108 protein-coding genes and 1 pseudogene (1 of these 109 running past the window's edge) are annotated in these 115,343 nt (G+C 50.3%); 6 read left to right on the top strand and 103 right to left on the bottom strand.

Features of this window, described 5'->3' with window-relative positions:
- From H6750_12570 to H6750_12400, 35 genes and pseudogenes are all read right to left on the bottom strand, one after another.
- Positions 1 to 1,819, bottom strand: partial view of a glycosyltransferase gene (locus tag H6750_12570; protein MCB9775138.1) — the start only. The gene continues 3,383 nt to the left of window position 1, outside the view; 1,819 of the gene's 5,202 nt are visible here — the first part of the coding sequence; it begins with the start codon at positions 1,817 to 1,819; its stop codon lies off the left edge, out of view.
- A 154-nt stretch (positions 1,820 to 1,973) separates the two neighbouring features.
- A complete protein-coding gene (locus tag H6750_12565; protein ID MCB9775137.1) occupies positions 1,974 to 3,059 on the bottom strand; it encodes an aldo/keto reductase in 1,086 nt (361 codons plus the stop codon).
- Between the two features lie 145 nt (positions 3,060 to 3,204).
- Positions 3,205 to 4,197, bottom strand: a complete 993-nt coding sequence (locus H6750_12560) for an NAD-dependent epimerase/dehydratase family protein (protein ID MCB9775136.1) — start codon at positions 4,195 to 4,197, stop codon at positions 3,205 to 3,207.
- Positions 4,190 to 4,747, bottom strand: coding sequence for a dTDP-4-dehydrorhamnose 3,5-epimerase family protein (locus H6750_12555; protein ID MCB9775135.1), 558 nt, complete (start codon positions 4,745 to 4,747; stop codon positions 4,190 to 4,192). The genes H6750_12560 and H6750_12555 overlap by 8 nt, the downstream gene beginning before the upstream one ends.
- Entirely contained in the window at positions 4,707 to 5,735 is a 1,029-nt protein-coding gene (locus H6750_12550) for an NAD(P)-dependent oxidoreductase (GenBank protein ID MCB9775134.1), read from the bottom strand. Before H6750_12550 ends, H6750_12555 begins: the two co-directional genes overlap by 41 nt.
- Positions 5,736 to 5,764: 29 nt before the next feature.
- Positions 5,765 to 6,526: a crotonobetainyl-CoA--carnitine CoA-transferase gene (locus H6750_12545; protein MCB9775133.1), complete on the bottom strand. Its 762-nt coding sequence runs from the start codon at positions 6,524 to 6,526 to the stop codon at positions 5,765 to 5,767.
- The gene (locus tag H6750_12540) at positions 6,526 to 7,497 is read right to left on the bottom strand and encodes a class I SAM-dependent methyltransferase (GenBank protein MCB9775132.1); all 972 of its coding nucleotides are present in this window, start codon (positions 7,495 to 7,497) and stop codon (positions 6,526 to 6,528) included. Before H6750_12540 ends, H6750_12545 begins: the two co-directional genes overlap by 1 nt.
- 18 nt (positions 7,498 to 7,515) lie before the next feature.
- On the bottom strand, positions 7,516 to 8,631 hold the full coding sequence (locus H6750_12535; protein MCB9775131.1) for an aldo/keto reductase: 1,116 nt from the start codon (positions 8,629 to 8,631) through the stop codon (positions 7,516 to 7,518).
- Positions 8,632 to 8,646: 15 nt separating this feature from the next.
- On the bottom strand, positions 8,647 to 9,114 hold the full coding sequence (locus H6750_12530; GenBank protein MCB9775130.1) for a hypothetical protein: 468 nt from the start codon (positions 9,112 to 9,114) through the stop codon (positions 8,647 to 8,649).
- The gene (locus H6750_12525) at positions 9,086 to 10,093 is read right to left on the bottom strand and encodes an NAD-dependent epimerase/dehydratase family protein (protein ID MCB9775129.1); all 1,008 of its coding nucleotides are present in this window, start codon (positions 10,091 to 10,093) and stop codon (positions 9,086 to 9,088) included. Before H6750_12525 ends, H6750_12530 begins: the two co-directional genes overlap by 29 nt.
- A gap of 35 nt (positions 10,094 to 10,128) precedes the next feature.
- Positions 10,129 to 11,073 (bottom strand): hypothetical protein, encoded by a 945-nt coding sequence (locus tag H6750_12520; protein ID MCB9775128.1) that lies wholly within the window; start codon positions 11,071 to 11,073, stop codon positions 10,129 to 10,131.
- Entirely contained in the window at positions 11,063 to 11,929 is an 867-nt protein-coding gene (locus tag H6750_12515) for a transketolase (protein ID MCB9775127.1), read from the bottom strand. The genes H6750_12520 and H6750_12515 overlap by 11 nt, the downstream gene beginning before the upstream one ends.
- A gap of 1 nt (position 11,930) precedes the next feature.
- Entirely contained in the window at positions 11,931 to 12,281 is a 351-nt protein-coding gene (locus tag H6750_12510) for an NUDIX hydrolase (protein ID MCB9775126.1), read from the bottom strand.
- A gap of 6 nt (positions 12,282 to 12,287) precedes the next feature.
- Complete coding sequence (locus H6750_12505) at positions 12,288 to 12,491, bottom strand: hypothetical protein (protein MCB9775125.1); 204 nt, start codon at positions 12,489 to 12,491, stop codon at positions 12,288 to 12,290.
- Between the two features lie 13 nt (positions 12,492 to 12,504).
- Positions 12,505 to 13,626: a kinase gene (locus H6750_12500; GenBank protein ID MCB9775124.1), complete on the bottom strand. Its 1,122-nt coding sequence runs from the start codon at positions 13,624 to 13,626 to the stop codon at positions 12,505 to 12,507.
- Entirely contained in the window at positions 13,623 to 14,600 is a 978-nt protein-coding gene (locus H6750_12495) for a GDP-mannose 4,6-dehydratase (GenBank protein ID MCB9775123.1), read from the bottom strand. Before H6750_12495 ends, H6750_12500 begins: the two co-directional genes overlap by 4 nt.
- A gap of 38 nt (positions 14,601 to 14,638) precedes the next feature.
- Positions 14,639 to 15,775: an alpha-ketoacid dehydrogenase subunit beta gene (locus tag H6750_12490; GenBank protein ID MCB9775122.1), complete on the bottom strand. Its 1,137-nt coding sequence runs from the start codon at positions 15,773 to 15,775 to the stop codon at positions 14,639 to 14,641.
- A complete protein-coding gene (locus tag H6750_12485) occupies positions 15,765 to 16,694 on the bottom strand; it encodes a thiamine pyrophosphate-dependent dehydrogenase E1 component subunit alpha (GenBank protein ID MCB9775121.1) in 930 nt (309 codons plus the stop codon). The genes H6750_12490 and H6750_12485 overlap by 11 nt, the downstream gene beginning before the upstream one ends.
- Before the next feature lie 842 nt (positions 16,695 to 17,536).
- Entirely contained in the window at positions 17,537 to 17,782 is a 246-nt protein-coding gene (gene csrA, locus H6750_12480; protein ID MCB9775120.1) for a carbon storage regulator CsrA, read from the bottom strand.
- Positions 17,783 to 17,891: 109 nt separating this feature from the next.
- Positions 17,892 to 18,368, bottom strand: a complete 477-nt coding sequence (gene fliW / locus H6750_12475; GenBank protein ID MCB9775119.1) for a flagellar assembly protein FliW — start codon at positions 18,366 to 18,368, stop codon at positions 17,892 to 17,894.
- An 87-nt stretch (positions 18,369 to 18,455) separates the two neighbouring features.
- Positions 18,456 to 20,810: a response regulator gene (locus H6750_12470; protein ID MCB9775118.1), complete on the bottom strand. Its 2,355-nt coding sequence runs from the start codon at positions 20,808 to 20,810 to the stop codon at positions 18,456 to 18,458.
- Positions 20,811 to 20,812: 2 nt separating this feature from the next.
- Positions 20,813 to 21,784: a diguanylate cyclase gene (locus H6750_12465; protein MCB9775117.1), complete on the bottom strand. Its 972-nt coding sequence runs from the start codon at positions 21,782 to 21,784 to the stop codon at positions 20,813 to 20,815.
- Between the two features lie 70 nt (positions 21,785 to 21,854).
- On the bottom strand, positions 21,855 to 23,006 hold the full coding sequence (locus H6750_12460; GenBank protein ID MCB9775116.1) for a hypothetical protein: 1,152 nt from the start codon (positions 23,004 to 23,006) through the stop codon (positions 21,855 to 21,857).
- Positions 23,007 to 23,086: 80 nt separating this feature from the next.
- Positions 23,087 to 24,733: a flagellar hook-associated protein FlgK gene (flgK, locus tag H6750_12455; GenBank protein ID MCB9775115.1), complete on the bottom strand. Its 1,647-nt coding sequence runs from the start codon at positions 24,731 to 24,733 to the stop codon at positions 23,087 to 23,089.
- Between the two features lie 7 nt (positions 24,734 to 24,740).
- Positions 24,741 to 25,238, bottom strand: a complete 498-nt coding sequence (gene flgN, locus H6750_12450) for a flagellar export chaperone FlgN (GenBank protein MCB9775114.1) — start codon at positions 25,236 to 25,238, stop codon at positions 24,741 to 24,743.
- A 33-nt stretch (positions 25,239 to 25,271) separates the two neighbouring features.
- Positions 25,272 to 25,592, bottom strand: a complete 321-nt coding sequence (locus H6750_12445; protein ID MCB9775113.1) for a hypothetical protein — start codon at positions 25,590 to 25,592, stop codon at positions 25,272 to 25,274.
- A gap of 61 nt (positions 25,593 to 25,653) precedes the next feature.
- Positions 25,654 to 26,010 carry a rod-binding protein gene (locus H6750_12440; GenBank protein MCB9775112.1) on the bottom strand — a complete coding sequence of 119 codons (357 nt, stop codon included), beginning with the start codon at positions 26,008 to 26,010 and terminating at the stop codon, positions 25,654 to 25,656.
- Between the two features lie 55 nt (positions 26,011 to 26,065).
- Complete coding sequence (locus H6750_12435) at positions 26,066 to 27,280, bottom strand: flagellar basal body P-ring protein FlgI (protein ID MCB9775111.1); 1,215 nt, start codon at positions 27,278 to 27,280, stop codon at positions 26,066 to 26,068.
- A 53-nt stretch (positions 27,281 to 27,333) separates the two neighbouring features.
- Positions 27,334 to 28,035, bottom strand: a complete 702-nt coding sequence (locus tag H6750_12430) for a flagellar basal body L-ring protein FlgH (protein MCB9775110.1) — start codon at positions 28,033 to 28,035, stop codon at positions 27,334 to 27,336.
- A complete protein-coding gene (flgA, locus tag H6750_12425; GenBank protein ID MCB9775109.1) occupies positions 28,032 to 28,787 on the bottom strand; it encodes a flagellar basal body P-ring formation protein FlgA in 756 nt (251 codons plus the stop codon). The genes H6750_12430 and flgA overlap by 4 nt, the downstream gene beginning before the upstream one ends.
- 11 nt (positions 28,788 to 28,798) lie before the next feature.
- The gene (gene flgG / locus H6750_12420; GenBank protein ID MCB9775108.1) at positions 28,799 to 29,590 is read right to left on the bottom strand and encodes a flagellar basal-body rod protein FlgG; all 792 of its coding nucleotides are present in this window, start codon (positions 29,588 to 29,590) and stop codon (positions 28,799 to 28,801) included.
- Positions 29,591 to 29,673: 83 nt separating this feature from the next.
- Positions 29,674 to 30,393, bottom strand: coding sequence for a flagellar hook-basal body complex protein (locus H6750_12415; GenBank protein MCB9775107.1), 720 nt, complete (start codon positions 30,391 to 30,393; stop codon positions 29,674 to 29,676).
- A 329-nt stretch (positions 30,394 to 30,722) separates the two neighbouring features.
- Positions 30,723 to 31,460, bottom strand: a pseudogene (locus tag H6750_12410) (OmpA family protein).
- 38 nt (positions 31,461 to 31,498) lie between these two features.
- Positions 31,499 to 32,260, bottom strand: coding sequence for a flagellar motor protein (locus H6750_12405; GenBank protein MCB9775106.1), 762 nt, complete (start codon positions 32,258 to 32,260; stop codon positions 31,499 to 31,501).
- Positions 32,261 to 32,276: 16 nt separating this feature from the next.
- A complete protein-coding gene (locus H6750_12400) occupies positions 32,277 to 32,765 on the bottom strand; it encodes a purine-binding chemotaxis protein CheW (protein MCB9775105.1) in 489 nt (162 codons plus the stop codon).
- A gap of 460 nt (positions 32,766 to 33,225) precedes the next feature.
- Between H6750_12400 and H6750_12395 the strand changes: the two genes are divergently transcribed.
- On the top strand, positions 33,226 to 33,513 hold the full coding sequence (locus H6750_12395; protein ID MCB9775104.1) for a hypothetical protein: 288 nt from the start codon (positions 33,226 to 33,228) through the stop codon (positions 33,511 to 33,513).
- 43 nt (positions 33,514 to 33,556) lie between these two features.
- On the opposite strand, the gene H6750_12390 is transcribed toward H6750_12395, so the two are convergent.
- From H6750_12390 to H6750_12120, 55 genes are all read right to left on the bottom strand, one after another.
- Positions 33,557 to 35,233, bottom strand: coding sequence for a methyl-accepting chemotaxis protein (locus H6750_12390; protein MCB9775103.1), 1,677 nt, complete (start codon positions 35,231 to 35,233; stop codon positions 33,557 to 33,559).
- A gap of 40 nt (positions 35,234 to 35,273) precedes the next feature.
- Entirely contained in the window at positions 35,274 to 37,379 is a 2,106-nt protein-coding gene (locus H6750_12385) for a methyl-accepting chemotaxis protein (GenBank protein ID MCB9775102.1), read from the bottom strand.
- Between the two features lie 83 nt (positions 37,380 to 37,462).
- Positions 37,463 to 38,419, bottom strand: a complete 957-nt coding sequence (locus tag H6750_12380) for a chemotaxis protein CheV (protein ID MCB9775101.1) — start codon at positions 38,417 to 38,419, stop codon at positions 37,463 to 37,465.
- 124 nt (positions 38,420 to 38,543) lie between these two features.
- Positions 38,544 to 40,448, bottom strand: a complete 1,905-nt coding sequence (locus H6750_12375) for a chemotaxis protein CheA (GenBank protein MCB9775100.1) — start codon at positions 40,446 to 40,448, stop codon at positions 38,544 to 38,546.
- An 82-nt stretch (positions 40,449 to 40,530) separates the two neighbouring features.
- On the bottom strand, positions 40,531 to 41,172 hold the full coding sequence (locus H6750_12370; GenBank protein MCB9775099.1) for a protein phosphatase CheZ: 642 nt from the start codon (positions 41,170 to 41,172) through the stop codon (positions 40,531 to 40,533).
- A gap of 45 nt (positions 41,173 to 41,217) precedes the next feature.
- Positions 41,218 to 41,604: a chemotaxis response regulator CheY gene (locus H6750_12365; protein MCB9775098.1), complete on the bottom strand. Its 387-nt coding sequence runs from the start codon at positions 41,602 to 41,604 to the stop codon at positions 41,218 to 41,220.
- 524 nt (positions 41,605 to 42,128) lie between these two features.
- Positions 42,129 to 42,356, bottom strand: coding sequence for a helix-turn-helix domain-containing protein (locus H6750_12360; protein ID MCB9775097.1), 228 nt, complete (start codon positions 42,354 to 42,356; stop codon positions 42,129 to 42,131).
- A gap of 102 nt (positions 42,357 to 42,458) precedes the next feature.
- The gene (locus H6750_12355; protein MCB9775096.1) at positions 42,459 to 45,464 is read right to left on the bottom strand and encodes a response regulator; all 3,006 of its coding nucleotides are present in this window, start codon (positions 45,462 to 45,464) and stop codon (positions 42,459 to 42,461) included.
- 48 nt (positions 45,465 to 45,512) lie between these two features.
- Entirely contained in the window at positions 45,513 to 46,781 is a 1,269-nt protein-coding gene (locus H6750_12350; protein ID MCB9775095.1) for a DUF3391 domain-containing protein, read from the bottom strand.
- A gap of 302 nt (positions 46,782 to 47,083) precedes the next feature.
- Positions 47,084 to 47,431 (bottom strand): STAS domain-containing protein, encoded by a 348-nt coding sequence (locus tag H6750_12345; protein ID MCB9775094.1) that lies wholly within the window; start codon positions 47,429 to 47,431, stop codon positions 47,084 to 47,086.
- Positions 47,432 to 47,809: 378 nt separating this feature from the next.
- The gene (locus H6750_12340) at positions 47,810 to 48,640 is read right to left on the bottom strand and encodes a protein-glutamate O-methyltransferase CheR (GenBank protein ID MCB9775093.1); all 831 of its coding nucleotides are present in this window, start codon (positions 48,638 to 48,640) and stop codon (positions 47,810 to 47,812) included.
- A 339-nt stretch (positions 48,641 to 48,979) separates the two neighbouring features.
- A complete protein-coding gene (locus H6750_12335; GenBank protein ID MCB9775092.1) occupies positions 48,980 to 50,047 on the bottom strand; it encodes a chemotaxis response regulator protein-glutamate methylesterase in 1,068 nt (355 codons plus the stop codon).
- Between the two features lie 121 nt (positions 50,048 to 50,168).
- The gene (locus H6750_12330) at positions 50,169 to 50,777 is read right to left on the bottom strand and encodes a chemoreceptor glutamine deamidase CheD (GenBank protein ID MCB9775091.1); all 609 of its coding nucleotides are present in this window, start codon (positions 50,775 to 50,777) and stop codon (positions 50,169 to 50,171) included.
- A 99-nt stretch (positions 50,778 to 50,876) separates the two neighbouring features.
- On the bottom strand, positions 50,877 to 51,716 hold the full coding sequence (locus H6750_12325) for a protein-glutamate O-methyltransferase (protein MCB9775090.1): 840 nt from the start codon (positions 51,714 to 51,716) through the stop codon (positions 50,877 to 50,879).
- Positions 51,717 to 52,423: 707 nt separating this feature from the next.
- Positions 52,424 to 53,188 carry a chlorite dismutase family protein gene (locus tag H6750_12320; GenBank protein MCB9775089.1) on the bottom strand — a complete coding sequence of 255 codons (765 nt, stop codon included), beginning with the start codon at positions 53,186 to 53,188 and terminating at the stop codon, positions 52,424 to 52,426.
- Positions 53,189 to 53,418: 230 nt separating this feature from the next.
- On the bottom strand, positions 53,419 to 54,159 hold the full coding sequence (locus tag H6750_12315; protein MCB9775088.1) for a DUF3365 domain-containing protein: 741 nt from the start codon (positions 54,157 to 54,159) through the stop codon (positions 53,419 to 53,421).
- Between the two features lie 682 nt (positions 54,160 to 54,841).
- Positions 54,842 to 55,381, bottom strand: coding sequence for a DUF3365 domain-containing protein (locus H6750_12310; GenBank protein ID MCB9775087.1), 540 nt, complete (start codon positions 55,379 to 55,381; stop codon positions 54,842 to 54,844).
- Positions 55,382 to 55,615: 234 nt separating this feature from the next.
- Positions 55,616 to 56,968, bottom strand: coding sequence for a HAMP domain-containing protein (locus H6750_12305; GenBank protein MCB9775086.1), 1,353 nt, complete (start codon positions 56,966 to 56,968; stop codon positions 55,616 to 55,618).
- Positions 56,969 to 57,612: 644 nt separating this feature from the next.
- On the bottom strand, positions 57,613 to 58,917 hold the full coding sequence (locus H6750_12300; GenBank protein ID MCB9775085.1) for a HAMP domain-containing protein: 1,305 nt from the start codon (positions 58,915 to 58,917) through the stop codon (positions 57,613 to 57,615).
- A 1,010-nt stretch (positions 58,918 to 59,927) separates the two neighbouring features.
- Complete coding sequence (locus H6750_12295; protein ID MCB9775084.1) at positions 59,928 to 60,467, bottom strand: purine-binding chemotaxis protein CheW; 540 nt, start codon at positions 60,465 to 60,467, stop codon at positions 59,928 to 59,930.
- Between the two features lie 143 nt (positions 60,468 to 60,610).
- Complete coding sequence (locus H6750_12290) at positions 60,611 to 62,716, bottom strand: chemotaxis protein CheA (GenBank protein MCB9775083.1); 2,106 nt, start codon at positions 62,714 to 62,716, stop codon at positions 60,611 to 60,613.
- Between the two features lie 186 nt (positions 62,717 to 62,902).
- The gene (locus tag H6750_12285) at positions 62,903 to 63,094 is read right to left on the bottom strand and encodes a four helix bundle protein (GenBank protein MCB9775082.1); all 192 of its coding nucleotides are present in this window, start codon (positions 63,092 to 63,094) and stop codon (positions 62,903 to 62,905) included.
- Positions 63,095 to 63,318: 224 nt separating this feature from the next.
- Complete coding sequence (locus H6750_12280) at positions 63,319 to 63,690, bottom strand: response regulator (GenBank protein ID MCB9775081.1); 372 nt, start codon at positions 63,688 to 63,690, stop codon at positions 63,319 to 63,321.
- Positions 63,691 to 63,844: 154 nt separating this feature from the next.
- A complete protein-coding gene (locus H6750_12275) occupies positions 63,845 to 64,981 on the bottom strand; it encodes a hypothetical protein (GenBank protein MCB9775080.1) in 1,137 nt (378 codons plus the stop codon).
- A 58-nt stretch (positions 64,982 to 65,039) separates the two neighbouring features.
- On the bottom strand, positions 65,040 to 65,336 hold the full coding sequence (locus H6750_12270; GenBank protein MCB9775079.1) for an STAS domain-containing protein: 297 nt from the start codon (positions 65,334 to 65,336) through the stop codon (positions 65,040 to 65,042).
- Between the two features lie 262 nt (positions 65,337 to 65,598).
- A complete protein-coding gene (locus H6750_12265) occupies positions 65,599 to 66,615 on the bottom strand; it encodes a response regulator (GenBank protein MCB9775078.1) in 1,017 nt (338 codons plus the stop codon).
- Between the two features lie 45 nt (positions 66,616 to 66,660).
- Positions 66,661 to 67,866 carry a SpoIIE family protein phosphatase gene (locus H6750_12260; GenBank protein MCB9775077.1) on the bottom strand — a complete coding sequence of 402 codons (1,206 nt, stop codon included), beginning with the start codon at positions 67,864 to 67,866 and terminating at the stop codon, positions 66,661 to 66,663.
- A 225-nt stretch (positions 67,867 to 68,091) separates the two neighbouring features.
- The gene (locus H6750_12255) at positions 68,092 to 68,886 is read right to left on the bottom strand and encodes a FliA/WhiG family RNA polymerase sigma factor (GenBank protein ID MCB9775076.1); all 795 of its coding nucleotides are present in this window, start codon (positions 68,884 to 68,886) and stop codon (positions 68,092 to 68,094) included.
- A gap of 3 nt (positions 68,887 to 68,889) precedes the next feature.
- Positions 68,890 to 69,822, bottom strand: a complete 933-nt coding sequence (locus H6750_12250) for a MinD/ParA family protein (protein ID MCB9775075.1) — start codon at positions 69,820 to 69,822, stop codon at positions 68,890 to 68,892.
- Positions 69,822 to 71,156, bottom strand: coding sequence for a flagellar biosynthesis protein FlhF (gene flhF, locus H6750_12245; protein ID MCB9775074.1), 1,335 nt, complete (start codon positions 71,154 to 71,156; stop codon positions 69,822 to 69,824). Before flhF ends, H6750_12250 begins: the two co-directional genes overlap by 1 nt.
- The gene (gene flhA / locus H6750_12240) at positions 71,137 to 73,245 is read right to left on the bottom strand and encodes a flagellar biosynthesis protein FlhA (GenBank protein ID MCB9775073.1); all 2,109 of its coding nucleotides are present in this window, start codon (positions 73,243 to 73,245) and stop codon (positions 71,137 to 71,139) included. The genes flhF and flhA overlap by 20 nt, the downstream gene beginning before the upstream one ends.
- Before the next feature lie 205 nt (positions 73,246 to 73,450).
- A complete protein-coding gene (gene flhB, locus H6750_12235; protein ID MCB9775072.1) occupies positions 73,451 to 74,527 on the bottom strand; it encodes a flagellar biosynthesis protein FlhB in 1,077 nt (358 codons plus the stop codon).
- Positions 74,520 to 75,290 carry a flagellar biosynthetic protein FliR gene (fliR, locus tag H6750_12230; GenBank protein MCB9775071.1) on the bottom strand — a complete coding sequence of 257 codons (771 nt, stop codon included), beginning with the start codon at positions 75,288 to 75,290 and terminating at the stop codon, positions 74,520 to 74,522. Before fliR ends, flhB begins: the two co-directional genes overlap by 8 nt.
- Positions 75,291 to 75,353: 63 nt before the next feature.
- Entirely contained in the window at positions 75,354 to 75,623 is a 270-nt protein-coding gene (fliQ, locus tag H6750_12225) for a flagellar biosynthesis protein FliQ (protein MCB9775070.1), read from the bottom strand.
- A gap of 160 nt (positions 75,624 to 75,783) precedes the next feature.
- Positions 75,784 to 76,506, bottom strand: a complete 723-nt coding sequence (gene fliP, locus H6750_12220; protein MCB9775069.1) for a flagellar type III secretion system pore protein FliP — start codon at positions 76,504 to 76,506, stop codon at positions 75,784 to 75,786.
- A 53-nt stretch (positions 76,507 to 76,559) separates the two neighbouring features.
- Entirely contained in the window at positions 76,560 to 76,994 is a 435-nt protein-coding gene (locus tag H6750_12215) for a flagellar biosynthetic protein FliO (GenBank protein ID MCB9775068.1), read from the bottom strand.
- Between the two features lie 130 nt (positions 76,995 to 77,124).
- Positions 77,125 to 77,550: a flagellar motor switch protein FliN gene (gene fliN, locus H6750_12210; protein MCB9775067.1), complete on the bottom strand. Its 426-nt coding sequence runs from the start codon at positions 77,548 to 77,550 to the stop codon at positions 77,125 to 77,127.
- Positions 77,551 to 77,613: 63 nt separating this feature from the next.
- On the bottom strand, positions 77,614 to 78,618 hold the full coding sequence (gene fliM / locus H6750_12205; protein ID MCB9775066.1) for a flagellar motor switch protein FliM: 1,005 nt from the start codon (positions 78,616 to 78,618) through the stop codon (positions 77,614 to 77,616).
- 77 nt (positions 78,619 to 78,695) lie between these two features.
- Entirely contained in the window at positions 78,696 to 79,190 is a 495-nt protein-coding gene (locus H6750_12200) for a flagellar basal body-associated FliL family protein (GenBank protein ID MCB9775065.1), read from the bottom strand.
- Between the two features lie 530 nt (positions 79,191 to 79,720).
- Entirely contained in the window at positions 79,721 to 81,061 is a 1,341-nt protein-coding gene (locus tag H6750_12195; protein MCB9775064.1) for a flagellar hook protein FlgE, read from the bottom strand.
- A gap of 64 nt (positions 81,062 to 81,125) precedes the next feature.
- Positions 81,126 to 81,794: a flagellar hook assembly protein FlgD gene (locus tag H6750_12190; protein ID MCB9775063.1), complete on the bottom strand. Its 669-nt coding sequence runs from the start codon at positions 81,792 to 81,794 to the stop codon at positions 81,126 to 81,128.
- A 58-nt stretch (positions 81,795 to 81,852) separates the two neighbouring features.
- Positions 81,853 to 83,433 (bottom strand): hypothetical protein, encoded by a 1,581-nt coding sequence (locus H6750_12185; protein ID MCB9775062.1) that lies wholly within the window; start codon positions 83,431 to 83,433, stop codon positions 81,853 to 81,855.
- 3 nt (positions 83,434 to 83,436) lie between these two features.
- Complete coding sequence (locus H6750_12180; protein ID MCB9775061.1) at positions 83,437 to 84,153, bottom strand: hypothetical protein; 717 nt, start codon at positions 84,151 to 84,153, stop codon at positions 83,437 to 83,439.
- A gap of 137 nt (positions 84,154 to 84,290) precedes the next feature.
- Positions 84,291 to 84,737, bottom strand: a complete 447-nt coding sequence (locus H6750_12175) for a hypothetical protein (protein MCB9775060.1) — start codon at positions 84,735 to 84,737, stop codon at positions 84,291 to 84,293.
- Positions 84,734 to 86,077: a FliI/YscN family ATPase gene (locus H6750_12170; GenBank protein MCB9775059.1), complete on the bottom strand. Its 1,344-nt coding sequence runs from the start codon at positions 86,075 to 86,077 to the stop codon at positions 84,734 to 84,736. Before H6750_12170 ends, H6750_12175 begins: the two co-directional genes overlap by 4 nt.
- The gene (locus tag H6750_12165; GenBank protein MCB9775058.1) at positions 86,074 to 86,679 is read right to left on the bottom strand and encodes a hypothetical protein; all 606 of its coding nucleotides are present in this window, start codon (positions 86,677 to 86,679) and stop codon (positions 86,074 to 86,076) included. The genes H6750_12170 and H6750_12165 overlap by 4 nt, the downstream gene beginning before the upstream one ends.
- A 13-nt stretch (positions 86,680 to 86,692) precedes the next feature.
- Entirely contained in the window at positions 86,693 to 87,688 is a 996-nt protein-coding gene (fliG, locus tag H6750_12160) for a flagellar motor switch protein FliG (protein MCB9775057.1), read from the bottom strand.
- 3 nt (positions 87,689 to 87,691) lie between these two features.
- Positions 87,692 to 89,284: a flagellar M-ring protein FliF gene (fliF, locus tag H6750_12155; protein ID MCB9775056.1), complete on the bottom strand. Its 1,593-nt coding sequence runs from the start codon at positions 89,282 to 89,284 to the stop codon at positions 87,692 to 87,694.
- Positions 89,285 to 89,434: 150 nt separating this feature from the next.
- Complete coding sequence (gene fliE, locus H6750_12150) at positions 89,435 to 89,737, bottom strand: flagellar hook-basal body complex protein FliE (GenBank protein ID MCB9775055.1); 303 nt, start codon at positions 89,735 to 89,737, stop codon at positions 89,435 to 89,437.
- A gap of 34 nt (positions 89,738 to 89,771) precedes the next feature.
- Positions 89,772 to 90,215, bottom strand: a complete 444-nt coding sequence (flgC, locus tag H6750_12145) for a flagellar basal body rod protein FlgC (GenBank protein ID MCB9775054.1) — start codon at positions 90,213 to 90,215, stop codon at positions 89,772 to 89,774.
- A 128-nt stretch (positions 90,216 to 90,343) separates the two neighbouring features.
- Positions 90,344 to 90,760 (bottom strand): flagellar basal body rod protein FlgB, encoded by a 417-nt coding sequence (gene flgB, locus H6750_12140; protein MCB9775053.1) that lies wholly within the window; start codon positions 90,758 to 90,760, stop codon positions 90,344 to 90,346.
- Between the two features lie 313 nt (positions 90,761 to 91,073).
- Entirely contained in the window at positions 91,074 to 92,462 is a 1,389-nt protein-coding gene (locus tag H6750_12135; GenBank protein ID MCB9775052.1) for a sigma-54-dependent Fis family transcriptional regulator, read from the bottom strand.
- A gap of 11 nt (positions 92,463 to 92,473) precedes the next feature.
- The gene (locus tag H6750_12130; GenBank protein MCB9775051.1) at positions 92,474 to 93,637 is read right to left on the bottom strand and encodes a hypothetical protein; all 1,164 of its coding nucleotides are present in this window, start codon (positions 93,635 to 93,637) and stop codon (positions 92,474 to 92,476) included.
- A complete protein-coding gene (locus H6750_12125; protein MCB9775050.1) occupies positions 93,618 to 95,591 on the bottom strand; it encodes a tetratricopeptide repeat protein in 1,974 nt (657 codons plus the stop codon). The genes H6750_12130 and H6750_12125 overlap by 20 nt, the downstream gene beginning before the upstream one ends.
- A 343-nt stretch (positions 95,592 to 95,934) precedes the next feature.
- On the bottom strand, positions 95,935 to 97,395 hold the full coding sequence (locus H6750_12120) for a sigma-54-dependent Fis family transcriptional regulator (protein MCB9775049.1): 1,461 nt from the start codon (positions 97,393 to 97,395) through the stop codon (positions 95,935 to 95,937).
- A gap of 292 nt (positions 97,396 to 97,687) precedes the next feature.
- Here H6750_12120 and H6750_12115 point away from each other — a divergent pair, with 292 nt between their 5' ends.
- The gene (locus tag H6750_12115; GenBank protein MCB9775048.1) at positions 97,688 to 97,915 is read left to right on the top strand and encodes a hypothetical protein; all 228 of its coding nucleotides are present in this window, start codon (positions 97,688 to 97,690) and stop codon (positions 97,913 to 97,915) included.
- Here H6750_12115 and H6750_12110 read toward each other — a convergent pair whose 3' ends face one another.
- From H6750_12110 to moaC, 8 genes are all read right to left on the bottom strand, one after another.
- Positions 97,916 to 98,581, bottom strand: a complete 666-nt coding sequence (locus H6750_12110) for a hypothetical protein (protein ID MCB9775047.1) — start codon at positions 98,579 to 98,581, stop codon at positions 97,916 to 97,918.
- The gene (locus H6750_12105; protein MCB9775046.1) at positions 98,566 to 100,755 is read right to left on the bottom strand and encodes an LPS-assembly protein LptD; all 2,190 of its coding nucleotides are present in this window, start codon (positions 100,753 to 100,755) and stop codon (positions 98,566 to 98,568) included. The genes H6750_12110 and H6750_12105 overlap by 16 nt, the downstream gene beginning before the upstream one ends.
- 104 nt (positions 100,756 to 100,859) lie before the next feature.
- Positions 100,860 to 102,149: a bifunctional folylpolyglutamate synthase/dihydrofolate synthase gene (locus tag H6750_12100; protein MCB9775045.1), complete on the bottom strand. Its 1,290-nt coding sequence runs from the start codon at positions 102,147 to 102,149 to the stop codon at positions 100,860 to 100,862.
- A 150-nt stretch (positions 102,150 to 102,299) separates the two neighbouring features.
- Positions 102,300 to 103,160, bottom strand: coding sequence for an acetyl-CoA carboxylase carboxyltransferase subunit beta (locus H6750_12095; GenBank protein MCB9775044.1), 861 nt, complete (start codon positions 103,158 to 103,160; stop codon positions 102,300 to 102,302).
- Positions 103,161 to 103,431: 271 nt separating this feature from the next.
- Positions 103,432 to 104,493 carry a GTP 3',8-cyclase MoaA gene (gene moaA, locus H6750_12090; GenBank protein MCB9775043.1) on the bottom strand — a complete coding sequence of 354 codons (1,062 nt, stop codon included), beginning with the start codon at positions 104,491 to 104,493 and terminating at the stop codon, positions 103,432 to 103,434.
- Entirely contained in the window at positions 104,493 to 104,936 is a 444-nt protein-coding gene (locus tag H6750_12085) for a molybdenum cofactor biosynthesis protein MoaE (GenBank protein ID MCB9775042.1), read from the bottom strand. The genes moaA and H6750_12085 overlap by 1 nt, the downstream gene beginning before the upstream one ends.
- A gap of 22 nt (positions 104,937 to 104,958) precedes the next feature.
- Positions 104,959 to 105,219 (bottom strand): MoaD/ThiS family protein, encoded by a 261-nt coding sequence (locus H6750_12080; GenBank protein MCB9775041.1) that lies wholly within the window; start codon positions 105,217 to 105,219, stop codon positions 104,959 to 104,961.
- 47 nt (positions 105,220 to 105,266) lie between these two features.
- The gene (moaC, locus tag H6750_12075; protein MCB9775040.1) at positions 105,267 to 105,770 is read right to left on the bottom strand and encodes a cyclic pyranopterin monophosphate synthase MoaC; all 504 of its coding nucleotides are present in this window, start codon (positions 105,768 to 105,770) and stop codon (positions 105,267 to 105,269) included.
- 166 nt (positions 105,771 to 105,936) lie between these two features.
- On the opposite strand from moaC, the gene H6750_12070 reads away from it, so the two are divergent.
- Together H6750_12070 and shc are read left to right on the top strand one after the other, a co-directional pair.
- The gene (locus H6750_12070) at positions 105,937 to 106,290 is read left to right on the top strand and encodes a DsrE family protein (protein ID MCB9775039.1); all 354 of its coding nucleotides are present in this window, start codon (positions 105,937 to 105,939) and stop codon (positions 106,288 to 106,290) included.
- Between the two features lie 270 nt (positions 106,291 to 106,560).
- A complete protein-coding gene (gene shc / locus H6750_12065) occupies positions 106,561 to 109,086 on the top strand; it encodes a squalene--hopene cyclase (protein ID MCB9775038.1) in 2,526 nt (841 codons plus the stop codon).
- A gap of 206 nt (positions 109,087 to 109,292) precedes the next feature.
- Here shc and H6750_12060 read toward each other — a convergent pair whose 3' ends face one another.
- Together H6750_12060 and H6750_12055 are read right to left on the bottom strand one after the other, a co-directional pair.
- Positions 109,293 to 110,315 (bottom strand): ATP-grasp domain-containing protein, encoded by a 1,023-nt coding sequence (locus tag H6750_12060; protein ID MCB9775037.1) that lies wholly within the window; start codon positions 110,313 to 110,315, stop codon positions 109,293 to 109,295.
- Complete coding sequence (locus tag H6750_12055) at positions 110,312 to 111,361, bottom strand: hypothetical protein (GenBank protein ID MCB9775036.1); 1,050 nt, start codon at positions 111,359 to 111,361, stop codon at positions 110,312 to 110,314. The genes H6750_12060 and H6750_12055 overlap by 4 nt, the downstream gene beginning before the upstream one ends.
- Before the next feature lie 430 nt (positions 111,362 to 111,791).
- Here H6750_12055 and H6750_12050 point away from each other — a divergent pair, with 430 nt between their 5' ends.
- On the top strand, positions 111,792 to 111,944 hold the full coding sequence (locus H6750_12050) for a hypothetical protein (GenBank protein MCB9775035.1): 153 nt from the start codon (positions 111,792 to 111,794) through the stop codon (positions 111,942 to 111,944).
- A gap of 279 nt (positions 111,945 to 112,223) precedes the next feature.
- Here H6750_12050 and H6750_12045 read toward each other — a convergent pair whose 3' ends face one another.
- Positions 112,224 to 112,754 (bottom strand): HNH endonuclease, encoded by a 531-nt coding sequence (locus tag H6750_12045; protein ID MCB9775034.1) that lies wholly within the window; start codon positions 112,752 to 112,754, stop codon positions 112,224 to 112,226.
- A gap of 154 nt (positions 112,755 to 112,908) precedes the next feature.
- Between H6750_12045 and H6750_12040 the strand changes: the two genes are divergently transcribed.
- Complete coding sequence (locus H6750_12040) at positions 112,909 to 113,247, top strand: non-heme iron oxygenase ferredoxin subunit (GenBank protein MCB9775033.1); 339 nt, start codon at positions 112,909 to 112,911, stop codon at positions 113,245 to 113,247.
- Positions 113,248 to 113,360: 113 nt separating this feature from the next.
- On the opposite strand, the gene H6750_12035 is transcribed toward H6750_12040, so the two are convergent.
- Together H6750_12035 and H6750_12030 are read right to left on the bottom strand one after the other, a co-directional pair.
- Positions 113,361 to 113,885: a hypothetical protein gene (locus tag H6750_12035; GenBank protein MCB9775032.1), complete on the bottom strand. Its 525-nt coding sequence runs from the start codon at positions 113,883 to 113,885 to the stop codon at positions 113,361 to 113,363.
- Positions 113,886 to 114,066: 181 nt separating this feature from the next.
- Positions 114,067 to 115,320: a threonine-phosphate decarboxylase gene (locus H6750_12030; GenBank protein ID MCB9775031.1), complete on the bottom strand. Its 1,254-nt coding sequence runs from the start codon at positions 115,318 to 115,320 to the stop codon at positions 114,067 to 114,069.
- Between the last annotated feature and the right edge of the window lie 23 nt (positions 115,321 to 115,343).

Raw genomic sequence — 115,343 nt, 5'->3', positions numbered from 1 at the left:
ACTCTGCTTCAGGCTCCTGACTCCATGCCAAATTGGAAGCCTTGGCAATTCCAACATTGGATGGCAACAAAATCAGATTGGTAATAAACCCTTGCTGATGAAGGGATTGTAAATACTCTGGCGTACCGTCGGTACTTCCATTATCCACAACCGTGATGACGTGGGGGAAACAGGTGTGTTGAAAGAGTGCTGTCAATGCCGCTTTGGTAAATTCCAATCGATTGAAGGTCACCATGCCAATATTGACATACTTTTCGGGGAATACGGGTTTCTCGTATTGAAGGATGGTCAGGGGTTTCTGAATAGGTGGCGGAAAATACGGCCGGTTTGCCTGAATAATAGCTCGAAATTCTTCCTGGCTAATTTGGGGATTGGAATTCACAACCCCTTTTGGATTTTGTAAATACAAGCCAAGAAATTCTGAAATATGTCGCATGGGATAATGTCGTGCGACACGGCAATGAAAGTCATAATCGGCCGCACATAGAAATTTTTCGTCAAATATCCCAACCTCTTCATGAACCTTTTTCCTCCACATGAACAAAGGCCCCATAGGATAGCCGGTCAACATCATATCGGGACTAAAATCAAAACGAATGGAATAGCCTCCTCGAATAAAACGATGAAAAGTCTGGTTCTCAAACTGGGTCATAAACACATCCGCATATACCGTACCTAATTCCGGATGTTTTTCAAGTTCACGGACCATCACTTCCAAGGCATCACAACGCAACCGGTCATCTGTGGGCAGTAGCGTAATGTAACTCCCTTTAGCCATGCGAACGCCTTGATTGGTGGCCGCAACAGCACTCACTCGTTCAGATGTTCTGACATAAGTGATATTCGCAAATCGTTGTTGAAAATCTCGTACAATATTGATTTCCTGCGTCTCTGAGCCGGTTTCTACGATAATAATTTCCATCTGGTCCGCGATGGTCTGTGCTTCTAAATTTTCCAATAACCCCCGCATAAACCGTTCTGAGTTATAAGCGGCGACAACGACAGAAACGAGCCGGATTTTGGATTTTTCCATTTTATCGTGAGGTCGGCCCTGGTCCACTACCGGATTTTCTCCCCTTTGCCTACAGGAAGGAGCTGACTGAGGAGGTTTCGTGAGAGGGTTTTTTTCCTCTTCCTTTTTATTTTGGTAAAAATCCGCCGGCCTTGAAACATTTATGGAATACCCTCCACCCTGAAATTCCCATGGAAATGCGTTTTGAAGGGATTTGGTCTTTCGATAAACTAATGAAAAACCGTTCCCCACCTTATCATCCGGATCTTGTTCTTCAACCAGCGCAAGACGGCAACCAAAAATTCTCGAAATAAAGTTTTTCATGGAGGAGGGGGAAAAGACATGATAATGACAGTACAGGAAACTTTTTGCCTCCGGCTCCGATTCTGGTGTAGCGTGTCTCATATAATCTTGAACCACATGCTCCCATTCAGTAAGGGGCTTTCCTCTGTCAGAAGGAGCCGCATCCCGATGGGGAACCACCAAAAAAAGGTACCCATCGGGTTTCACAATTCGATACCACTCAAGTAAAGTCTTGATGACATCCGGACAATGCTCTATGACGTGGGACGCCAGGATGAAATCTTCTGATTCACTGGAAAGGGGTATCGCACTGGCCTCAGCACATATATCAATCGGAGCAACCTCCCCGACCAGGGATAATTGTTCTTGAGCATATCCCTCTCCACCTAATCCAACGTTCCGGGTTTTCAATCCATACGGATTGTGGGTAGAAGCCCCGATTTCCAAACCCGAAAGGTCATCAAGCCATTTATGTGCCAAGGGACTTTCAGGAAATATGTACATTCTGTGGTCTCGTTGAAAGTGGAATTCTTAGAAGCCAAGCTTTACAGAAACAAGAAGAAATCCAAACCCCGTGCCATGCTCTCTTCATGGGATTATGGAGTTAATAGGAAATGGTTACCTCGCCACGCTTATCATCAACACTTTCTCTTCTTTTTTAACAGTTCAAAGGCATTGCCCTTGAAATACAAATGGGAATTAATCTTCCGGGAAAAGCAATCTTCCAGGCCCAATATTTTTTAATTTGATCAAAGGGATCGTAGGGATCGACTTCATATTCATAGGAATCGTTATTTCCATAAAGAGGAACGACCTGAATGGGCATTCTTAGGCCATACCGAACAATTGATTCAGCTAATGCTACGGGACTTGGAACCAAATCAAGAGGATTGTCTATCGCTTCTTCCAAAGTGAGATAAGGTTTTCTCTGTTGAGTCCCTCGAAGTTTAATGCTCTCAGGTGTTGCCTCATAGATATGTTCTTCCCAAGAATCATTCACCCGTTGAATATCCTCATTGGACAAAACAAGAGACATTGCCCCAGCATTTTCTTTAACATGCTCCTGAGTGGCTGCCTTTACAATTGGAAAAACTCGCTTAAATGAGAGAAGCCATGCCAAAACTACCTGAGATGGAGTGGCTCGATATCTTTCTGCTAAGCCCCGAACAAGGTCCGCTTGAAATGCAGTCCCAACAATTCTTCCCTTATTTAAGGGACTATAGGCTAGTATGGCTCCTTTAAATGAACTAACCCCCAAAAATTCGGTTCCTATTGTTTTGGCTTGCAAATTAAATTCTATTTCATTTGAGGACAAAGGAATATGAGGTATGGATTGCTCAAGGGCACAGACTTCTTGCTGGGAAAAATTGCAAATCCCAAAAAATCTTATTGCTCCACGCTTCTGATATGTTTCCAAAACCTCAAAAATTCTTTCCAAATGCACGCGGGGATTCGGCCAGTGAATTTGATAAAGGTCTACCCAAGGCGTTTGAAGGTTTTTCAGGCTGTTTTCCACGGCTAAACAGATGTCTTCCGAACCCATGTTTTCATGTGGGTAAAATTTTGTAGCAAGAAAACATTTTTTCCGAATCCCCTTTAGAGCAACTCCAACGACTTCTTCTGAAAACCCGTTTCCATACAGACTGGCTGTATCCACAAACGTCATCCCTAGGTCGATTCCCAATCTTAGAGCTTTAATTCTTTCCTGAATATATTCCTTGGGGAAATGATTCTTCGTCCCCATCCCTGTCGTACCCTGACCGATCGATGCAACATTGACCCCTGTTTCTCCGAATAGCTTACTTTGCATCTAGAGTTTCACCACAAAATGGATTTTCCTGAGAAAAGTTTTTTCCACATTATATCTCGCTTAGCCAGGACCGCTTGCTTTAAACCGCGCGGGCGGTTCTTAGCAGTTCTTTTTCCCCGTGGTTTTCCCGATACCAATCGATGGTCTTCTTTAATCCCATAACCAGGTCGGTCTGAGCCGAAAAATTGAGAAGGCCTTTGGCTTTTCCCACATCAATCAAACGAATTGGAATCATGGAAGGTTTCGCGGGGTTTACAACCACCCTGGCTTCCCGGAAGTCATCAACCTCTAGAAGGGTATTCAAAACATCACGTACTCGACACCCTTTCCCGTAGCCAATATTTACAGGGTCGCACCGGTCTAACCGGTTCATCGCCAGCATCACGGCATCGACAAAGTCATCCACATAAATTAAGTCTCGGACATCCTCACCTGTCCCCCACACCTCCAGAGGGTTCTGACGTTCAATAACCTTACGTGTAAGCGCCGCTGTCACATGGGAACGTTCAAAATCAAATTTGTCATAGGGCCCATAAATATTAGATGGCCTCACGACCACCGTGCTCATCGGATCCTTAATTTTTTCGGAATACATACGGCATAGCACCTCACCATACCGTTTCATCCATCCAACACTGAAATACGTCTCATATGGATCCCCCGCAAACATTTCCTCCTCGGAGATCGGCCGTTCCCCACTGGGTGGATAGGCGGCGCTACTACTAATAAAGAGAAACTTTTTTACCTTTGCCTGGTAGGACGCTTCCAACATCTGGGTATTCATCACCACATTCGGCGTCACATGTGCTAAAGGGTGGGTCGCCATGACCGCCGCTCCTGAGGTATTCGCTGCACACATGAAAACATAGTCCATGCCCTCTACGACCCGTCGACACTCTTCCATATTCGTCAAATCGGCGTTGACATATTCCAGTTTCTGGTGGTTGAATTGCGGGCCACGGGTATGCAATGTCCCTCGTACATAGCTCGCCTCTTCCACCAAACGCTTAGCCATATTGGTTCCCAGAAATCCTCCGGCCCCCGTCACTAAAACGTTGCTACCTTTAAACATGAACGACTCCTTCATCCCGTTGAGAAACAATCGGCTGTTTGATCGGCCACCAGATTTTCAAGGTTGGATCATCCCAAGGTATGGTAAATTGTCCTTCCCGGTTGTAATTGGTTGTTTGCTTATAGTGAAAGATTGCCTGCTCAGACAGCACCAGATGGGCGTTTCCAAACTTGGGTGGAATCAGGACCTGTTGTCGATTGCGATCTGATAACGTAAACGATTCCCACTGTTGATATTGTGGAGAGGTAGGATCCCAATTGACGACGACCAAATAAAACTTCCCCCATAAACATGACACCAGCTTCCAGGTTTTCTGGTCTCCATGAATGCCTCGCAACACATGCCTGCCAGACACGGAGATATCATCCTGCACGAATGGCATATCAATTCCGGCTTGGCGGTACAGGTCCTCGTTAAACGTTTCAACATAGGTTCCCCGAAAATCTTCAAAAATTGTCGGTGGAGTCACTACTCTCACTCCTTCCAAGTGGCAGGAAGAAAGCTGTAAATTAGGAGGCGGCGAAATAGTTTTGCCGTTGAAGATATTCATCATGATGCTCCAGATACCAATCCCATGTATGCCGTAACCCCTCTTGAAGACTAATTTGTGGTGCATACCCGAGAAGATGTTTTGCTAAAGAAATATCCATCACACGCCGGGGAAATCCGGTGGGTTTCGTGTGGTCATATTGGGCCCGGAAGGGCACAACCGATTGAAGAGCTTCTACTAATTCTCTGATGGTATAGCCGATCCCACTGCCCAAATTGACGTAACGACCACCCGTGCCATGGTACAAAGCAAGAATCACTCCATCAGCGACATCGCCACTATAGGCAAAATCCCGAATAGCGGTGCCATCTCCCCAAATCACTACCGGATCTTCTTTTGAAAAGATGCGTCGCATGAGGGTGGGAATGACCATGGCATTGGCAGGATCGAAATTATCTCCCGGTCCATACACATTGCAGGGACGCACCACGGCGTAGTGCGTCAGACTGTACTGTATTTGATAGGCACGAACTTGCAATTCGGCCATTCGTTTGGCCCAGCCAGGGAACATATCCATTGGTGGCCCTTCATCCTCCCCTTCCTGTTCCTTGAAAATTTCCGCACTCGGGTACGTGCCAATGGAGGAGGTATAAACCACGCGATCAACCTTAGATAGGCGACAGGCCTCCAACATATTGGTATTCATCATCAACAACGGAACGAAAAAACTTGCGGGCTTGGATTTCGTGACCTCAATGGACCCTTTGATTCCCGCCACATGAAACACACAATCCATGTCCTTCACCATACGTTTACAAAATTCAAAATCACACAGATCGCCCTTCACATACTCCACTTTATCTTCAACCTGAATCTCATCCAGAGACACACTTCGAACCGAGGCCCCAGCCTCTACCAACCGACTCACAATTTGCCTTCCGATCAACCCGCTTCCCCCGGTTACGACAATATTTTTCCTATAAAAAAACCGCATAATGGAATCAGCAATCATGCCTTTGCTCAATTGTTCAGCTCTTGTTTGAGGCACGGACTCTCTCCTTAGTGGGCGATGACCCCTTATTCGAACACCACATACGACACTCGTGAGGCAAAGGGAAACCGTTGAATTTTTAAATGGTTCAATCCAAAGACTTCCATCAGGGCGAGGGTCTCTCCAGGGGAATCAGGATCATTCAATTCATCAAACCCCAGAATTGTCCCCTTGGTTATTCGGGGACGAAGAACCTCAAGACACTTGACCGTCGGTTCGTACAAATCTAAATCAAAATAGGCCATAGCCACGATGGTTTCCGGGCATCTGGCCAGATATCGAGGTAACTCCTCAACCACATCTCCGACGCACAGTTCATGTTTTTTAATATGATGTAATGGATTAAGTGCTTCATGAAGACTGAGTAACTCTTGAAGGCTTTCTGCATAATGGGGAGAAACAGCCAATTGTCCATTCACCATCATATTGGAATTCCCATCCTTTTCATGGATAGATGGGAATCCGGAAAACGTATCAAATCCGACAATTTTTCGATGCCGGTTAAAGGGTTCATAGATCCCTCGCAATGCGGAAAACAAGGCAAGATTTTGCCCCCACCGTACACCAAACTCCATGACGACACCTTGAACAGCAATGATTTGCCGATATAAGAAGTCCATGAATAAGAGGCGAGACAAATGCTTGGATTCGAGAAATAGTCCAAGATTCGATAGTAATTGGTCCGGGGGAATCGGATTGTGAAAGAGTAAGTCCCCCATCTGTTGTCGAACCGCGTGCTCACTCGAATTCTCATAAGTTTTAATCTGTAATTGATCCGCGTTCACCATCACATCTTCTCCTCTACCGGCTTCCAGATCACCATAGAATAGCCATCATGGTATAGTGACCCAAAAGTTCGGATCGTTCCAAGAATTTCCAGGCGGCCTTCGTGCTCAAAAGTCTTCAGGGTTCCGAGCAATCCTTGCAAATACTTTCTTTTCTCCAGATACTTGGCCGCGACGTAATCAAACAGGAGGTTCTGATCGTAAAGCTCATACAGGGTTTCCACGTGTATGCAAATTGAAGGGCGTTGCCTGAGGAGATAGTCTACAAAAGCATGGTATTGACAGCCCAATTGCTCCATGGCGCCAACCGTAAACACCCCGCTCCGAGGATGCAGGTCAAACGATGCATCAGGCTCCAACATGTTAAATTCCCGACCAACGACATTAAATCCATGCTCTTCTTTCAACAGGCGAAGAATCGCTTGAGAGGATTGAGACCAATCCAACCCATACAAGGGACGGCCTGGAAACATGAAAGCTGCATCGACTAAATTATGCCCGGTTCCACAACCAAACTCGTAAATATGGTCAACGTCATGAAACCATTTTTTATACATCCAGTGGCGCAGAATTTGGACAACACTGGTTTCAAATTGAGAAGAAACCGGTCGGACATACTCACCCTTTAAACGGATGATTTCCTGAGGCCGCACAAATTTTGGGATTAATGCAGATAAATCATATCCTGTGCGTTGAAATTCCATCAGATTCTCTGCCCATCCATCTTCCCAACGCTGCTTACGATGGGTCCCTGCGACTTCCAGATCTTGGTCAAGGGTTTTCAACACTCGGAGAAAAACTTGATCACGGGAAGCCCCCTGCAAGACGGCATAACGCAAATCATGACGTCCTACCAATTCCTGGCATTCCTGGAAGAGCGTGCCAGGAGCTTCCCCCAATAGGGCTTCAAAATCTTCTTGGTGAAGCATCCCATGGTGCTTGTGATTCTGCGTGAGTGGAAGAGTGCCAATCATTTATCTCTCACAATGCTATCAAGAGAAATCTTCCAGCAGCGCGGGTAAGGGCTTTTCGAAACCGTGTGCAATGACCCATGCCCAATACCGGATTCGGCCTTCCAAGAGCTCAAACCGGGCATGGGAGGAACTAGCCGGACGAAGACGCACCGGTTTCAAAAAATCCCCTGCGGTAATTTGTTGGGCCAATTCTTGCGGACTAGGTACGCAATGCATGGCATTTGCAAGAGCGTCTTCGAGGGTTCGATAGACCGAACGTCCTGAGTCATCAGCAACTTGTATGGATTTAGGAGGAATCTCTACGAAATGTCCGGTACATTTTTCTTCCAGATACCGGGCATCCTCGTCTTTGAGATTAAAATTTATACTTTCCGCGTTTTCCTTCATTCGTTGACAATTCGTGGTATTCGGAATCACCACAACCGGGCGATGTCCAACTAACCACCGCAACACAATTTGAGCTGGAGTTTTCTGGTATTTATTCGCTATCTCCTGAAGAACAGCATACTGTTTCCGATTCGCTACAAAACGTCCACAATGAAGAGGGCTATAGGCGATAATACTGATTCCAACTCGTTCGCCGTATTGGAGGAATTCCTGTTCAATACTTCGATCGAACAAGTTATATTCGACCTGAACAGAAGCCAGGAGGTGTGGAGTTAACTGTTGATGTATCTTTAACGTGTCATTGAAAGAAAAATTGCAGATTCCCACATATCGTACCAACCCCTCCTGTACCGTTTTCTCCAGACCCATCAGGGTATCCAAGATGGGGATTTGGGGATTGGGCCAGTGGATTTGGAGAAGGTCAATCCAGTCTGTTCGCAAACGCCTAAGACTCTCCTGAACCGAACATTTAATGCCTTTTGAAGATAAGTTTTCAGGAGAGACCTTTGTCGCCAACACCGCACGATGCCGAATCCCCTTCAAAGCCTTACCAATGACCGCTTCAGACTCTCCATCACCATACACAGGCGCCGTATCAATAAAATTTAATCCCATATCAATTCCGGCACGAATCGTGGATTCAAGTTGCCGATGTGCTTCCCGGTCTGTCAGGGAGTGATGAATCCCAGTCCCTTGACCGATAGCGGAAATTTCTATGTCAGATTGGCCTAATTTTTTAAAAAGCATCGCGCAAGCCTATGGTTATAGCTGTATATTCCAATCTTTTAAATCATCCACCGAAACATTACTCGCACGGCACACTCTGGTTCCCGATTGCACCACGGCTAAAAGAAGATTTTTCATCTGATTTCTGATGCCATTTAATTGATGAGCCCGTCTCAACCACTGATCGTATCGGTTGGGTTCGGCCATCATGCCTTCTTTACACATCCAGATTTCATAATTGATTTGGGCAAGCACAATGATGATCCGGACGTTCCGCCCTGACATTTTGATCTGATGTCGATCAGCCCATCCATCAATATCATGTTCCAAATCAGCGATTTCGGTCCTGACCGCTGTCCGGATCGATTCATGAAACGCTTCCTTCAGTTGATCTACGGTTAAACGATCCACCAGATCTCCCAACCCCGGTACAAATCGAGGCGTTGAAGGTCCTTCAGTTTTCCGCTTCCTGTTTTTAGGCGCTAAGGAGGTTTTTCCGCTCATGGGCAAGTTCCCGATTTTCTCTATACCAGTGAATCGTTTGACGAATCCCTTCTCTGAGAGAGATTTTGGGACGGAATCCAATAGTGGCTTCTGCCCGTTCCATCGATAACAACCGGACAGGATCGCCGGCCGGCTTTGAAGGATCCCACTCAATTGCGGTGGAGACCCGACTTTCGGCCACAATGGTTTCAGCTAATTGCCTGATAGTGGTCGGAACGCCACTTCCCAAATTAATAGGAAAACATGGCGGAGCATGCTCCATGGCCTGCAAAATCCCCTCAACCACATCTTCGACAAAAATAAAATCCCGTATGGCAGATCCATCTCCCCAAATACGAACCGGAGACTCTCCATCCAACACTCTCCGAATGAGAGCCGGAATCACCTGTCCCGTTGCAGGATTAAAGTCATCAAGCGGACCATACACATTTGAGGGCCGGACCACTCGGACAGCCTCCCAATGATATTCCTGCAAATAGGTTTCGGCTTCGAGTTCGCCGATCCTTTTTGCAATCCCGGCGTACCGGTCATTTTGCTTTGGAAGACCATTCCAGACATTGTCCTCCACATGAAGTGTCGCTGGTGGATAGGCGCAAATACTGCTCACGAAAAGATACCGCGAGACTCCTCCTCGAAATGCGGCTTCTAATAAATTTGATTGATATCGAAGCATGGGCACAAAATAACTGGCTGCTCTTTTCACCCCAATACCGACGGACCCTTTGATTCCAACCAAATTAAAGGCGTAATCCTGTCCTTTCACAGCTTGTTCGCATGTGTCATAACAAGTCAGATCGCCTCTGGAGAACGCAACTGAAGGGCCTAACACGGCTCTCGCATAACCTTCCTGTTCCAAGGACACCACGGTCACCTGAGCCCCCAGTGCCAACAAGGCTCGAACAAGTGGAATCCCAATCATCCCCGTGCCTCCAGAAACCAGAACCCGTTTTCCGAAATAGATGGAGGAATTCGTCGTCACGTTGAATATCCTTACCCCAATCGATAGATGAAAAATCAAACCGTCGTGGGTAACAGGGCCATATGCCGGAACGTGTTTTTCAGGCTTTCCTTTTCCAGGCCGTATTGCCCATAGGCCCAGGTTCGACTCGCGGAGCCAAACAACATTTCATCACCCAACGAAAGCCCGCAGAAAGGAATAGCGTGGCCCCGCTCACTCAACAGCCTCCCAACCAAACTTCCAATCCCTCCGGTCCGACCATGTTCTTCCACTGTCACAATGGCCTGAGCGTTTCGGCATGCTTCCCAGAGTCTGGACTCGTTGCAGGGATTCATTCGATATAAATCGACAAGAGCGACTTCGATCCCTTCCTCCCGCAATTCCCTTGCCGCTTCTCGCACCCTGGCCAGCATGATGCCGTTGGTCACCACACAGAGGGATTCCCCCTGTTGAATCGTTTCAAGTCCTAGGCTGAAATCATGTGTATTGGGTGCATATATCGGTTCGTAGGGGTCCTTATCGATCCGAATATAGGCGGGCGTTCCCCTTTGGTAGGCTTGCTCGACCATGGCCCTGATGGCTACGCCATCTGCAGGCAAATAAATGGTCATGCCTGATAATGTTTGGAGAAGAGCACAGTCATGTGTCGCATGATGGGTGGGTCCATCCACCCCGTATGACAAGCCGGGCCCCATTCCAAGAAGAATGACCGGAACGTTTAAGGCACACACATCCAATTTCAACTGTTCATAACACCGCGTCGTAATATGAGAGGCAATTCCATAGACAAAAACCGCATATCCGGAAAGTGCCATTCCCGCCGCTACACTCATCATATTTTGCTCACTAATTCCCACATTTAAAACTTGCTGAGGATACCATGCTTGAATCTGGTTTAATCCCATGGCTCCCATATCATTGGTGAGCACAATTGTGCGGGGATTGTTGGCCACAATCTGTAAAACACTTTCAAAGACGGCATCACGAAAATCATGCCCCATGAGCCATCTCCATGCCAGACATCGATCCCGATGAAGAAATTGCACCCATTAGCTGCCGCATGGCCTCTTCCACTTCTTCACCCTTCGGAATCCGGTGATGCCAATCGACGGAAGCCTCCATAAATGACAACCCTTTTCCCTTTACCGTTTGAGCCAAAATCATCAGAGGTTTCAGCGAATGCGTTTGACGATAGCAGCCCAAGACCTTGTCTAATTCTTCAAAGGAATGCCCATTGATGGACACCACCTCCCATCCAAAAGCCTCCCATTTGCTGACAAAGGGCTCTAGGGCCACATTTTTTTCAGTATAGTTGGTCGCACCTAACCCATTCCGATCAATGATCGCTACCAGGTTATGAAGTTGGTGATGGCTCGCAAACATCGCCGCTTCCCATACTGATCCCTCTTGACATTCCCCATCCCCCATGACCGTTACGACTTTCCAAGGGCATGAATGAAGTTTAGCTCCCAAGGCCAATCCAGCACTTAGGCCTAGCCCATGCCCGAGTGAGCCCGAAATCCCCTCCACTCCCGGAATTTGTATATCAGGGTGACCGGCCAGGAGACTTCCCGGACCGCAAAAATTTTCTAATTCGGTTTTTGGAAAAAACCCCAAATCGGCCAGCATCGCATACAAAGTCAAACATCCATGGCCCTTACTGAGAATGAATCGATCCCGATTTTCCCATTTTGGATCATGGGGCCGAAGGTTCAAGTGTCCCCCGTAAAACAACGCCACACCAATTTCCACCCAGGAGAATGCCGGGGGAACATGGCCTTTCCCGGCTTTTAAAGCAGTCCTGAGAATATGGAGTCTCAGCTCTGCGGCTTTGTATTCAAGGGCCTGAACGTTCATGTCATACCACCAAACGCAAACCGAATTGCCACTCAACAAGGCTGAAAAGAGATAACGCAGGAATATGCTCAAAATCTCCCGAGGTCACGAGCCTTTTAAACTCCTGGGGTGAAACCAGAAGCACGTTTTGGTCCGGAACTTCGGGAGTTTGGGAAAGCACCTCGCAATCTTGAGCCATGAATAAAAAATCTTTCGCATTGTACCGATTCATCATGATATGTCCGCTCCCTAACAAACGAAGGGTTCCGGCTCGATATCGCGTTTCTTCATAGAGTTCACGCGCCGCAGCCTCTTCGGGAGATTCACCGTCCTCAATACTCCCAGCAGGACATTCAATGGTGTTCCTGCGCAAGGCCTGTCAAAATTGCCGCACCAGAATAATCTCTTCATTTCTGGTCATGGCTAACACTAGGACACCATCTGAGCTTTCAATACGATAAAACGGTTGCCGGTCCGAGTCAGATAAACCATTCCAACCTTCTTCGTGTACCCGAAACCATGGACACCCGAATACCTCCTTGGTCATACCCCTTTGTGGGGGAACGGAAGTTCGTGGCGGCATGTAGTCATGCTTCTCAGGATCGGTGCCCAACAAGAATTTTTTCCTTTGCCTTTTTAGGGTTCTTGAGAGCGGGAAGCCGTCTTCTTTCCCTTTCCTTCCGGACACCTTCTCCCTCGGGAGGAAATCCGACCGATACCCTTCTATCAGGTCCATCATAGTAAATTATGCTGCTTCCTGATTGTGAAAAAGAAAACGGCACACAAATATAGGGATGCATCGCTGAAAGAAAATGTGGCTGCTTGGCAATCGGAACATAGAACAACATAAACCCACTGCCTCCTGCCCCGGAAAGCTTTCCACCAATCGCCCCATTGTCCAGGGCATTTCTATAAATTTCATCAATGGTGGAATTGGAAATGTCGTGGGAAAGTTCCCGCTTCAGCATCCAGCTTTCATGCAGCAATTTGCCGAACTCCTCCAGCGAACTCGTTCCACTTAAAATACCCAAGCCTCTATCCACCATTACACGCATGCTTTTGAGTTCGGCGGATCTGAGAGAAAAGTTCTTGGTGACACTTTTTGCAATGTCTGAACCCAGGCGACTGGTGCCGGTATACAGTAGAACGAGATTTTGCTCCAGTTCAGCCAAACGCCCCAATGATAACGTGAGCGGTTCGACTTGAATCTGACCGTCTCGCAGGAAACGAATAACATTAAATCCACCGAAGGCGGCTGCGACTTGATCCTGGGACCCAACTGTTTCTTTTAAGATATCTTGCTCTAACGTGAACGCCTGGCGGGCCAGATCCATTTTCCCCAACATTTCACCCTTCAGCCCAGTGAGAGCTTTCACCAGACCAACCGAAAATGAAGAGCTGGACCCAATGCCTGACCGGGCCGGAAGATCCCCCTGATGTTGAATTTCCACTCCCTGGGAATCATCAAAACCTAAAAACCGCAGGCCTTCTCGAACGGCAGGATGAAGAATTTCTCCAATAGTCGATACCGTTTCAATATGTGACCAGACAATCCGGTGTTTAATATTGAAAAATGGAGGAAGGTATCGACAACTCACATAGCAATACTTGTCAATTGTGGTGGAAAGAACAGCACCCTCTTCCCGAAGATACCATTGAGGATAGTCCGTGCCTCCTCCGAAAAACGACAACCGGTAGGGGGTTCGAGAGATAATCACGCTGCTTTGCTCCTCTTGTGGTATCGCCTTCGATAAAACGCCAGAATACCTTGTAAGGTTTCTTCAAAGGGGATGCGTGGTTCCCACCCCGTCGCCGCTTTGAACTTTGACGTATCGGGAATCTGCAGGGTGACATCCGACGGTCGCAACAATGCGGGATCCACCACATGCTCGATGCGACAGGTGGCCATGCCTTTAAGAATCTCAAGCATGTCCCGCAGTGTCATCGTACGGTTCCCGCCGATATTATAAACTTCCCCGGCTGGACACTTTTCCATCAGCACCCAGTAAGCCCGGACGGCATCGCGAACATCTGCGAATGTCCGAATACTGTCCAAATTTCCGACCCGAATCGGATTTTTCCGAAGCCCATACTCCACCTCCACAATTTGCTTGGCATAGGCACTTTCCGCAAAGACATCCCCTCGCCGTGGGCCGGTATGGGTAAACATCCTGGTACGGACGGTTCGAATGCCATAGGACAAATAATATTGAAAGGCAATCATGTCTTCCCCGACTTTGGATACCGCATACGGGCTGGCCGGACGAAAGGGATTAGCCTCAGTAATGGGGACTTCATCTGCCATGACTTGTCCGTAGACTTCCGAGGAACTGCAGACATGCACCTTGGCATCGACTCCGGTAATGCGGAGCGCATCGAGCAAATTGGTTGTCCCGAGCACATTGGTGGACAGCGTGTCGACCGGCGCGTCAAAACTTGTCGTGACAAAGGATTGTGCCGCCAAATGAAAGATCCAATCAGGTTGGATTTTTTTGATCACGACAATAAGTGAGTTCAAGTCCCGAAGATCACCATAATGCAGGGCAATGCGATCTTTGATGGCCAGAAGATGATCAAGAGGTGTTCGCCATCGAATGAGTCCATGAAGGTCTACCTCCGGGTGATCCGCAAGGATATACTCCGCTAAGTGACTGCCCACCATTCCTGAAATTCCCGTAATGAGCACTTTCATCTTCGCATTCCTTTGATGAGGTGGTCCGACAATACCGTTTAAAAAGGGCCTTTGAACCGTTTATACACATCAGCCATGGATTGGGTATCGGGCAAGGGCAACCCATGACTCTCTTTCCCGGTGACAAGGACTGCCAACGCATCCACTAATTGGCGCAAATCAGGATAAAAAAGATCTTCCAAACACTTGGCCGTAGGACAGGGAGCGGGCTGCATACCCAAGGTCACCACCGGTGCCTTCAAACATCCGGGATTCCTTTCAGCGACCGCACGGCACACCTCCGCGCATACACCGTATTCCCGCCAACTGGTATCCGCCACGACCAACCGACCCGTTTTTTCAACACTGTGCATGATCAAATCCCAGTCAGGACTGGACACGCAATGTAAATCAATCACCTCGCATTGAATATCGGACACCAGGGCCAAGTGTTCTGCTGCTCTCATGGCTTCCAACACCATGATGGAGGTGGCCACAATGGTGACCTCCTTGCCTGATCGCACCAACCGTGACCCAAAGGGCTCCGTATTCTGTCTGGTGGTTAGAGGAGCCACATAAAATTGCAGATCGTACATCAACCGATGCTCGAATGAGATGACGGGCCCCCGGTAGTGATCAATCACCGCCGGATAGGTGTCGAGAATCGATTGCGAACTCGAGGGCATCACAACCTGCAATCCGGGGATATGCGCAAAAAGAGATTGGAGGCTTTGTGAATGTTGCGCCCCTTGCCCCCAACTTCGCCCCACGATCATGCGAATCAACATGGGCACGTCAAACCGGCCACCGAACATATATTTGTATTTCGCGGCTAAATTAATAATCTGATTCATGGCTAATAGGGAAAAATCGGCACGAATATGGGTCTGAATCGGATAGAGCCCATTTAACGCAGCCCCAATGGCTACCCCGGTCATGCCTTCTTCGGCAAGCGGCGTATCCATCACTCGATCCGCACCAAACGTTTGACTCAATCCTGTGGTGGAACCAAATATCCCTTTGTGGTCGTCCACCCCCTGTCCCAGAATCAGAACGGAATCATGCCGCTGTAAGGCGTCTTGCATGGCCCAATGCAGCGCGTCCCGATAGCTCATGATCTCCGTGCCTGCCTCGGCACGAGGACCCGAGGCTGCCTGGCCGTTTACAGGGGATGTGTCCGCCGCATTACACAACATCGCGAAGTAATTCCTCCTCTGAGGGAAATGGACTGCTCATGGCAAAATGTACCGCTTCGTCAATTTCTTTAAGGATGGCTGGACGAATCGTTTCCACCAGGTTCCGATACTGTTCGAGAGGATCCTGTCGTTTCCAAGCCAACCACTCGTCAGGTTGACGATAGCCACACATGAAATCTTCGCCAGGCCCGACATGCTCTTTGTACCGATAGGTCCGAACCTCCACAAATACCGGTTCTCGGGTTAACCGAACACGTTGAATAATGTCTGACATCGTGTCCGCCACCTTCACAAAATCATATCCCTCGGCAATGTGGTACACCGGAAGACCATATGAACGTGCATGGTCAAGAATATCGTACCCCTGTCTGGATTTTTGGCATGAATGCACGGCTAATCCGTTATTCTCACACAGAAATATTACGGGCAAGCGATGAAGAACCGCGAAATTCAATGATTCGTGGTAGACGCCTTCTTCCGTGGCTCCGTCTCCAAACACACCAACTACCACCTGATCATGGCCCAACCGTTTTGCCGCCAGTGCCGCTCCCACGGCATGGGGAATGGTACTGGCCACCACGGCCGAGGCACCCATCAACCCTACCTCAGGTGCCGCTAAATGCATCGAACCGGCCTTTCCTCGGGCACACCCGGTAACTTTTCCATACAGTTCGGCAAACATTTCCGCCAAACTTCCTCCTTTAGCCAGATAAAAAGCATGGCTACGGTAGGTACAAAAGACCAGATCTGTGTTTTTCAAATCCCGACATGCCCCTACAGCAACAGCCTCCTGTCCAATCGACAAATGCACCGGACTTTGAATACCATCGCTAGGATATAATTCGATGATCCGTTCTTCCACCAGGCGTATACGAAGCGCCTGAAAGAACAATTCACAAAATTTCTGAGAATTTTCCATACTTTTTTTCGATTATCCCTCTGCCCTTATCACCGGTTTCGGAACATGCATCACAGACCCTGAAGTGCATCACGACTTCTTTATATGATGTAAAGAAGTTCAAGTTTTATGCCATGCGTCTCACGTTACAACAGCTGGGATCCAGCTCCCAATGCTGCGAAATTCCAGGTCATTCAAAAAACTTTTACCTCCTAGGCATTCATTGCTAACAAGCTCGGCATTTTTTGCCTAGCAAGAGAAACGCTGATTGAACGCAGGACTGATGAAGCCGGCGGGACCACATTGAGGCATTGCCTTTATGGCGCTATGAAAAAAAGCCGAATACGACCTACTCGTGCGACGTTGATCCTCAATCCTCTTGCAATCAAGCTCTATGGAGAATCCTTCTCCGTACTGAGCTCACGGTGGTTGACCCCAATCTTCAACACTGTGAGAGTATTCCCCTCCTTTGACCGCGCAATCCGCGAAAATTTCTCTGGAGTAAGAAGGACAGCATCTCTGCTTCGAGGATACGCAAGCGCCTAAGAGGAATTGGTCCGGCCTAAAAGACGACCGCAAATTAAGTTTTCGCGAAGCCCCAATAGCACATGCGCTGCAGGCGATACGAATAGATTCGCTCATCGGGCGCCCGCAGATGGGTATCCCAACAAACACGGTCTTGGTTGGGAATGGGATTCCCTGGGATGACTCACCCTCTTAACCGACTCCCCTGAAGCACCAGTTTTTCCGGTCCCTGCCCCAATGGCAGGGTGTATAGTTTAGGCGGAGCTCAGAATGTACTGGAGTGACCCAATGAGGAATCGCCACGCATGACGAGGAACACGGGCCTGATCTAACCCGGTTTATTCGGAAGGTTTACCCTGCGGCCTTTTCGGTCGGGGTAGGTGAGCCAAATGCTTCGGATCCGAGGATACGGCATTAAGATTTTCTTGACGGACGGCTTCATATAATTCTTCACGAAGTACGCGAACATGCGACGGACATTCAATCCCGAGTCGCACTTGTCCTCCTTTAATTTGGACAAGGACAATGCGAATGTCGTCTCCTACACGAATGGCTTCATCAATTTTTCTGGTGAGTATGAGCATGGTGCCTTCCTTGGCTTTGTGGTAAAAATCACGTGAAGAAAGAAAATCCTGATGATCGAAAGAGAATACAACCGGTTGGCCCTGCTTACCGGTGGTATCCGTACATTTATTACACCGATGCGGCCTCTATCGCCGTCTCAGAAAAAGACTGGCACTGAGTCGAATCTTGAAATAATGGATAGCGTAAAGGGATTGATTCATGGAGAATCAGTTGTTTCCCGTGTCGTGTTCGTTCGTTCACGACCAGAGGGGCACGAAGATTCGCAGTGGCCTGATCGGGCTGGTCGGAGGGGATCGTGACGACGGCCATGATTGAAATGGAATCGGTCGGAGTCATGCCGAGTTCCGCCAATCCTTCTTCGGATAGATTGGTACGAAAATCCGGCTGCAAAAGATGCACATCCATAATCACAAAAGCTAAGCTTGGTTCATCCACGGATTGGAACCACCGATAATCGTCACCCTCTGGCGGATCGAGCACCACATACCGTCGGAAAGCTGGAAACCCTACGAGGCCAAATGGGAACGTTAAAAGCGTGTCATCGGACACGTCCAGCATACCGAACCGACTAGTCTGAATTTTCATGTTGGGATATTCTCCACATAGATCAAAGTTTTCGCCTGCATGCTGAAGTGAGCGCGCCCACGGGTCCCCTCTCAAAAAATTCTATGCTTAACACGTCTTCCCCGTACCACAGGGTTCGACCCGATTGCCTTTTTTCAGGACAACCTGGCAGGCATGAGCCAATTCGTCGACATCATATGGTTTTTGAATAAACCCAATAACACCTTGATTGAATAAATCTTGTACAGCATGGTTCCGGTCATAGCCCGTACAGAGAATAACCTTGAGATCTGGTCGAATCCTTCGCAATGCTTCAAAACATGCCGCCCCCGACATTACAGGCATCACCATATCCAACAGCACGACATCCACAGGATTCATCAAGTCCTGACAAATGTCCACGGCCTCCCTCCCATTCAATACAACCGTCACCTGATAGCCGAGGTATTCCAGTATGGCCTGAGCAGCTTCCCCTACATCTTTCTCATCATCCACCACTAAAATATGCCCGGTCCCGTGAGAAGGCTCCGTTTTCTGATCCGATCTGGTCTTGAAAGTCGCACACCGAACATCCGGAAGATAGACCCGCATGGTCGTTCCACACCCAGGTGAACTCGTCACCCCGATATAGCCGTGGTGATTTTTGACGATACCATACACCATCGCCAATCCCATTCCAGTTCCCCGCCCCTGCTCTTTCGTGGTAAAAAATGGTTCAAAAATATGTCGTTGAGTCTCTAGTGACATTCCCGTCCCGGTATCCGTAACCCGAATCAACACATAATCCCCTGCGCACAATCCCGGGACACGTGCGGCATATTCCGGGGTTACCGTTTCATTCGAAGTCTGCACGAGCAATTCCCCACATTCCCCCATAGCATCACAGGCATTGACACCCAAGTTCATGAGAATCTGATAGAGCTGATTGGGATCCCCCACCACATGAGGCCTTGTAGCCGACAGATCCGTTCGAAATGTGATCATTTTATGGATCGTCCTTCCGAGGAGGCACATCACTTCCTGAATCACTTCATGGGTATCCACTTCTACATGATGATGCTTGCCCTGCCTGGCATACCCCAGGAGCTGGGAAGTCAATTCCTTTCCCCGACGAACGGCTTTTTCGATAACATCACTCGCTGTCCACAAGGGTGTCCCAACTTTATCCTGTATCTTCAACAAACTTGCATGGGCCATAATTGCCGTTAACGTATTATTCATATCGTGTGCAACCCCTGAGGCCAATCGACCGATAGCTTCCATTTTTTGAACCTGCCGCAACTGATGTTCAAGGGCAAATTTCTCTTCCTCCATGTGCTTTCTTGCCGTCAAATCTCGGGCAATGAAAAGAGTTTGACGTTGGCCTTGAAACTGAACCATTCGTTCCAGCATCTCTACCGGAAGATTGCTGCCGTTTTTTTGACGAAGGAACGTTTCCTCCCATCTCCGACCTCCGCGGGCAGAGTTTTCAGGCGTAGGACTGGATTCGGCGTCTGCTGACTCAGGTTTGATTAACGAAAAGGCTTTCCCAATCAAGACAGTCGGGCGATACCCTAATTGTTGTGCTCCAAGGGAATTGACGTGGGTGACGATTCCTCGATGATCATAAATTACCAATATATCCGGAAGGGTTTCGAAGAGCTCCCTGAATTGAGCTTCAGATTCGCGTAGGTCGTCGGTGCGGATATCCAGTAAATGCTCCACTCGAGAGAATGCGCGCTCCCAACGTCCTTTTTCACACAATGAAATGATATGGAATGGATCGCACGCTTTTGGTAGATACGCATCTACATGCATTCCCTCAGGAAGGGATCTTCCTGCCATAGATTCGTGTCCAAGGACAATACACATCGCCTGAGGAAATTGGCTTTTACACCACATCCCGAACTCTTCGCTTGTCGTATCCGGCAGAGGATCGTCAATGAGGATAATATCCGGGTCCACAAGATTCACCGACACCTGAACCTGCTTTCCCGCTTCCCATTCCACCACGCGCCACCCCCGTTCAACGAAGATGCGATGAATCCCTTGAATGGCCGAATTGTTAGCCGAAACGATCCAGATTTGTGGACGCTGGGGACTTGGAGGACTTTCTACCAGTTGGCGTACCTGTTGACGAAAGCGTTGCGAATCTGTCGGAAGGGCGAGAAATGCCGAGGCCCCAAGATCTTTTAAAATGTCCTGAGCATCGATTCCGGTATACGTGGCCGAAACGGCAAGGACAGGAGGCACGGCCTGCGTCGACCCAAAGAACGAATGCAATAATTCGCAAAAACGCCATCCGCTAATTCCCGGCATATGAAGATCAAGAACAATGACATCCGGCACATTACCTTCTTGGAGCCACCGCCAGGCCTCTTCAGAACAGACAAAACGATTGACCGCAAAGTAATCCTTCTCAAGCCAACTCGCAAGGAGATGGAGTTGGACCGGATCATCATTAATCACAAGGATGGAGGCCATAATTATGGTTTCATTGAAGTTGGGGAGCTCGAGAGGCGCGAAAAGGCCTCATCCGCATGCCCATGAAATTGCGCAAATTCCACGCCGTTCCGACCGCTATTTTTAACTAAATAGAGGACACCGTCTGCGGATTGAATTAATTGTTCAATCGGAATTGGACAGGGATCGGTCCACGTGGTGACCCCCTGACTGACTGTCACCGTTAAATCAGTATTATGAACGCGGAAGGGTTTCTGGGAAATCGCCACCCGAATCCGTTCGGCAAGCCGCACGGCCTGGGCCGCATCACTATTGGGCAACACCATGAGAAATTCCTCTCCGCCATATCGGCCAATGGCATCATAAGAACGCAAACAAAAACGCATCCGCCTGGCAACCTCAACCAGCACCTGATCGCCCGCAACATGCCCATAGGAATCATTCACATTCTTAAATCCATCCAAATCAGCCAGAATGAGACTCAAGGGTTGCTGTTCCCGATGGGCTCGATCAATTTCCCGTAACAAGGAATCCACAATGGCGCCATGATTCAGGATTTGCGTCAAGGGATCTTGCATCGCCTGGATCCGAAGAGTTTCTCGAGCCGAAATCAATTCATTTTGCAAATCGACAATGCGTTTTCCCGCTCGTAACCGTGCATCCAATTCCCCTAAATGGAAAGGCTTCGTGAGATAATCATCCGCTCCCGCGTCCAATCCGGCAATGAGGTCCTCAGGATTGTTCCTCCCTGTCAACATGACAATATACACATAGGGACAATCGGTCCTTCCGCGGATTTTTTGACACAGTTCAGGACCATTGATCCCCGGCATGATCCAATCCACAATCGCTACATTCGGCACAGATCCTCGTTCCAGCACCTTCCATGCTGAATCTCCGTCGGTGCAGGAAATAACATCATGTCCCCATTGCCGTAATCGATACACCACCATATGCAATGTGAGGGGATCATCATCAACAACAAGGATTCGCATAAAGATTTCGTCCCTATTCAATCACGGGGGTGACCTACTGTAGTCCAATTAAAGAAGAGGCCTATACGGCCTATTTAATAAAGTCTAATAAATTCGTCTGGAATTGACGCGCCAGGGTGCTCATCGACGCTTCAAGCGTGTTTTGGAGCGTAGCCAAATCAGAAGCCACTCGAGCAATATCGGCATCCTCAAAATTTGACCGGAGAGTTTGCGTATTCACACTCAACAGGTCTAAACCACCTCTGATGGTTTCCAGTCGATTAACCCTGGCACCAATCGTAGCCCTCGCGTCGTTTACTTGAGAAAGTGCCTGGTCAAATTGACCGATAGCCGCTTGAATGCCGGACACATCATTGGTCACCAAGGCCTGATGAAAATCCTGAAGATTTTGAAACAGATCCACCGTGGGACCCGAAAAGATTTGGTCTCCAGGAACATTACTTGCCACGGTCCGACCATCACCAACTTCCAACTCCACTCCTGCACCATCGCCTTGATAAGTATAGCCGACTCGTACAAAAAATTGGTCGCCAGTGACAGGGGGGCCGCCTCCATCCGTAATGGTGACATCTAAACCATTAAATGAGAATGTCCCTCCGGATGCATACGTATTGCCTGAGGATACGGCCTGATTCGTTGTCAGATTCAGCACATCAAATTGTGTCGAGGAGGTAAATCGAATTTGATATGCATCCGGTTCTAATGCCGGCACGGACGCCACAGATACGCCAACACTGGCACCTCCCCCATTGGTGGTACTGACTGATCCCGTGGCCGAACCCGGGACAAACGGTTCGATTTTTGTTTGACTACCCGCGAACACAAATCGTCCATTAAGTTGAGTATTGGCAATGCCGGCTAAGCCTAAGATCAGTTGCTGAACTTCCTGAGCCGCATTCCGTCGCTCCACAGACGTATTTGTGTCGCTCGCCATATTCAAAGCCAGTTCTTTCGCCCGCTGGACAGTATTTCCCGCCTGCTCCAAAACGCTATCGGATAAATTGAGCCGCCCCATGCCTTCATTGACAGTGTTCAAACGATGTTCAGTGGTCCGTAGAACATTTCGAAACTGATTGATCCGTTCGGATGCCGCAGGATCATCAGAAGGGCGATTCACCCGCTTTCCCGAAGAAATTTGCTCCTGGCGATCCCCGATATTTCGCTGAATACCTTGAATGGCCCTTAACAGCGCATCAACTTGTTGACGGTCAGTCACACGCATACGATTGTTCGTCCTTATCCGACAGATTTCGACCGGTCGTCAATGAGCCCTATCCTCAGATGGTTGCCTCATCAAAAAGGTTAGCGTCCCATCGCCAGCATCGTCTGCATCAATTCATCCGCTACCGTAATCATCCGGGCCGAGGCTTCAAATGAGCGCTGAAAACTGAGGAGATTGGTCAATTCCTCATCCAATGAAACCCCGGAGACACTTTCTCGCAAGGCCGTCAATTGATCAACTTCAAGCTGCTTACTATGCAGCGCCTGTGTCGATTCCTGAGTGGCACTCCCGACATCTCCAATCGTAATCGTGTGGTAATCATTAAGTGTCACATTTCCAAGATCCACATGCCGATTCGTATGAATCGCCACCAGATTTAATGCATTGGTGTTATTGCCGGGAATTCCTGCCGCCGTAGAAGCGGCGGCAATCTTATCCGTATCCGAAAGGGCCACAGCAAATTGCTGGGCCGCGCCTTTTTGGGCATTGACATAAAACACATCCCCCGCAGCCGGCGTGCCGTTGATCACGACATCTAATCCATCAAAACTCAGGGGTGATCCGGAGGTATACGCACCAGACGTCACGGTCGCGCCGGTCTCTGTATTGACCACAGAATAGGCAGAGGCCCCGGAAAACTGCACCTCATACTCCTGGAAGGTCGCCAGAGTCGGATCTGCAATCGTGACCGAGCTTCCCGTGGCACTTCCCGTATTCCGGTCATAGGCCAGAGGAGGTTGCGGGCTTAAGGCTGAGAAGAAATTATTATTCGTGGTGCCATCTAGACCATACCCGGCCTGATGCTGTTGATTAAACTCATTTATCAAAACAGCGGCCAATCGATCCACTTGGTCCTGAAATTCCACCATATCCCCATCACGCTGGGCGAGTAATCCGCCGATTTGTCCTCCATGAATATTGTGGGAGATTGAGAACTCACTCCCGTCACTGCGGACAAATGTCACATCATGCATTGGAGGATTGTCCGGGTCCGCTTCGGTCGACAGCGCATTGGCATGATTTCCCGCTACCAGGAGTTGGCCTCCGACATTAATGCCGATACCATCGTTCAGCGGCACCTGCTCAATATTGACCAAACCCGCCAAATCATTTATGAGAACCCTTCGTTGATCCTGTAAATCCAGCGCCTCACGTCCACTGGATTCCGTTTTAAAAATAACATCATTCAGAGAGGCAATCTTTGTGGCCAACCCGTTAATAGTGTCGACATGCCTGGCAATCTCCCCGTTGGCATCCAGGCGGATTTGATTTAATCCTTGAGCCACCGTCACAAACTGGTCTGAAAGGGATTGCCCTTTAGCCAAGAGGACCGTCCGCTGAATGGTACTTTCGGGATTCGTGGCCAAATCGCGAACCGCATTAAAAAACTCTGTCAGACTAAACGATAGCCCGGAATTATCCGTTTCGGTAAAAATCCCATCGGCTTGAACCAAGTAATTATTCCTGGCGGAGATTGATCCAAGATCCTCCTTGACGGAGGTTAACTGGTTTTCCAGAAAATCATCGACAGACTGACGAATAGCGGCAACCCGGACTCCGCTCCCAATCGTCCCTTCAGCCGGCCGCGCAGTCTCAAGGACGACTTCCTGCCTGGAATAGCCTTTGGTATTAATATTGGTTATGTTATGGGATGTGGTCGCGAGCCCTTGTTGGGTGGCACGTATTCCAGAACGCGCGATATTAAAGATGTCACTGATGCCCGCCATAAAACTCCTATCCCTGGAGATGGACCGAGCTCGGAACCGAAGGAAAATGTAGTATTCCGGTTCCCTGATATACCGGAACGGTACCCAACCCTGTATACATAACCTGAACTGCCTCACGGACCTTATGATAGATCGGGCGAATCAGGGCATCATTCTTTTTCCCTTGTTCCTGGATCAAATGCGCCAACCGAAGAAGATCCGTCAACATTGCTTGCGCCAATTGTGCTCGTGGGTCCGTGACGGCTTTCAACCAACTCCAGATTGATTCGTGTGCGGCGGACCCGGCCAACCCATGAATCTCACGCTCTATCTGCTGCTCCAACTGACATATCGCCTCCAACGCTGATTCCTTCTGACTGTTCACCTCGACCAACTTAGGACGATCCATGGCACGAAGGCTGTGCGCTTCCTGAAACAGCAATACACCATACCGCTGAAATACCGATTGAGCCTCAGCCAACATTTTCAGCAACCGTTCCCACGTTGCCGATTGGGGATGAATCATCGGTCAGCCATTTCTCTTATGCACATCAGGTGTTTATTTCGAGCCCAGTTCGTTAAGAATCGTCTCCCGAGTCAAGGCATCAGCCACCTGGCTTGATGTCGCCAATTGTGCCCCCGCCTCCAATACCTCTGTAATTCGTCTGATTTTCTCCACTCTCAGGTCAGGAACCTGCGCCACTCGAGTGGAATAGTCGCGGATTTCCTGCGCCAACACGGAAAGATCAACCGGGTCAGCCGACGAAGGACGCTGGGTGGCACTTGGTGGGCCGGCCTCCTGCGTCTGAAGGTTTTTGGCTTGGACGTGAAAAAATAGTTTCCCCAGCTCTCCACTGGGATCAAGGCCCCGTATGGTCATGGCATCATGCCTCCTTCTCTTTATGTATCGGAAGCAACGCCGTTAAACTTTACAGAACCTCTTAAGATTTCAAAAAAGGGGGCACTGAGGTGGGCGAACGCATAAGGTCTTCATTCCTGGCCACCGTGTCCAACACATACGCAGAAAGGCCAATCCCTCCCGCCTGAGCGGCACGTTTGCCAATCTCTTCGTCATAAAAGGAATAATACATGTCCCCCATGGGGTTGGCGGTCAATTCGCCTTTGGGGACCGTCTCTCGCATCACCTTCATCAGATAGGACAGAAAATAGGATTCGAATTCCTGACTCGCACGCAGTAATTCCCCACGACGAACAGAATCTTCCACACGCTCTATCCTCTCAGTGGTGACGGAGTGTGAAAGACCCGTCATATCCGTAGGGAACATGCCAGCAATCATAGTCCACATCCTTTCCATTTGACCATCATGAACAACGCCCTTTTCAGAAATGGACCTAGATCAACTCCAAATCGGCCTGGAGGGCACCCGCTGCCTTGGCCGCCGTTAGTACGGCAACCAAATCGAGAGGAGTGACACCCAATGAATTCAACGCCTTGACCAAATCCCCAAGTGTCACGGAACTGTCTACTTGAATCACTCGACCATCCTCTTCCTGCACATCGGTCTGGACATCCGGAGTCACTACTGTTCTACCGGCACCCTGTGCTCCTCTCCCAATAAAGCCAGTTTCTGGTTGAGAAACATTAAATTGCGTTCCCACCTTGATGGTTAGATCGCCATGGGAAATGGCCATCCTCGCCAACCGAACATGTTCACCCATGACAATCGTTCCCGTTCGTTCGTTCACCACAACCTTGGCCAGGACGTCCACATTCACATCAAGCCCTTCAACCGCAGCAATCATTTGGACTATCTTTCCCTGAAACCGTTCCGGAATCCCCACGTGAATCTGTCCGGAATTAACAGGCGAAGCTATGCCATCCCCAAGATGAGCATTAATGGCTTCAGACACCCGCAATGCCGTGATAAAATCAGCCTGATGCATGGTCAAAGAGAATTTTTCCCACGCTTGCATGTCCACATCCACCGCTCGTTCGACAATCGCTCCACCAGGTATAATCCCTCCGGATTGTTGATTTTTCTTCACTGTGGTCCCTGCTGCACCAGCTTCAAATCCCGATGTGGAGAGCGGCCCTTGGGCGACAGCATACACCTGTTGATTGGCGGCTTTCAGCGGGGTCAACAATAACGTTCCCCCTCGCAAACTTTTGGCATTGGCCATGGAAGAGACCTGCACATCCAATTTCATGCCGGGCCTCGCAAACGGTGGCAATTTGGCGGTCACCATCACCGAGGCGGTATTTTTAGTTAACAATTGAATGGGATCAATATTGAGTTTGAGCCCCATAGTATTCAACATGGAAATAATGGCTTGCGCTGTAAATTGACCACCGACGACGGAATCACCGGTCCGGTCCAGACCAACAATCAAGCCATACCCGACTAACTGGTTTTCACGAACGCCTTCAATGGAAGCGATATCCTTGATGCGGGCCGCCTGAATTTCTTCCGGTATGATGACCTCACTGGCACTGAACATGAGCCATCCGCCGATCAGAACCAAGACCGCACCCAATCCCGGAGCCCATGGTCTTCCGGATTTCCTTGAAGGTTTACTGCCATTACTAATAGATGATGGACGAATCACCAAATTCTCCTATTAGGGCAAAGATAAAAAATGGACTCATCCCCGAACCACACTTAAAACGGCGTCAACCAGTCAAAAATCCTGGTGAACCACCCCGGTCTCTGAACATCGTCCACCACTCCCAATCCAGTATAGGAGATTTCTGCATCCGCGACTTTGGACGACAAGACCATGTTCTGCGTATCCAGATCGATCCGGCGGACAATGCCCTTAATGGTCATTGTTTGCTTTTCACTGTTGACCGTGACCTCCCGTTTTCCCCGAATCCGGAGGTCCCCATTGGGAAAGACTTCAATGACATTGGCGGCGATGGTGCCCGTCAAAGTGTCTTCCCGGCTCGTCGACCCGTCGCCCTCAAACTCATGGGAAGTCCCGGCATCAATATTAAAATATTCCGCAAACTTCTGGCTGAGAGTGTTAATCCCGAAGAGTCCCCCGCTCACTCCAGCCGACAGACTGGAATCCCGGTCTGCTTTTGTATTGGCTTTTTTGGAACCCTTGTGTTGTTCGACAATTTGCACAACGACAATGTCCCCGATTCGACCCGCTCGCCTATCTTCAAACATGTACGCTCGCCCGTTTCCAGGGTCCCAAAGGGACCCCATGGAGGAGGGTGGACTCTTTTCAAGAAGAAACGACTCAGCTTCGACCTGTCTCATGGGCTTTTCCTTGGCACATCCGAACCCGCTAACCACGACCGCCAGCAGCAAAACTCCCCAAGCCCAAAACTTCCCCCTCAATGCTGCTTTGCTCAAAATCCAACCTCCACGAGTCCCGATGCCAAAACGGTACCTAACACCTCCCGGCCGGATGTCTGATTTTTAACCGGAATGGTTTCTCCTTTTTTACCGGCCGCTTTGGCTATCCCCACCGTCTGAACCAGCAGACCGTCACCCCTGACCTCAATCATCACCCGATCGCCCTTCTGAATCATTGGCGGATAGTCCAGCATGATTTTTCGAATCGGTTGCCTTGGTGGCAATGGACGTAAGACCTGCTTCCCGATCACCTCGTCAAGATCGAGAATAAAATCATGTGTCAGTGAGGGGACATCCACTATCATCACAGACAGGTCCTCGCCGGTCACAACCTCCTTCGGTTTCAACCAACGTATGGGTGTCGCCACTTCGACTTGGGCCTTCACCTCCCCCACAACATTCACCGTTCGAAGGAATTGCTGATTCACGAAAATGCCAACTCGAAAGGCACGCCGTCCTGTTCTCCCCCCCCCTGACCAGTCTCCAATCTCAAGCTGGATTTTTCCGTTGGGAACCTCAACCTCTTGCTTAGGGAACAACACCCGAAACGACACCTGGTGATGCGTACGTCCATAGCGGCGCATCAGTTCCGCCACGATCACCCGTTCGAAATCTCCTCCATCCAAGGACTGAGTATCTGGACGGACAGGTGATGATGGGACCACCCCTTCCGCCCAGGACATTTCGCCAAATGTCCCCAACCCATTTCCGCTCAGAAACAACCCCAGTAATATCATGACGAACTTCAAAATTTTATCCTCTAACGTCTGAGTCCGTTCACAACCTGCATCATATCGTCCGATGCCTGAATGGCTTTCGCATTCAGTTCATAGGCCCGTTGGGCAATGATCATATTGACCATTTCATCGGCAATATTCACATTAGATATTTCAAGAAATCCTTGTTGTATATTTCCAAATCCGGTTGAAAACCCCGGTGTCCCCTGCTGCGCAGGCCCTGAGGACGAACTCTCTGAAAATAAGTTATTGCCTTGGGCAATCAACCCAGATGGATTATCAAATCGGACCAATTGAATTTGTCCAACCTGGGTGGCTTGGGAAACCCCGGGCAGCAATGCCGACACCGTTCCATCCTGTCCAATATCAATTTTGAGTGCTCCGGACGGAATGGTAATGCTCGGGATGAGTTGATCGCCGTCACCCGAAACCACATTACCCGTACTGTCTTGTTTAAAGGATCCAGCCCTCGTATACATCGTGGTCCCATCCGGCCGTGTGACTTGAAAAAATCCGACCCCTTCAATCGCCAAATCCAACGGATTCGTCGTTTGCTTGAGGCTCCCTTGCACATATTCCTTGGCCACGGTGACCGGCCTCACCCCTAACCCGACCTGCATCCCAACCGGAAAGACTCCAACATTCGAAGCACTCGCACCAGGCAAACGGGAAATTTGATACAGGAGATCCGCAAATTCTGCACGACTTCGTTTAAACCCTGTCGTATTCACATTGGCGAGATTGTTCGCAATCGTGTCAATATTAAGTTGTTGGGCAAACATGCCCGTAGATGCGGTATGCATCGCTCGAATCATTGTGGTCACTCCCTCTTTTTAGCCGTATTCGCTTGCACAGAGAATCTGTTCATATCGCCATAGGGTTTCATCCCAGTTTCGGATTACCCCTGAACACGACCTGCTTGAATGGCCTGGGCGGCTAGTTCATCCATCGCTTTAATGGCTTTTTGCATTTGTTCATACTCTCTGGTCACTTTGATCAACTCCACCATATCCAGGGAAGGATTGACGTTAGATTGTTCTAACATGCCTTGGTGCACGGTCGTCTGCTTATCGGCGACAACCTGATCGGGAACGGTCCAGAACAAATTGCCCATCTTGGCCGTTTCTTGTCCATCGGCAATCTTATCCAAGCGTAACTTGTCTACGACCTGATTATTGACGGAAAGTGTCCCATCAGCCCCAATCACGACCTCTCCAGGAGGAAGGGTAATGGGCCCCTTCTTTCCCATAAGTGGATCACCGGTATGGGTCACCAAGTTTCCGTTTCCATTCCGATACAATTTTCCGCCACGAAAATATCGCAATCCATCTGGTGTTTGAGCGACTAAAAACCCATCGCCCTCCAGCCCTATATCTAACGGTTCCCCGGTCTGATATAAGGTGCCTTGCGATCGATCAGGTGGAAGGGCATCCATCAAGGGAAACAAATCAATTCCTGCCACCGAAGGTCCGGAGGTTTGTCCCAGGACGGTTGCGAAGACCGGCTTGTCCTTTTTAAACCCTGTCGTATGGACATTTCCGATATTATGCGAAAGGACTTCCATGCGGTGTTCAAGTGTAATCGCCCCTGCTAAAGGCGGATAGATACCTCGGTTCATTGCTTCCTCCTTGACGTAGATACCTGAGAAATTCTGCAACGCATGTGCCAATAAGCGTCGGAGTAGGATTTTGATGAGAAGAGAGACTGCAGTGAAAAGTTTTGCTACGAAGGGGGAGCATTCATTCAATAAACCCGGCACCAGTGAGCTCGAAATGGCAATTGTTGCCTATTGAACCGTCCCTGCTTAAAGCTGCCAGCCGTTGTAGTCCCGGGCAACACACTACACCTGCCGGCATTACTTTCCTCCTAGGCCTGATCCTGCCTAGCGAAAGGCAAAATTCGGGTCAACCGAGGTTCTGAAGATGTGGCCGAATCGTGGAATAATTACTAGGGAAGGTAGGGGTGTGAGGATTCGGTATCGGAACGGGTATCCCTCAGCACAATGAGCTCTACTCGACGGTTAGAGGCTTGTCCCTGTGGTGTATCATTTAACTCAACAGGCCGGGTCCCTGCATAGCCGGTTGAAGACAATCGGTAATCAGCCAGATGATGCTGATCGATCAAATATCGGACCAAGGTATTGGCCCTCGCTGTAGAAAGATCCCAATTTGATGGGTAGAGAGATGATCGAATCGGCTGATTGTCCGTATGCCCTTCAACGGATATAAGATTGGGCAATTCTTTGACGAGACCGGCAATGAGATCGATAAATTCTATGATTTGTGGATTCAGCCTGGCACTTCCACTTTGAAACAACGCATCGTCTTTGATTCGAATATTTAACCCACGTTCGGTCGTGGTGATTTGCACCCCTTGAGGAATATTCGCTGCAGTAATGGCATTGGCCACGCTTAGGAAGGCCCGGGCATTTTCAGCTGAGGAAGTTTTCGCTTTTACCTGAATGGGGATATTTTTATTAATGGGAAGATTCACAATGGAAAGTTCCCCCACCGTCTTTTTGTTGTTAAAGGAACTCACCAGGGATTCACTGAGGACCTTGAACTTCCCTTCATTGACCGACGAGACCGAATACATCACAACAAAAAAAGCAAACAGCAAGGTAATAAAATCCGCATACGAGACCAGCCATCGTTCGTGATTTTCATGTTCCTCGTGTTTTTTCTTCACACGCTCCCTCACCAAACAGTCAGGCTGTCGGCATTTTACTTTTTATTTTTCTCCACGGATGACAGAAATCCACTCAACTTCTCCTCAATCATTCGTGGATTCTCCCCTTGTGCTACGGACACAAGGCCTTCAATCACCATAATTTTCGCGATGATCAAGGTCTTAGCCTTTAACTTGATTTTATTACCCATAGGAAGAAACAAGAGGTTAGCCGCTCCCACCCCATAGACCGTAGCCACAAATGCGACCGCGATCCCGCCACCCAATGCCGAAGGATCGGCCAAGTTTTCCATCACATGAATCAGACCAAGTACGGCGCCAATAATCCCCACGCACGGCGCATATCCGCCAAACGCTTCATAGACCTTGCTCGTCGTGCCAAATTCTTCTTCAAAAATTTCAACTTCCACTTCCAGGATTTCTTTAATTTTGTGCGGTTCCGTCCCATCGACCACCAACTGCACCCCTTTGGCCATTAACGGATCCGTCAACGTTTTAATTTGTCCTTCCAGGGCCAAGAGTCCTTGTTTTCTGCTGATATTCGATAACTCCACAATTTTGCCAATAATACCCTTCATATCCACACTCACATTTCCAAACACCATGCTGGCACTGGAAAGAGCTTTCAGAAAAATTGGAAGAGGGAATTGCAGCATCACCGCGCCTAACGTACCCCCCATCACAATCAAAAAAGCCGTTCCTTGGAGAATGGAGCTTAAATGCCCGCCCTCCAAATGTTGCCCGCCTACAATGGCACCCAGCGAAAGAAGGATGCCCAATACCGATAAAATATCCATAATAAAACACTCTTCCTTATGCAAAGGACCGATTACTAAACAACCGTTCAAGGTCCAGCAACAACACCAGGCACCCATTCACCCGCCCTACCCCTTTGTGACATTCTTCAGCTCCTCCTCGACTAGTGGGAGGTGGGGGTTCAATACATTCTTCAGACAGGCGTAAGACTTCTTCGACGGAATCAACGATAAATCCCAAAATCATATGCGCAATTTCCACAACCACAATTCGAGTATCCTTGGTGGGTTCAATCATGGGCAGCCCAAAACGAGCCCGAAGATTGATTATGGGGATGACTTTTCCACGCAGATTTACCACCCCCTCCACATAATGAGGGGCATTCGGAACCTGGGTAATATCCAGCATACGAATAATTTCCTGAACCACCAAGATATCAATGGCAAAAATTTCATCCCCCAACTGAAAACTCACCATTTGAAGAACCACTCCACTATCTTCCTCAAAATCCTCATGAGGTAATACCTTCGTCAAAGTATTCTGCATGACTTGTATCCCTCCACCGCGTCAAGAGTCTTTCTCATATCCCCTCACGACCCTGTGAGAGGCGATGCCTAACCAACATCCCCAGGGCCTTTTATTTTTCCAATTCCCTCAATGACCTGGCCCGTGCAGGCAACCAGCCGCATGACTGCCCCGGCCTCCCCTGGCATCACGTTCCTCTTTTCGAATAGTTCCTTTTCGGTACATGCAATTCCCGACAGTTCAACCCTATTCAATCGACAACCACAAAAATTCCTACTTGAGCATTATTGTGTTTCATTGTTTGCCATCAACAGCCATTAAATTCATTTAGAGGCAGGTAAGAACCTACAACAACCTCATGTAATTCTACACATTTTCCACAAACGTCCATTGTTCAAGCCTTGAGGCTTCAAGAACTGCTCTGATAGGGTGAACAGCATCATTCCCTCATTAGCAAGTCCCGAAATAAAGGATTTTTTACATGGACAAACTAGCCAGCTCACAAGCCGATCGGTTACTCCTTGATGCAAAAAAAGCCATTCTGCAAGACCAGCATCGACGTTTTCAGGACCTTCAACTTGAAGGCCGCTGGGATGAGGCCTGGAAACAATTACATGTTACCCTGGCCTGCGCGGCGGATTTACTCAAAGACTCCGTGCATATGCTCGAACAGGTTGTCGCCAAGAAGAAATTACCCCCTTCCACCGCAACCGGCCAATCACCCGAGTTCCACGATCCGATCAACCATCCCCCCCCTTCGACCCCTTAGGGCTGTTTAACAATTTATCGGGCACGGAATCCCTGAGTTACGCTTACACTTTCATTGTTCCGACCAACTTCTGAAAATCCCCGGCTAACACTCGCAAATCATGACAGGCTTTGGCCGACTGAAAGGCTCCACTGGTAGTCTGACGGGTGGTGTGGGTCATAAATTCTAAATCGCTGGCAATTTGTCGCGTAGCCGTGGATTGCTCTTCTGTAGCATTGGCAATTTGTTGAATTTTCCCCACCGTAGCATTGATCAGAGAATGAATGTTGGCTAAGGCCTCTCCGGTTTTATTGGCTAACGCCACCCCATGGCCCACCTGGCTTGTACCTTCCTCCATGGACGAAACAGCACTTCGTGTATCTTTCTGAATCTGCCGGATCATATCTCCAATTTCTTTAGTTGCCTTGGTTGTCCGTTCTGCTAATTTCCGCACTTCATCGGCAACCACAGCGAACCCTCGCCCTTGTTCACCTGCCCGTGCAGCCTCAATGGCCGCATTAAGTGCCAATAAATTGGTCTGATCCGCAATATCCTCAATCACGTTAACGATTTCTCCAATTTGGTCCGAAGACCGGCCGAGTGTAGTAACAATATTAGCGATTTGCACCACCGATTGAGAAATCTGTTGCATGCCCATCACGTTTTGGGTCATCTCTTCCTGGCCGTCTCGCGCGGCGTTGGCTGTTTCCTGAGCAATCCGTGCCGCTTCTATGGAAATTTTCGCGACTTCTCCCGCCGTTCTTGTCACTTTCTCCACTGTGGAAACCGACTGTATTACGCGGGCATTTTGCCCTTCAGCAGCATGAACCATTTCATGCGCCGTCGTAGAAAGGTATACGATGGAACCCACAAGACGGTTGGTCGCATGTTTGACAGACGACACCGCCAATCGCATCTTTTCAACAAACGAATTGAGGTTGTGACTAAGTTCCCCAATTTCATCAGATCCCTTTCCAACTGACACTCGTTTCGTCAGATCATCTTCACCCTGTGCAACGTCACAGGAGATGCCCATTAAGGCATGAAGAGGTTGCAGAACAAGCCGAGACACCAGCCAGTACACCGCACTCAGGAAAATTGTGATAATCCCGATCATCCACATCCCTGAATGGAGCACGGAATTGACCATCGCCTCTTTGGCCTGCGTTATGGGAATGGAAAGGGACAACACGCCAAGCACTTCTCCCAATTTCTTCCCACCATGACAACTTATGCAAGCTTCGACGGTAGCCACATCTGCGCTCGCCCGTCGAAAGGTGGGGACGCCGTTGATCGTCACAATTTCACTGACACTTTGCGCTCCATCTTTAATTCGCTCGAGAGCCTTTTGTTCAAAGATATCTTTCGGTGCATTGGCGGGATTTATCGGCTGATCGCTGACGAGTCGTGCCTGATACACCCCCTCCTCCCCCAAGGCCTGGCCGATTTCCTGAATGGCTGTGGCGGGAAAAGGAATGGCATCGGGATATTGCTCATGATCCCGAGACACATGCAGATTGGAGCCCATGGACGATTGTTTTAATTTTCCCACATAATTTTTGGCAATATAGGCTCTCGTGGCGTCAAATTGTGCTTGAACACGCTTTCCGTGTTCTTCCAAAATCATCTGCAGCCGGCCAACCTCTTGTTGGTAAATCACCCCTAGGCTACAGACAATCAATCCGACGGCTAGCATCCCCAGCATGATTACGAATTTAGGACCGATGCGTAAACGGTACATACACTTCTTTCACGGGGACCACATCAATAAAATGCTGGCATTACCTTTTTAACGTAAAGCGACTAAGAGATGTTTGAAGATCCTCCGCCAATGCCGCAAACTGCTTGGTGGCGATCGCCACGCCCTGAATGTGGCTTTCATTATCCTGGCTGAGTTGCGCCACCTGTTGAATACTCGAAGAGATTTGTCCTGAGACCGCAGATTGTTGCTTCGTGGATTCGGCAAAATGTTGAATCATATCAACTACCCGCTGAACCCCTTGCACAATTTCCGTCAATCGATTTCCGGCTTCTCGGGCCAGCGCCATTCCGGAATGCGCCTCCTCTGTTCCTGTCTCCATCGATCGAACCGCTTCGTGCGTCCCTGCCTGTACCGATTCAATGACGGTCGCAATTTCCTTTGTTGCCTTCCCTGTTCGCTCGGCGAGTTTCCGAACCTCATCTGCGACCACAGCAAACCCTCGTCCCTGGTCTCCTGCTCTGGCAGCTTCAATGGCCGCATTGAGCGCCAACAAATTCGTTTGTTCCGCAATATCTTCGATGACTCCAATTATGTCCCCGATATCTTTGGAGCGTTGTCCTAATTTCTGAATGCGTCCGGCGGATTCCTGTATCCGGCTTGAAACCGATTCCATCCCATGAATAGAAGAGACCACAACATCTCCTCCCCGGACAGCTGAATCATTGACTCCTGTGGCCGTTGAAGCCAGGGCCTCCGTATGACGGGCCATATCATCGGCAGTGGCAGACATTTCCTCCACCGCCGCAGCCACCTGAGTGGCTTGATGAACTTGCGATTGGCTGGCTTGAACGACCTGATGGCCAACCGATGACAACTGGACCGACGCTTGAGACAGGGAGTGGGCGACATTCCGGGTTTGCAAGAGCATCCGACTTAACTCATCCAACAAGTTATTTAGAGCCAAACCCATTTGTCCGAGTTCGTCTTGAGTCTTCACGGGAACCCGGTGAGTCAAATCCCCCTTCGAGGCTTTCGCCGCCACTTCCCACACAGGTTTCAATCGGCTCACGACTTTTCTTCCCATAAGCATCCCAATGGGAACTACCACAAGAAGACCCGCCAGCATCTCCAACAGGGTTTTGTTCGTCAGACTCCGGACATGACTGAACGCTTCATCCTCGGGAACCTGCACCAACACAGACCAATGCAGTCCCAAAGATCGGGCTCCCCCAGACATCGGACTAAAACCAATGACTTGATTCGTCTGCTTTCCGGGATGAAAATTCCTGGCGTTTCCGGATTGACCCTGAACAGCCGATTGTGCGGCATCAAGTCCCAACTGAGCCAGATTGGTCTTAAACACCACATTGTCGAAATCATGAGTCGCGTCTTCCGTCCCATAGACAGCCGGGGCATATTCCAGCAGGGTCATACCCTGGTCATCCTGTAGGATAAGCTCCGCATGGGGAAACCCGGCTTTTTTTAAATCCTGGTAGGCCTCTTGAAAAAAGGCTTCAATCTTTGAAAACTTCATACGAAGGCTCCCATACCCCACCACTCGGCCCTGAGAATAGAGAGGGACCGAGAACCCAATCGTCAAACCACTCTCTCGGGGAAAGAGTGCCTGCACATTTCCATCTAGCATGGCGCTTTCCACAAAGACCTCTTGGTTTACATTGCTTCTTGAAGAAGCCTCTGTAGGGCGGGGCCTCTGTCCGGCCTGTTGGAGGGCCTGAAACCACGGAGTTGATTGATAATTTTTTCCATACAGCTCCTCCGTCTCAAGAGGCAAGCCTTCTGAATCATGATCATTCACAGCGATCAGATTCCCATCCAGATCCACCAATTGAACCAGAGAATACATCCCGGTTGTCTGAACATAGGTATTCAAGACCTGCACTAATTCGTAGGAGGGCCTTAAAGTATGTCCCGATTGCTCCGGAATAACAGACATCGTATTCCGACCCAGAATTTGAGCATCCACACCGCGCTCAGCAAGATAGAGGTGAATTTTTTCCACAATCACTTCTGCCAGCTCTTGATATCGGACTCCAACCTCCTGTTTCAAAACCTCTGCAGTCTGAAACAATGAATAAACCTGAACACTCAGAGGAATCAACGAAAAAAACACGAGAATCCAGACTAATTTGGTCGTAATGCCTACATTCCACGTCGACTTCATCATTGGTATCCTCTTATACATCGTTTCTTGGGTCTCGTTATATGGCAGAAAAGTCTTTTTATCTCCTCCGACGATACGATTTCCCTTTATGACCGCACCCCGATTCCCTGAGACTTTCCGAGATGTTCAACTAATTTGTCCCGAAGGTCCGTAGGATGGAATTTGGTCACATAATCTGTCACACCCAAAGCCTTGCCTTTATCCACATTGCACTGACCGGACAAGGAGGAATGCATCAGGATCGGAAGGCCTTGCAATCGGGGATCTTCACGGATAGCCTTCGTTAGGGAAAACCCATCCATTTCCGGCATTTCGATGTCGGTAATCACACCCACCACAAAATCAAAAATGGTTCGTTCCATTTTGTCACTCAACTCCGCATACTGTCGCAACCGGGTAAGCGCCTCTCTTCCCGTTTGTGTTTCTTCGTATTTCATACCCAATCGTTCCAACGTTTTCGTAATTTGCTTTCTGGCCACAAGCGAGTCATCGGCAACCAGGACACGTTTCCCGGCTAATTCCTCGTGCAGTTCAATGCCAACGAAAACCTCTTCCTCACTCCGTGGATGCAGTTCGGCTAAGACCTTTTCCACATCCAAAATTAACACCATACGACCATCTTCCAATTTGGTAATTGCCGTGACCGCCCCTTGCCGGCTCGACTGGACCATCGGTGGAGGTATTTGAATGCGTTCCCACGACATACGAATGATCCGATCAACACCCGCGACCAAAAATCCTTGTTTGTTATCGTTATACTCGGCAATGATCAACTTCGCGCCAACAGGATCCAACGGTCCAAGTCCAATCGCCTGCTTCAAGTCCACTAAAGCAATGTTTTCTCCACGGAGGTTCACCAGACCGAGAATTCGAGGATCGGCATCGGGAATTTTCACGACAGGTGGGAGCTTCATGACTTCGCGAATCTTAAACACATTGATTCCATAGGTCTCATTGGTCCCAAAATGAAACATTAAAAGTTCCATCTTATTGGCACCGGCTAGTCCGGTCCGTTGATCAATTTCTGCCATCCATTTTGCCATTACGATCTCCTCAGTCTTCCACTCACCACAGGAGGTACTATTCGTCCGGCTTTCATCCTTGTGTGGCTGCCGTTCCGTCCACAAATATTCCCTGCGCAGTCAGACCCGACTCACGCGTGACGGATTAGCGCATACCGGTATACGTGGCCGCTTGCACTTCCCTCACTAAATCGGCCATGTCCAAAATCAACACGACTTTGCCATCTCCGGTAATAGTGGCTCCCGCCACGCATTTCACGTTTGCCAAAAATTCTCCCAAGGACTTAATCACAACCTCCTCTTGCGCCCGCAATCGGTTCACCACAACTCCAAACTGTTGTTCCCCGATCTTCACCACTACCACATAGCACTCCTCATTAGTCCGGTCCCTTGGAATGTGAAACGTTTCGCCAAGATCCAGGAGCGGAAGAATGCGTTCACGGAGGTTCAACACCGCCTGTCGATTAATACTTTTAATTTCATCTTTGGTGACTTTGACGGCCTCAACCACAGATGCCAGCGGAATAGCAAATGTGGCACATTCCACCTCAACCATGAGGGCTTGAATGATGGCCACGGTCAACGGAAGCTTGATCGTCACGCGACTCCCTTGACCCGGATCGGAATCTAATTCCAAACTTCCATTCATCCGGCTAATATTGGTTCGAACCACGTCCATGCCCACGCCACGTCCCGACACATCACTCACCTGGTCCGCCGTACTAAATCCTGGAAGAAAAATTAAATTCATAATTTCCCGGGGACTCATGGTTTCCAATTCGGATGGAGCCACCAGCCCTTTCTCGATGGCTTTTTCAGCAATTTTCTCAACTTGTAACCCCCGCCCATTGTCTTCAACACGAATCACAATACTGTTACCTTCCTGCTGGGCCGACAATCGCACATAACCTTCAGGGCTTTTTCCGTGTTGCTTCCGGTCATCTGCCGTTTCCAAACCATGGTCCATAGAATTTCTGACCAGATGGACCAACGGATCACTTAATTCGTCGGCCACAGACTTATCGACTTCGGTATCTTCCCCCACTAATTCCAATCGGACTTGTTTACCTAACTTACCGGCCAAATCCCGGACCAATCGTGGGAAACGTGAAAATACCTTGCGAATGGGAACCATCCGTGTTTTCATCACCGCCAATTGCAAATCCGAGGTCACCAGATTGAGTTGCGCCAGCGTCATATTTAATTCCCGGAGAGCAGGATTGATCTCATCATGTTCTTCCAGGCCATTGCCCAGCTTCATAAGACGATTGCGATTCAACACCAATTCCCCCACCAGATTCATAACATGATCTAAGCGTTTGGTTTCAACGCGAACGGTCTGGTCTTCTTCCTTCCCACTTGCCAGTTTGGAACCCGCGGCACTAGCAGCTTGAACAGTGCGGGTTGTCGCTTCTTTCATTTTATGTAACACATCGGACAATCCAACCGGGCCGTCAGAAATGTCCGCAGATTCCGCAACTCCTTCAATCCTTACCGGTCCTTCAAAAATCGAGGCCTCACAAGGGGAAGCCAAAGAAGAGGTATCCGGTGGCTTATTCATTGAAGACGGCATCATCTCTGCCTGGGGTGAATAAGGAGCGTAAGAGGTCGTGCTTATGCCTGCATTTTGGGGAGGTGGAATAGATAGCATCAGATCGTCGGCGCTATCCATCGTTAACGCCAATTTATTCACAATGCCCTGGGTCTCCACATGAGAATCTCCTCCGGTCTCCCGAATATCGGATTGGAGCATTTTTACGGCATCCACTGCTTCCAAAATGATATCGATAATGAACGGAGAAACCTTCATCTCACCCTGTCGCAGTTTATTCAACAAACTCTCAGCTTGGTGTGCCACTTCTACCAAATGGGTAAACCCCAAAAATCCGGCGGAACCTTTCATACTGTGCATACACCGGAAAATCTCATTAAGCAGTTCGGTGTTGGAGGGCTCCGCTTCCAACTTTACGAAATGTTGGTCAAGGGCCTCCAACATCTCAGAGCTTTCCGCCAAAAAGTCATTGAGTATTTCTTTCATTTCGTCATTCATCGATCACCTGTTCTCAGCCCCTAGTCTTGATTCAACCCATCGTGCCCTTTGAGACCTCGCGGCCAGGATTTGTGTATAGGCCTTAGGACATCCCATACTCAGACATGATGCTATCCACCAGATCCTGTTCCAGAGCGGTTGTTTTGGATGATTCCAACTGACGCAGCATTTCATACCCCCGTCCCTCACTCGATGAACCGGCTCCGCCCTTTTTTTGCTGAATTCCAAAAATGACCACCAATTTTAACAATTTATGTTGGATTTCATTTAAAATCGTCACCAGCTTTGCCACGCGTTGGGCCACAAGATCCTGGAAAGATAACGCCACATGAATATTTAACAAGCGTCCCTCATCGGCCTTCACCAGCGCTAAAATGGCATCAAGATCCTTCACCGCTCTCCCCGCCACATTCGCCCGTAATTGTTCCACATGATGTTGAATCACCTCTCGGTTCCGTTCCAGTTCTTCTGTCAGGCCAAGAACCTTGTGGGTTCCGTCTTCCGTCATCTTGGCAAGATCATGTAAATGGGATGTGGCTTGAGGCAGTTGATCCGAGGTGGAAGTCACCGGAGATTCCATTTCCCGAATTGTTTTGGTAATCACTTCAACATACTTGGCCAACTCCTCCATTTCAGTTTTAATCGAACGCTTCTCATCCAAGCCCTCCTCGGATATCTCTTCATCGCCTGGCACATCAGCCTCAATCATCCGATCCACGAGCATACGATTCTCCTTTATGTCGTTATATGCGGAGGATGTCCTTCCCCATTATGACGTTTTTGCGGGCTGAACATTGGCAAATATTTTTTCCAATTTTCCTTGTAATACTTCTGCGGTAAACGGCTTGACGACATAGTTGCTGACCCCGGCCTGGACTGCCTCGATTAAATTTTCTTTTTGCGCTTCAGCGGTAACCATCAAAAACGGGAGCGTTTTCAATTCCGGATCGGCACGAACCGCGCGCAAAAGTTCAATGCCCTGCATCACAGGCATATTCCAATCTGACACCACCAACCCAAAGCCGCCGGCCCTCAATTGTGTCAAAGCGTCCTGCCCGTTTTCAGCTTCCATAATGTCCGAAAAACCGATTTGACGTAACACATTTTTAACAATTCGACGCATGGTAGACATATCGTCTACCACCAACACTTTCATCCCGGTATCAATCATGATGCGCTCCTTACGCCTTGGGGCATCGAACCCCAGGCCATTTCGGGTTTTCTCTCCAATGAAAGTTTTCCTTTAACGGTACACGTGAAAATTGTGATGATCATAACCTGGCATATTCGAAATTCGGTTAACTTCTCTGCGATCTTTAGTCGTCCATGGAATATTTCACCTGTCGGCCCATGTTCTTTATGAAAATGAATGTACGCCCACTCCCAAATAGGTTTTGACCAAACCTTTTTTACCCAAGGTTTGGGGATTCAGGATAGACCCGATACCACTGACGACATAGGAACAAGTACAATCAGACGAAAATAATGGAAAGGGAGAGAAAGAGCATGCGTGAGCAGAGGGAAGATCTAATTTTTGGATGAATGGGAAGTGTTCATTGCCTATTAAATTTTTTGGGCCTTGCTCATTCCGGGGCATCTTGCCCTCAGAGTATGAGCAGGTCAATCTTGTGGCTCTCGGCCTTTTCCCTCACGCGAGAGTCAAAGGCCTCCAGCGGGAAGTTAGTTCAAGCTAAACCGGTCCCGAACCCCCTGTTGAGACCCGGACCCAACCATTACCGAATCTCCTCCGGCATTTTGAACCCAGGCTTCAATTTCTTCACGAACGAAACGCCAGTGTTTTCCAACTTTATGCCCTGGGAGTCGACGTTCTCTTGCGAGCTTGTAGATAGTCGATTTTGGGACTTTCAAAAACGTCGACACTTCACTTAAGGTCAGCAAATCTTTCATTGTGGCACCCTCATTAGAGTTTGGACTGTAATGTTTGTGGTATCGGACTGATCATGTGGAAACTTGAGACTTCTTCCCCGATAGTAGGAAATTGTGTTCTCCTCACCAACTTCCCTCAGCCTTTTTGCGACGGTCATTCTGTATGCCTCCCTCAGCGAAAGTAATGGGGTCAAAAGACCGCCCATCCTTTTCTCCTTGAAGAGCAATCAGACCTTCAAATTCACAGACCAACTGTTTGACCATCCTGTCTAATGCGATCACGATGGAATCCAGATGCGAAAATCCTGCCGTAACCGACGCAAGTTCAAGTTGTTCCGCTTCCTTCTCTTCATGCATGGCGTGCACCGCGCTCAACGCACCTTTCAATTGATGAGCAAGCCTTTGCAGCTCTTGACGATCCTGCCGGTGAATGGCCTGATGCATCCGGCTAATCAGGTCAGGGGCTGTATCATTGAAAATGTGAAACAGGGAAAACAGCAATCCTTCATCCCCCTCCAGGGCCTGCAACGCGGCAAAGTAGTCATACCATTCTCTGTCGATAGAATATTGGGAATTAATTCCCTCCTGATGACCGGTTTCCGTCTCTCTGTTATCTGCCAAATCAGTCTCTGTTCGATCGGCAGGATCATGTGGCTTGGATAAGAACGAATCTAAGCCATTAGGCGCAAACCCCACCCATCGCCGGAGTATCCGTTCAAAATCTCGCAAATGAACCGGCTTAAAAAGACAATCATCCATGCCGTTCTCCAGGCATTGTTGCCCATGATCAAAAAGCACATGAGCAGTCATTCCCACAATGGGAACATGAGGAACCGGAGGAGAGGCCGAACCATGATGGCGATGCCAATACGCAGCTGAATGAACAAATTCGCCGGCATGTTCCAATTCCCGAATCCGCCGCGTAATGGCCAATCCATCCATGTCGGGAAGCTCCCAGTCCATCACAATACAGTCCACAACTGACTCACTCATCACAGTTAAAGCTTGGGCTCCTGTGTCCACGATGGTCACATGACATCCTAATTTTCCTAACATCCCCTCTGCGACACGTTGATTCACGGGATTATCCTCTACAACCAGCACCGAAGGTCCGACCGGGTTATTGAGAAGGGGCTGTTCGAAATTTTCATTTCTTCTCTGCACTATCTCAACCTGATGTGGCTCAGCTTCTCTTGGGAAACCTGACCCTCCGGGATGGTCCGGTTGACCGAATAGGCAGTGAAAAAATTGCTTACGGTGCAAGGGAAGCGTAATCATCCCATCAAATCGCAAAGAGTTTTTTTCATCATCCTTCCGATACCAAAATGGCTTCATACCCCAAACTTTAATCTTTGGAAACAGGGAAGAGGATCGCATTCGTTCAAACCATTCCAGAACAGCCCCTTTTTCCAGACGATCACTCAGAATGACTCCAGCAACGGAACAGGCTGATTCGTGGACACTGTCGTACAAGGTAATCGCCTGTTGGATGCTGTCGATCTGAACCACCTTGACAGCCACTTCATGAAGAAGTTGCGCCATCACCCACCCTGATGATTCCTGGGGACCGATCACCCACACCTCCTTGTTTGCAACCGATAGACTCTCCATGGCTGGGGAATGGGCTGTCTGTGACGCCCGACAGGGAATGTCGCACCAAAATGTCGATCCCTCATTGGGTTGACTCTTCACCCCGACGGTCCCGTGCATTAGCTCAGCTAATTGCTTGCAAATCGCCAACCCTAAACCGGACCCCCCGAATTTTCGACTCATGGAGCTGTCCGCCTGGGTGAACACGTGAAAAATTTTTTCCTGAACCTCTTCTGACATACCAAGGCCGGTGTCTTGGACCGACAAGTGAATCCACAACCGAGTTTCGGGGTCGGGATCACAGGAAAGATGATTTAGCCCACCCTGGGAATTATCACACTCGAAACTCGATCCAAGAATCAGCGAACCACGCAGCAGGACTGATCCCTCCATTGTAAATTTCAGGGCATTTGAAAGATAATTACAAAGAATTTGTTTCAAACGATGAGGATCGCCAACCAGCTGGGAAGGTACATCCGGGTCGACATAGGCAGCCAAATCCAGACCCTTTCGATGAGCCCGCTCGGAAAATAAATCAACAACCTCTTCAAATAAGGAGGTCAAATTGAATCCAATATTTTCCAGAGCTAATTGACCAGACTCAAGCTTTGAAAAGTCTAAAATGTCATTAATGATGGTCAGCAACCCCTCTCCGGACATACGGATTATGTTGACACATTCCTGTTGCTCGTGATTGAGGGGAGAAGCGAGCAAGACCTCCGCCATACCAATCACGCCGTTTAAGGGAGTGCGAATTTCATGACTCATCACAGCCAAAAATGCTGCCTTGGCTCGAGTGGCAGATTCAGCTTTCATTAACGCCTGATCCAGTTCATGATTTTTCGCTTCTAAGGTATCCGCAAAGGCGGACAATTCCTCTGCCGCTCGCTTTGGTTCTGTGATATCCATGCCATACCCACGGAGTAATCCCAAATCGGCATGGGGAGCGAACGTCCATGAATATTGTCTCTCGCCAACGCTCACTTCGTAATGCATCTCTAGATGTTTTTGTGACAAACAACGCTTAGCCAACTCTAAAAACCGGTCCGGCAAAGCCGTGGAAAAACCGTCCTGACCGATATGGGCTGCCTCCATCAGGCGAACCATAGCGGGATTGGCATACAGCAGTTGCCCCGCCGAGTCCACTTCAATCACGGGGAATGGATTTTCCTTTGGAATGGACGCTAATCGGCGGGTTTCTTCCGTCAATTTCATTTCTGAACTGAGATCTCGAAACATCAACAGGAATCCTGAGGCCTCCCCGTCATCCACGACAAGGGCCTTCAATTCCACCCAACACCATGTCCCCTGCCGCCTTCGCAAACGAGTCCGCGGAACCCAAACCATCGTCTTCTCACGGAGTAGGCCTGAAAACGGGCAGACGCTCGTGCCGTCTTCATCACAGGGAACCAGACATTCCAAAAGATCATGACAGGAAATATTGGTGGGACAAGCGGCTCCCCACCCTAACAGCCGGGAGCCGGCTAAATTCATACGGGTGAGTTGGCCCTCTCGATCAACCAGACACACTCCCACCATCAAACCATCCCAAAGGGCCTGGAACAAGAGAGGATTACACCACATGAGCTAGGAGAAAATTTCGCGAAGGTTAATAGAAGGATCTACAGAATCTAGCACTTTCGTAATTCTCACTTCATACTTTAATTCTGAATGTGTCCCTAAATTTCTTACCTCGGGGTTCTTGAGAATTTCGCCGGTGGATGTTCTGAAAATTTTCACATGTGGCCTCACGCTCATCTCAGGATTCTGCTTCACCACCACGGCATCCTCACCCGTGGAAAGTTGCACAACCGTGCCCACCGGATACACTCCCAATACACGAATCATGGCTTCGACAAACCGCGTCGGGAACTTTCCTTTTTGTGCTTCTTGGTAGACTCGCCGTATCCCTAAGGCCACCGGAAATGATCCACCGGCATTCCCCACAGCGAGCAACTCATCAACATAATCGGTGAGTCCTAATAAAATTCCAGAGTCGGAGACCGGTTTTCCACCTAAAATGGTGGAATACCCTGAGCCATCCAGATAGGCATGATGCTCCTGCACCATCTGAACGATGTCCTGCGAAAATTCCGAATGTTTATTGATCAGCACCATTCCCATATCGACATGTTGCTGTAACAACGAATAATCAATCCCAATGCTCCCCCATCGTGACTGAACCAGGTTGAGAGGAAGCCGCATATACCCGACATCATGTAACAAGGCAGCGACGGCGATCTCTTCAAGTTGCTTCACCTCCCATTTGAGTTGGAGGCCGACGAGAATCGACAACAAGGCTGTATCAACAACATGCGAGTAGAGGGTGGGATCAAACTGTTCAAGATGCTCAATAAGCATGATCTCGGCAAGGACGGCAGGGTGGGCTAAGGCTTTTTCCACAAAGGCCTTGGCGGTCTCCTCCATGGCGAGGTGAGGAATGGCCTGACCGGTTTTGACGCCTTCAAACATGTCTTCCAATGCCGCAATCGTATCTTCGCGCAACCGTATTAGCCGTTTTTGATGGTCATCTTCCAGTCCATCCTCTTTCTCCGGAAAGCATGGGGAGGACTTATACCCGGATGTTTCATCCTGATCGAAAAGCGTCTTTGCCTCCGAATGACACTCAAGGGTGTTCTGGAGGGAAAAGGTTTCTGTATCGGTCGGAACATCAAGCCCCTTGGCAGTATCAATTTCGACTTCACGAATGCCCGATTGGAGCAATTGCTGCACATCGTGGGAGGAAAGCAGTCGGCGGTGATGAAAAAACGGCGACTTCCACCATGAATCGAGAATTCGCACCAAATACATGCCTGCACATATCTGTGAACAGGCAAGACGCTTTCGAGTCGTCATAGATCACGGCGCTCCGCAAGAGAAGCTCTTCCCTGAAAGCTTGAAGCATGGAAGCTCAGCCGACCTACCCGCCTCACCCCTACCCCTTCCGGCAGACGCCGGCATTCCCGACATTGTATATCAAAAATCCATCCTCGCTTTTTCCGGATAGATTCCCGCTATCCACCGGCAGGAGTGCTGAATAACCGTTGTCATGGGTTTCACGGCCTGCGCTTATCCCGCACGCTCCCCCCTTCCTTTTCACACTCCATATCACAGTTCAATTGCCGAGGGAGCTAAAACGGGCAAAAAAGGATTACCGATTATACCTCTGATGATACAACCGCCATTTGAGGGACCTCACCAATTGTCTGATAAATAGGGATCATTTTGGCCACATTGGCTAAATCCAAAACCTGGCGAACATACGGTTGAGGATTCACGAGACTAAAGGGGATTTTTTTACTTTTAAGAGTTTGATGGGCAATCACTAAAATGCCCAAAGCGGAACTATCCACAAACGATACCTCTCCAAAATCCAAGACAATCGGCAACTCTTCTTTCATCGCCTCTCCTAAACTGTCTTTGAAGGTTTTTCTTGCGCCAAAGTCAAACCGTCCCGCCAAATGCACGACCACGACATTTTCACGCTTTTCTTGCGTAACATTCATATACTCCTCCATGGTGTATGCCAAGAAACCTCTTTGACGATCATGTGATCATCCAATTTCCCTTATCGGAGAGGATTCGCAAAGAATTAAATACTCCTGCCTAATCGCATTAGGGTCGGTTTGTTTTTTTCATAACCAAAAAGGAAAATGCAATTGACGCCTGCTTGGCTTCATGTCGGCATAGTCTTCTCTACCCCATGACAATTTTTTCCAGAACCACACAGAGCAAATCGGGCACGACTAAGAAATCCGCTCCCGCTGAGACAGTCGAATGCATTCGCGACTCTTTCGAGGAAAAACAATGAAACCCATTGAAAGGTTACGCCCATCAAATGGCGCAAGATGCCCCGATCAGACCATAAAAAATCACACTCTCCATTAATCCTTCTTAATTCGGTATACTGTCGTGCCGTTCACCGGAACACGCTCAAAATGATCATCCACAGCCAACGTTGTTTCCGTGGCTCCGAGAATCAAATACCCATGAGGGGCGAGAATTCCTCGAATACGGCGAAGAATGTCCTTCCGGGTTTCCATATCGAAATACATCATGACATTCCGCATGAATACCAGATCCATTGGCGGAAGAACCAACCACAAACCGATCAGGTTCATTTCATAAAACTCGATTCTGTCCCGCACATCATCACGAATCTGCCATTCCATCCCTTCCTGTGAAAAATAGGTTTTCAGCATAAGCGGAGAAAGGCCCCGATTGACTTCGAATGGTCCATATCGCCCTTCCTGACCACGTCTGACCATTTCCTGCGAAATGTCAGTGGCAATCAAACGAATATGCCAGGACGTCAGTTCCGGAAAATGCTGCAAAATGGTCAAAAAAATTGAATAGGGCTCCTGTCCGCTGGAACTGGCTCCGCACCAAATATGCACACGCTTGGTATCTCTATTTGTTTGAATCACTTCCGGCAGGAGCCGGTCTTTTAGTGCTTGAAATGGAAGGAGGTCCCGAAAAAAACTTGTCTCGTTGACGGTCATGGCCTCCACGACCCGTTTGTGTAATGGGCCATAGGAAGTCTGTCGGAGGGAAGAAACCAGATCAGCCATTGATCCAAAACCTTCCTGTTTGGCAAACGGCTCAAGGCGGGATTGCACTAAATAGGTTTTCTCCTGCTCTAAAACCATTCCTGCCTGCACCCGGACCAGATTCCGGATATATGCAACATCTTCAAAGGTTATTTCTGGGGCCACTATGGTTCTACTGGAAATAAAGCTAATAAGGAAACAAATGATTGGGCACCGTTCAAAGTACGCTCTTCGATTAATGCCCAGACATCCAAATTCCCATCTTCCAGACCAGCGGGAAAAAGTCCACACAGAGGCAGCATGTCCCCGTATGGAAATTCAACAAAGCAAAAAAAAGGGAAAAAGATGAAGGCCCCCAAATTATAGAGACAAACCTCAATGATCTCCCCATGGCGAATGGGACAAAGACAGGAGTTCAGCCTCATGATATCAGGAGAATCATTAGGACCGGAAAAAGGCCACTGTGTTTATATCTCGGGACCTTCCCTATCCGGAAGGCTCCTCTTAACGCGGAGCCAGCATCTTCAAATGAGCCAGCATGGCTGCAGGAATGTCGTGTAACGGAAGAATTTTGTCGACTCCTCCAGCCTTAATGGCTTCTTTGGGCATCCCAAACACGACACAGGACGCTTCATCCTGGGCAAGGTTAAAGGCTCCGGCTTGCTTCATTTCTAACATGCCGGCAGCACCGTCATTCCCCATTCCAGTCAGGATTACTCCGAGACTATTCCCCCCGGCATACCGGGCGACCGATCGAAACATGACGTCCACGGAGGGACGAAATCGGTTGACCTGCGGCTCTTGATTCAGTGAGACATAATAGCGGGCACCGCTCCGGCGAAGTTCCATATGATAATTACCCGGCGCCAACAAGGCCTGTCCGGGCATGACGCTGTCACCTTCCCGAGCTTCTTTCACGTGAATCTGACACAGTTCATTCAGCCGATTGGCAAACGATTTGGTAAATTGTTCCGGCATATGCTGCGTCATAATGATGGGTGGGGTATTCGGTGGCAGCACTTCCAATAATTCCCGAAGCGCTTCGGTCCCACCAGTGGACGCCCCGATAGCGATAATCGTATCAGTAGTTTTAATCATCGCGGATTGGGCAGCCAGTGCTTTAATCCGTTCAGTACAGTCAGCCGGTGGAGTTCGTCTTTTCACGCTGGCCTGGGCCGCGATCTTCACTTTGCTGATAATTTGATGAGCTAAGTCCGACAGCCCATGCTGAACATCCACCGTGGGCTTCGTCACAAAATCCACGGCACCGGCTTCCAAAGCCTGTAACGTCGTCGCCGCGCCTTGTTCAGTCAACGAACTCACCATCACCACAGGCATCGGCCGTGCGGCCATGATTTTCTGCAAAAAGGTGAGTCCATCCATTTTTGGCATTTCCACATCCAGGGTCAGCACATCAGGGTTAAGGGCCTTCATTTTATCCCTGGCGACATAGGGGTCAGGAGCGGTTCCGACCACCTCGATCTCAGGATCTTGCGATAAAATCTCCGTCATAACATTTCGAATCAATGCCGAGTCATCTACAATCAACACGCGTATTTTTTTACCATTCATATTGATCCCCCTAATTCCGTAAAGAGTAAACAGTGAGGCGTCAGCAGCAAAAAACAACATGGTTTTCTCTCGCGACAGTCCTCTCTCCTCACGCCTTACACCTTACGCCTCTCGTGTTTCCTCAAAAAAGTGTGACGTCCGACTGCACAGGAGCATGTTGAAGTTTCTTCCGATACTGCCCCTCCTCCTGCGCAATCGCACTCGCCACGACACGGTCGAGTTTTTTCATGAGCACTTTTCCCGAATCGGTGAAATAGTACACCTTCCGAGGACAGACATCTCCGACATCGGCTTTAATAGGCGACAGACCCTCCTGTTCCAAAAAGGCGAGAGCCCAAGCGGCATTTTGGGCCCCAATATCGATGGTGCCATCATAAATCTTTCCCCCGCCAAAGACTTTCGCTTCGAGGCGGTCTTTTTTTCCGCCGCGCTTGAAAATATCGTTCATCAGCATTTCCATGGCAAAGCTCCCGTATCGTCCCGAATCTGCCCAATTATCGTGTCCTTCAATATTGGAAGGAGCTGCTAACATGAAATGATTCATCCCTCCCACGCCGGCTTCTGGATCTCGCAGACACACTGAGATACAGGAACCTAATACCGTATAGACGACTTTGGGCTCCCGGCTTACAAAATATTCACCTGGGAGAATGACGGCCACTTCGTAGGGGAAGCGGGTATCCTGCATTCGCCGAATATGCCCAAATTCCATCAATCCTGTAGATGACATAATTTCCTTAAAGTAAGGAGTGAACAGTCAGGAGCATGAGAAAAGTGATGAGTGCTTCCGATCCTCCACGCCTAACCACTCTCCCCTTTGCCCTCTCCCCTACGCCTCACTTTTCACGCTGATCGGTTTTTGATAAATGGTCGGGCGCAGATATGTAAATTGATGGTCGATCCACTGCAAACTTTCTGAATGTCCGATAAACAAATATCCACCAGGGCGGAGATATCGGAAAAACTTCTCCATGAGTTTGGCTTGCGTGGGACGATCAAAATAAATCATAACATTCCGACAAAAGATTACATCCAATTGACTCCGTATAGGAAAGGTCGGGTCCATCAAATTTATCCGTCGAAAGGCCACAAGACGCGCGATCTGAGGGCGCACCTGCAGCTTTCCCGCTTGCGGGCCTTTCCCACGGAGAAAATGTCGTTTCACCAAATCAATGGGAAGTTGACTCACCCGCTCTTCCTCATAGATACCCGAGGAAGCCTTTGCCAATACCCGCGTAGAAATATCGGAGGCGAGAATTTTGATGTCCCATCGATTAATATCGGCAATGCCATCAGACAGGGTCATGGCAATCGTATAGGGTTCTTCCCCGGAAGAGGACGCGGAAGACCAAATTCTCAAGGTCTTGGCCGATTGCACCTCTGAAAGAACCTGGTCGCGGAGAAAATCAAAATGCACAGGCTCCCGATAAAAATCAGTTTTATTCGTTGACACAAGATCCAACAACTTCATCAACTCTTCTTCCCCGCCTTTCCCGCTCACACAGTCGTAATACGCCTGATACGAGGAAAGGTGAAGATCCCGAAGCCGTTTCCCCAAACGAGAAACTAAGAGCGTTTTTTTTGGGGCATCGAGCGTAATACCGACCTGCTGATAAATTAAGTGTTTAAACTGTTCAAATTCATTATCAGTCAACGTTGCCGTCATCATATTGTCCTTTATCGTCAATTGATCCAAAACAAAAAGTAAAGGGATTGATAGTGAGGAGTGAACAGGAAGGAGTCGTGAAAAAAACACCGCACATCCCCTTTACGCCTTGCTACTCACCCTTCCTGGAACCAATAGAAACCACAACCCATAGACTACATAGGACGTCAAAGGGAAAGACCATAGGCCGTGGTCATTCCGACAAAAACCCACTCCCATAAAATATTTTCGATAGCCATATTTCCGCTGGAAGATTTCCGTTCCAGGGGCTCAATGAAGTGAAAAAATCCGGAATGGATGCAAGAAACAGATTTCTTCGTGAGGCGTGAAACGATGGACTATTCGCTTTACCACTCACCCTTCAGCCTCAATTCTTTTTCCTTTTCCATTTCAAGTTATCGGCACACCTATGATCGAATTTAAGGACCGGAGGGAATTTTTTTAAAAAAAAGGGAAGCCCAGGGGTGGGAATAAAAAAAGGCGAGGAAGGTTGTGATACCCTCCCCGCCCTTTCTCAAGACGATTGGTCGTAAAACGAAATTATTTCAGTCTGACAACAATGGCTCCCATAAAATCACCCTTCTTCCAATCTTTTTTGGTAGTTTTGGGGTGTTTGTTATGGCAATCGGCACAATTGTCACCTTCAGGCAATATAATCCCCAAAATGATTATTCAAAACCATGAATCCATCTGATCGAACTGGGACCCATCTATTTCATAAGGAGATCCACAATCTCATTCCAGTTTTTCAGTGTGCCAATGATCGTCGGCTCTCCGAGCTGAACATTGAAGCTATCCTCCCGAACCATCCGCAACGCAATGACCAGATCATTGAATTCAATCAAACTATTTGTTTCAAAATATGTTAAAAAATCCACGTCTGAAATCCCGGTGGAATGGTACAATTTCCGTTTGACTGTTTCTAAATAGGCCACAGTGGGAATGGTATGCTCTTTCATCAGCGCCACACGTTCTTCTTTAGGCAGATTCCACCATTCGGCATTTTTCCGAACCGGGATCATAATTGCATATGTCGACGGATCTCCTTTGTATTTCGCTGCTTTCAACTTTTCCAACAATTCCGGAAAATCCGGCGCATAATTTAAACTTTTGGTCACTCCACTGACGGTGTATTCCAAATTCAAATGTCGGCCGAGGCGAGTACTCCGGAGTTGAGTCATTAATTGCTGATTGGCTTTGAGGTCGGCGGAATGCAGCCGAAGCATAAAATGAGATTCCGTTGTCAACCCATAGGTCCAATAGCCATCCACGGTGACCTGATTTTTGATTGATTCCAACAGGGCTTTCGCCTCCTCCCCTCCTTTTTGCCTTTCTTCCACCGACAAATTTCCCCAATCTTTATCCACCTCAAACAGGGCAAAGGTGCCAAAAATAGGGGCATCGGCCGCCCATGTCAAGCCAAAGGACACAACAGTCAAAACCGCAATGAACAACAGGGATGCTAAGGCGCGCATACATTTTTCTCCTTATTTATTTTCCTTATTTATTTATGGAGAGTCATGGGTTCTTTGGGGTAAGGGATTTGCTGACAATCCTTCAGAATCCCCACCTAAGAAAGATTTTTGGCTCTCATAAATTCGAAGGTGTTCCCACTTGCTTCCGGAAGCACTCAGACTTCCGGAAGCCCACAAAAAATCTTAAATTAGTTCCTCCCGGGCACTTAGGATTTAATAATAGGATTTGCTTATTTGGCGGGAAGCTTCACGCTGACTGCCCCTCCAAGGTCGCCTTCCTTGGCCCCTTCTTTTTTGTAGCCGGAAACATCCATTTCACCTTTGGGACCACCGTGGCAACCCATGCAACCTTTCCCATAGAACAAGGGCAACATCACACGCACGGCTCCGTCGGTTGTCTCGCTCGCGATCTTGTCCCCCTGGCGTGGATAAGCGGAATCGCCGAATTTTTTCATCATCCCGGACTCAAAGTCATCTGCCTTATTCTTCGGATTTCGGAGTAACGCATCTGTTGTCGTTTGTTTCATGTAAATACCGCTTTTTTCGCTGAACAAAGTAGCGGTCTGCGTCCCGAAATGGGCCGGTGTAAAGCCCTTATACGCGACACCGGGCTTATTGATTTTATCCTGGTTGTTGGCGACCGTCTTTTTTGCGGCTTCAACGAGTTCCAGCAGCAGCTTTTGCGCCATCTCGGGAACGCCGCTCCCTTTCAGATTACCCAAATCCACGCTGGCTCGGGCCTTAAATTTCTCCGCGAGTTGCTGGGCAAACACATCAGGCGTGAACCCCTTGTCTCCCTTGCTCGCATCATTGATCAGGGGCTGGTTGGCCGCGACTGCCCCACGCCCGGCGTCAAGCAGAATAGCCAGGAGGCGGCCTGTTTCAACCACATCGGCCCCTGCAAATACTATGACAGGCGCGAGGAGAGCAATCAGGAAAAAAACTGCAGAGAGAAATTTCTTTCGGCTCATAGAACCTCCTTGTTTTGAAAGTGAGACAAGCGACACACGAGAACAAAAGAAAACGAATAGAACGAGAGTATATGACGATTCCCCCCCTCTTGCCAATAAGAATTCCCTGCATCACCTCCTTCCTTTGATTAGCGGGAACGGATACTCCTTGTCTTGTATGGAGGCAAGATTGGGACGGTCTGATTGGTTTCGCTTTCGCAAGAGGTAGGGATTTTGCCTGCACCGGGTGTATAAGTTTCCGCCCAATGGCATTCCGGCCGGGTCGTTCAAATTCTTATATACCGAGTGGCTGCAGGATTTTGATGATCGCCTGAACTTTCCTGCCTCTCGCTGACCTCAATGGTATAGCTGGTTGGAAAGAAATCCAGAATATTGGCTCGAAATATATCCCCAATGCGAAGACTTCCGTTCGATCCTCTGGCCGGGTATGGAACTTAATGGGCGCAGTCTCTCGTTCAACTAAAGGGAAACTGCCTGACAGATTATATTTTAGATCAAGGGGGAAAATTGAGGGGTTAAACAAAAGACCATAGGTTCAATCCTTTACCCACTAGGCACACCCATACCCGGGGAATTTCAGCCCGAGATTTTTTAGGATATAAGGAAAGGAAGAAGAGGAGAAAGGCGAGGAAAGCATCTAAGCCCTCCCAGCCTCTCTCAAGAAAATGATCTTAAAACTTTATTATCTCAGTCGCACCACAATGGCTCCCATAAAATCACCCTTCTTCCAATCTTTTTTGGTGGTTTTTGGGTGTGAGTTATGGCAATCAGCACAAATGTCCGCGATAGCATAATCGGCCGACATACCGACCGTCACTCCGCCATCTTCCGCCACTAATACTTTTTCTTTTCCTTTGGCTAATTCCGCGAGCATGTCCTTTTCCTTGGCACTTTTCGCGGCATTGGAGGCATACAAGGGATCGGTCCCAACCAAAGACAAATCAAACTCCTTTATTTCTTTCCCGAGTTCTTTCACGAACTGAGCCGGCAGCATCATGCCGTGGTCATCCTTCACCCAATCTTCAGACGGTTTCATTCCACCTTTGGTCGCGTCGGCCATAATCCCCTTGACATACACGGTTCTGGCAGCCTTAGAGGTAGCCAAGATGTACTTGGCCGCCATTTCCTTAGCCGCGTCTGCGGCTAGACCTAGCGGCGCAACCAAGGCAAAGCCAAGACCTAACATGACAAACATTAGTGAAAATACAGTCCATCTCCTCATAATCATCCTCCTCCTGTAAGTATAGGGAAACATCATGCAGATGAGTCCGACATGGTTATGGAACATCCAGCATTTCTTCCATAACCTGGTTTAAACACAATGTTAATAAACACTCATAGAATCCTCCCCAGGTTTTCGGGAAAAATGGATCCAACTTTAGGAGAGAATTTCACAGGCGTTGAAGTGGGAGTCATGATTTCCCCTTTTCGCCAGGTCCAAGTTATGAACAGTCTTCTAAAATTCTTCAAAAAAATCATCCCCTGGCTTTTTATGCCCGTTGGACCCCGAACTCCCAACACCCACAGCGACCTCTTTTTTAGTGGGGAAATGCTTTCCCTGAGCTTTACCAGTCATAGACGAGGCCGCACGAGAATATTGAGACCCCGTTCCGCTCGTCGATTGAGCGTGAACGGATGAGCCGGTTTTTGCCATAGGCTCAGAACGTTGAGTCCCGAACTCAGTCTGGACCTTGAAAAACTCGACCTGCCGCAACAGATCCTCAGCTTGTTGCGCCATCGATTGGGACGCTGAAGTCGCCTGTTCCACCAAGGCCGCATTTTGTTGTGTGCCTTGGTCCATCTGCATCACCGCCTTGTTCACTTGATCAATCCCCGCCGCCTGCTCCTGGGAAGCCGCACTGATTTCTGAAATAATATCCGTGACCCGTTTGACCGAGTTCACAATTTCGGCCAGCGTCTGGCCCGAGCGATTGACCAACTCACTGCCACCGCCAACTTTTTGCACCGATTCGTTGATCAGCGTCTTAATCTCCTTGGCCGCCGTGGCAGAACGTTGCGCCAGATTTCGCACTTCCGAAGCCACTACCGCAAAACCTCGTCCCTGCTCGCCCGCCCGTGCCGCTTCCACCGCTGCATTCAAAGCTAAGAGATTCGTTTGAAACGCGATTTCGTCGATCACATTAATAATATCCGCGATCTTCTTGCTGCTCTTATTGATTTCATCCATGGCCTCCACGGCCTTGTCCGTGACCGCGCCACCCTTCTCCGCCACTTCCCGGGCGGCCACCGCCAATTGGTTCGCCTGTTTGGCGTTATCCGCATTCTGTTTAATGGTAGAGGTCATCTCTTCCATGGACGCACTGGTTTCTTCCAGGGCTCCTGCTTGCGCCGAGGTTCGCCCGGCAAGATCGGAGGTTCCTGCATTTATCTCGGAAGTCCCGGTCGTAATGCCGGAAACAGCTGTTTTGACAGACCCAATGACTTCACTCACCCGGTCAAACATCATATTAAACGATTCACTGGTTCGACCGATTTCATCCTGACTGTTCACGCTGGCCCGACCGGTGAGATCTCCTTCCTTGGCTCGCTCCGCCATGGACTCCAGACTCTTCATCGGCTTGACCACCAACTTCGCAATCATCAGATACAACAGCCCCATCATCAACAAGCCCACGGCCAGAATCCCCATATACATATTACTGAGATTCCCTTGTAATTGGGCAGCGGGACCATCCATGGGAATCTGTACCGATACAGCTCCCAGCATTTCCCCGATTTTTTTGCCCTCATGACAGCCGATGCAGGCTTGGACCGTCGCCAAATCCTGGGTCGCACGGCGGAACATCATTTTCCCATTCACGGTATCGTTTCTGGTAAATTCTTTTTGGCCGGCAGCCAGGGCAGCTAGGGCGTCTTTCTCAAAGGAATCTTGCGGAGCATTTTTGGGATTCAGGGGCGAGAGACTCACGATCCTGGCATTAAACACGCCTTCCTCAGCCAATATTTCAGAGGTTTCACGAGCAAATGTGGCCGGAAAGGGAACCGTATCGGGAGCACTATGGTCAACCCCGGTATTCATCCCAGCCGCCTTGGCTTTCACCACAAACTCTTTGGTCACATAGGCACGAGTGACCTCAATTTGCTTTTGAACAATATACGCCTGATCGGACAAGACCCGTTCAAGATCGGAATGCAATTGCTGTCCGAGCAAATACGCTCCCCCTGCAAGTAAACTTGAAAAGACCACCATAATAGTCATCACCACCTTTGGACCGATGCCTATTGAGTTCCATACTTTACCCATGCGACCTCCTATCTTATTTGATAAATAAACAAACTTGCCTGCCTCAATGTCCCGCGTAAGGGGTGAACCGTAAGGCGTAGGATGGATCCCCCCTACCAACCGGCCGGGATGCCCGAAAAGGCAACGCCATCAGGCTCCCTCTTTTCTGTCATTTCGTCTCTCCCCTCACGATTGACCCGTCACGTCTTCTAAAACTCTTCAAAAAAATCATCCTGACGTTGACGGCGGTCATGGCCATTCGAACTGCCCACGCCAACCGGTTGAGTCTTCGCCGTGGCCTTTGGAGGGAGGACACCCTTCACTGAATGTAAAGGCTTACTCATGGCGGAGGAATTATTGCCACTTGAAAGCGCAACCTTGGCTCCCGATCCGGGTTGTGTCCCTGCAACCCGTTTTTGTTCTGTATCTTCTAATTTAAAAAATGCGACTTGATTCAACAGTTCAGTCGCTTGCTGCTTCATGGATTGGGAAGCCGACGTAGCTTCCTCTACCAAGGCCGCATTCTGCTGCGTGCCCTGATCCATCTGCATCACCGACTTGTTCACCTGATCGATCCCCGCAGCCTGCTCCTGGGAGGCCGCACTGATTTCCGAAATAATATCCGTGACTCGTTTAACCGAATTCACAATCTCGCCCAGCGTCTGGCCCGAGCGATTCACTAACTCGCTGCCGTCACCAACTTTTTGCACCGATTCATTGATCAGTGTCTTGATCTCCTTGGCAGCCGAGGCCGAACGTTGTGCCAGATTTCGCACTTCCGAGGCCACCACAGCAAAACCCCGGCCTTGTTCACCTGCGCGTGCAGCTTCCACGGCAGCATTGAGTGCCAAAAGGTTTGTCTGAAACGCGATTTCGTCGATCACGTTAATAATATCCGCGATCTTCTTGCTGCTCTTATTAATCTCATCCATGGCCACCACAGCCTTGTCCGTGACCGCGCCCCCCTTCTCTGCCACTTCCCGGGCGGCCACCGCTAATTGGTTGGCCTGCTTGGCGTTATCGGCATTTTGCTTGATGGTGGACGTCATCTCTTCCATCGACGCGCTGGTCTCCTCCAAGGCGCCTGCCTGAGCCGAGGTGCGTTGCGAGAGATCTTCATTACCTTGGGTGATTTCACCTGATGCGATAGAGACATGTTCCGCAGCCTGGCGGACTTCCGATACCACTCTCACCAAATTATCCAACATGACATTCATCGCCTTGCCCATGGTTCCCAATTCATCATTGGACATCACGGTGACCCGCCGACTCAAATCTCCATCGGCCGCCCGTTGAGCCACTTCGCTAATTTGAACCAGATTATTTGCACCACGACGACCAACCCACAATCCAACGACCAAAATCAGAACCAGACAAATAATGGCGGTAATGGTTAAATCTCGATTAAATGCAATGGCCGCAGCAGTGGCTTCGGCTTTAGGAACTCTCACCAGGACAGACCAATTCATACCCGGATAGCCTAAGGCGCCTTTCAGATGGGTATAGCCACCCATTTGCCAGATGTTCTTCTCATCATGGAGGGCTAATTGATAGCCTGTTTTTCCAGCAACGGCGAATTTTGCCGTTTCTACTCCATTGTCTGCCAGATTGAGTTTAAACAACGTCTTTTCAAAATCATGGGTCATGTCCTCTGTGCCTTGATTGGAGGGATCAAAATCCACGATGACCTGCCCCTTATCTCCGAGCAGAGAAATTTCCGACCCCATCCATCCGGCCCCTTTAAGCTCTTGATAAGCGGATTGCACGATTTCTTCCACCAAAGAAAATTTGACCCGATTGGTCCAATACCCGATCAAATCGCCATCCACATACACCGGAGCAGAAAAACCCAAGGTCAACCCGTCATCTCCCAAATACACCGACTTCACATCTTCATCGACATGAACGTCTTCAATGTAGGTCCCGGTCGCCGTATCATTGCCGGGGCTCGTAAAGGGTTGTCTTGTGGTAAATTCTTTCGCTTCCACCGCCTTAAACCAGGGAGCGTCCGTATATTTTTTTGAATAAATTGCCGTGGTGTCGATCGGATTCCCTTTGGCATCCTTTGAGTTCACAGCCATGACATCTCCAGCAGGATCTACCAATATCGTCAAATAATAAATTCCGGAAGTCGCGACATATTGATTCATGGCACTCGCTATCGCATTATTCTCCTTGCTGTACCAATGGTAGCGCTCACCCACGATCCTATTAAGACCAAAGGATTGAGGATCCCCATACCGTTCGAATAAATTACGGTCGATTTTATCTCCAATGGTCTCAGCCATCGCTTGCACGCGCAGTCCGGCGGCTGTTTCCATTTCCCCCGTAGCGGAAGCCCCTAAATACCCCACCGCGGCCATCGGCACTATGCCAAAGATGGCGAACAACACCACCAACTTGGTTGCAATCCCCAAACTGAAATTTGTGTTCACCATCCTGTTCATAGAGTCCTCGCTGGCTTCTTTAAAGTTGTTGTTCCCCGCCGGTGTCCCAGACCATCCATGGTCCCTTTAGTTTCCGGTCAGTCATGGACCTCAGGTTTTTCTTCCAAGTCTTGAATGTTTTCCACGACGACGACTTCCTCCTCCGTGAGAACCCGATCAATATCCAACAGGGTCACTAAGCGATCCTGGGCATTACCGATGCCGGCGATAAACGTGACATCGACCGAGGTGCCCATGTCCGGAGGGGCCTGAATATCCTTGGCATTCATATCCAACACATCAGACACCGCATCAACCAGAAAGCCCATCACACGATTCCGGACATTGACCACAACCACCACGGTGAACGACGTGGGTTCGGTCACCCCCATGCCGAATTTCATGCGAAGATCCACAATGGGCACAATTGTGCCCCGAAGATTGAGCACCCCTTTAAGAAAGTCAGGGGTATTGGGGATCCTGGTCACCGTGGTGTATCCCTTAATCTCCTGTACTTTCAGAATATCCACTCCGTAATATTCATCCGCCAGATTGAAGGTCAGATATTGTTGATCGTCGCTGGCATACGTCGTTCGAATCGAGCGTTGTTCTGTCGGTTCAGCCGTTGCGGTGGTCATTATTTAGCTCCTTTGTCATGTATTGTGGTTATCAACCTGCATTACCTCGGCCGGAGTAGGGCGCAAGAAAGCATTTGATCCGATTCTTTCTTTTCCCGTTTCTTTACCTCCTTACTCCTCATTCCTAACCTTCCACTTCTTCCTTATGCCGCCGCAATGTGGCCAACCCGTGCCAATTTGGCCAATCCCGGCACATCCAAAATCAACGCGACCTGTCCGTCCCCCAGAATGGTGGCTCCGGAAATAGCCTCGACCTTGCGATAATTTTGTTCCAAACTCTTAATGACCACTTGTTGTTGCCCCGTCAGTTCATCCACGAGCACGGCCAATCGCCGGCCATCGGTTTCCACGATCACCAACAAAGCCTGCGAGGGATCGGTAAAGTCTGGCGTGAGGGCAAACGCCTCATAGAGCTTGACCACCGGCACCCATTCTCCACGAAGATTGACCACCTCGCCTTTTCCCACAATCCGTTGCAACTCATTGGGTTTAGGGCGAATGGATTCGGTGACCGCAATAAGCGGGATAATGTAGTTATCCTGACCGACCCGGACGGTCATCCCGTCAATAATGGCCAGCGTAAGCGGCAATTTCAGCGTGAGGCGAGAACCTTTTCCCATCGTGCTCTGAATGTCCACTGACCCGCCAAGACCCTCGATATTCCGCTTCACCACATCCATCCCCACCCCTCGACCTGACACATCGGTGATGGTCTCTGCCGTGGAAAATCCAGGCCGAAAAATCAGTTGATACACGGCTTCATCCGACATATTGCTGCCATCGGCAATGATCCCTTTTTCGATGGCTTTTTTAATGATCTTTTCCCGGTTCAGCCCTCGCCCGTCATCCTCCACGGCAATACAAATATTGCCGCCATCGTGATACGCATGGAGACGAATGGTTCCTCGTTCCGGTTTGCCTTGAGCCACCCGTTCTTCGGGTAACTCCAACCCATGATCGGCTGAATTGCGAACCAGATGGGTGAGCGGGTCGCCAATCGCCTCGATCAGCGTTTTATCCAACTCGGTTTCCTCTCCTGACATGACCAATTGAATCTGCTTGCCGCTTTTCCCTGCGAGATCCCGAACCAACCGCGGGAATCGGTGGAAGGCACTTCCGATCGGCATCATTCGAATGGACATGACCCGTTCTTGTATCTCCCGGGTATTACGTTCCAATTGGGTTATCCGTTCCTGGAGAACCGGGAGCTGCGCGAGGGTAAACTTCTCACTCAGGTCGGTAATCATCGATTGCGTAATCACCAATTCCCCCACCAGATTGATTAATTTATCGATCTTTTCCGTATCGACCCGAATAGATGCCACCTCATTTTTTTTCAATTGCTGCTGCTTCTGCAGCGCTTGATGGACTTGTTGGGGAGACGCCTTTTTCTCTTCCACCAGAATTTCGCCAAGAGGCTTTTGCTTGGCCAGGCTTTCGGCGATTTGCTCCGGAGTCACCACGCCTTCTTCCACCAGAATATCCCCCACCCGTTTATAGGGTTCCGGTTTTTTCGGTGCGCAATCGATGATGGCTAACTCGCTCCCATCTCGGACAAACGCAAACACCTCCTCGATCTGGGCGATAGGAGCATCCGTTTCCAATTCCACCCTCCAACCGAGATAACACCGTTCTGGATCGAGTGCATCCAAAGCCGGAAGACCGTCGGTTCGCACATGCAGCGTCTTCACCATACCCAACTCATGCAGTTCCTTGAAAATCTGGGCGGGATCCATCCCTCGTTGAAATAATTCCGGCAAGGCACTCCAATCAATCTGGACCCTTCGCCACGTGGCGGCTTGAAGTGGAAAAGCCTGGGGACCGGTTTCAGCAAAAGCCCCCTCCTGTGCAGAAGCGGGCCTTCCTTTCTGACAGGCATCCAGCTCACCTTCTAGGACGTGAATGGCCGCCTCATCTGCTGCCTCACCTCCCTGCGCCGCATCCAAAAGGTTTTTTAATCCGTCCAGCGCCCGTAACAGCACATCGATGATGTGAGGGGTCACCGGCATTTTTTCATTCCGGAGGTCATCCAGAATGTTTTCCATTTTGTGAGTCAACTCGGCAATGGCCGTAAAATGAAACATCCCCGCATTGCCTTTAATCGAATGAGCGCCCCGAAAAATTCGGTTCAATAAGTCCAGGTCGTTCGGACGTTGCTCTAACGCCAACAAACCGGATTCGATGGTTTCGACATGTTCTGCGGATTCAGTAAAAAATGACTCTTGAAACCGTGAAAGATCAACTGCCATTGAATAAACTCCTTTTGGTAAGGAGTGAAGGATAAGGAGTAAGCAGTGCCTGCCTCTTCTTCCTCACCGTTTCACCGTAGATGGCTTCCCTTGTTCGCTCTTACTTGTGTAGCGTTACAGCGTATATATACTTGAATTGTTTAATGAGTCCCGTGATCGTCTTCCCGGTAAAATGGCGTTGGCCCTCTATCGTCTGTCATGCTTCTTGGGGGAAATATCGTACACCACGTGCAACTCGATCAACGTCATTACCTCGCTCAACGATCCCCGGGAAATATGGAGAAACAGCATGAACTCTTTTTGGGTTTGCCTCGCAGCCCCTTCAGCAATCTTTGCCGGTATACCGAGGCCGATCTGCCAATTGGACCGGTTAATCAATATGGTTCATGAGATGGGAAGCCTTGCGTGAGTCTAAAGAAGACCATAGGGACTAACTCCCTTCCCGATTTTTTTAACCCTTTAGGGATTTCTGCATTCACTCATCACCCCCTTACGCTTCAATTCAATGGAGGCAGGGGGTAAGGGGCAACAATACGATTTCTCCTGACTCTTTTGTTTTGCTTCTCTAATCTCACTCCAGACTCCACACTCGTCACCTTTTCTTAGCCGGGAAGAACTTTCTTAATCGTGGCTAACATTTGTTCTGGATTGAACGGTTTGACAACCCACCCCGTCGCTCCAGCACTTTGCCCTTCTTTCTTTTTGTCATCAGAGGACTCGGTGGTTAACATAAGAATCGGGGTAAACTTATGGGCAGCCATGCCCCGTACCGCCTTAATCAAAGAAATTCCATCCATATTCGGCATATTCAGATCCGTAATCACCAAACTGGGCTTCGCCCCTCCATTGAGTTTATCCACGGCTTCTTTTCCGTCTCCAGCCTCGACCACTTCGTAGCCGGCACCGGTCAGCGTAAAGCTCACCATCTGACGCATCGAGACGGAATCGTCCACCACTAAAACTGTCTTGCCCATAGCTTTACCTCACTTTGGTTCTGTGAATTTCTCTGTTGACGCTGTACGATCAGCATGGAACCCGCGAACTCCTCCCAGTTTTTCATAATTCAGTAACGGAAGGATGTACGGTGGAAAATTACACCTCACGCCTGCCCCTTCACCCCTCACGTCTTTAGAATAACGTGATGTTATCTCCTTCATCCGAGCCGGTTCCGACCATCACCGTCCCTTGACCCGAACGCGCAGACTGCATCGTGAGTCGTTCAGACTCCATGGTGTAGGTGTGCTCGAGATTCCGGATTTCTTCGAGCACCTTCGGCATCATATCTATACCGTCAGTATCGTCTGCCACCGCTTGAAGCGGCGCATGAATGCGCTCCAAGGGCTGGTAGACATGCTCTAATTTTTGACGGGTAATATCTTGAAATTGCATGGACATCACAATATGTCCGATATCCTTGCCCAGTTCTTTGGTTCGCCCCGAATTGTGACCAACGCTCTTTTTTAAGGTCTCATTTTTTTGACCCATAATCTTAATCATCTCCAAAACCTGGTTCTGAGCTTCTACCGTTTCCGATAAGTCTAACGACGCCAACACCTGGAGTTCCGACATGGCCGATTCGGTTGTGCCTTTCACCGTCGTCGCGAGAGTACGAATCTGCTCTGAGGCCTGGGCAGACCGATTGGCCAACTTCGTCACTTCGTCGGCCACCACGGCAAACCCCCGGCCATGCTCTCCCGCTCGAGCGGCTTCAATCGCCGCATTGAGCGCTAAGAGTCGGGTTTGATCGGCAATAAATTCGACTTCCTCCACCACCTCTGAAATTCGAGAGGTGGTTTCTAATGCCTGCTCCATCACACTCACCGTGGCGAGCGTCACGGTGGTCGTCTGTGTGACTTGCTTGACAAACATTTCGATGGTCTTTTGCGTGTCATGTAGGATCCGATCGACGGTAAAGTCATCTTTCCCGCCATGCCCATCTGCCATATGTAACAACGCTTCGGTTTCCTCTACCTGCTCCCTGGCATTTCGTGAAATCGCCTGAAACCGCTGAATCAATCCGTCGGCCGCTTGTCCTGTTTCTTGAATGACCGCCTTGATCTGTGCCACAAATACCGGAAACACCGGTGCCAGACACTGGCAAAAGGCCTTCCAGTTCTCTATCCAACGGCGCTGAGCCTGAATACTTTCCTGCAGTTGCTGTTCCAGCCGGTGGATTCGTGTCTGCCTGCTCCTGGCGCCCAAGACATATCCAATTCCGGTTCCGGCCACCACTACACCCATCCATACCATCCAATCACCATTCACACATCACCTCATTCTTGAATCTCGTTGAATACCGACTGCATTATTTAATGTTTTTGCGTTACGATTCCTGGGGTGGAAGAAACTGTGCAAATCCAATTTGCTCAAACTTGTCACGAATACGGTTGGAATACCCCCGCACCGTCACCCGCCCGGAGCGGGTCGCTGCGACCATCAGCTGCACACAGGAGGAATCCATACGGTCCACCCCGCTTAAATCAATCACGAGAGGCCCCTTTTGTTGATTCAAGGACATTAAATCGGCGTGAAATTGTGCCGCTTCAAAAATGGTGAGGTCGCCTTGGGGCCTGAGTACCGGCTCATCAGGACTCCTTGACGTGACTTGGCATTCTTCCATGTTACCCTCTCATCTTTCGTAAAAAAAAACCGTAAACCTTCCAACGTCCCTTCCTGTCTAATCTGACGCTACGATTCCCAGGGTAATCCCTACGACCTATCAAGAGATAAACAGGAGACAACGATCCCTTTCGGAGACCAATGAAACTTACTTTAGACAGACTCATTTTTTCTCATGATGCCCACAACCTGTAGGGAGGAGTAAGGATACGGAGGGAAATTTTTGGAGAGGGCAAATTCGCTTTTCCCTCACGTATGACTCCTCACGCCCGATTCGATTTGTGAACGGCCATCGGTTCAGATGCGAAAGAGTTCCCTTCATCACCGATCGGGGAGTCAGTCTTGATGACACACACGACCTGATTGCCTTTCCCTCGATACTCGATCCGTGAGAAACTTAGGGCCTTGGCCATCGCAATACCCCTTCCGTGACTTTCCAAAATTCGGTCCGGGTTGATCTGTTCATACTTCCGCCAGTCGAAACCCGAACCTTGGTCCGTGATGGTGATCTGGATGCAATCCTGACACCGTTCAAACAACACGTCGACCACCTTATGGACATACTCAGGCAGCCCAGACCGATGTTGAATTTCTTTCTCCCATGTTCCCTTTGCCTGCAGGACCGTTTTTTCATCGAACCCGATTCCCAAATTTCCATGCTCCACGCCATTCGCCAAGAGTTCATTTAGCCCGAACACAACTTTTTCTGCATTGGGGCAAGCTCGCCCCAATAGGAATGCCAGATCATACGCCTCTTCCATGGTACGAACGTGAAAACGGCCTTGCTGCAACAATTCAACAATCTGAGACTGTTGGTGCAGATTTCGGCATATCCGTTTCCATTTCAATCCCTCCTCAACCGCGGCGTTGACAATCCGCAAAAGGAGCCGCTGGTCAAAGGGCTTAATGAGATAAAAAAAGACTCCCGCTTCAATCCCTTCGCCTATTTCTTGGGGAGATCCGGCTGCGGTTTGCATCACAACCGGAAGCCATTGAAGCCGCTCATCAGCTTTCAGATGCCCCAAAAGATCAAGACCATTCATCCCCGGCATCATTCGATCCAACACCATGGCATGAAATTCTTGGCCATCCTTTCGCAAATGCGTTAAGGCCTCTTCCCCATTCTGGGCCTGAACAAGTTCATAGGGTTCATCCTTCAGACATTCGACTAGAACATCCAGATTTGACGCATCATCGTCTACTAAGAGGATTCGGGAGACAGTGTTTGTCATACCTGCCATTTCGACAACCGCCAAGCGTGAGGTGTCAGGGTAGAACATGAGAGGTGAATCTTCCGGCTAAAGGGGTATCTTGCTGCTATGGCCTCACGTATAAAACTCCACTCCAAGTAACGCAACGTCATCCTCAAACCCGCCTTTGGCATTCCATGCCCGGCTCTGCTCGATAATACGGGATAATCCCGACTGCATCGGCTGGCCGGCAACCGCCTCAAGGGCCTTCCGAAGTCTTTTTTTCCCCCAGATCTCTTCCTGAGGATTCATCACCTCATAAATCCCATCACTATAGAGATACATCCGGTCCCCCGGCTTCACGGAGATGGAATTAGTTCCATACACTTCGTTACGCGAAAAACCAATGGGCCAGGATTTTTCGCCTAACACCATCGAGGACCGGTCGGTTTTCACAATAATGGAACCGGGATGCCCCGCACTCGCATATCGAAGGAGGCGGGTGGAGCATTGCCATACCCCAATCCAGATCGTGAAGTACTCCCCGTCATCGCTCATGGGATATTGTTGGTTCAGACTCGTCAGAATCTCACCTGGATCGTAGGAGGGAAACAATTGTTGCATGTGGTCTCCCTTGAAAAGCAGAGATAACGATACGGCCCGCAACGCCGGCCCGATTCCATGACCCGACATATCCAACACCATAAGACCGAGATGGTCGTCCCCCCATCGGGCGATCTGAAAGAAATCTCCCCCCAAATGCGAAGACGGCAAAAATTCCCACTCCACCCGCACTCCAGGAATCACTTCCCCGGTCCGGGGAAGCAGACTACGCACAAAGGTGGAGGCCGAACGGAGCTCAGAATCTAATTCGGCCTGCTTTTGTGATAACAACCGATTAGACTTTTCCACATACGTCATCAACTGTCGCGCTCGAAGCCCCGCGCACACTCTGGCGACAATTTCATGATCGGAATCGGTTTTGGAAAGAAAGTCGTCGGCTCCCCGGCTGAGCCCTTCGGCAATTTGTGTCGGATGGTCCAATGCCGTCATCAGGATAAAATGGATCGTGCGATAGCGTTCATCCTGTTTAATCGCTTCACAAAGTCCGGGACCATCAAGACCGGGCATGACCCAATCCGACAGGATGAGATCCACCGGCTCGTGATCCAGGATGACTAGCGCCTCTTCCCCGCTACCTGCCTCTAATAATCGACAGGGCAGTTTGGCCAAACGCTTCTTGGCAACCATCCGCACAACCGTTTCATCATCCACAATGAGAATGGTATACAGGGGATCGCCGGGAGGCGTGTTCATTTCGAGGACCTTTTCCGTCGGCATCTGCTTCATTGAACCCACAGAGATATTCGAGAGTTGTGTAGCAAGGAAAACGGAGGTGTCTGGAAATTCAAGGAAAAGCAGACCTCCCTATCTCACCATACTCATGCCTCACACGGCGCGTATTGGTCATGAACTGAAGTTCAATGCCCGATCAAAGATGTCGGACATGCCGAAAAAAAAACGCCACCTTCGCCTGAGGGCTTACGCCGTCTCTCTCAGGCATATCTACGGACCGAGCCGAGTATGAAGAAGGGCCTTCAGACGAATCATGGCTTGGGCATGTAATTGACAAATTCGGGATTCCGTGACGTGCAACACGACTCCTATTTCTTTCATGGTCAGTTCTTCAAAATAATAGAGGGTTAACACCAGCCGTTGACGCTCCGGCAATCGTTCAATGGCATCGACCAACGCCTGGCGGGCATCCTCCGACACCAACGTCTCCAACGGCGAAGGTTGGTCCCGATCCGCCAGTGCATCCAAAATGGGATGTGAGTCTTCATCATTGGAGCCCAAATCATCGAGACTTAACACGACGGCTCCCTTGGCTTGCAGAAGAGTCTCGTCCACCTCCTGAGCCTCCATGCCTAAGGATTCTGCGAGCTCATCCTCCGTCGGTGGCCGCCCTTTGCGTTTCGTCCATTCATTGGCTGCATGCTGAATTTTCCCGATGCGTTCCCGAAGAGACCGCGGGACCCAGTCCATCGCCCGGATTTCATCAAGCATCGCTCCACGAATACGAAACTCGGCATAGGTACGAAATTTTATTTCTCGTGAAGGATCGAATTTCGTCAGAGCATCCAGAAGCCCAACCATTCCGGCACTCATGAGATCTTCCACATTGAGCCCACTCGACGCTCGCATGGCCATTCGCATAGCCATGTATTTAATTACCGGCAAAAACTCCTGAACCAACGTCTCACGCTCCTGGGTGGAAAGCGAAAGTTTCGTCGGATTCAACGATGCCGGTTTCTCCGAAACCGGGCTCTCTGAAACCGTTGTTACCGCGCCACGTTTCATAGGTTATCCTTCCGTCACAGTTCGAGTGGCTCCCAAAGCTGCAGGACCGAAGAGTTGAAAGCCCCCATGCCAGGAACTATCTCCTCTCCAATCATTGAGGGTCTTCACCAACGAAGAAAAGGCTCGACTCGCCGGGGCGCGGGGATAGACATCGCACACCGCGCGTTGTTGGGCCACGGCCATGGTCACATAATCGTCTGCGGGAACACAGCCGAGGTAATCGAGCGAAATATTTAAAAACCGATCCGTCACCAGACTCAACTTCCGAAACACATCTTTGCCTTCCTGAGTATGCTTCACTTTATTGACCAGCATGCGGAATGTGCGTAAGTGATAACGGGTGGAAAGAATTTTGACCAGGGCATACGCATCCGTCAGAGACGTCGGGTCGGGCGATACCACTACCAGTGTTTCGTGGGCCACTACACTGAAGTACAGCACATTGGCCGAAATCCCTGCCGCACAATCAATAAGCAGCAAATCCGGCGGAGACGCCAACTGAAGGAACGCCGATTGCAAATGAAGTTGCTGCTCATGCGTCAGCTGAGTAAATGCCTGGCCTCCGGAGGTCGCCGGCAACAGGCGAATACCTTCGGGCCCGGTCACGAGGACGTCCTTCAACCCTCGCTGCCCGGAGAGAACATCCTCAATCGTATACTGCGGAGTGAGGCCCAGGAGGATGTCGACGTTTCCTAAGGCCAGATCCGCATCCATGATCAACACCTTCCGTCCCTGCCGGGCTGCAGCCACCGCTAAATTCGCGACGACATTACTTTTTCCTACTCCGCCTTTTCCGGAACTGACCGCAATCACCTGAATCCGTGAAGGATCCTGTGGGTTGGAGGTCATGGCTGCACGCAATCCACTGGCTTGATCCAGTGGTCGTTGGGCCGGAACGCCGGGCACCAGAACCGGTGTGGATAATGACCCGGCCATTAGTGCGCCACCCCCGTGACCGGCACACGTTCTTGAAGGACCTGGCCTGGTGAGTGGCCCCAAGCCAATTCGATGAGGCGTGTCCGGGTGGCGATTTCTAAGTCTTCAGGCACACGCTGTCCGGCAGAGAGATACGAAACCGGCAGTCCCGTCTGTGACAAGACGTTATACAGACCGCCCCCGCTCGAGACCTCATCCAGTTTCGTGATGATGAGCTTATGGATAGGAACCGATTGATAGCGGCGAATGGCGTCCATCTGCACCGACTCGGCCATCGGAGCGGCTAACACCAGATGCGTTTCGACGTGTAATTGTCCTCTGGTGATCGCGAGTAATTCGTCATACCCGGCTTGATCCTTTGGGCTTCGCCCCGCCGTGTCGATCAACAGCAAATCGGCATGCTGATGGCGTCCCATGCATTCCATAAAATCCTTGTGGGATACGGCCACCTCCAAAGGAATTTTTAAAATTTTTGCAAACACCCGGAGTTGCTCCACCGCTGCCACACGATACGTATCCAAGGTAATCAACACGGTTCGCCGATGCTCATCCTGTTGTCGGGCCAACCCTGCCAGCTTGGCAATGGTCGTCGTTTTCCCCACGCCTGTCGGCCCAACCATCATCATCACTTTTTGGCCATAATGCTTGGAAATTGATGGACCCGAGACGGCTACGGTCTCCTCCATCCGTTCCCATAACAGACTTTTCATGGCTTCCCGATTTCCCACCCCGGCAGTCCCGAGCGTTTCCACTACCGCACGAAGCAGATGATGCGCTGTCTGAGGAGTCACGCCCTGACTCACCATGGACTGGTAGACGTCCATCACGTCTCCGGGTAACCCCTCAACACGTTTGTCCATCTGACTTCCCAAGACTTGTCCCACCACAATCCGCAAGCCTTCTAATTCTTGTCGCAAGGGCCCTAACACCCGTTCAGGATCTTGTTGCTCCTCCCGCAACCGTTGAATTTCCTGGCGCATCTCATGAAGGTTCTGAGTCACGGGATCGAGCACCGTCGCCACCTGGAGAGCTTCCGAAAAACTGGCATCCGTTTTGGGCTGTCCCCGTTGACGAACCGGCTCCTCAGGCACAACACGTTTGGCCAAAAGGTTCTGAAGGGAGCGATCAACGCGTGCGGCAGGACCTTCCTCCGCCTGGGCCGAACGATCCACCGCCGCGGTGACCTCAATGACGGACTGACTAAGCAGACCGAACAAGCCTCCCCCTTTTTGAATACGACGCGACGAAACGATGACCGCCTCAGGTCCCAGTTCGGCTTTGACCGCTTGGAGAGCTTCTTGTAATGAAAGGGCCTCAAACCGTTTCAGCTTCATGTGGCATCCTCACAACTTCAATAGCTTGAATTTGAGTTTTAGGGTCCAACTCATTCGGCGAAAGGACCGCCAGGGCATGCACGCCCGGCGAGACTAAGCGATACAGTTGGGATCGAATCGACTGGGAACATAACAGCACGGGTTGATATCCTTGACTCACGACTCGCTCAATGGCCTGACGGACCGACACAATCACCTGATTCAACAAACTGGGAGGCAACCCACCCTGCTCTCCATTTCCACTCGGCCGCATCGCCTCCATCAAGCGGCGATCCAGTACCGGATCCAGACTAATCACCTGCAGCAATCCGTCGGGATTGGCGTATTGGGACGAAATCGTTCTGGATAAATTTTGCCGAGCATATTCGGTCAGGGTGTCAGGATCCTTACTCTGAGTGGTGTAATCCGCAACAGTCTCCAGAATGGTCCGCAAATCACGGATCGACACTCGTTCCCGTAAGAGATTCTTGAGGATTCTCACCACCGCTCCTAACGATATTTGAGTCGGAATCAAGTCATCCACCACCTTGGGATACGTCTTAGCGAGGTTATCCAGCAAATTCTGGACCTCTTGCCGACCCAGCAATTCATGCCCATTCGTTTTAATAAATTCGGTCATATGCGTGGCAATAATGGCCGGGCCATCAACGACCGTATAGCCATCCATTTGAGCACGCTCTTTTTCTGTCGGAGCAATCCAGACGGCCGGCAATCCGAAACACGGATCTTTTCCCGGCTTTCCTTGCAGGCCCTTTTTGGCATGACCGGGATTGATGGCCAATAAATGCCGGGGCACCAATTCTCCCTTGGCGACCTGAATCCCCTTCAACAAAATATTATACTCATGGGGTTTGAGCTGGAGATTATCCCGAATATGCACGGCGGGTACGACAAATCCCATATCAAGAGCCGTTTGGCGCCGGATAGCCCGAATCCGTTCCAGCAACTCTCCTCCCTGAGCTTGATCAACAAACGGCACAAGCCCATAACCGACATGCAATTCCAGAAGGTCAGGAGGAGTCACGGAATCGACCGATTCCGTGCCGGAAGAGGTCGCCGGATCTTTTTTCTTGGGAAGATTTTTTAGCCGAGCGGCCTCCTGCTTCTGATTCCACAACACATAGGCAAGACCGGCTGTCATGGTTCCCAACATTAAAAACGCGACATGCGGCAGCCCGGGAAGAAATCCTAAAAAGAACAACATGCCCGCCACGGCAGCCACAAGATGGGGATTAAAAAAGATTTGGTCGGTTAAATCACGTCCAAGGCTGGTTTTGGTCGAAACCCTCGTCACGATAATACCGGCGGCCGTCGACATAATCAGGGCAGGGATTTGAGCCACAATGGCGTCCCCGACGGTCAGCAGGGTGAAGCGTTTGGCAGCTTCAATGATGGACATCCCATGCTCCAGCACGCCGATGCCCAACCCCCCGATGACGTTGATGAAGATAATGAGCAGCGCGGCAATCGCATCGCCCCGGACAAACTTACTGGCACCGTCCATCGATCCGTAAAAATCGGCTTCCTGTGAAATGGCCTCCCGGCGTTTCCGGGCCTCGCCTTCGTCAATGATTCCCGCATTCAGATCCGCATCGATACTCATTTGCCGGCCGGGCATCGCATCCAGGGTAAACCGCGCGGCAACTTCCGCAATACGGGTGGCCCCCTTCGTGATCACGACGAAATTGATAATGACCAGAATGGAGAAAACCACAATGCCCACCGCATAATTCCCCCCGACCACAAACTCCCCGAACACGGCAATGACCTGCCCGGCGGCAGCGGGGCCTTCGTTTCCATGCATGAGAATGGCCCTCGTCGAAGCAATGTTCAGTGCAAGCCGGAACAACGTGGTGAGTAACACCACCGAGGGGAAGACGGAAAATTCTGCAGGACGCCCGGCATGCATGGTCACGAGTAAAATCAAGACAGCCAGCGTAATACTGAAGGATAAAAAAAGGTCCAACAGAAATGAGGGAAGGGGTAAGAGCATGAGGAGGAGCATCCCCACCACCCCGATCGGCAAAAGAACATCCCCATAATGCGCGGGAGTCAGTTCGTCTCGTAATTTTTGAGAATCAAATGCCATGCGTGCCCTGATCGGTTACCGCTCTCACAAAGATTGCCCAACTGCCTCCATCGGACTCTGCTAACACTCTTGCTATGTCAGGGGTGGAAAGCCAAAAGTGAAAATCGAGAAGACACCAGTGAAGAAGAAATGGAAAAAGTCTGTTTTTTTTCTGATTCCTTTTGATTTTTTTCGTCTTCCTTTTCACTTTTCACGCTTCACGTCTTCAATCTCCCCCATGCATTTTCTTCAGGCGATACACGTAGGCCAACACCTCGGCGGCCGCCTGATACAACGCACTAGGCACTTCTTGGCCGATTTTCACCGCCTTATACAGACCTCGAGCCAAACTCCGGTTTTCAATAATCGGCACGTTCGCATGACGCGCGATTTGCTTAATCTTCTCCGCCATAAATCCGGCGCCCTTCGCCACCACCACCGGAGCGTCCATTTTTCCTGTTTCATACCTGAGTGCCACCGCCACGTGCGTAGGGTTGGTAATCACCACATCGGCTTTAGGCACCGCCTGCAACATTCGTTGTCGGGCGCGTTCCCGTTGTAAACTGAGCCGGCGGGATCGAATCTGCGGATCACCTTCCACATCCTTTGACTCGTCTTTTACTTCCTGTTTCGTCATCTTGTGATCTTCAATATGCTGCCACCGCTGATAGACGAAATCGATGATCGCCAACAGGAGCAGGGACCCTCCGACCGACCATGTAATATTCTCCAGGAGACCCCACACGCCCCCAACCGCCTCCGTTAACTCCAGGAGGGGAAGTTGAACAATGGCGAGCAGGTTATGAGACAGAATCAGATAGGCAATGCCACTCACCCCTGCTAATTTGAGCAAGGACTTTAAAAGGTCGACGACGCCTTTCCAGGAAAAAATGCGCTTCAACCCATTGGAGGGATTCAATTTGGAGGGCTTGGGTTGTAAGGCCTCTTCAATCCACAGCGGTCCCGTTTGAAGGATAACGGCGAGAAAGGCGAATACCCCGACCAGGAGCCCGAACGGAATGAGGGGAACAAAAGCCTGATAGGCAATATTTAACAACAAGGCATGTGTCGACTGCGCATCTAAATGAAGGGTTCCGGCCTGGGCCAACCACTGTCGGTAATGATCAAAAAATTGGACAAAGGCGTGAGGCGCCCACAGAGACAGCAGCCCAACCCCGCCCAACAACACAAACAACGAAGGCAATTCCCGGGTCATCGGCACTTGGCCTTTGCGACGAGCCTCCGCTAAACGCTTCGGACTCGGTTGCTCGGATTTATCCGCCCCGTCTTTATTCTCAGCCATGCCCTAATTCCTGTAGTAAGTCCCACAGGACCGTTTCCATCCCGACAATGGAGTCTTGAAAAACCAAGGCGATGAAGGGCAAGCCCAGGCCTAACACCAACAACCCGACCGCAATCGTAATGGGAAAACTGGTGAGCATCACATTCATCTGGGGAACCAGGCGGCCAAGAATCCCCATGATGAAATGAACCAAAAAGGTGGCCCCCATCACAGGAAAGGCCAGTTTCATCCCCGTGTCATAGGTGCGTTGAATCACTTGGGTCACATCGCTCAGGAGGGGGGCGCTTAAATGGGCGCCAAAAGGGGGGATCAACAGAAAACTACTGCCCAACGCCAACAACACCAAATGATGCCCATCGACTTGAAAGTACAGAAGGGTGGCCAGAATGGTCAGTAATTGCCCGAACACCGGGGTTTCCACTTGCGTGACAGGGTCCAACACTCCGGCCATGGCAAACCCCACTTGAAAGCCCATCACACTTCCCGCCAGTTCCACCGCGGTCATGAGTAATCGCAGGGCCAAACCTAAGACCAGACCGACAAGCAATTCGGCACCCAAGACGATCACCAGATTTCCAGGTTCCAACCAATTGGGAGGAAGGGTAAACGTCACGATGGGCATCAACAGGATGGCGATGATCACCGCCATGCCGATCTTGATACGACTCGGTACGGACTGGCCCCCCAGCAACGGTAACGCCGACAAGATAACGGCGGTGCGCACGAGCACAACCACAAATTGCCACACCTGCTGTATCGCCATATCCCATTGCAACACCGGTTACCGGACATCTTTCTGATTCATGCCGCAGGCCCACTCCTTCGATTATTGGGCAAACTCGGGTATCCTGGCCCATACCCCCGTCATGAATCCCACGAGGATTTCCACCATCCAGGGAAATGTGACCAAGAGCACTACAAACATAGTGGCCACCTTTGGCAAAAAGGTGAGGGTCATTTCGTTAATTTGTGTCATGGCTTGGAAGGCACTCACGCAGAGTCCGACCAGAAGGCTGAGACCCAACATTGGGCCCGCCACAAGCAGGATTGTTTGAATCGCCTCCTGACCGATGCTCAGGACACTTTCAGTTGTCATCTCCTTATCCCTTTCAGTCTTGCCATGGAATGTCAAAGGTAAGGCGTGAAATGTGAGCAGGAAGAAGACAGACAAAGAACCGGATCGTTGCCCCCCGGCATTCGATACACTTCTTACTATTTACTACTTGCTCCTCACGCTCTACGCCTTCCTCCCCACGTTATTGAAAACTATTCATCAGCGCTCCCACGACCAAAAACCATCCATCAGCCAACACAAACAACACCAATTTAAACGGTAATGAAATCATGATCGGTGGCAGCATCATCATACCCATGGACATTAAAATGCTGGCGACAATCATATCGATGACAAGAAAAGGCACATAAATGAGAAAGCCAATTTGAAACGCGGTGCGCAATTCACTGGTAACAAACGCCGGCACCAGGACATGGAACGGGACATCATCGGGCGTCTGAGGGTGAGGAACTTTCGCCATCTCCACAAACAGGGTTAAATCCTTTTCCCGTACTTGTTTCAGCATGAACGTTCTTAACGGAATCTTGGCCCGATCAAGCGCCACTTCCTGTGTCACCTGCTGTTCCAAGAGCGGATTAAGAGCCTCAACCCGAATCTGCTCCCATACCGGCATCATAATAAACAGGGTCAAAAACATGGCCAATCCAATCATCACCTGATTCGGTGGTGCATGCATGGTCCCCAACGCCTGCCGAAGAAGACCCAGAACAATCACGACGCGTGTAAATGCCGTTACCAACATCAACAGGGCCGGCGCAAGAGTTAATGCCGTCAGGAGAAAAAGGATACGAAGCCCGAACGTCCATGGTTCGGTTCCGTCCAATCCGGATACCTGTAAACTGATTGCCGGATCCTTGGGGGCCTGGGCAAAAGCCGAGGTCGGCAGCCCCAGGACCAGACTCATACCGAACAGTCGCCAACACTCATGTCCTCCCCGAAACCCCCAAAAGGGATGTCTCACGACTTCTCGTCTCCCCTCACCTGTGCAACGCGTTTGGACATTCGGATGGACGGTCCGGAGGTCACCGCTTCTCGCTCGGACTTCTCAAATGCCTGCCTGGTCCATTGTCCCAACCAGCTGCCTAGCGGCCCGACGAGCGGATTCCCTATAGAGCGGAGCCGATCAATCCGGCCGGCATCCGCAACGGTCGTCAGCAACGTCATCTCCCGGGCTGTCGTCCCCAACACCAACACCTCTCCGGCCACCTCCACGAGCATGATGTGCTTTCCCGTTCCGACCCGGAGTCCGCCTAAAATGCGCATCACCGGATCACCACTCCTTCCGGGCAATTCCCCGAACGCGCGGCGAACCCAGGCTAAACCTCCAAGAAGGACCAGGACTACCAGGGCCAGGGTGCCCGCCATTTTCAGCGCTTCATGGGTAAGGTCCATATCGTCTTCCTAGAAAGTAAGGAGTGAACAATGAGGAGGAAGGACAACGGATTCCTCCATCGTCTTGGACCATATTCCTTTTTTATCCTACTCCTCACACATTACTCCTCATTCCTCACCTCTTAGGTTTTTATCGAAGTTTATTCACACGCTCGGTCGGGCTAATCACATCGGTGAGACGGATGCCGAATTTTTCGTTGACCATCACCACCTCACCACGAGCGACTAACCGTTCATTCACCAACACTTCCAACGGTTCACCGGCGAGTTTATCCAATTCAACAATGGAACCCGGTCCTAACTGCAATAAGTCCTTAATCAGCATGCGAGTATTGCCCAATTGCGCCGAGAGCACCAACGGAATATCCAGGATACGATTTAAGTTCTGATCGTGAGACGTATTTAATTGTGGCGGGTGACTGCTGGTACTCGCCGCCACCTCCTGTTTTTTCGCGGCAGCGTTCTGCTCTTTCGCAGCGGCTTCCTGCGCTAACGCCTCCATCATTTCCTTCTCAGCATCAAACGTGTCCATGTCGATGTTGTCCTCTTCACTCATCGTTCATCTCCGGGTTTTTCCACAATCAGTAACTGGCCGGCACCTAATCCCGTTCACCGGGTCTTACTCCCTCGTCAGAATGATGTCCTTAATCTGAAATGATTGCATGCCCTTTGTCGTTCCCGGTGAACCAAGAAACTTTGGCACCCCTTCCACCGTGGCTGTAAGCAGCTGGGTGGTCCCTTGATTCAACGTGACCACATCTCCCGGTGAAAATTGCATCAATTCCTCCACCGAGATTTCCGTTTCTCCCAAACACACGGACAGGGTGACATAGGCCTCCTTCAGCCTGGCTGAAAATCGTTTCAACCATCCATGATCCGTTTCAAACGAGTCTCCCTGGAAACTCACCTGCAGACGTTCTCGAATCGGTTCCAACATCGCATAGGGCAGACAGAGATGGAGATCCCCTACCGAATTGCCTAATTCGATGCCCAAGGTGACCACAATGACGATATCCGCCGGCAACACAATGGCCGCCAACTGAGGATTCATTTCTACACGAACCGCATTGATGAGAAGTTTTTGGACAGGGTCCCAGGCTTTTTGAAGATTCCCCAATCCCATCAGCATGACCTTCTTCATCACGCGCTGCTCAATGATGGTAAAATCCTGCCCTTCCGGTTTCACATGGGTCTGGCCGGCTCCCCCGAAAAAATGATCAACCAGCAAATACACCGTCGCCGCATCCGTGGCGATCATCGCTAAGCCGCGAAGAGGCTCCATGGAGATAATCTGGAGGTAGGCCGGGATGGGAAGACGTTTGGTGAACTCTCCGAACTTCATTACCGTTTGGTTCGTGACCGTCACCTCGGCGGTTTTTCGAAGTACGTCACTTAAAGAGAGGCGGAACCCACGCGAAAATTGCTGATGGATCACATCCAGGGTCGGCATTCGCCCGCGAACGACCCATTCCTGATTTCCCAAATCATACGGAACCGGTCCATCCTGTAGCTCGGCACCTACCGGGTCTTCAGGTTCCGTATCCACGCCGCCGTCGGACACGCCCCGTAGGAGGGCATCAACTTCATCCTGACTAAGAATTTTTTCCATGTTGGGACGCGGCACAAAGAAACAGCCCTGCTGCCTCTTCTCTCCTCTTTCTGATTCCTGACTCCGGACTCTTCCGTCTTTCTCCTCAGGCCCTACTGAATAATAAAATCAGTAAAATACACATTGGCCACTTTCCCTTTACTCATGACGCCGTTCACCCGCGTCATAATTTCTTCTCGCACCCGGCGCTTCCCGTTCACTGTTCTGAGTAATTGCGACTCTTTGCTACTCAGTAACACCAGCAACGCGTCGCGAATGGCCGGGATTTTGTGTTGATAATCCGTTTTTTCTTCAGGCCGGTCCAACTCGAGTTTAATGCTTACTTTTAAAAATCGCAGCTCCTCCCGATCCGCTAAATTTAGAAGAAAGGGCTCTAACTCCATCACCGGCCCGGGCTCTTCATGAACGGTCTCGGCTTTGGCATGCTCATCGGACACAGCCGGCTTCTCCTCCTGGCCACTCATAAAATACCAGGCTGCGCCTCCCCCTCCACCGAGAAGAAGAACGCCCGCGATAACAATCAACAACATTTTTTTTCCGGCCCCGGCTTTAACGGGAGTTTCCCCTTTGTCATCCTCTTCAGCCATCCTTCAACCTCACACGCTAAAAAATTTTTGGACCTTCACGTTCCCCCTCCCAAGTCAGCAACCTTTGTGCCACTCCACGTTTCTACGTAGACACGCTGCGGCTAATCCTGGAATACACTGAATCTGCATATGTTTCCTCCGCAGTCGCGCCTGACATCTCTTGGGCTCTGCAACAACATGAGACCTTCCTTTTCGTCATTTTCCTGGCAATTCGCGGGAACCTTTGACAGGTCCGTCTATGGGAACCTGAGACGCTAAGTCGTAAAGGGAGGGAGGTCAGACATGAGGAATAAAACAGGGATCGAGAATTGTTCCGTCATGAATGACATTGTTCAACGGGCATCTTTCCTCGTGGATGCTGAACATGTGAAGCGCGAAGAGCCATGAGCAAGAAACGAAATTTTTCGGTTCACGCCTTACCCCTCATGGTTCAGGAGACATGATTATTCAACCTTCTACTAAGGAACGAAAAAGCCCCCAGGCAGGAACACCTGCCTGGGGGCTTGAGCAATCACCTGCTCGGCCAGCATCTAACGGGCCAGATTCACCAGTTCTCCAAGTAGATCGTTGGTGGTGGTGATGATTCGTGAATTCGCCTGAAAGCCACGCTGCATGGTAATCATATTGACTAATTCTTCACCTAAATCCACATTGGATGCTTCAAGCGTGCTTGCCGATACCTTGCCAAATGCCCCCGTGCCAGGCACCCCGTCCAAGGGTGTTCCTGAATCACCGGATTGAATAAACAAATTTCGTCCAATCGGTTGCAAGCCATCAGGATTAATAAACCGGGTGAGTCGAACCTGTCCCAATGTCCGGGTGGTTCCATTATCGAATCGGCCTGTGATCACCCCATCCTCACCAATGGAAGTTCCCGCAAGTGATCCCGGGCCATACCCGTCTTGAGATAGGGTGTCGAGAATCAACGCCTTGTTATTCAAACTCTCACCCTGTTGTAATAGGCCATCTGTTCCAGCTCCCCCTTCGGTAATACTGGTCCCAAAATCAAAAATGATTCTCTGTGGCGCGCCAACTCCACCCGTAAATGTAATGTCATGCCCCGTAGGATCACTTTCTGATGACAGAAATCCGTCCGTGGTATAAGTCAGAGTTCCCTGGGCCACTAAGGCATTGCCTGTAGTGGGATTGTTATCTCCGACTGGGACGGTCACCTCCGAGTCTGGTGCAATCACATTATAATCCCAAGTATTATTAGCTGTTTTAGCAAAATACACCGTTAAGTCATGCCCCGTCCCCTGAGAGTCAAAAACCCGAACAGAGGTACTTCCTGGAAACAACCCACTATTGGATTGAGGATCGAGAACCTGTGCCGTGGTGTATGCGTTGATTGGAGCATTGGCTGCCAGACGTCCAGACATCGTGATCTCCGATGTTTGGACCCCTGGTTGAGTGCTGGTGGTTAACGTTAAATTGCCAATACTCCCGGTTAGAAGTCCCGTATCATCCGCTTGGTCTCCCTGTAACCGTAGACCGGCTGGATTGACCAGGTTTCCTTGTGAATCGATATCAAACTGGCCAGCACGGGAGTAGAAAATATTTCCGGTGGCATCACTCACCCGAAAAAATCCGTCACCATCAATGGCCAGGTCCAAGGCATTGGACGTTGTCTGAAGCGATCCTTGCGTAAAGCTCGGATCGATTCCCAACACCCGCACACCACGACCTTCCACTAAAGCCGTGCTCGTCCCTCCACCGCCTATCGTGGCTCCAAAGAGATCACCAAACGAGACCGACCGGCTCTTATAGCCGATTGTTTGCGCATTAGCGATATTGTTCCCAATCTCACTGAGCGCCCGGCTGGTCGCGTTAATTCCACTTGTCGCGGCAAAAAATGCTGAGGTAATTCCCATTGGCGTGTACTCCTTGTTTCTCGATTGACCTATCTGATGCTGTTTTTCCCTACCACCGTTCACTTCAAAGAATTGAAAGAATGTCCTCTGTGTGTAAGCTTTTTCCACTTTGCAGGACGACCGGACTCTCCGCTCCAAAGGCAATCGTCATAACGCGTTCACGAGCGAACGTGAAATTCGGGACAGGCTGTTTATTGGCGTCTTCGGCCTTCACAATGAACTGGTAGACGCCTTCCGGCACCCGGTCCCCCGAATCATTCAACCCATCCCATTGAACCTGATTGGTCCCGGCCTTTTGAACATCTGTGGACTCCAATGTCCGGACCACGTGCTGGTCCGAGTCCAACACCTTGATGATGACCGACCTGGCCTCTCCGCTTAAGGCAAAGCTCAGCGTGGGCTGTTCATCCCCGGCAATACTGATGGTATCGCCCTGCGTAACGACCGTCCGTCCAATCAAATTCACCAGATCTAATTGTGTCCGTTGGGTATCCTGGCCGATCAATTTTTCCAGGAGTTTATTCGTACTCGTAGCCTGCTCCAGGGTGGTGAACTGCGCCAACTGCGCCACAAAATCCTCATTTTGGACCGGGTTGGTGGGATCCTGGCTTTGCAACTGCGTGACTAACAAGCGAAGAAAGACATCCGAGCCAAGGGCCGAAACCGCCGCCTGCACATTGGCACCGCCTGTGGCCGTGGCATTCGTTCCTGATTGTGTCGGCGTAACTTCCATAATGTCAGGCTCCTATTTTTTCCAACCTTCTTTACACGAGGGCATCATGGCATCTTCTTTACGCCACCAAGTGGAATCCCTGTTCCTCAGCCCGCCCGGCCCTATGGGAGAGCGAGCCTGGTGTTTGACGGAGGGAAGGCATACCCCGATGGCTCGCTTGCGTTCCCGCCCCATCCGAACGTGTGTCTGATTCCTGACCATTCTGGTGATCGCGGACTTCCGCGGAAAATTCCTGCAACTCCATCTCGCCCTGGGTCAGTTGCTCTTCCAATTGTGGAACAAATTGGATCGCCAGATTTTTCAAAGTGGCTTGATCCATTAACAAGCTGGCATAGACCTGCCGGTGCTGCACGCCCACCTCAATCTGCACTCGATTGGTTTCGGAAAGTTGCACCTCCATTTGGAGGCGTTGAAGCGCGGGGCCGGGAAGATCCGGGACACGCTCTTCCGCCATCCGTGCAGTCGAGCCAGGTGAGGAAGAGGACGAGGACTGCTGAAAGCCTGACTGAGAATGGGTTGGATTGCCCAGGCCATTACTGAGCCCCTGTCCGGAATTGGGATCGACTCCCTCGGCTTTCCCTGTTGCCTCAAGACCATCTCTTGAACGATCGCCTGACAATGCCACATTGGGATCACCAAGAAGGTCTGGGGGAATCCCGATCAAGACTTCCTTCCCGTTCGCGGGCGATTCACTCAGAACGGACGAAACCCCGCTCACATATTTCAATCGGTTCTGACTCAATTGAGCCGCATCGGCAATACCTGCGGGCGTTTCTTCAAAAGGTTCTAGAACCGGGAACGCCTGATTGACTGGAGTGTTCGCAAGCTTGACTGACTCCTGCTGAGGCCCTATCGGTGATGGAGGAATTTGCAGCAAACGAGGCCCAGTATCTTGAACAGGGCTCAAGGCGCGGTCCACTGTATTCAGCTGATTCGCGTGAGATTCTGTTACCGACTTCCCAGCAACCGCTGCCATGGCATTTTGGAGGCCCCGTTCCGCATCGACCTTGGTAACGAGAGGAGCCGCACTCTGACCGGCGGGCGTGCTCCCCACCACTGCTGTCTGACTTGAAGAGGCGCCCGCCAAGAGGGGCAAGCCTGCCTGACTGCCGAATACCGCAGGTTGTCCTATCTCTCCTCCGGGTTTTCCGTGGAGGAATGCCTGGGGCGTCACAACCGCATTGACCACCGACCCATCCTGAGATCCATCCCCGGGCAAGAGTCCGAACAGCGCCGTTTGGCTCTCCACCTGAGCCCCTGTGCTGTTTCCATTTACGCCTTCTGCCCTCAAGGGAATCGAAGGTTTTCCCACTACGGCACCTTCTTCGAGTCCCCCTTGCCCATTGTTCTCCAAAAGGTTCGCCAGATACAGGAACGGGAGGGTGTCACCCGATACAGCCTGAGTGCCGACAAGCCAATCAAGGTTCAACCCTCGTCCTCCATCCTCCCCTGACCTCGTCGTGGATACACTATTCAGTAAAGAGCCCGCGGCCGTCTGGCTACGAAAAATTTTGGTGAACGAATTATTGGAAGGGTTTTCCGGAGTCTTCCCCTGATCCAGCCTCACTCCACCGGCCTGACCGGTCATATGTGGGGGACTGTCCAGAGGTCCGAAAAGGAATGGCACGGCATTCATCATCGTTTAATTCTGCATCTTGGAGTTCTTACGTTGGTTCAATTTAATGTCTCGATATCGCCTGAGGCCTTCTGATAATCGGGCCGCTTTGACGGGTTCAACGCCCGCTAACACGCCGGCGGCCTTTTTATCTTTGATGGCGGCCAAAATATCCAGGGCTAAGCCTTCCCGCATTTCTGCGATTCGCAAGGCCGCTTCTTCGGGATCCATGGATTCATAGATTTTAATTAAATGAATTAACGCCGGATCCTGTTCCACATATCGACGTTGTTCTTCTGCAAGCGAAGAGGCCTCCCCCTCTAGCCGTTTACCCTCTTTGGTTTGTCGTGCAGCCAGCGCCTCTAAATCCTGCTGGAGTGCCATGAGCCGTTCTTCACGTAGTTGCAAACCACGTTCCCTCTCTTCCACCTCTTTGAGACGCGCCTGCAATTGTTCCAATAATGTAATTTCTGCACTGGGCGCTTCCTCATTCAACCGCTTTTCAACTGCTTGATTTTCAAATGAATCCGTTGTTCCCACCTCCGGGGTTTCTTGAACGGATCCGACCGTGGTGGCCCACAGGATCATGGCCAACACCCACCAGACAATGAGTGTTCGACTAGGCAACATTGTTCTATTCAGAAGTGTTGAAAATTGCCGCCGGCCGCGTTCCTGGGCCTCTGAAGCGTGAAACGGGAAACGGAAGCTGTGAGGCGTATAGTGTGAGATTAAAAGATGCTTCATGGCTCCCGCCCCCTCCTTATTCCTTTCGATCCTCGGCAGACTTTCACCCCGAGCCATATTGAAAGCAGCATTGTTGGGTGGATGGTCAAGATCATGCATAGGCTGAACAGGCATTTTTTTCCACATATTTCCAATCCCTATTGGATCATTTCTTCAAGTTGCGAAGTGGCATAAGCATGAGCCGTCACATCTTCCTGCATCTGTTGTTCCTGTGTGGCGACTTTTTGCATAACCACTTGCTCCTTCTTGGCGATCACCAACTCCACCACACGTCTGGCATGATGGGCCTTTTTTAATGTGGCCCGTAAATCAACGAGATTGGCTTCCGCAATCTGAATCTGTTGGCTTTGTTGTTCGATGGCCGTACTGATTTGATCCAGCCACTGATAGCGTTGCTCAGCAATCATATTGTCGATACCCTCTCGTATGCGCTGGTCCAATTCAGTGGCCACCACTTCCATTTCAAGCATAAGGTCATCCCGTTTTGAGACGATCTGACTTTTTCCCCACTCCGCCAAGACCACTTCTTCGCGGGCGAGGTCTTCCACTTGCTTTCGAAATCGGAGCAGTGTCGTCCAATTCATACGGTTTTCCCCTTTCTTTCAAGAAGACGCCGGCCCTGTTGTGCCAACGATTCGAGACCCTCGCAGCTTGCCGGTATACCCACCCCTTCCTCGCGTTGCTGTCTGAGAAAAGCATCGATCGGCCCTTTCATGTGGATCGCCGCATCGAGTCGAGGATTCGTCCCTAATTGATACGCCCCCAAATTGATGAGGTCTTCCGCATTCCGGTATTCGGCCATCATCTGCACCAGAAATCTGGCAGCATCCTGATGGGTGGTCGATGCGATATCCGACATCACCCGACTCACACTTTGCAGGACATCAATCGCGGGAAAGTGTCCTTGCATCGCCAACCGTCGTGTCAACACAATGTGTCCGTCCAAAATAGACCGGATAGAATCGGCAATGGGATCGTTTAAATCGTCACCGTCAACAAGCACCGTATACAGACCGGTTATGGATCCCGTTCCCACCGGCCCCACCCGCTCTAAGACTTGAGGAAAGAGCGTAAAGACAGACGGCGGATACCCTTTGGTGGTTGGCGGTTCTCCGGCAGCCAGCCCCACCTCCCGTTGCGCATGTGCCAACCGGGTTAGGGAATCAACCAGGAGCAACACCTGATTGCCCTGATCCCGAAAAAACTCGGCAATGGCGGTGGCCACAAACGCTGCCCGGACCCGCACCAACGGGGATTGATCCGAGGTGGCCACCACCACCACCGAACGGCGGAGCCCTTCCCGGCCCAGATCCCGTTCCAGAAATTCCCGGACTTCCCGTCCTCGCTCACCCACCAGTGCGATCACATTCACATCGGCAGATGTGTGCCGGCACATCGTTCCCATCAAGACACTTTTCCCGACTCCACTTCCGGCAAAAATCCCGAGTTTTTGCCCGACCCCGCAAGTCAACAGGGCATTGATAGCTCGTACGCCCAAATCCATGGGCATGGTAATGCGCTCCCGGAGCATGGGCGCCGGAGCGGGCGCATAGAGAGCATAGCGGCGGCTACGGGACAGCGGCCCTTTTCCATCCAACGGCTCCCCGAGTCCATCCACGACTCGACCCAACATTTGAGGCCCGACCAATAATCGTGAAGAGGTCGGATCGTAGCGAATGAGGTTTCCGGCGGCGATGCCGCGTACAGCTCCGAACGGCATGACCACCACACGTTGCTCCCGAAACCCGATGACTTCTCCCTCCACCATCGACTGCCCTCGCTTACTGAAGATATGGCATCGTTGACCGACCGAAGCTCCCAAGCCGGTGCCTTCCAGAGTCAGCCCCACGGCTTTGACGACGCGTCCGGTAATCGTCACCGGAACAATGTCGTCCAACCGTTGTTGAATCGTGGAGAGACTCATAACCGGGGGGCTTCCAATCCGAATTCGCTGGCTAAAAGTGCCAGTTGTTGAGTCAGCCTGGCATCGAACAAAAGGCCGGCCTGCTCAACCAGGCATCCACCCGGGTCGACGTCATCAAAGGCTTCAAGTGCCAGATGATCGCCATCGGCCCACTCCGGTCGTAATGTGTGTTGAAGGGGCTCTAGGATTTTGAAGTCTTGCGGATGGACTTTCAGCGTCACTAACGTTTTGTCGTGAAGCAGTCCAAGCACCTGACGCACTTGTCGAACCACGAGCTCTTTATCGTTCTCACATTCCCGTAGCAGAATTTTTTTGCTAATCGCCAGCGCGACCTCCACAATATCCCGTTCCTGTTCTTCTAACGCGATTACCCGAGCCCGACCAATTTGATTGGCTAATCGAAGGGTCTTTTTGATCTCCTCCTCCACTTGGGCATGGCACTGGGCACGCCCCTCGGCGATTCCGGCCTGGCGTCCCCGCTCAAAGGCAGCTTGTTGGAGTTCCCTGCAATCATGAGGTTGAGCCTCCTCGGCCCGCTGCTTCGCACTTTTGTGGACTAATTCCACCATCTGAAAACGCTTGACTGTGTCATCCTGTTCCATAAGCGAACGCACCTTAGACCATTTGCTCCTCACCCTTTCCTCCCAAGGCTACGCGGCCTTCACCGGCCAGGCGCTGAACGGTTTTAATAATGTTCTGCTGAGCGGTTTCCACATCACTCAGCTTGACCGGGCCTCGCGTCTCCATATCTTCCTTCAGAGATTCCGCCGCTCGACTGGACATATTCTTAAAGAATTTATCCCGGAGTGGGCCATCAATCGGCTTCAGAGCCAGCAATAATTCTTCTTTGCTGACTTCACGCAACAATTCCTGCATTCCGCGATCATCGACATTTTCCAGATCTTCAAACACAAACATCTTCCCACGGATTTCTTCGGCAATCTCCGGATTTTTGCTTTCCAGGGAGGTCAGGATTTCCCCTTCCACATTGCGTTTCACGGAATTCAGGATTTCGGCCACCAGCCCGGTCCCGCCCACGGCCACCGCATTTTTGGATGACCCCAGACGCAATTCCTCCTGAAGCACAGAATTTAATTCGTCCAACATATTGGGCGAGACTTCTTCTGTGGTGGCTAACCGGTAGACGATGGCATCCCGTTTATTTGCGGGGAGCAATGACAAAATCTGAGCCGCGTGATCAGATTCTAAATTGGCTAGAATCAAGGCGCCTGTTTGAGGATGTTCAATGGCCAACAAGTTCGCAATCGATGCTGCATCGAGGGATTTCAAGGTTTCAAATCCGGCATTCTCCGACGTATTCAGGGAACTCAAAATACGCCGGGCTTTATCTTTACCCAGTGCCGCATTGAGGATTTTTGAAAGATAGGTTTTGCCTTCCACCGACAGACCGGATGTTCCGGCCAATTCCCGGAATTCTTTTAACACCAATCGATGTTCATCCTGCCCCACATTGACCAACGCTCCCAAATAGGCGCCGATTTGCCGGATGTCCTTTTGATCGAGGACTTTCAAGACTTCCACCGCGGCACTCTCCCCAATAGCAAGCAACAAAATCGCCGCTTTCTCATATCCGGATAATTGACTATTCACGGATTAAACTTTTTCCCCTTGTTCTTCTTTAATCCAGGTTCGAATCACTTGCGCGGCGGAGGCCGGATTATCTGCAGCCAGCTTAATGGCTTGTTCCTGAGGGGTTTCGGAAATTTCGGCTTCATACTCGGTCACCGTGGCCGGCAACCCTTTCTGCGGCAGGACCACCGCTGCCGCGGTGGGCTTGGTGAGATTCAGCGCCATCGGTCGAACCACGAACCACAGCACCATCACTCCCAGGAAGAAAAAGAGGACGGGCTTCAGAAAACCACCCCACGCGGCCAGGAAGGATTGCACACCCGCCGTGAAACTTTCTTCACCTTCAAGGACGGCGGGAGATTCAAACGGCACATTGATGACTTCAATTTGATCCCCGCGTTCCTCGGAGAATCCGACCGCTTTTTTCACAATTTGGACCAGATTCTGGATTTCCTGTTCAGGCCGTGGCACATATTTCTTTTCCGAGGTATCCCCAGTCGCCTGTCCATCAGCTCCCTGAGCCGTTTCATAGGTCCCATCCACTAAGACCGCCACACTTAACCGCTTAATCGCCCCGGTCGGTTCAATGATTTTGCTCACTTTACGATTGACTTCATAATTCAAGGTTTCATTTTTTCGTTTGGCTTCTTTTTGTTCTGTTCCGTTTCCTGCCTTGAGTTCACTGGGGACATTGCTCCTGACACCCGGAACACCCGGTCCCCCGTGGGTCGAACCGGATTCCAGCACCTTCTCCTGACTCCGGTTTTCACTTCGTACCACCTGGCTATTGGGGTCAAAGCTTTCTTCGGTGATTTCGACCTGCCGGAATTCCAACGGCGCAGTGACCCGAATCACAGACTTGTCCCGGCCCAAGACCTGATCCAACATCGTCTGCACCCGTTGCTCCAGATCCCGTTCTACCCGTCGTTGAGTTTCAATTTGAGAAGCCGTCAGTTGGGCATCACTATCCGCAGAGTTTTGACTGAGCACCTGACCGTGATTGTCCACGACCGTCACCTGGCCGGGCTCTAATCCCTCGACGCTACTGGCCACTAAATGCACGATCCCCTGAACCTGTGTGCCGCCAAGAGGAGCCCCACGCTTGAGCGTTAGCACGACTGCAGCCTGGGCTGGTTTTTGTTCCGTCGCAAACAGGCGCTTCTCGGGCATCACCAGATGCACGCGTACCCGCTCAACTTGGGATAATTGCGAGATGGTCCGCGCCAGTTCTCCTTGAAGCGCCCGCCGGTAATTCATTTGTTGCGTAAAAGGCGTCACGCCCAATCCGGTTCGATCGAAAATTTCAAATCCCACCCCAGCCGATTCAGGAAGTCCTAACGAGGCCAGCTGGAGTCGCAATTCATGCACCCGTTCGGCAGGAACTTTAATCGTATTCCCGCCGTCACCCACCTCATAGACCGCGCCTTGCTTGCCCAGTTCTTGAATAATTGCCCGCGTATCATCGGGATTGAGCTGAGAAAACAACACCACCAATTCAGGGGCCCTTCCGACCACCATCAACATTGGAATGGTCGCCAGGGCTAAAGCCAGGACGACGACCACGCCGATCCGCTGGGTTAAGGTTAAGGCTTGAAAATTACTAAGAAGGCTGTCCATGGGATTGGCGGATTGTGCTCAATGCTCGCGATTGAAGAAATGTGGGCATCATTCTTACACCGAGAACTCGTACGTGATGTGACCGGTGCCGGCCCTCTCATTGAGGTCTCCGCCATGGTCGGAACCAGCATGTTTCAAGGCCAGCATGACTTACACTTGCATCCGCATAACTTCCTGATAGGCATCAATCACCTTATTTCTGACCTGCATCAAGAGTTTGAACGATAACCCGGCTTTTTCACCGGCAATGACCGCTTGATGAATGTTGACATTTTCTCCCTTGGCAACCGCATCTTCCAATCGCATGGCCTCATATTGCATTGTATTGACGGACTCCACCGCATTCTTCAAGAGATCGCTGAATCCCTTGTCCTGGCTAGCGGGTCCTTTCAGCGGGGTGACACCAAACGATTCCGAAACACCCTCAATGCCTTTAATCTGAAGATCGTCCATTTCCCCGTTCTCCTTCCTTCAGAATTGAAACGTCTTAACGACTCATTTCTAATGCACGAAGCGTCATCGTCTTGCCGGTTTCCATCACCGCGAGATTGGCCTCGTAGGCCCGGGTGGCCGACATGAGATTCACCATCTCCTCAATCGGATTCACATTCGGAAGGTGTACATACCCCTGTTCATCCGCATCGGGATGACTGGGATCGTACATGGTTCGTAACGGTCGCTCGTCTTGAATCACATCCGTCACCCGAACGCCGGCTGGTCCGGACTGATCACCAAAGGCATTGGCAAATACATTGGAAAACTGGCGCTCTGCCGGTGAGGCTTGAAACACGACATCACGTCTGATGTATGGTCCTCCTTCCGGCGTCCGGGTGGATTCCGCATTGGCTAAGTTACTGGCAATGATATTTAGCCGCTGCCGTTGTGCATCCAAGGCAGACCCGACGACCGAAAACACTCGATCAATATTCATCTCAACCTCCTTGTTCCGGCACCCATTTCAGCTCTTCTCATCCTTCTTATCTTGGCCAACCTCACGCTTCACGGGTTCACTCGGCTTTACTGGGATCGGCGTAATAGGAAGCACTAGTTCAAAAACCTTCACCTACCGCCACTACCTCCATCAATTGCCGCATTCCACCCATCGAAGCGCCCTTTTAAGAATTGACTGACCGCCATATACATTAAGGTATTTTCCGCCATCAGGGTCATTTCTTTTTCCAAATTCACGGTATTCTCGTCTAACCCGGCTCCGGCATCCTGTTTGATGGTGTGCTGAAATATCCGGGAATCCTCTGAGGCCGTGCGCACATGTTTCGGATTGGTGACGACAGACTCTAATGGGCCATCCCCTCGAAGAACCGCATTGAAGGTTTCGTGGAAGGGCAGGATCCTGGACTTATAGCCCGGCGTTTCTTCGTTGGCCATGTTGGAGGCAATCGTTTCCTGAATACCGCTCCGGACATCCAGTGACCGCTCAAAGAGTCGCGTGCCTTCATCCCACGGGGAAATCATCATAGCCTTCTCTCCTTTCCAATTTTCATGTACTCCTGTATCTGCACCTGCATCCCCCTCCTGACTGTCCGAGAAAACCCTCACGTCCTTCCGCAAGGCAGCAACACCAATGCCAGAAAGTACCGGCAAGAAATGAACCGTAAAGCGAAAAAAGAGACCCTCCCGCTTTTCCTCGTACTCCTCAACTCTCTCACCGTACGTCGTTCATGGCCGCAAGGAAACTTTTTCCCGGATCGGCATATTTTTCCGCCCTACTCCTGCCATTCCTGACAGCCGGCAGTCGCGAGGCATCCAGATGTTCTTCCATTTCCTCCTTTTAAATACCCAAGGAAAGCCCCCCGTTTAACTGTCGATATTCCCGTAATTTATTCCGTAGGGTCCGAATACTGATTCCCAAGGTCCTGGCCGCGTGGGTCCGATTCCCATCATGGCGCTCCAGAGTTCTCAAAATAAGTTCCCGTTCCATTTCCCAGATAGTCCCACACGGCGCACTGGCATGATTGGTCGACAACACGGGCTCCTCAAACTGAAAATGTTCAATCAGTAATGGCCCATTGCCGGCTAATAGCACGCCCCGCTCAATCACATTTTCCAGTTCGCGTACGTTTCCTCGCCATGGACGCCGTTTCAAATAGGACATCGCTTCTTCAGAGATCTCGCACAGCGTGCGCCGGTTTCGCCGCAATGACCGGTTGGCAAAATATTCGGCCAATAATTGAACGTCCTCGGGACGATCACGCAGAGGGGGGATAGTAAACGGCATGACACTCAGCCGGTAATACACATCCTCACGAAACCGTCCGGCCTGTACTTCCTGTGCCAGATTCCGGTTTGTCGTGGCAATCACCCGCACATCCACCTGCACCGGCTGTCTGGAGCCAAGGCGATCCACTTCACGTTCTTGAAGGACCCTGAGTAATTTGGCCTGTAATCCCAAACTCATTTCCCCGATTTCATCCAACAACAATGTTCCCTGGTGAGCTAATTCAAACTTGCCGCATCGTCTCGCGAGCGCGCCGGTAAAGGCCCCCTTTTCATAGCCAAATAATTCACTTTCCAAGAGGCCTTCCGGCAGAGCGGCACAATTGATCGCCACAAAGGGTTGAGAGGCCCGGGGACTATGACGATGGACATGCCGGGCCAGGACTTCCTTTCCCGTTCCGCTTTCGCCTTGAATCAAAATGGTCGCCGGGCTGGCCGCCACCATCTCCAACATGCTGATGGTGTTCAACACTTTCGGATCTCTGGTCAGGAATCCTTCACGCGGCTCTTCACGGCGGCATCGTTCCTGTTCCCTCAGAACCTCCAGCCCTGACACAGGCTGCGCATCTTTTAACTGGTCGATTAATTTTTCAAGACGATCAAGGGGAAATGGCTTTTGCAGAAAATCGGTTGCCCCGTATTTAAGAGCCTCGACTGCGGCATCCACTCCACCATACGCGGTCATAACCACCACCGGCATATGGTAACCCTGGCTTCGGACTTCCCGTAAAAAATCCATCCCTCCTTTGCCCGGCAAATTCAGATCAGTCAGCACCAGCCATGGGGCCTCGCGTTCCATCCGCTCCAAACCCTCATAGCCATCTCTGGCAACCGTGACGGCATACCCGTGCTGACTCAACGCGTAAGTCAAGGCCGATTGCAACTGTTCATCATCTTCAACGACCAGGATACCCCGGCCCACTCCACCCTCGGTATCGATCATGCCAATCTCCTTTATTGGGGAAAAAATAGTTTGACCGTTGTGCCTTTGCCGGTCTGGCTTTCCATCTCAATCACGCCTTGATGCACCTGCATTATGTCTTTCACAATCGGGAGTCCCAGGCCTGTCCCTCCCTGGCGTTTCGAATAAAATGGCTGAAAGACCCTGGTGAGGTCTTCTTCGGACATGCCGCATCCTTCATCTCGAATACTCAATGCCACCCCATCGACCATGGCGGAGGCGGCCCTTCCCGGCGCCGGCCGAGAGTCCCGCCGGCAATGAATCTCAATATGACCATCAAGCGGAGAAGCCTGAATCGCATTCAAGAGGAGATTCAAAAGTGCCTGTTTTAATAACTGCTCGTGACCCAAAATCTCGAGAAGTGAGATTTCTCGCTGCCGGTGAATGGTCAGCCGTTTGATTCTGAGGGGAAACGTGGCCAGGAGCTCCACATCATCCAACAGTTCCAAGAGGTTCACGCACTGCCGATTTCCCTTCAATGGCGTGGTGGATGTTAAGAGATTGGAGACCAGTCCCTCCAATGAACGAATGGTGTGAAGTAATTGATCCGCCAGCTCACGACGTCCATTGCCGGACGGACCATCGCGCCCCAAAAGTGTGGCAAACCATTCAATACTCGCCAGTGGATTCCGAATATCATGCGCCAGCCGCCCGACCTGTTCTCCTATGGTCGCCAAACGTTCAATCTGTTCGGTTCGTGCACTGTGCGCGTCACCTTCGTATTTGAGATAACGAACCGTCAGACTGGATGGTTGATCCATGCCTCCTAACGGACAATCCCAACAGGACACACGGCCTGATTTCCACTTCCACTCTGAAAATGGAACCGATGGCCATCCCAGGTTTGTCCAGAGATCCTGAACGTGCCAATTCATCTTTTTCCAATCGATTCCTCCCATCAGCACATGGGCCTCATGATTGGCCGTCACAATCCTCCCCTTGCGGTTATAGAGCAAGGCAGGTAACGGAAGACTTTTCACCAAACGATGCAGATGATGATGCAATCGTTGCGTTTCCGCATATTTGGCCTCTAGCGCCAGACTGAGGGTTTCACTGGAGATCGTCGGCTCGGTGGTAGAGTCGAGTGTCGGCCAACTCAATTCCTTGTTCCTTCCTGAACTCAAAGCGATCATCGGTTTAGGATTTAATTGGGGCATCGGGTATCCTGGTTGGTGGCGTTTCTTTCGAGGACATTTCATCCAACACCGCCGTGGCGGCCGAACGAATGGTATGTTCCAATTCGGGAGAACGGGTTTGTAATTGACGGATTTCAGCAAGCAGTGTGGCCGCTTCATCGGACTTCCCCATGTATTCAAGCGAAGCCGCTAACCGATATTTGGCCCAGGTGTGCAAGGCCGGCGGCGCATCAAAGGCCAGGGCTTGATCGTACTGATGTTGAGCTTCGACATAGTCCCCATGATCAAACATGGCATCCCCCAAACGGAGGACATCGGAAACCTGCGTGGGTTGAATGGACACCACCTGGCGGAGGTCTTGCACCACGGACTCCATCCGCCCGAGCGCTCGATAGGCGCGTGCCCGATTCCGGAGCACATAGCGTTGTTCTACTGCACCGTCTACATGCTGGAGAGCCGACGAGAAACCTTGTATCGCCTCTTCATACCGTTTGTCCGTGAGAGCTTCCAAGGCAAGAATGGTCTCCACCCGCCCTCGTCCCTGGCCATGAGGAAACTCCCGGAGATAGGACGCCCCCGCCTCTCGCACCAAGGATCGGTTTTCCTGCTCTTGAGCAACTACCACCTGCTGCAGACGAATGTCTTCCCGAAGCGGACTGTCGGGATACTCCTTTAAGAGTTTGCCATACCAATGCCAGGCTTCAGCCGGAAGTTTCACTTGTTGATAGGCTTGCGCCACCATGAAGAGACGCTCCCGTTCCAAGGGCACCAGCTGAAACGCATCTTGATAATCGGCGTGAAACTTGAGTAGCGGCACCCAGGCTTTCGAATCATAGAAAGAACGAATCTGATGCTGTAACAAGCGGGCGAGTCGATCCTGCCCTGTCTGACGCCTGTCATCGGACGGGGTTACGACAATGAGGCGGGCATAGGCTTGAACCGCATCAGCGTATTCGCCAAGCGCCTGATAGGCTTGCCCCATCCACAACAGGCCCTCATCAGCCACATCCCTTTCCAGAGCATGACTGAGCATATCGGCCGTTTCCAGTACATAATCCCATGAGAGCGAGAGATAGATTTCCAAATCATCAAACCGATGATACACCTTGACCCAGTCCTCCTTGGCGTGCTCCCGGGTGACAAACGCCACGACCCATCTGGTGAGCGCGGCCTGTCCCCGTCGACCGGGCTCCTGGTCGGGAAAACGTTGTCGGGCTTGATCGGCAAAATACAAGGCTAGATATTCATGCCCTTCTTTCCACAACTTTTCTGATATCTGGTTCAAAGCCATACCGGCTGGCTCCTCATGCGGATGGAGATTCACCGCCAGCAAAAATCTGGATATCGCCATGTCGGGATTTCCAACGGCAAGTTCCGTTAATCCATACTGATAGGATGAAGTTCCAGACCCGCGAATGAGTTCAGGCTTTTCGGCTTCGACCACCCGATACCAGTAATACGCTTGCTTCCAAGCCTTCGCCATGGCCGTAGCATCCGCCAACCCTAATGCAGCCTTGAGGCGATGGCCACTCCATTTGGGTTCTTCCACCACTCGTCTGAGAATCAGCGCCGCCTCCAAATATTGCTTATTGCTCAGATACCCTAGCCCGGCTTCGACCATGACTCCACCCGCTAACGGATGATCGGGATAGGACCGGAGAAAATCTTCGAATATTCCGCTGGCTTCTGAAAACCATCCAGCCTCCCAATACACATTACCCATGGCACACACGGCCCATGGGACATACACACTCCCCGGATCATTCATTTTCATCGCTTGGAGACGTTCGATGCGTTGAAATTTTTCTCTCCCGGGTTCATCCAAGGGATCAGGAAGAGAGGCCAGAACCCAACGGGTCCCTTCTGCAAACTGCCCATGTTCCTGCTCATTCAGATAGGTGGCAAACATCTTTCTGGCTTCCAAGAGTTGTCCCGCCCGCAAGGCATCCTGCCCCTTTCGAAGAATCTCCGGCATAACCATATCGCGGGAAACATACCAGGAAAAATCAGAACAAGGGCCTCCCAAAACTGCGCTGGGCCAGATCACACAGAACAGCACAATCCAAGTACATTTCCTCACTTTTGGTTTCTGCTCCAACCTGATAGACCTCTTCAGCAAAAATTAGACCGGAGTCATTCTTGCCGATGACAAAAAATCGACCACAGGGTTTTCGTTGAAAAACCAGGAAGTTTTGTCAGGACGACGACGAACGGACAAAATTGCCGCCGTCAAGGAGTTGACGGAATGGTCAGAACCTCAGGCTTGTTCAAAATGGGAAGGCAAACACAGGGTAGGAAAGGCCGGGTGTCCTCGATCGTTACACGTCAGCCAGATCTTCGGATGGGGTGGCACGTTGTGCCACCACTTCGGCCAGGGATTTCTTTTTTAACTTTTCAATGAGGGTGGTGCGATTGATTTGCAAGAGACGAGCCGCTTTACTTTTGACCCAATTCGTTCGCTCGAGCGCTTCAAGAATCAACCGGTTTTCAAACTCCTCAACCGTCCTCGAGAGATCCATCCCGGCCACAGGAATTGCCGCGGGCATGGTTGGGAGATGAGAGGAGGGTAATCGCCGGATTTTTTCCGGTAAATCTTCCGGGACGATCAGCCCCCGCCGTTTCAAGATCGCAATCCGTTCAACGATATTTCCAAGTTCCCGAACATTTCCCGGCCAGGGATATTCACATAAGAGACTCATGGCATCATCAGCCACCCCGGTGAGCTCCGCTTTTCGGCGATCATTGAACATTGTGATGAAATGCTGAAGTAAGAGGGGGATATCTTCGACCCGATGCCGGAGAGGAGGGACAAGAACCGGCACCACATTTAACCGATAAAATAAATCTTCCCGAAATTGTTTCGCAGCCACCAGGGATTCAAGGTCCTGATTTGTGGCGGCAATGACACGAGCATCCGACTTATATGTTCGAGTACCTCCTACCCGTTCAAACGTTCGCTCCTGTAAGACACGAAGAAGTTTGACTTGGAGGGGAGGACTCAGATCACCGATTTCATCAAGGAAAATGGTTCCCCCGGTCGCCAACTCAAATCGTCCGACTCGTGATGCGACCGCTCCGGTAAAGGCACCTTTCTCATGACCGAACAATTCACTTTCTAATAACGCCTCGGGAATCGCTCCGCAATTGACAGGAATCAAGCTTCCCTGGCGCCGCGTGCTATGACAATGAATGGTTTGGGCAATTAATTCTTTGCCGGTTCCACTTTCTCCTAAAATCAGCACGGTACTATCGGTATCCGCCACGCAATCGATCAGCTGAAACACTTCTTGCATCACCTGACTGGAGCTAATGAGTTTTCCTAAACTAAATTGGCCCCTGACGGTTTTTTTCAATTCGACATTCTCGTCCTGAAGACACTTAACACGTATGGCACTGGCAAGCGTGGCACTCAGCACATCCATGGAAAAGGGTTTAGAGAGAAAATCAAAGGCACCGGCTTTAATCGCTTTCACCGCCATCTCCACCGACCCATATCCCGTCATGACGATCATGACCGGATGATTGGGAAGCTGCGTAATGCGCTGAACCAGCTCAATTCCGTTAATGTCGGGGATCATCACGTCGGTCAGGACAACATCGAACTGGGAGGACTCGGCCAGCACCAAGGCATCGCCGCCGGATTCCGTGTCTACAACCTGATGTCCCTCATCCTCAAGCTGCAACTTGATGGACTCCCGCACATCGACTTCATCTTCAACAAGCAGGATCCTGGCAACCTGTTTCGCGATAGCTGATCCAGCAGAATCGAATGCCTCCATGATTAGCCTCCCTCTCAGCCCAGATAAACGCCCATACCGTTGACCAGGTTGGGCGGTAAAGGAACATAGCTACCCCATTTGACGGGGAAGGTCAAGAGTTGTCTACTAATTTGCTCCAATCGTTGCCGGGTCCCTTCCCCTCGTCTAGTCAAACCTCGATAAGACGCTGAATTTCCCATGAACGATCACCGCCCTTTGATCCGAGGGTATATTTAAGAAATATCCAACACGTTCCGACAAGAATACCTAGAGAAAAACGGAAGGAACCTCTGACGCACGATCCCGACGACCCATGGACACGCCACATCTTCCACAACCCGCCCCCATGCCGATATTCATTCTCTTTGATACCCAAACCGGCTATCTCTATGGTCACCTCTTTGCAACGGGTCCGGAAGATCCTTTTCTTCAGGAAGTCATTGACTGGTGGAGCCATTATTGCTCAAACAGGCCTATCGGGGTGGATTACCCGGGCGTCACCAAGCACCAGGAATTAGCCAGTAGTCCTGCCTCCAATTAATCAGGGCAACACCGTCCAAATTGCCAATCCGGATCGGAATACCAACATCAGTCCTGACAGGTGGATGATTACAATATTCGCATTGGCTTCCGTCTGATCAATCGTATTGCCGGATGGAAGATCTTGCGGGAAAAACCCTCCGGTCAACGCAGAAAACCCCAAGGCCCGTCGATTGGAAATGAGCACGGCCACATAGTCATTCACAATACTCTTCACCAAGACCTCTCCGGCTCCCCAAGGTTCCCGTTTCCAACGACCCAGATCACTTTGAAAACCGTAAGCCGCCTGTCGACCTTGAACAATAATCATTTGGGGAGTGACCGTGGCGGTGATCACTTCCTCGGCCGAGGAAAGATTCATTTCCACCCACCGTTGCAACCGACCTGAAAAACCAAGCAACCGTGTGGTTGTCTGAACAAATCCCGTCACACCTTTGCTTTCAACCACCAGTACGTCTTCCCCCGGCGCTAACACCCTCCTGGCAATTCCCTCGCCGGACGTGATGCCAAACAACTGTCCTCTTGCCAACGTAATGGTGACCTGATCAGTAACGACTTCTTGCGACCAGACATGAAGCGGCCAGAAGGCTAAGCCCCATAGCACCATCACCGGAAACGCGCGCATGCGCATGGCCATAATCCGCATGACGGTTACCGATAGTCCCAAGGAATTCCACGCTCTCCCGCCATGATGGGGCCCAAAATCAACTTCATTAATTGCGTCCCATGCCCTTGGGTACCCCACAACCCGGTCAGACTGATAAGAAATTCAAATTGTGAGCGGTCAGGAAGCCTTGTATATGTAAGCCCGAGGGAAAAACATCGGCAAGGATTTTGGTATAGCCCGACCACATCCCATTCCGCAGTCTGTCCCGTCCGTAAGTCATGATACCACTTGGTGCCCAGGGTCACACCATGCGGCAAACGCACTCCACCACCAGTGGTCAGATAGAGAATTTCCTCATCCGGAGCCAACACCTCATTAAACGACACGGGATTCCAAATATCTCCACGGCGCACTCTCGTCCCCGCTTTGGTATACCGCTGACCAACGGTCATATACCATGTCTGCCGGCTTTGGATGAGCACATCCGTGTTCATCTGAGAAAAATATTTCCTATTCGGATCGTAAAAGGCATCAACCCTCAGATTGAAGGCCGAGATGAAGGCTGAGGAATCGACCGGTGAATGAAAATCCCCCCGTGTCCAGATATCTGAAAAGCGGGAGGCGAAGGGCGGGGGATCGGCCACATGATAACTTTGGGCAAAGAACAGATCCAACCAGGCATTGGACGTCCCGCCACCAATTTGGCTCAGACGATTTCTCAAGGAATAGGTCACCAGGCTCTTTTGAATCAAATCATCCACCGCATCGATCTGAACTAATTCGGATTGTTTTGTCTGTGGCACATACTCATAAATTACATTCGGTTGTATAGAATGCCGGATCCAATTCCCATCGCCGAGGGAAAACCGTTTTGAGACATTCGAGAACAATTCAGCGCCGGCCCAAAAGGTTTCACGATGTTGCGCTGATTTGTCAGTCAGTCCTCGGCTATACCCGACTTCACGAAATTTCACCTGGGGACGGAATCCCAATGCATGCCCCAGATGGAGCCCTTCCATTGACAGTCCCGGCATCACATCGATACGGCCGACATCGAATCCCGTCTGCCTGTGAAATTGCACCGCGGTCGTTTCCGCAGTCAGCGATATGGGACTGCCCAAGACACTGGGATTCACGAAGCGATGCCCGATTTCCGGTAAACGCTGAAAGGTCGTACTCCCGCCGGTGCTTAACGGCTGAATATATTGACCAGAAAAATACAGCGCTCCATGATCAAGCCGTTGCAAAATAGTGAGATGAGACTCTTGGCTGGGTAAAGCCCGTTGAGTCCCGGAACTGCTAAAATTCTGCAAAACCGTTCGATCACTTGAAAAATTGGCGCGCATTCGTAAGGACAAATCAGGATTAAATTGCTGAACATGAGCTCCTCGAACTTCTGCCCGCCCACGATTTTGCTGGGTATCATAAAGCGAGCGTACCAACCATTCTCCCTTTGTGAGCCGATTCCACACATAGCGATATTCCAGATCCGCGCCTCCTCCACGCTCCGTTAAGATTTGGGGGGAAATGGTTAAATCATTGCTGGGATTGATGGCCCAAAAATACCCCTGCCGATACTGGTAACCGAAATTAGTATTGTACCCGGTAGTAGGAAACAAGAATCCGCTTTTTCGAGAAGCGCCCAGCGGATATCGAAAGGTGGGAAGCGGGAACACCGGCACATCGTTCACATTGAACCATACGCCTTTACCAAACAAACTGTCCTCATATTCCACATCCATATCATGAAAGTTAAATCGCCAGGCTGGAATCTCGCCATTCTTCGCATCACAATTGGTAAAGGAACCCTCCTTGACCCGATAATGGGTTTCAGAAAACCGCTGGAGACGTCGGCCCGTCACAAAGGAATTCTGCTCCTTGAGAAAAATACTACCATTGATGATCACACCCGCTTCGGTATTGAGATTGAGTTCAAGCTCCTCCGACCAGATATCGGTCTTCTCATCTCGTAAATGCACATGCCCACGCGCCGTGAGACGCCCCGTAAGCTTTTGTAGCGTGGCTTCATCCGCATTGAGATGAATGGGTCCGCGTGTGATATCCACAGCCCCGGTCGCTTGATATTCTTCCCGATTATTATCATATTCAATCCGGTCGCCATTAATGGCGACGGGAACTCCCTCTGAAGTTGGTTCGGCAGAGCCCTTCCCAGCTGAGGAAGCAGCAGGGACTTCCTCGGATTCCACAGCGGGACCATCCGGTTGCCCGAACACGGTGTCTCCCGCTGACAGTATCGTGAAAAAGATGAATACACCAAGCAACAATTTATGGGAACGGGGCCAATGAACACGCCGGTTATCTCCCGGGCTCGCACACGTCACGTTGGGGAACCCGGCTGAGTGAGCCGATTGAGTACCTCCCCAACCAGGAATAACGACCCGGTCACACAGATCACATCTGCGGGTTTCGCGATGTCTTTGGCCCTGCAAACAGCCTCCCATGAATCTGCAAGTAGACACGGCACCAGATCATCGCGATCGACGGCCTGACTGAGCTCATCTACCGACGCCGCCCTTTCCATCCGTGGCTGGGTGAGAATCAGGTGGTCAACAAGAGGAATCAACACACGCAAAAATCCCCGAAGATTTTTGTCGCGCATCATCCCAACCACCAAAATAAGTTGTCGTCCCGCGCCATCATGAATTTGTGAGTGAAGAAAGTCAAATAACACCTGAGCCCCAGCAAGATTGTGCGCGCCATCCAGAAGCAAAAATGGATTTCGTTGCACGATTTCTAAGCGACCTCTCCATCTCACGTCTTGCAAACCGGTCCGGATGGCCGACGGTGAAATAGGGAATATGCTATCGACAGCCATCTCCAATACCGCCAGAGCATTCGTCGCATTCACCATCTGATGCCGGCCTGGCAAATTCGTCTGTAGTCCTGGAAGCGTCCATCGCGGCCCTTGATAGGTAAACGTCGTTGCGCTGTTTTCCAGAAGAAAAAACTCCTGACCCATCCGAAAGCATGGTGCCTGCCACTTCCTGGCCTGGATTTCAAAAATCTGGAGAATCTCTTCCGGCATGGGTCCCAAAACCACCGGAGCCTTTTGTGTAATGATGCCGGCCTTCTCCCTTGCAATCTTCTGCAGAGAGTCTCCCAAATAGGCCTCATGATCAAAACTAATCCCTGTTATCAAAGCCCCCATGGGGCTCAACACATTGGTCGCATCAAACTGTCCGCCCATTCCGACTTCCACCACCGCAATATCCACTTGTTGGTTTTTAAAATGGAGAAAAGCCAGCGCGGTCGTAAATTCAAAAAATGTCAGTGTTCCGAGTGAATCGGCAATTCGCCGGATTTGCTCGGTCAGGGCACAGACCCATTCTTCCGAAATGTCTGTTCCCTGAACACGTATGCGCTCCCGGAAATCAATCAAATGCGGGGAAGTATACAGACCAACCCGATACCCGTTCGCTTGAAGGATGCTGGCCAGCATGGCTGAGGAGGAACCCTTCCCGTTCGTGCCGGCAATATGAAGGGTGGGATATTGGCGCTGAGGATTCCCCAGCCTGGCAAGAATATCGGTAATGGCTTCCAGGCCAAGCTTGATACCAAACCGGTGCAAGGAGAAAAGATAGTCAAGCGTTTCTGGATAACTAGCCACAGGAATCGAAACCGGGCGGGAGACTATAAAGGGAAGGAGATTTCGTATCAATAATAACTACAACGTATGACTTTCCCCACGAACGGAATATCCCATCGGCATGGCTGCTGGGATCCACCGGGGCTCAAGGCAGTCCAGCCCTTTCGGCGATTACTCCGAAGGGGAAGAGACTTCTGTCACACAATGCGCAAGCAACGTTTCCAGGGTTGGCTTAAGATTTTTTCGTTCCACGATATGATCAACCATGCCATGTTCCAGCAAAAACTCAGCACGTTGAAAGCCTTCAGGCAAATGCTCTTTGATCGTTTGCTCTATGACCCGTGGGCCTGCAAACCCAATCAGCGCCTTCGGTTCCGCTAGAATGATATCCCCTAACATCGCGACACTGGCAGTGACCCCGCCAAACGTCGGATCCGTTAACAGGACAACGAAGGGAATTCGAGCTTCTTGTAGTTTCGCCAAGGCTGAAGCCGTTTTGGCCATTTGCATGAGTGACAAAGTCCCCTCTTGCATTCGTGCTCCACCGGAAGTCGTGACCAATAAAAATGGCATATGCCCCGTCAGCGCGTGGTCGATTGCCCGACAGATTTTCTCGCCGACTACCGATCCCATGCTCCCACCCATGAATGAAAAGTCAAAAATGCCAAGCGCAACGGGTTTCCTGCCAATTTGACATCGCCCGGTCAAAATCGCTTCTTTCTTCCCCGTTTTTTCTTGAGCCTTGTGAATGCGCTTGCGGTACGGCAATGTGTCCACAAATTGAAGGGGATCCACTGGGACTAAATCTTCATCCCATTCCTCGAATGAACCTGGATCGACGATCAATTCCAATCGCTCACCAACCGATAGCGGAAAATGGTATTGGCATTTCGGGCAGACTTTTAAATTTCGCTCAACCTCGCGTTTAAAAATAATGGCGCGACACACTGCGCATTTAACCCACATCCCTTCCACAATTTTAATGGACGTGCCTTCGGGATCCGTGTTTTTATTCCGTTTAAACCATCCCATAAATCAGTCTATCCTTAAGCTTCTCTCATAAACGCACCGCACGCGAACCTAGATACAGATCTGGCTGAGCTAGAGAAAATGCGAAAAAGGCAGGGAAAGAACACAACCAGGAATCATGAACTCCGACACAGTCTTCGATCACGACGCGACATTAGCATAGGAAGGTTGACCCGGCAAGAATCGATTAAGGTAGCCGACTCTTCCACCCAGACCATTCGGGTGTATTGGCAGCAGGTGGAGCCGACATGGAATAAGGAGAAAACGCGGGGGATCAGCCACCCCTTGCATGCATTTCCAAATGTGGATCTTGGCGCAACCGCTCAATATCAATGTACCGGCCACGACCGCTGACCTGTTCAAGCTCTTTGCGTTCTTCCGCACCCCGATCTTTTCGGTTTTCCCAGACAGCCTGTATGATGGAGAGAATATCTTCTCGTGATCGTTCCATTCGAAGGAGCTTGCGAAGGTCAACACCGGTTTTGGCATACAAGCACAAATACCACATCCCGTCAGCCGTCAGACGACTCCGGTCACATGTCGAACAGAAAGGCACGGTAGTGGAAGAGATAATACCAAATATAGTGCCATCTGATAGCTGGAATCGCTGCGCAGGAGCCGAACTGACCTCCTCCACCGGCTCGACGGAACCATAATACTCACCGACCATTTTCAAGATCTCTTTCCGGGAAAGGACCTTTTCCGCCGACCAGTCATTGGCTCCACCGACATCCATATATTCAATAAAACGAACTTCTCCGTTGACCTGCTTGCCGTATTCAATCAAGGGAATAATTTCATCCTCGTTGTACCCCTTCATGGCGACCGTATCCAGCTTCAACCCTTTGAACCCGACCCGTCCCACTGAAGCAATGCCTTCCAACACTCTGTCCAGAGTATCGCGTCGAGTCAGTGCTTTAAACCGCGCGGGCTTCAATGTATCCAGACTCACCGTGACCCGATGGAGCCCGGCATCGAAAAGAGCCTGCGCCTGCTCGCTCAACAACACCCCATTGGTGGTCATCGCAATATCGTGAATGCGAGAGTTTTGACGAAGCATTTTGATGAGTTCCGCGACATTATTGCGTAATAGAGGTTCGCCGCCGGTAATACGAACTCGATCAATTCCCCGATTGGAAAATAAATTCGTCAGGAAGGCGATTTCTTCGAATGTCAACAGATTTTCCCGAGGAAGCCACACATAATTTTCCTCAGGCATACAGTACTGACAACGTAAATTGCATCGATCGGTCACTGACACCCGCAAGGATCGCAAGGGACGTCCCCAGACATCTTTAACCGCTTCCGGCAGAGTCACGGCTCCCCCCCCATCCATTATGGGTGTTCCTCCACCCACACTTCGCCTTCAGGCGTCGTTTCCATTTTCCAGATTGGAGTAATTTTCTTGAGTTCATCGATACACCATTGGCAAGCCTTAAACGCATCAGCACGATGTTCAGCCCCAACGATGATCAGCACAATATTTTCACCAATTTCAATGGGACCATAGCGATGCAGGACCAATGCCTCAATAATGGCAAAATCACGAAGTGCCTGTTCTCGGATTTCTTTGAGCTTTTTCTGGGCCATCCCTTCGTAGTGATCAAAACTCATGGAACTCACGTCTCGACCCTTGGAGCGATCACGAGCCGTACCCAAAAACATGGCAATTCCCCCGATTCGACGGGACCGTGACCGCACTCGATCCAATTCTTCATCAATGGAAAAATTTTCCAGTTGCACCCGAACCAGCATGCTTTCTTCTAATTCAACAGCCATTGGATTGCCCTTTCTCCTGAGATCATAATTCGCCTGATCCTCCCGCAAAGGGAGGCAATAATGCGACCTCATCAGCCGTATCCAGCACCGTGTCCCAATGAGCGATTTCTTGATTCACCGACACCAGCACTTTTTTCTTTTCGAGCAATTCACCAACCTGAGGATATTCCCTCTGTATGGCATGAACCAGATCCTTAACCTGTTCACCTTCGGAAAAGGCCACTTCTAAATCCTTCCCACCGGGAATCATGGTCTTCAACATCCCGAATAATTTAATCTTCACAATTTAAAACTCCCATGACCAAGCTCGAAGAATGGTCATCATCGTTCCTACCCGCTTTGTCGACCACGGACATACGTGCCTGACTTTCCCCCGGATTTTGAAACCAGGGCGATCTCTCCAAACTCCATGCCTTTATCTACGGCCTTACACATATCATAAATCGTCAGAGCTGCCACGGAAACAGCTGTCATGGCCTCCATTTCCACTCCGGTATTTCCAGTGGTTTTCACCGTTGCGACAATCGTAATAACACACCGTCCGTCAGAATTAGGGTGGGAGTCTTCTTGGAAGTCGACATCCACTCCTGTGAGAAGTAAGGGATGGCACATTGGGATCAGATCCGGGGTCCGTTTGGCCCCCATCACACCGGCTACCTGAGCCACGGCCAGCACATCACCCTTCGTAATTCGACCTGCAAGAATTTTTTCAAGGGTTTCCGGCAAGACAAACACTTTCCCCTCTGCAACCGCCACACGCTCGGTTGGAGACTTGTCCGTCACATCCACCATTCGAGCCCGTCCGGACTCATTAAAATGCGTAAGATTTGCCATCGTCAAAAATAATCAGAGATGAAAATTTCTCTTGAAAATCAGTAAATTATAAAGACAGAGGAAAAAGGACGTCAAGCAAGGGATCCCTTCTGAGTATTCGCTTGACAGCCAAGCTCATTCCACCTATAAACAGTCGTAAAACCTTATCATACAGACAGTTTCTCCTATGGAATCCACCACTAATATAGCCAATCCTTCTCTCGCCAACAAAAAATTAGGCCTCCTGCTCTCAACCTCACCCGAACATCCCAATGCAGAGACAGTCTACCACCTCTCCAAAACCGCGTTAGCTAATAAGGTGGATACCTATTTGTATTTTATTGATGAGGGAGTCAAAAACCTAGAAGACCCGAGATTTTCGGAGTTGGCGAAGAACGGACTGAAACTATTTGTGTGCGCCTATGGATGCCAACAACACCACATCTCAACTGACGGGTATGGCAAAGAAGTGACTTTTTGCGGCTTGGTTATTCTCTCAAACATCATCGACGGATGCGACCGTTTCCTGGCCTTCAATTAACTTCCCCCACAACTCCCACCTCTGAGTCTCGGGCAAATGGTAGGAAGTCCCAGAAATCCAAGACAGTTATTTTGTGGACCAACCTCATTTCAAGTTTCCTCCTTTTTTATTGACCTGAGAAAAGGGTCTGGCCGCCATCGTAAATGCCATTTTCATAAAATTTTTCCTGTCGGGAATTTAAATCCAGTCAGGATCGTCCTCTCTTCATGATGTGTAAGATTCAAAATTTTCAATTGAAACTAAACCAGCCAGACGGTACAGTAGAAAACAATGCTAACTTCAACACGGCATTTGATTCTTGAGACCGCCATAGACCTGCTGGGACGAAACGGCGTCAGTGCGTTGACGCTTGAGCATGTCGCTCGAGAAGCCGGAATCAGTAAAGGTGGCTTACTCTATCATTTTGAGGGAAAGGAACAGTTACTCGCGGGGCTTATCGAATTACTCATCCAGGATTTAGAACGCAAACAGGTTGGAGAATTTCTCACTAGCTCCATTCATGAGGAACATCCAGGCATGGCTCTTAGCCATGAGATTATCGACAATCCCGCCCATAATCGGTCCCTTCGTGGAGAAGAAATTGCCTCCATTCTCATGGCGGCGTTTTCCATCAATCCCCGCCTACTTGAACCCATTCGAGAGCGGTACCAAAATTGTCAGAGCATTTTTCTGGCCAATACCATCGATCCGACTCGTTCCCTCTTGGGGCGGCTGGCTGTCGAAGGGCTTTGGTTCAGTGAGGCCCTTGGATTAGCGCCACCCACGCGCGAGCAACGAGCCACTGTTGTTTTGGAGATCCAATCTCACACACAATCAGGAGAACCCATGAGAGACACGTCCACAACCACCATACCCACACCGCCTCATGACGCCATCGCGGAATTGGCTTCCTTTAAGTCACATGTGGAGGAACTCGAACGACAAGCATACCAACCCACCCAAACCTCTGCGCGTGCACTGCTCGCGAAACAAAATCCGAAAGGGTTTTGGCAGGGAGACTTGACCGCCGACACAACATTGGAATCCGACTATGTGTTGCTTTTACTCTGGCTCTATCCACCAGAGAACGGGGCGTGGGAGCCCAGAATTCAGACAAAAGTCAAGGAAGCCATACGCACCATCCTTGACCGGCAACTTTCAGATGGTGGGTGGAACATTTATACCGAAGGACCGGCCGAAGTTAACGCCACCACCCGAGCATACGTCGCGCTTCGAGTGGGTGGTTATGATCCCGACCAACCACTTATGCAGCGTGCGCGTGAACGCATTCTTGCCCTCGGAGGCCTTCAAGCCACCAATAGCTACACGAAAAATAACCTGAGCATGTTCGGTCTCTTCCCGAGAAAGTACACTCCAAGCGTTCCACCCGAACTTGTCCTGATCCCTGGGAATGTCTTGTATGAAATTTCATCGTGGAGTCGGGCCATCGTCGTCCCCCTTTCCATTCTTCAAGCGTCCGGAGTACAACGCAGCGTGCCCGGGAATTGGACCGTTGACGAACTCATGGTGCCCAATCGAAAACTGAGGCTCCCGAGAAAAGATCCCTTTTCTCTCATGTTTCATCAGGTGGACAAGATATTAAAAATCTGGGAAAAGCGGGGATTTAAGGATGTTCGCGCTAAGGCGATACGCGAAGCAGAGAAGTGGATGTTAGATCACATGCGGTTCACGGATGGATTGGGAGCAATTTTTCCGGGAATGATGTATGCCCTTATGGCGATGGATGCTCTGGGCTATGAGCGGGACCACCCGGACTTCATTGACACACTAGGGCAGCTTGAAGGACTCATTCTTGAGAAAGAAGATGCTTTGCAGTTTCAGCCAAGCTTGTCCCCCGTATGGGATACCGCTATCTCAATGTTTGCATTAGGAGAACTCGGTGTTGGTGAACCGCAAGCCATGCAGCGGGCAGCCGACTGGCTATTAAGCAAGGAGATTCGCCGCAAAGGAGACTGGTCGGTCAAGCGACCGGATTTGCAACCTGGAGGATGGCCTTTCCAATTTGCGAATGAACTCTACCCGGATATCGACGACACCGCCATGGTCTTGTTGGCCCTACAACATGCCAAGGCCTCCGATCCCGACCGGCAGACCCGCGCCGAAGGTCGTGCCATCAATTGGTTATTAGGGATGCAATCCTCAGACGGGGGTTGGGCTGCCTTTGATGTCGATAACAACTGGGCCCTGCTGAATAAGGTCCCATTCGCAGACCACAATGCCATGCTTGATCCCAGCTGTCCGGATATCACCGGACGGGTGCTAGAGGCACTCTGCCGGCGTGATTACACATACCAACACCAGGCAATCGCGCGTGCCGTCCAATTTCTCCTGGGCCACCAACAAGCCGATGGGAGTTGGGATGGACGCTGGGGCGTAAATTATACCTATGGGACATTCCTCGCCGTGCGTGGCCTTCGCGCAAGTGGCTCCCCCGCTGCAAACGCCGCCATCCAGCGTGCCGCCACATGGGTACGCTCAATCCAAAACCAGGATGGGGGTTGGGGGGAAAGCTGTGCTAGCTATGAAAAACAGGAATTTGTTCCAGCATCAAGCACCCCTTCACAAACAGCCTGGGCTCTGCTTGCACTTGAGGCGGCTGGCGATCGAACCTCAAAACCCGTTCATCGTGGAATCGACTGGCTGCTCACCCATCAGAATCAGCAAGGAGAGTGGGACGAGGAACTCATGACTGGAACCGGATTCCCCAACGTTTTCTATTTGAAATACCATTTGTACTCTCACTACTTTCCTTTATTGGCGCTTGCCACTTGGCAAGCAGGATTAAAAAACTCATGACCACCCTCTGCGCTCAGATAAACGAATCCCTTCTCGAATTTCCCAGCAATCTTAGAAAATTGCGCCATTCTAAGAAATAAACCAGGGACTCACGGAAATTATTCTGCAGCCTGATTTTCAGAGCAAGAGACAAGACAGTCCTGCCCGACAGCCCTTTCGCCTTTCCTTTCGTCTTTGCTTGGGGCAGGTTTTTTTCAGAATCCCCGCTACCGTTGGCTTTCAGGTTTCCAGCTCAGACCGATATTCAGAATTCGTTGAATCAGGGCTTCATAGGAAATACCGGCTCGTTCAGCCGACTCAGCCAGATCTTCGCCATACGCCAATTGAGCATTTGGATTGGCTTCCAATATATACAGGTGCTCCTGGGGATCCAACCGGAAATCCATTCGGGCATAGCCGTTCAAGCCCAAAATATGAAAGACCCGTTTTGCCGTTTGTTGAATATGCCGCACCAGCTTAGGATGTAGACCCTCAACCTCACCCGATTGAATCCCATATTTTTTTTGATATTTCGTACTCCATTTCACCCGGGCTGTGGCAATCGGCAGCGCATCAGGAGGAAGATTTTTCAAGTGCAACTCCCAAACCGGCAGGGCTTGTAAGCGTCGATTACCTAGCACGCCCACATAGAGTTCCCGCCCTTCAATGTACCGCTCGACAATGACGCTTGTGCCTACACTCTGATGCACAAATTCAACACGTTCTTTGAGTTTGTCTTCGTCATGGACGATAGAGGCCTGAGAAATGCCGAGGGACGCTTCTTCACTAATGGATTTGACAATGACCGGAAAGGGAAACTCGTCTGCCCACTTGATCACTCGCCCCAGTGGATAGACCACAAACTCCGGGCATCGGATGCCGTGATAGGCCATAATTTTTTTTGACCAGCCCTTATCCCGGGTAAGCACAAGCCCCTTGGGATTACATCCGGTATAAGGAACTCCCAGAAGCTCCAAATAAGACACGACATTTTGATCAAACTCCGGATTGCCATTGAATTCTTCCAGCAGATTGAAAGCAATGTGCGGCTTCCAATCCGTTACCAGCTTATCAATAACACTTAAATCATCTCTGACACCGACAGCCATAACCTCATGGCCGAGATCCCGGAGAGTGGAGACCACATCAAATTCGGTTTTCCATTCAACCTCAGCCAGATCGGCATGCTCCACATCGTCGGGTGGCACGAGATCCTGATGCATAAGGGCCATGACACGAAGCTTTCTCATAACACCACCCGATGCCGTCCACCATGCAAATAGTTCATCGTTTGCACCGTCAATAAAATCGTAAAGTCCACTTTGGCCTGCTCTTCAGGAACAGCTAATCGCAAATTCCGTTCACGGCAATGTGCCATCATATCTTGTAAAACTTGATCAATGGTATATTGATACTCTCCCGTCCATGCAGCGACTTTCCGTCGAACTTCTTTTCTGAATTTCCTGATAAAATTCTCCGCGGACGGATTTGGGGATTGATCCGGATCCCCGGAAAAGAGACGCCGCAAGTCCCGATCATAAAAGTTTGGGTAGTCCAGCCCATACCGTTCCCGCTTGTCTTTATAATGTTCCCGGAGCGTTTTGTGCAGTCGCTGAATAGGGTCCACCTGTTCCCTGGTCGTCACAATCGGCGCAACCCCCGCCAACTCCTTCATAAGCCGGTCCATATATTCCAGTTTTTTTAGTGCCGGCCATCCGGCATAACGTTCACGCCAATGGGAGTGCGGGGTAAGCCAGACGGCAAAGGTTTCGGCAAAATCCTCGTCCGGATGACTCTGGGCATACCACATATCAAGATGCAACACAAAGCTTTTACTATAGGGCTTTGGCAAATAACAATCGGGATACGGAACCGAAGTATGCCCGAACATTTGTTGCCGGCTGCGCCGCCGCCGTAAGCGGTAGGCATTCTCAATCGCATGGCCCGTTTCGTGTCGAAGAATCCGCATACACCATTCCGGGGTCCCGCCCTCCACTTCCAACATTTGATTAAGTTCCAGCTTCGCTAACCGCGGATGCCCCATATAGAACGGCACGGCAAGACCCGGCGTGCCATCAGGCGAATACCAATCGTCCGACAACCAGACATGGGGGCGAAACACTAACCCGTGATCTTTCAATTCGCGGTATAACTGACGAACGCATTGACCCAATTCGGTTCCGGAAATGCGAAGCTTCAAATCGGACAACCGGAGATTCAACAATTGTTCATCAGTCCAGGAAACCCATTCGGGCTCTGCGGGAACAGGGGGCTGAAAATCCGGCTGAAGATCCAAACTCATAACCTCCCGTACCAGTGTTGGTTTCGAATCATCATCAAAATCACTTTCGTGAGAATCAGACTTTGGTCTCTTACCAGACCCTTCCGGATCAACCGCCAGATGAAGCTCAAATCTTCACTCCATTCCCTCACTAAGTTAAAACCTGGACGATGTCTTATCTATTCTCATTTACCCACTTAAATTCCATAGCTTTTACCTTTTTGCCTATGGTAGATTGCCCCTCTTTTTTAGGATTCCTTCATTCAGGACCATGCAATTTTTTATTCACACTCCGAGTCAGCGCGTCTGAAGAATCAGTGCTCAAGGCTGTATTCATTTTTTTTGGTCCTCATTCATTTTCTCGGCCAAATGCCTGTAAGCTTTCTTCCCTGTTGATTCTGACGACTCCTGTAGCCTGACCGGTAGAACCACAGGAGATTCATCTATGTATCGCTGTGAAAAATGCCAAGGAACGATGTTGCTCGATCGAGAAGTCGACATGGAATCAGGAATGTCTCTTCTGGTTTTCTGGTGTATCAATTGTGGCCTACGGAAACAAGCCGAGCGGGCACCGATTCCTCTCATCGAAGTATCCTAGCGCAAACGCGTAATTTCTCAATCGTTCGACCCGGATTGGCAGATAAATCCTGTGCGTTCTGCCTATTCGGGTCATGGATAAGCATTTCAGGGAATCGGGGAAAAAAAGACAGCGTAGTGATGCCCCGTCTCATTGCCCACCATTCCTGCTCGGGCCCGAGAAAGGCGTCGGATTCGCTTCTTATGAGAGCATGGAATTCCGATGTAGGCAGTCCATCACCGGAAACCAGGAAAATGTAGCCCCGCTGACAACCATCAGGACCCAGGAGAGAAGGAGGATTTAGGAATCCGCATCCAATTCCACATTCCAGTATAAGTAATCCCGCCAACTTTCCGGGGCGTGGCGGATGCCGATCATGAGGGTCAGCCGTGGAGTCCACTTTGGCTTGACGGGTTCCTTAAGTAATTTCATGCCTGCCTCATGGGGAACACGCCCGCTTTTCCGGTTATTACATCGCCAACACGCCGTCACAATGTTTTCCCATGTTTTCTTCCCACCTTTGGCAATTGGCACCACATGATCAAACGTCAATTCTTCGGTGCGAAACCGTGTATAGCAATATTGGCAGGTGTACCCGTCACGGGTAAAAATATTAATACGAGAAAATTTCACCGCATGATGATTCGAACGAAGCTTGACCATGTTGAGAAGACGCATCACGGAAGGCAATTTAAAGGAAATGGACACCCCTCGAATATCCCGATCATAAAATTCAAGGACTTCGACTTTTCCTTGCCATAACAAATTGATGGCTTTTTGCCAGTGCACAACTCGCAATGGCTCGTAGGTAGCATTGAGTAGGAGAGTCATTTCCATACAAACGTACTCTAGAGACCTCGCCAGGTTGGAGGAAACCCTGTTCCTATATCACCGACGAATCCAGAGAATCAAGAGAGACCATTTGGCTCTTGTTGTGGCATGAAGAAGTTGATATATTAGGGGTTTTTGCCGCTTAGAGATGACCATGCCCTTGAACTTTCATCCAGTTGCCAAGATTCAAGATCTCCCTCCAGGCACTTGTCAAAGCATTGAGCTCCAGGATCACGGCATTGCCTTATTTAATGTCGAAGGAGTGGTTTATGCCCTGGATAATACCTGTCCACATGCCGGAGGGCCACTGGGAGAAGGATTTGTAGAGGGCAACTTCGTCGAATGCCCCTGGCACGGATGGAAATTTGATATCAAAACCGGGGTTTGCCAAAAAAACCCGAGCCCGAGCTGGAACGTGCCGTGTTATGAAGTACAGGTGGTTGATGGCGTCATTCACGTCGCCCCACCAACAACTGAGAATAGGCAATTATAAAATCCTACAAACTCTGGAATTTTAAAATTCCCTTCCTACCAAGCACTTTCCCTGACTAATCACTACAACACACGCAGCAACTCCGAGACATCCAGGTAGACCCAGAAAGCTCTTTACATGAGAAGAACGTCCTTAGCAGACTCTTCTTCGAGTGCGCTCAGAACAGGTAATTTCAGCATCATGCCTGGAAGGGATGAAATTTGATCGCCATGGGGAAGTGGCGGCAAATTCTCAAACGGCATTAATTGTTGGGCGGCTAACGAGATTACACGAATCGACTTTTCCTTGCTATCCACTCTCCAGGCATATTCCCGCTCGATCCACTCCATGGAACCCTTCTCCCGCACAATTTTACGTACCATATATTTATCTTCGCCCTGTGCGGCCACCTGCCAATCTCCTTCATGAAACGGAATGCCTTTGGTTTTCAAATCATCCACCATTAATTGAACCGCTTCGTCCAGCGTATAACCTTGCCGGGATCGGTGATTTTTGACCAATTCCAACGCCTCCAACGCAAGCGGGTCATCTGGAAGGTGATACCCTGTCGGCTGGACATAGCGATACAGCACAAAAAATCCGATGACCAGGAAAACAACGAGAAGATACCCGATGATCTTTTTAAATTGATTCGACATGCCTGTTATCCATGGTGGTCTTTGTAAAAATTCCTATTTAACGAAAATGTATTATTCCGCATCCAGAGACACCCGATCATGTGACGACCGGTATCCTGTAGGTGTTATAGCACACATGATTCTATTGTGCCTCCTGCGCTTAGCTTTTCCCTGCAACATCCCCCTGTTGGAACAATCAGGCTTATTCAGCCAATTCTCCATCTGCCGGTTCCTGATTGCAGTTGTCCCGTAATGCCTCTTTTAAGGCCTGGATTACCTTATTATTATCACGTGGGTAGCGAATGGCAAGGCGAAGTGACGGCTGATGTATTCCGGAAAAGGTCCGACAATCACGGACGAGAATTCCCTGTTGTGTCAGCCGTGAAACAAGACTGACTGTTACACATTTTGAAGGCAACTCCACCATCACAAAATTCGCGGATGCCGGAATAATCCGCAGTCCAGGGACTTCACGTAACGCCGTCATAAATCGTTGTCGTTCCTGTTGCATATACTTCACACTTCGCTGTCGAAACTTGACGTCATTTAACGCCGCGACACCGGCCTCTTGCGCAAAATGGCTGACCGACCAGGGAGGAAGCAGCCGACGGATTGTGTTAACCGTCTCCGGCGCCCCCACCAAGTACCCGAGACGAATTCCGGGCATACCATAAAATTTCGTAAAACTTCTGAGGATAAGCAATCGTCTGGCGTTCGGAATTTCTTTGATGAGGGAATGGGAGGGGCAAAAATCAATGAAGGCCTCGTCAACCACCATCCAAAGCCCGGCTTGTTCAATTTGCCGATAGAGCGTTCGAAGAGATCGTGCCGTCACCGCTCTTCCTGTCGGACTGTTCGGATTACAAACAAATACAGCCGCAGATGATTCTTCGTTTCTGAACGCTTTCTTCTGAGAACCGGCGCAGCGGATACGGTCCACCAGAAGCGAAAGCTGTTTCAGGGGAGGAACATACTTGTCCCCGGACGTAGCCAGGACATACGTACAGCGCGCACCCGCTATATCAAGAGACGCCTCATACTCCATGAACGTAGGACCAGCGACATATCCCTGGCAAAGAGACAGAGCCAAAGGTAAGATCCGAATCAATTCAGACGACCCGTTACCCAACACAATCGAGTCCGATGAGATTCCATGCTCTTTGGCCAGGCGCATGCGCAAATCTTCAGCCGATGGATCGGGATAATGTCCGCAGGAAGGTAAGGCTTGCTGCATCGCCTCCAACACTGAGGAGGGTGGACCAAACGGATTAATACTGGCACTGAAATCCAAAAAGGAGTCCACCGGCCGGCCAAGCGCTTTTGCAATTTGATAAACCCGCCCCCCGTGCACAACCGGGTGGGTCACCACACTACCCAAGCCATGATCCCCATAACCAGTATCCCATAGGCCATCCCCATGACTTGTAACGCGACAGGAATGAGCACCATGGTACATGGTGTGATCGGATCACCTAAACT

Source organism: Nitrospiraceae bacterium (genome assembly GCA_020632595.1).
Taxonomy (GTDB): domain Bacteria; phylum Nitrospirota; class Nitrospiria; order Nitrospirales; family UBA8639; genus Nitrospira_E.
The sequence above is the reverse complement of the archived record's forward strand: the minus strand, read 5'-3'. Positions and strand labels throughout refer to the sequence as shown.

What these genes read in the sequence shown, in the direction of transcription:
- H6750_12565 (MCB9775137.1), bottom strand. Translation starts at nt 3,059, where the DNA reads ATGGGGACGAAGAATCATTTCCCCAAGGAATATATTCAGGAAAGAATT.
- H6750_12560 (MCB9775136.1), bottom strand. Translation starts at nt 4,197, where the DNA reads ATGTTTAAAGGTAGCAACGTTTTAGTGACGGGGGCCGGAGGATTTCTG.
- H6750_12555 (MCB9775135.1), bottom strand. Translation starts at nt 4,747, where the DNA reads ATGAATATCTTCAACGGCAAAACTATTTCGCCGCCTCCTAATTTACAG.
- H6750_12545 (MCB9775133.1), bottom strand. Translation starts at nt 6,526, where the DNA reads ATGGTGAACGCGGATCAATTACAGATTAAAACTTATGAGAATTCGAGT.
- H6750_12540 (MCB9775132.1), bottom strand. Translation starts at nt 7,497, where the DNA reads ATGATTGGCACTCTTCCACTCACGCAGAATCACAAGCACCATGGGATG.
- H6750_12535 (MCB9775131.1), bottom strand. Translation starts at nt 8,631, where the DNA reads ATGCTTTTTAAAAAATTAGGCCAATCTGACATAGAAATTTCCGCTATC.
- H6750_12530 (MCB9775130.1), bottom strand. Translation starts at nt 9,114, where the DNA reads ATGAGCGGAAAAACCTCCTTAGCGCCTAAAAACAGGAAGCGGAAAACT.
- H6750_12520 (MCB9775128.1), bottom strand. Translation starts at nt 11,073, where the DNA reads ATGGGGCATGATTTTCGTGATGCCGTCTTTGAAAGTGTTTTACAGATT.
- H6750_12515 (MCB9775127.1), bottom strand. Translation starts at nt 11,929, where the DNA reads ATGAACGTTCAGGCCCTTGAATACAAAGCCGCAGAGCTGAGACTCCAT.
- H6750_12505 (MCB9775125.1), bottom strand. Translation starts at nt 12,491, where the DNA reads ATGCCGCCACGAACTTCCGTTCCCCCACAAAGGGGTATGACCAAGGAG.
- H6750_12495 (MCB9775123.1), bottom strand. Translation starts at nt 14,600, where the DNA reads ATGAAAGTGCTCATTACGGGAATTTCAGGAATGGTGGGCAGTCACTTA.
- H6750_12490 (MCB9775122.1), bottom strand. Translation starts at nt 15,775, where the DNA reads ATGTTGTGTAATGCGGCGGACACATCCCCTGTAAACGGCCAGGCAGCC.
- H6750_12485 (MCB9775121.1), bottom strand. Translation starts at nt 16,694, where the DNA reads ATGGAAAATTCTCAGAAATTTTGTGAATTGTTCTTTCAGGCGCTTCGT.
- csrA (MCB9775120.1), bottom strand. Translation starts at nt 17,782, where the DNA reads ATGCTCATACTCACCAGAAAAATTGATGAAGCCATTCGTGTAGGAGAC.
- fliW (MCB9775119.1), bottom strand. Translation starts at nt 18,368, where the DNA reads ATGAAAATTCAGACTAGTCGGTTCGGTATGCTGGACGTGTCCGATGAC.
- H6750_12470 (MCB9775118.1), bottom strand. Translation starts at nt 20,810, where the DNA reads ATGGCCTCCATCCTTGTGATTAATGATGATCCGGTCCAACTCCATCTC.
- H6750_12465 (MCB9775117.1), bottom strand. Translation starts at nt 21,784, where the DNA reads ATGCGAATCCTTGTTGTTGATGATGATCCCCTCACATTGCATATGGTG.
- H6750_12460 (MCB9775116.1), bottom strand. Translation starts at nt 23,006, where the DNA reads ATGCGTGTGACTGACCGTCAACAAGTTGATGCGCTGTTAAGGGCCATT.
- flgK (MCB9775115.1), bottom strand. Translation starts at nt 24,733, where the DNA reads ATGGCGGGCATCAGTGACATCTTTAATATCGCGCGTTCTGGAATACGT.
- flgN (MCB9775114.1), bottom strand. Translation starts at nt 25,238, where the DNA reads ATGATTCATCCCCAATCGGCAACGTGGGAACGGTTGCTGAAAATGTTG.
- H6750_12445 (MCB9775113.1), bottom strand. Translation starts at nt 25,592, where the DNA reads ATGACCATACGGGGCCTTGATCCCAGTGGAGAGCTGGGGAAACTATTT.
- H6750_12440 (MCB9775112.1), bottom strand. Translation starts at nt 26,010, where the DNA reads ATGATTGCTGGCATGTTCCCTACGGATATGACGGGTCTTTCACACTCC.
- flgG (MCB9775108.1), bottom strand. Translation starts at nt 29,590, where the DNA reads ATGATTCGAGCGATGCATACCGCATCTACGGGCATGTTTGCCCAACAA.
- H6750_12415 (MCB9775107.1), bottom strand. Translation starts at nt 30,393, where the DNA reads ATGAACCGAGGTATCTATCCGCCTTTAGCAGGGGCGATTACACTTGAA.
- H6750_12405 (MCB9775106.1), bottom strand. Translation starts at nt 32,260, where the DNA reads ATGGATATTTTATCGGTATTGGGCATCCTTCTTTCGCTGGGTGCCATT.
- H6750_12400 (MCB9775105.1), bottom strand. Translation starts at nt 32,765, where the DNA reads ATGCAGAATACTTTGACGAAGGTATTACCTCATGAGGATTTTGAGGAA.
- H6750_12395 (MCB9775104.1), top strand. Translation starts at nt 33,226, where the DNA reads ATGGACAAACTAGCCAGCTCACAAGCCGATCGGTTACTCCTTGATGCA.
- H6750_12390 (MCB9775103.1), bottom strand. Translation starts at nt 35,233, where the DNA reads ATGTACCGTTTACGCATCGGTCCTAAATTCGTAATCATGCTGGGGATG.
- H6750_12385 (MCB9775102.1), bottom strand. Translation starts at nt 37,379, where the DNA reads ATGATGAAGTCGACGTGGAATGTAGGCATTACGACCAAATTAGTCTGG.
- H6750_12380 (MCB9775101.1), bottom strand. Translation starts at nt 38,419, where the DNA reads ATGGCAAAATGGATGGCAGAAATTGATCAACGGACCGGACTAGCCGGT.
- H6750_12375 (MCB9775100.1), bottom strand. Translation starts at nt 40,448, where the DNA reads ATGAATGACGAAATGAAAGAAATACTCAATGACTTTTTGGCGGAAAGC.
- H6750_12370 (MCB9775099.1), bottom strand. Translation starts at nt 41,172, where the DNA reads ATGCTCGTGGATCGGATGATTGAGGCTGATGTGCCAGGCGATGAAGAG.
- H6750_12365 (MCB9775098.1), bottom strand. Translation starts at nt 41,604, where the DNA reads ATGAAAGTGTTGGTGGTAGACGATATGTCTACCATGCGTCGAATTGTT.
- H6750_12360 (MCB9775097.1), bottom strand. Translation starts at nt 42,356, where the DNA reads ATGAAAGATTTGCTGACCTTAAGTGAAGTGTCGACGTTTTTGAAAGTC.
- H6750_12355 (MCB9775096.1), bottom strand. Translation starts at nt 45,464, where the DNA reads ATGGTGGGAGTGTGTCTGGTTGATCGAGAGGGCCAACTCACCCGTATG.
- H6750_12350 (MCB9775095.1), bottom strand. Translation starts at nt 46,781, where the DNA reads ATGACGACTCGAAAGCGTCTTGCCTGTTCACAGATATGTGCAGGCATG.
- H6750_12345 (MCB9775094.1), bottom strand. Translation starts at nt 47,431, where the DNA reads ATGAATGTTACGCAAGAAAAGCGTGAAAATGTCGTGGTCGTGCATTTG.
- H6750_12335 (MCB9775092.1), bottom strand. Translation starts at nt 50,047, where the DNA reads ATGAATGGTAAAAAAATACGCGTGTTGATTGTAGATGACTCGGCATTG.
- H6750_12330 (MCB9775091.1), bottom strand. Translation starts at nt 50,777, where the DNA reads ATGTCATCTACAGGATTGATGGAATTTGGGCATATTCGGCGAATGCAG.
- H6750_12325 (MCB9775090.1), bottom strand. Translation starts at nt 51,716, where the DNA reads ATGATGACGGCAACGTTGACTGATAATGAATTTGAACAGTTTAAACAC.
- H6750_12320 (MCB9775089.1), bottom strand. Translation starts at nt 53,188, where the DNA reads ATGCGCGCCTTAGCATCCCTGTTGTTCATTGCGGTTTTGACTGTTGTG.
- H6750_12315 (MCB9775088.1), bottom strand. Translation starts at nt 54,159, where the DNA reads ATGAGCCGAAAGAAATTTCTCTCTGCAGTTTTTTTCCTGATTGCTCTC.
- H6750_12310 (MCB9775087.1), bottom strand. Translation starts at nt 55,381, where the DNA reads ATGAGGAGATGGACTGTATTTTCACTAATGTTTGTCATGTTAGGTCTT.
- H6750_12305 (MCB9775086.1), bottom strand. Translation starts at nt 56,968, where the DNA reads ATGATGTTCCGCCGTGCGACCCAGGATTTGGCGACGGTCCAAGCCTGC.
- H6750_12300 (MCB9775085.1), bottom strand. Translation starts at nt 58,917, where the DNA reads ATGGGTGGCTATACCCATCTGAAAGGCGCCTTAGGCTATCCGGGTATG.
- H6750_12295 (MCB9775084.1), bottom strand. Translation starts at nt 60,467, where the DNA reads ATGACCACCGCAACGGCTGAACCGACAGAACAACGCTCGATTCGAACG.
- H6750_12290 (MCB9775083.1), bottom strand. Translation starts at nt 62,716, where the DNA reads ATGGCAGTTGATCTTTCACGGTTTCAAGAGTCATTTTTTACTGAATCC.
- H6750_12280 (MCB9775081.1), bottom strand. Translation starts at nt 63,690, where the DNA reads ATGGGCAAGACAGTTTTAGTGGTGGACGATTCCGTCTCGATGCGTCAG.
- H6750_12270 (MCB9775079.1), bottom strand. Translation starts at nt 65,336, where the DNA reads ATGGAAGAATGCCAAGTCACGTCAAGGAGTCCTGATGAGCCGGTACTC.
- H6750_12265 (MCB9775078.1), bottom strand. Translation starts at nt 66,615, where the DNA reads ATGTTCTACCCTGACACCTCACGCTTGGCGGTTGTCGAAATGGCAGGT.
- H6750_12260 (MCB9775077.1), bottom strand. Translation starts at nt 67,866, where the DNA reads ATGCCGACGGAAAAGGTCCTCGAAATGAACACGCCTCCCGGCGATCCC.
- H6750_12255 (MCB9775076.1), bottom strand. Translation starts at nt 68,886, where the DNA reads ATGAAACGTGGCGCGGTAACAACGGTTTCAGAGAGCCCGGTTTCGGAG.
- H6750_12250 (MCB9775075.1), bottom strand. Translation starts at nt 69,822, where the DNA reads ATGGCCGGGTCATTATCCACACCGGTTCTGGTGCCCGGCGTTCCGGCC.
- flhF (MCB9775074.1), bottom strand. Translation starts at nt 71,156, where the DNA reads ATGAAGCTGAAACGGTTTGAGGCCCTTTCATTACAAGAAGCTCTCCAA.
- flhA (MCB9775073.1), bottom strand. Translation starts at nt 73,245, where the DNA reads ATGGCATTTGATTCTCAAAAATTACGAGACGAACTGACTCCCGCGCAT.
- flhB (MCB9775072.1), bottom strand. Translation starts at nt 74,527, where the DNA reads ATGGCTGAGAATAAAGACGGGGCGGATAAATCCGAGCAACCGAGTCCG.
- fliR (MCB9775071.1), bottom strand. Translation starts at nt 75,290, where the DNA reads ATGGCGATACAGCAGGTGTGGCAATTTGTGGTTGTGCTCGTGCGCACC.
- fliQ (MCB9775070.1), bottom strand. Translation starts at nt 75,623, where the DNA reads ATGACAACTGAAAGTGTCCTGAGCATCGGTCAGGAGGCGATTCAAACA.
- fliP (MCB9775069.1), bottom strand. Translation starts at nt 76,506, where the DNA reads ATGAGTCTGGTCCTGGGGCTGCCGACCTCGGCTTTTGCCCAGGCCCCC.
- H6750_12215 (MCB9775068.1), bottom strand. Translation starts at nt 76,994, where the DNA reads ATGGACCTTACCCATGAAGCGCTGAAAATGGCGGGCACCCTGGCCCTG.
- fliN (MCB9775067.1), bottom strand. Translation starts at nt 77,550, where the DNA reads ATGAGTGAAGAGGACAACATCGACATGGACACGTTTGATGCTGAGAAG.
- H6750_12200 (MCB9775065.1), bottom strand. Translation starts at nt 79,190, where the DNA reads ATGGCTGAAGAGGATGACAAAGGGGAAACTCCCGTTAAAGCCGGGGCC.
- H6750_12195 (MCB9775064.1), bottom strand. Translation starts at nt 81,061, where the DNA reads ATGGGAATTACCTCAGCATTTTTTGCCGCGACAAGTGGAATTAACGCG.
- H6750_12190 (MCB9775063.1), bottom strand. Translation starts at nt 81,794, where the DNA reads ATGGAAGTTACGCCGACACAATCAGGAACGAATGCCACGGCCACAGGC.
- H6750_12185 (MCB9775062.1), bottom strand. Translation starts at nt 83,433, where the DNA reads ATGATGAATGCCGTGCCATTCCTTTTCGGACCTCTGGACAGTCCCCCA.
- H6750_12180 (MCB9775061.1), bottom strand. Translation starts at nt 84,153, where the DNA reads ATGAAGCATCTTTTAATCTCACACTATACGCCTCACAGCTTCCGTTTC.
- H6750_12175 (MCB9775060.1), bottom strand. Translation starts at nt 84,737, where the DNA reads ATGAATTGGACGACACTGCTCCGATTTCGAAAGCAAGTGGAAGACCTC.
- H6750_12170 (MCB9775059.1), bottom strand. Translation starts at nt 86,077, where the DNA reads ATGAGTCTCTCCACGATTCAACAACGGTTGGACGACATTGTTCCGGTG.
- H6750_12165 (MCB9775058.1), bottom strand. Translation starts at nt 86,679, where the DNA reads ATGGAACAGGATGACACAGTCAAGCGTTTTCAGATGGTGGAATTAGTC.
- fliF (MCB9775056.1), bottom strand. Translation starts at nt 89,284, where the DNA reads ATGGACAGCCTTCTTAGTAATTTTCAAGCCTTAACCTTAACCCAGCGG.
- fliE (MCB9775055.1), bottom strand. Translation starts at nt 89,737, where the DNA reads ATGGACGATCTTCAGATTAAAGGCATTGAGGGTGTTTCGGAATCGTTT.
- flgC (MCB9775054.1), bottom strand. Translation starts at nt 90,215, where the DNA reads ATGAATATTGATCGAGTGTTTTCGGTCGTCGGGTCTGCCTTGGATGCA.
- flgB (MCB9775053.1), bottom strand. Translation starts at nt 90,760, where the DNA reads ATGATGATTTCCCCGTGGGATGAAGGCACGCGACTCTTTGAGCGGTCA.
- H6750_12135 (MCB9775052.1), bottom strand. Translation starts at nt 92,462, where the DNA reads ATGATCGATACCGAGGGTGGAGTGGGCCGGGGTATCCTGGTCGTTGAA.
- H6750_12130 (MCB9775051.1), bottom strand. Translation starts at nt 93,637, where the DNA reads ATGCCCCAATTAAATCCTAAACCGATGATCGCTTTGAGTTCAGGAAGG.
- H6750_12125 (MCB9775050.1), bottom strand. Translation starts at nt 95,591, where the DNA reads ATGCCGGAGATTCTTCGAAAGGGGCAGGATGCCTTGCGGGCGGGACAA.
- H6750_12120 (MCB9775049.1), bottom strand. Translation starts at nt 97,395, where the DNA reads ATGGAGGCATTCGATTCTGCTGGATCAGCTATCGCGAAACAGGTTGCC.
- H6750_12115 (MCB9775048.1), top strand. Translation starts at nt 97,688, where the DNA reads ATGGACACGCCACATCTTCCACAACCCGCCCCCATGCCGATATTCATT.
- H6750_12095 (MCB9775044.1), bottom strand. Translation starts at nt 103,160, where the DNA reads ATGGGATGGTTTAAACGGAATAAAAACACGGATCCCGAAGGCACGTCC.
- moaA (MCB9775043.1), bottom strand. Translation starts at nt 104,493, where the DNA reads ATGGATGGGGGGGGAGCCGTGACTCTGCCGGAAGCGGTTAAAGATGTC.
- H6750_12085 (MCB9775042.1), bottom strand. Translation starts at nt 104,936, where the DNA reads ATGGCTGTTGAATTAGAAGAAAGCATGCTGGTTCGGGTGCAACTGGAA.
- moaC (MCB9775040.1), bottom strand. Translation starts at nt 105,770, where the DNA reads ATGGCAAATCTTACGCATTTTAATGAGTCCGGACGGGCTCGAATGGTG.
- H6750_12070 (MCB9775039.1), top strand. Translation starts at nt 105,937, where the DNA reads ATGGAATCCACCACTAATATAGCCAATCCTTCTCTCGCCAACAAAAAA.
- shc (MCB9775038.1), top strand. Translation starts at nt 106,561, where the DNA reads ATGCTAACTTCAACACGGCATTTGATTCTTGAGACCGCCATAGACCTG.
- H6750_12060 (MCB9775037.1), bottom strand. Translation starts at nt 110,315, where the DNA reads ATGAGAAAGCTTCGTGTCATGGCCCTTATGCATCAGGATCTCGTGCCA.
- H6750_12050 (MCB9775035.1), top strand. Translation starts at nt 111,792, where the DNA reads ATGTATCGCTGTGAAAAATGCCAAGGAACGATGTTGCTCGATCGAGAA.
- H6750_12045 (MCB9775034.1), bottom strand. Translation starts at nt 112,754, where the DNA reads ATGACTCTCCTACTCAATGCTACCTACGAGCCATTGCGAGTTGTGCAC.
- H6750_12040 (MCB9775033.1), top strand. Translation starts at nt 112,909, where the DNA reads ATGCCCTTGAACTTTCATCCAGTTGCCAAGATTCAAGATCTCCCTCCA.
- H6750_12035 (MCB9775032.1), bottom strand. Translation starts at nt 113,885, where the DNA reads ATGTCGAATCAATTTAAAAAGATCATCGGGTATCTTCTCGTTGTTTTC.
- H6750_12030 (MCB9775031.1), bottom strand. Translation starts at nt 115,320, where the DNA reads ATGTACCATGGTGCTCATTCCTGTCGCGTTACAAGTCATGGGGATGGC.